Source organism: Acinetobacter sp. IK23, assembly GCF_035615275.1.
Taxonomy (GTDB): Bacteria; Pseudomonadota; Gammaproteobacteria; order Pseudomonadales; family Moraxellaceae; genus Acinetobacter; species Acinetobacter seifertii.
On record NZ_JANBNX010000005.1, the window covers coordinates 115,344 to 202,046 of the forward strand.

83 protein-coding genes, 1 tRNA gene and 4 pseudogenes (1 of these 88 cut by a window edge) are annotated in these 86,703 nt (G+C 38.2%); 42 read left to right on the forward strand and 46 right to left on the reverse strand.

Translation table 11 applies throughout. The features are described 5' to 3' along the window. A protein-coding gene (locus MSG95_RS05815) for a DUF1289 domain-containing protein (protein WP_004705889.1) crosses the window boundary here: on the reverse strand, positions 1-109 show its 5' portion. The gene continues 377 nt to the left of window position 1, outside the view; only the first 109 of its 486 coding nucleotides appear in the window; it begins with the start codon at positions 107-109; its stop codon lies beyond the left edge, outside the window. Between the two features lie 111 nt (positions 110-220). On the opposite strand from MSG95_RS05815, the gene MSG95_RS05820 reads away from it, so the two are divergent. Further along, entirely contained in the window at positions 221-1,153 is a 933-nt protein-coding gene (locus MSG95_RS05820) for a rhodanese-related sulfurtransferase (protein ID WP_004705888.1), read from the forward strand. A gap of 37 nt (positions 1,154-1,190) precedes the next feature. On the opposite strand, the gene MSG95_RS05825 is transcribed toward MSG95_RS05820, so the two are convergent. The 3 genes from MSG95_RS05825 to MSG95_RS05835 form a co-directional block, all read right to left on the reverse strand. Then, on the reverse strand, positions 1,191-2,312 hold the full coding sequence (locus MSG95_RS05825) for a hypothetical protein (protein WP_324624618.1): 1,122 nt from the start codon (positions 2,310-2,312) through the stop codon (positions 1,191-1,193). 226 nt (positions 2,313-2,538) lie between these two features. After that, positions 2,539-3,063 (reverse strand): YecA family protein, encoded by a 525-nt coding sequence (locus tag MSG95_RS05830; protein WP_004705885.1) that lies wholly within the window; start codon positions 3,061-3,063, stop codon positions 2,539-2,541. Positions 3,064-3,135: 72 nt separating this feature from the next. Further along, positions 3,136-3,342 (reverse strand): PA3496 family putative envelope integrity protein, encoded by a 207-nt coding sequence (locus MSG95_RS05835; RefSeq protein ID WP_000099358.1) that lies wholly within the window; start codon positions 3,340-3,342, stop codon positions 3,136-3,138. 358 nt (positions 3,343-3,700) lie between these two features. Here MSG95_RS05835 and rpoD point away from each other — a divergent pair, with 358 nt between their 5' ends. From rpoD to MSG95_RS05865, 6 genes are all read left to right on the forward strand, one after another. Further along, positions 3,701-5,587 carry an RNA polymerase sigma factor RpoD gene (rpoD, locus tag MSG95_RS05840; protein WP_004705884.1) on the forward strand — a complete coding sequence of 629 codons (1,887 nt, stop codon included), beginning with the start codon at positions 3,701-3,703 and terminating at the stop codon, positions 5,585-5,587. A gap of 97 nt (positions 5,588-5,684) precedes the next feature. Beyond that, the gene (locus MSG95_RS05845; protein WP_002051390.1) at positions 5,685-5,972 is read left to right on the forward strand and encodes a YbeD family protein; all 288 of its coding nucleotides are present in this window, start codon (positions 5,685-5,687) and stop codon (positions 5,970-5,972) included. A gap of 181 nt (positions 5,973-6,153) precedes the next feature. Then, positions 6,154-6,807, forward strand: coding sequence for a lipoyl(octanoyl) transferase LipB (gene lipB, locus MSG95_RS05850; RefSeq protein ID WP_324624619.1), 654 nt, complete (start codon positions 6,154-6,156; stop codon positions 6,805-6,807). 80 nt (positions 6,808-6,887) lie between these two features. Further along, complete coding sequence (locus MSG95_RS05855; RefSeq protein WP_004705882.1) at positions 6,888-7,421, forward strand: hypothetical protein; 534 nt, start codon at positions 6,888-6,890, stop codon at positions 7,419-7,421. A 1-nt stretch (position 7,422) separates the two neighbouring features. Beyond that, positions 7,423-8,607, forward strand: coding sequence for an iron-containing alcohol dehydrogenase (locus MSG95_RS05860; RefSeq protein WP_004705881.1), 1,185 nt, complete (start codon positions 7,423-7,425; stop codon positions 8,605-8,607). Between the two features lie 264 nt (positions 8,608-8,871). Then, positions 8,872-10,257 carry an APC family permease gene (locus MSG95_RS05865; protein ID WP_004705879.1) on the forward strand — a complete coding sequence of 462 codons (1,386 nt, stop codon included), beginning with the start codon at positions 8,872-8,874 and terminating at the stop codon, positions 10,255-10,257. Positions 10,258-10,295: 38 nt separating this feature from the next. On the opposite strand, the gene MSG95_RS05870 is transcribed toward MSG95_RS05865, so the two are convergent. After that, the gene (locus MSG95_RS05870; RefSeq protein ID WP_004705878.1) at positions 10,296-10,856 is read right to left on the reverse strand and encodes a flavodoxin family protein; all 561 of its coding nucleotides are present in this window, start codon (positions 10,854-10,856) and stop codon (positions 10,296-10,298) included. Positions 10,857-10,971: 115 nt separating this feature from the next. Between MSG95_RS05870 and MSG95_RS05875 the strand changes: the two genes are divergently transcribed. Next, a complete protein-coding gene (locus MSG95_RS05875; RefSeq protein WP_004705877.1) occupies positions 10,972-11,352 on the forward strand; it encodes a winged helix-turn-helix transcriptional regulator in 381 nt (126 codons plus the stop codon). Positions 11,353-11,417: 65 nt separating this feature from the next. On the opposite strand, the gene MSG95_RS05880 is transcribed toward MSG95_RS05875, so the two are convergent. The 7 genes from MSG95_RS05880 to rplU form a co-directional block, all read right to left on the reverse strand. Next, the gene (locus MSG95_RS05880; RefSeq protein WP_002051239.1) at positions 11,418-11,891 is read right to left on the reverse strand and encodes a tRNA (cytidine(34)-2'-O)-methyltransferase; all 474 of its coding nucleotides are present in this window, start codon (positions 11,889-11,891) and stop codon (positions 11,418-11,420) included. Between the two features lie 74 nt (positions 11,892-11,965). Then, positions 11,966-13,339, reverse strand: coding sequence for a siroheme synthase CysG (cysG, locus tag MSG95_RS05885; protein ID WP_004705875.1), 1,374 nt, complete (start codon positions 13,337-13,339; stop codon positions 11,966-11,968). Between the two features lie 67 nt (positions 13,340-13,406). Continuing rightward, the gene (gene serS, locus MSG95_RS05890; RefSeq protein WP_004705874.1) at positions 13,407-14,678 is read right to left on the reverse strand and encodes a serine--tRNA ligase; all 1,272 of its coding nucleotides are present in this window, start codon (positions 14,676-14,678) and stop codon (positions 13,407-13,409) included. A 118-nt stretch (positions 14,679-14,796) separates the two neighbouring features. Then, positions 14,797-15,585, reverse strand: coding sequence for an RsiV family protein (locus MSG95_RS05895; protein ID WP_004705873.1), 789 nt, complete (start codon positions 15,583-15,585; stop codon positions 14,797-14,799). A 132-nt stretch (positions 15,586-15,717) separates the two neighbouring features. Beyond that, positions 15,718-16,413 (reverse strand): outer membrane lipoprotein chaperone LolA, encoded by a 696-nt coding sequence (lolA, locus tag MSG95_RS05900; protein ID WP_004705872.1) that lies wholly within the window; start codon positions 16,411-16,413, stop codon positions 15,718-15,720. Positions 16,414-16,655: 242 nt separating this feature from the next. Next, the gene (gene rpmA / locus MSG95_RS05905; RefSeq protein WP_004705871.1) at positions 16,656-16,913 is read right to left on the reverse strand and encodes a 50S ribosomal protein L27; all 258 of its coding nucleotides are present in this window, start codon (positions 16,911-16,913) and stop codon (positions 16,656-16,658) included. A gap of 18 nt (positions 16,914-16,931) precedes the next feature. Continuing rightward, the gene (gene rplU / locus MSG95_RS05910; RefSeq protein ID WP_004705870.1) at positions 16,932-17,243 is read right to left on the reverse strand and encodes a 50S ribosomal protein L21; all 312 of its coding nucleotides are present in this window, start codon (positions 17,241-17,243) and stop codon (positions 16,932-16,934) included. Between the two features lie 96 nt (positions 17,244-17,339). Here rplU and MSG95_RS05915 point away from each other — a divergent pair. The 9 genes and pseudogenes from MSG95_RS05915 (at position 17,340) to MSG95_RS05955 (ending at position 28,367) form a co-directional block, all read left to right on the forward strand. Further along, positions 17,340-17,639: pseudogene (locus tag MSG95_RS05915) on the forward strand (hypothetical protein). A gap of 46 nt (positions 17,640-17,685) precedes the next feature. Continuing rightward, positions 17,686-18,663, forward strand: a complete 978-nt coding sequence (gene sdsA / locus MSG95_RS05920) for an All-trans-nonaprenyl-diphosphate synthase (protein ID WP_004705869.1) — start codon at positions 17,686-17,688, stop codon at positions 18,661-18,663. A 14-nt stretch (positions 18,664-18,677) separates the two neighbouring features. After that, positions 18,678-20,738 (forward strand): site-specific recombinase, encoded by a 2,061-nt coding sequence (locus tag MSG95_RS05925; protein WP_004705867.1) that lies wholly within the window; start codon positions 18,678-18,680, stop codon positions 20,736-20,738. Between the two features lie 183 nt (positions 20,739-20,921). Next, positions 20,922-21,548 carry a phosphatase PAP2 family protein gene (locus MSG95_RS05930; protein ID WP_004705866.1) on the forward strand — a complete coding sequence of 209 codons (627 nt, stop codon included), beginning with the start codon at positions 20,922-20,924 and terminating at the stop codon, positions 21,546-21,548. A gap of 24 nt (positions 21,549-21,572) precedes the next feature. Continuing rightward, positions 21,573-22,823: a multidrug efflux RND transporter periplasmic adaptor subunit AdeI gene (gene adeI / locus MSG95_RS05935; RefSeq protein ID WP_004705865.1), complete on the forward strand. Its 1,251-nt coding sequence runs from the start codon at positions 21,573-21,575 to the stop codon at positions 22,821-22,823. Positions 22,824-22,835: 12 nt separating this feature from the next. Next, on the forward strand, positions 22,836-26,012 hold the full coding sequence (gene adeJ, locus MSG95_RS05940; RefSeq protein ID WP_004705864.1) for a multidrug efflux RND transporter permease subunit AdeJ: 3,177 nt from the start codon (positions 22,836-22,838) through the stop codon (positions 26,010-26,012). Continuing rightward, positions 26,012-27,466, forward strand: coding sequence for a multidrug efflux RND transporter outer membrane channel subunit AdeK (gene adeK / locus MSG95_RS05945; protein ID WP_004705863.1), 1,455 nt, complete (start codon positions 26,012-26,014; stop codon positions 27,464-27,466). Before adeJ ends, adeK begins: the two co-directional genes overlap by 1 nt. A gap of 108 nt (positions 27,467-27,574) precedes the next feature. Beyond that, a complete protein-coding gene (locus MSG95_RS05950) occupies positions 27,575-27,925 on the forward strand; it encodes a YbjQ family protein (protein ID WP_004705862.1) in 351 nt (116 codons plus the stop codon). Between the two features lie 7 nt (positions 27,926-27,932). After that, positions 27,933-28,367 carry a YbjQ family protein gene (locus MSG95_RS05955; protein ID WP_004705861.1) on the forward strand — a complete coding sequence of 145 codons (435 nt, stop codon included), beginning with the start codon at positions 27,933-27,935 and terminating at the stop codon, positions 28,365-28,367. Here the strand turns inward: MSG95_RS05955 and MSG95_RS05960 are convergent. Genes MSG95_RS05960 through MSG95_RS05970 form a run of 3 tightly spaced genes read right to left on the reverse strand, consistent with a single transcriptional unit; the run spans position 28,364 to position 30,361 of the window. Next, positions 28,364-28,798, reverse strand: coding sequence for a nuclear transport factor 2 family protein (locus MSG95_RS05960; protein ID WP_324624620.1), 435 nt, complete (start codon positions 28,796-28,798; stop codon positions 28,364-28,366). The two genes, MSG95_RS05955 and MSG95_RS05960, sit on opposite strands and share 4 nt — an antisense overlap. A gap of 53 nt (positions 28,799-28,851) precedes the next feature. Next, positions 28,852-29,658, reverse strand: coding sequence for an SDR family NAD(P)-dependent oxidoreductase (locus tag MSG95_RS05965; protein WP_004705858.1), 807 nt, complete (start codon positions 29,656-29,658; stop codon positions 28,852-28,854). Between the two features lie 25 nt (positions 29,659-29,683). Then, positions 29,684-30,361, reverse strand: coding sequence for a hypothetical protein (locus MSG95_RS05970; protein ID WP_004705857.1), 678 nt, complete (start codon positions 30,359-30,361; stop codon positions 29,684-29,686). A 196-nt stretch (positions 30,362-30,557) separates the two neighbouring features. Between MSG95_RS05970 and MSG95_RS05975 the strand changes: the two genes are divergently transcribed. The 3 genes from MSG95_RS05975 to MSG95_RS05985 all read left to right on the forward strand — a co-directional run bounded on the left by MSG95_RS05975 (position 30,558) and on the right by MSG95_RS05985 (position 35,650). Then, positions 30,558-33,455 (forward strand): valine--tRNA ligase, encoded by a 2,898-nt coding sequence (locus MSG95_RS05975; protein ID WP_004705856.1) that lies wholly within the window; start codon positions 30,558-30,560, stop codon positions 33,453-33,455. A 65-nt stretch (positions 33,456-33,520) separates the two neighbouring features. After that, entirely contained in the window at positions 33,521-34,975 is a 1,455-nt protein-coding gene (locus MSG95_RS05980; RefSeq protein WP_004705855.1) for an AAA family ATPase, read from the forward strand. Between the two features lie 3 nt (positions 34,976-34,978). Further along, on the forward strand, positions 34,979-35,650 hold the full coding sequence (locus MSG95_RS05985) for a hypothetical protein (RefSeq protein ID WP_004705853.1): 672 nt from the start codon (positions 34,979-34,981) through the stop codon (positions 35,648-35,650). Between the two features lie 40 nt (positions 35,651-35,690). Here MSG95_RS05985 and MSG95_RS05990 read toward each other — a convergent pair. Beyond that, positions 35,691-36,707, reverse strand: a pseudogene (locus MSG95_RS05990) (molecular chaperone DnaJ). 126 nt (positions 36,708-36,833) lie between these two features. Next, complete coding sequence (locus MSG95_RS05995) at positions 36,834-37,739, reverse strand: AEC family transporter (RefSeq protein WP_077164705.1); 906 nt, start codon at positions 37,737-37,739, stop codon at positions 36,834-36,836. Positions 37,740-37,856: 117 nt separating this feature from the next. Here MSG95_RS05995 and MSG95_RS06000 point away from each other — a divergent pair, with 117 nt between their 5' ends. The 3 genes from MSG95_RS06000 to MSG95_RS06010 all read left to right on the forward strand — a co-directional run bounded on the left by MSG95_RS06000 (position 37,857) and on the right by MSG95_RS06010 (position 41,193). Next, a complete protein-coding gene (locus MSG95_RS06000; RefSeq protein WP_004705850.1) occupies positions 37,857-38,741 on the forward strand; it encodes a LysR family transcriptional regulator in 885 nt (294 codons plus the stop codon). Positions 38,742-39,047: 306 nt separating this feature from the next. After that, complete coding sequence (locus tag MSG95_RS06005) at positions 39,048-40,235, forward strand: ammonium transporter (protein WP_004705849.1); 1,188 nt, start codon at positions 39,048-39,050, stop codon at positions 40,233-40,235. Positions 40,236-40,494: 259 nt separating this feature from the next. Then, positions 40,495-41,193: a phosphatase PAP2 family protein gene (locus MSG95_RS06010; RefSeq protein ID WP_004705848.1), complete on the forward strand. Its 699-nt coding sequence runs from the start codon at positions 40,495-40,497 to the stop codon at positions 41,191-41,193. On the opposite strand, the gene MSG95_RS06015 is transcribed toward MSG95_RS06010, so the two are convergent. The 6 genes and pseudogenes from MSG95_RS06015 to MSG95_RS06040 all read right to left on the reverse strand — a co-directional run bounded on the left by MSG95_RS06015 (position 41,190) and on the right by MSG95_RS06040 (position 48,165). Continuing rightward, a complete protein-coding gene (locus MSG95_RS06015) occupies positions 41,190-42,524 on the reverse strand; it encodes a two-component system sensor histidine kinase PmrB (protein WP_025469260.1) in 1,335 nt (444 codons plus the stop codon). The two genes, MSG95_RS06010 and MSG95_RS06015, sit on opposite strands and share 4 nt — an antisense overlap. A 25-nt stretch (positions 42,525-42,549) precedes the next feature. Then, positions 42,550-43,224 carry a DNA-binding response regulator PmrA gene (locus tag MSG95_RS06020; protein WP_004705846.1) on the reverse strand — a complete coding sequence of 225 codons (675 nt, stop codon included), beginning with the start codon at positions 43,222-43,224 and terminating at the stop codon, positions 42,550-42,552. Between the two features lie 14 nt (positions 43,225-43,238). Beyond that, complete coding sequence (locus MSG95_RS06025) at positions 43,239-44,888, reverse strand: phosphoethanolamine transferase (RefSeq protein WP_031944592.1); 1,650 nt, start codon at positions 44,886-44,888, stop codon at positions 43,239-43,241. A 181-nt stretch (positions 44,889-45,069) separates the two neighbouring features. Then, complete coding sequence (locus MSG95_RS06030) at positions 45,070-46,374, reverse strand: DcaP family trimeric outer membrane transporter (protein WP_004705844.1); 1,305 nt, start codon at positions 46,372-46,374, stop codon at positions 45,070-45,072. Between the two features lie 272 nt (positions 46,375-46,646). Beyond that, positions 46,647-46,836 (reverse strand): annotated as a pseudogene (locus tag MSG95_RS06035) (hypothetical protein). An 81-nt stretch (positions 46,837-46,917) separates the two neighbouring features. Then, positions 46,918-48,165 carry an MFS transporter gene (locus tag MSG95_RS06040; protein WP_004705843.1) on the reverse strand — a complete coding sequence of 416 codons (1,248 nt, stop codon included), beginning with the start codon at positions 48,163-48,165 and terminating at the stop codon, positions 46,918-46,920. Positions 48,166-48,292: 127 nt separating this feature from the next. Between MSG95_RS06040 and MSG95_RS06045 the strand changes: the two genes are divergently transcribed. The 4 genes from MSG95_RS06045 (at position 48,293) to MSG95_RS06060 (ending at position 51,353) form a co-directional block, all read left to right on the forward strand. Next, positions 48,293-48,919: a lysophospholipid acyltransferase family protein gene (locus tag MSG95_RS06045; protein ID WP_004705842.1), complete on the forward strand. Its 627-nt coding sequence runs from the start codon at positions 48,293-48,295 to the stop codon at positions 48,917-48,919. Between the two features lie 66 nt (positions 48,920-48,985). Continuing rightward, positions 48,986-49,903: a patatin-like phospholipase family protein gene (locus MSG95_RS06050; protein WP_004705841.1), complete on the forward strand. Its 918-nt coding sequence runs from the start codon at positions 48,986-48,988 to the stop codon at positions 49,901-49,903. 105 nt (positions 49,904-50,008) lie between these two features. Continuing rightward, positions 50,009-50,470 carry an NfeD family protein gene (locus MSG95_RS06055; protein WP_004705839.1) on the forward strand — a complete coding sequence of 154 codons (462 nt, stop codon included), beginning with the start codon at positions 50,009-50,011 and terminating at the stop codon, positions 50,468-50,470. A 28-nt stretch (positions 50,471-50,498) separates the two neighbouring features. After that, on the forward strand, positions 50,499-51,353 hold the full coding sequence (locus MSG95_RS06060) for an SPFH domain-containing protein (RefSeq protein ID WP_004705838.1): 855 nt from the start codon (positions 50,499-50,501) through the stop codon (positions 51,351-51,353). 69 nt (positions 51,354-51,422) lie between these two features. Here the strand turns inward: MSG95_RS06060 and MSG95_RS06065 are convergent, their stop codons facing one another. The 3 genes from MSG95_RS06065 to prpF all read right to left on the reverse strand — a co-directional run bounded on the left by MSG95_RS06065 (position 51,423) and on the right by prpF (position 54,110). Then, positions 51,423-51,791 (reverse strand): MmcQ/YjbR family DNA-binding protein, encoded by a 369-nt coding sequence (locus tag MSG95_RS06065; protein WP_004705837.1) that lies wholly within the window; start codon positions 51,789-51,791, stop codon positions 51,423-51,425. Between the two features lie 59 nt (positions 51,792-51,850). After that, positions 51,851-52,762, reverse strand: coding sequence for a polyprenyl synthetase family protein (locus MSG95_RS06070; protein WP_000097114.1), 912 nt, complete (start codon positions 52,760-52,762; stop codon positions 51,851-51,853). A 160-nt stretch (positions 52,763-52,922) separates the two neighbouring features. Next, positions 52,923-54,110 carry a 2-methylaconitate cis-trans isomerase PrpF gene (gene prpF, locus MSG95_RS06075; RefSeq protein ID WP_004705836.1) on the reverse strand — a complete coding sequence of 396 codons (1,188 nt, stop codon included), beginning with the start codon at positions 54,108-54,110 and terminating at the stop codon, positions 52,923-52,925. A gap of 379 nt (positions 54,111-54,489) precedes the next feature. Between prpF and MSG95_RS06080 the strand changes: the two genes are divergently transcribed. After that, positions 54,490-55,845, forward strand: coding sequence for an amino acid permease (locus MSG95_RS06080; RefSeq protein WP_004705835.1), 1,356 nt, complete (start codon positions 54,490-54,492; stop codon positions 55,843-55,845). 97 nt (positions 55,846-55,942) lie between these two features. Here the strand turns inward: MSG95_RS06080 and nudC are convergent, their stop codons facing one another. Further along, the gene (gene nudC / locus MSG95_RS06085; protein ID WP_004705834.1) at positions 55,943-56,722 is read right to left on the reverse strand and encodes an NAD(+) diphosphatase; all 780 of its coding nucleotides are present in this window, start codon (positions 56,720-56,722) and stop codon (positions 55,943-55,945) included. Positions 56,723-57,010: 288 nt separating this feature from the next. Here nudC and MSG95_RS06090 point away from each other — a divergent pair, with 288 nt between their 5' ends. After that, complete coding sequence (locus MSG95_RS06090; RefSeq protein WP_004705832.1) at positions 57,011-58,534, forward strand: cryptochrome/photolyase family protein; 1,524 nt, start codon at positions 57,011-57,013, stop codon at positions 58,532-58,534. Between the two features lie 4 nt (positions 58,535-58,538). Continuing rightward, positions 58,539-58,679, forward strand: coding sequence for a DUF2256 domain-containing protein (locus MSG95_RS06095; RefSeq protein ID WP_077164707.1), 141 nt, complete (start codon positions 58,539-58,541; stop codon positions 58,677-58,679). Between the two features lie 84 nt (positions 58,680-58,763). On the opposite strand, the gene MSG95_RS06100 is transcribed toward MSG95_RS06095, so the two are convergent. After that, complete coding sequence (locus MSG95_RS06100) at positions 58,764-59,018, reverse strand: TIGR03643 family protein (protein ID WP_004705831.1); 255 nt, start codon at positions 59,016-59,018, stop codon at positions 58,764-58,766. Positions 59,019-59,333: 315 nt separating this feature from the next. Between MSG95_RS06100 and MSG95_RS06105 the strand changes: the two genes are divergently transcribed. Continuing rightward, positions 59,334-59,406: transfer RNA gene (locus MSG95_RS06105), tRNA-Arg, on the forward strand. Positions 59,407-59,459: 53 nt separating this feature from the next. Here MSG95_RS06105 and MSG95_RS06110 read toward each other — a convergent pair. The 7 genes from MSG95_RS06110 to MSG95_RS06140 form a co-directional block, all read right to left on the reverse strand. Beyond that, complete coding sequence (locus tag MSG95_RS06110; RefSeq protein WP_004705830.1) at positions 59,460-59,750, reverse strand: hypothetical protein; 291 nt, start codon at positions 59,748-59,750, stop codon at positions 59,460-59,462. A gap of 33 nt (positions 59,751-59,783) precedes the next feature. Beyond that, the gene (locus MSG95_RS06115; protein WP_004705829.1) at positions 59,784-60,143 is read right to left on the reverse strand and encodes a hypothetical protein; all 360 of its coding nucleotides are present in this window, start codon (positions 60,141-60,143) and stop codon (positions 59,784-59,786) included. Between the two features lie 328 nt (positions 60,144-60,471). Continuing rightward, a complete protein-coding gene (locus tag MSG95_RS06120; RefSeq protein ID WP_004705828.1) occupies positions 60,472-60,981 on the reverse strand; it encodes a hypothetical protein in 510 nt (169 codons plus the stop codon). A 133-nt stretch (positions 60,982-61,114) separates the two neighbouring features. Beyond that, on the reverse strand, positions 61,115-61,990 hold the full coding sequence (gene hchA / locus MSG95_RS06125; protein WP_004705826.1) for a glyoxalase III HchA: 876 nt from the start codon (positions 61,988-61,990) through the stop codon (positions 61,115-61,117). A gap of 201 nt (positions 61,991-62,191) precedes the next feature. After that, a complete protein-coding gene (locus MSG95_RS06130; protein WP_004705825.1) occupies positions 62,192-63,190 on the reverse strand; it encodes an NAD(P)H-quinone oxidoreductase in 999 nt (332 codons plus the stop codon). 46 nt (positions 63,191-63,236) lie between these two features. Beyond that, complete coding sequence (locus MSG95_RS06135; RefSeq protein WP_004705824.1) at positions 63,237-64,130, reverse strand: AraC family transcriptional regulator; 894 nt, start codon at positions 64,128-64,130, stop codon at positions 63,237-63,239. 158 nt (positions 64,131-64,288) lie between these two features. Further along, on the reverse strand, positions 64,289-65,107 hold the full coding sequence (locus MSG95_RS06140) for an undecaprenyl-diphosphate phosphatase (RefSeq protein WP_004705823.1): 819 nt from the start codon (positions 65,105-65,107) through the stop codon (positions 64,289-64,291). Between the two features lie 344 nt (positions 65,108-65,451). Here MSG95_RS06140 and MSG95_RS06145 point away from each other — a divergent pair, with 344 nt between their 5' ends. Both MSG95_RS06145 and MSG95_RS06150 read left to right on the forward strand, forming a co-directional pair. Then, positions 65,452-66,252: a PaaX family transcriptional regulator C-terminal domain-containing protein gene (locus MSG95_RS06145; RefSeq protein ID WP_004705821.1), complete on the forward strand. Its 801-nt coding sequence runs from the start codon at positions 65,452-65,454 to the stop codon at positions 66,250-66,252. Between the two features lie 106 nt (positions 66,253-66,358). Further along, on the forward strand, positions 66,359-67,351 hold the full coding sequence (locus tag MSG95_RS06150; protein ID WP_004705820.1) for a fatty acid desaturase family protein: 993 nt from the start codon (positions 66,359-66,361) through the stop codon (positions 67,349-67,351). A 42-nt stretch (positions 67,352-67,393) separates the two neighbouring features. Here MSG95_RS06150 and MSG95_RS06155 read toward each other — a convergent pair whose 3' ends face one another. Next, on the reverse strand, positions 67,394-68,428 hold the full coding sequence (locus MSG95_RS06155) for an AraC family transcriptional regulator (RefSeq protein WP_077164709.1): 1,035 nt from the start codon (positions 68,426-68,428) through the stop codon (positions 67,394-67,396). Positions 68,429-68,585: 157 nt separating this feature from the next. Here MSG95_RS06155 and MSG95_RS06160 point away from each other — a divergent pair, with 157 nt between their 5' ends. After that, entirely contained in the window at positions 68,586-69,284 is a 699-nt protein-coding gene (locus tag MSG95_RS06160; RefSeq protein WP_324624621.1) for an NAD(P)H-dependent oxidoreductase, read from the forward strand. A gap of 598 nt (positions 69,285-69,882) precedes the next feature. Then, positions 69,883-71,382, forward strand: coding sequence for an outer membrane protein transport protein (locus MSG95_RS06165; RefSeq protein ID WP_324624622.1), 1,500 nt, complete (start codon positions 69,883-69,885; stop codon positions 71,380-71,382). 58 nt (positions 71,383-71,440) lie between these two features. Here the strand turns inward: MSG95_RS06165 and thrH are convergent, their stop codons facing one another. Continuing rightward, on the reverse strand, positions 71,441-72,058 hold the full coding sequence (thrH, locus tag MSG95_RS06170; protein WP_000406999.1) for a bifunctional phosphoserine phosphatase/homoserine phosphotransferase ThrH: 618 nt from the start codon (positions 72,056-72,058) through the stop codon (positions 71,441-71,443). A gap of 184 nt (positions 72,059-72,242) precedes the next feature. Between thrH and MSG95_RS06175 the strand changes: the two genes are divergently transcribed. Next, positions 72,243-72,977: a phosphoadenylyl-sulfate reductase gene (locus tag MSG95_RS06175; RefSeq protein ID WP_004705815.1), complete on the forward strand. Its 735-nt coding sequence runs from the start codon at positions 72,243-72,245 to the stop codon at positions 72,975-72,977. A 172-nt stretch (positions 72,978-73,149) separates the two neighbouring features. Continuing rightward, the gene (locus tag MSG95_RS06180; protein WP_151819255.1) at positions 73,150-74,535 is read left to right on the forward strand and encodes a WS/DGAT/MGAT family O-acyltransferase; all 1,386 of its coding nucleotides are present in this window, start codon (positions 73,150-73,152) and stop codon (positions 74,533-74,535) included. 29 nt (positions 74,536-74,564) lie between these two features. Here the strand turns inward: MSG95_RS06180 and MSG95_RS06185 are convergent, their stop codons facing one another. The 6 genes from MSG95_RS06185 to MSG95_RS06210 form a co-directional block, all read right to left on the reverse strand. Then, positions 74,565-74,738, reverse strand: coding sequence for a PA1571 family protein (locus tag MSG95_RS06185; RefSeq protein ID WP_002116397.1), 174 nt, complete (start codon positions 74,736-74,738; stop codon positions 74,565-74,567). Positions 74,739-74,879: 141 nt separating this feature from the next. After that, positions 74,880-76,334, reverse strand: coding sequence for a ribonuclease G (gene rng / locus MSG95_RS06190; RefSeq protein ID WP_004705812.1), 1,455 nt, complete (start codon positions 76,332-76,334; stop codon positions 74,880-74,882). Positions 76,335-76,447: 113 nt separating this feature from the next. Continuing rightward, a complete protein-coding gene (locus MSG95_RS06195; RefSeq protein WP_004705811.1) occupies positions 76,448-77,008 on the reverse strand; it encodes a Maf-like protein in 561 nt (186 codons plus the stop codon). Then, positions 76,996-77,487, reverse strand: coding sequence for a rod shape-determining protein MreD (gene mreD / locus MSG95_RS06200; RefSeq protein ID WP_004705810.1), 492 nt, complete (start codon positions 77,485-77,487; stop codon positions 76,996-76,998). Before mreD ends, MSG95_RS06195 begins: the two co-directional genes overlap by 13 nt. Then, the gene (gene mreC / locus MSG95_RS06205) at positions 77,474-78,331 is read right to left on the reverse strand and encodes a rod shape-determining protein MreC (protein ID WP_004705808.1); all 858 of its coding nucleotides are present in this window, start codon (positions 78,329-78,331) and stop codon (positions 77,474-77,476) included. The genes mreD and mreC overlap by 14 nt, the downstream gene beginning before the upstream one ends. A 16-nt stretch (positions 78,332-78,347) precedes the next feature. After that, on the reverse strand, positions 78,348-79,388 hold the full coding sequence (locus MSG95_RS06210; RefSeq protein ID WP_000601379.1) for a rod shape-determining protein: 1,041 nt from the start codon (positions 79,386-79,388) through the stop codon (positions 78,348-78,350). A gap of 133 nt (positions 79,389-79,521) precedes the next feature. Here MSG95_RS06210 and gatC point away from each other — a divergent pair, with 133 nt between their 5' ends. The 5 genes from gatC to MSG95_RS06235 all read left to right on the forward strand — a co-directional run bounded on the left by gatC (position 79,522) and on the right by MSG95_RS06235 (position 84,160). Continuing rightward, a complete protein-coding gene (gene gatC / locus MSG95_RS06215; protein WP_000107699.1) occupies positions 79,522-79,836 on the forward strand; it encodes an Asp-tRNA(Asn)/Glu-tRNA(Gln) amidotransferase subunit GatC in 315 nt (104 codons plus the stop codon). A 53-nt stretch (positions 79,837-79,889) separates the two neighbouring features. Beyond that, positions 79,890-81,368 (forward strand): Asp-tRNA(Asn)/Glu-tRNA(Gln) amidotransferase subunit GatA, encoded by a 1,479-nt coding sequence (gatA, locus tag MSG95_RS06220; protein WP_004705807.1) that lies wholly within the window; start codon positions 79,890-79,892, stop codon positions 81,366-81,368. Further along, on the forward strand, positions 81,368-82,837 hold the full coding sequence (gene gatB, locus MSG95_RS06225; RefSeq protein WP_004705806.1) for an Asp-tRNA(Asn)/Glu-tRNA(Gln) amidotransferase subunit GatB: 1,470 nt from the start codon (positions 81,368-81,370) through the stop codon (positions 82,835-82,837). The genes gatA and gatB overlap by 1 nt, the downstream gene beginning before the upstream one ends. Positions 82,838-82,946: 109 nt before the next feature. After that, a complete protein-coding gene (locus MSG95_RS06230) occupies positions 82,947-83,411 on the forward strand; it encodes a hypothetical protein (RefSeq protein ID WP_004705805.1) in 465 nt (154 codons plus the stop codon). 170 nt (positions 83,412-83,581) lie between these two features. After that, on the forward strand, positions 83,582-84,160 hold the full coding sequence (locus tag MSG95_RS06235) for a DJ-1/PfpI family protein (protein WP_004705803.1): 579 nt from the start codon (positions 83,582-83,584) through the stop codon (positions 84,158-84,160). A 78-nt stretch (positions 84,161-84,238) separates the two neighbouring features. Here the strand turns inward: MSG95_RS06235 and MSG95_RS06240 are convergent, their stop codons facing one another. The 3 genes and pseudogenes from MSG95_RS06240 to MSG95_RS06250 form a co-directional block, all read right to left on the reverse strand. Further along, entirely contained in the window at positions 84,239-84,757 is a 519-nt protein-coding gene (locus tag MSG95_RS06240) for a hypothetical protein (protein WP_004705802.1), read from the reverse strand. Between the two features lie 83 nt (positions 84,758-84,840). Then, a complete protein-coding gene (locus MSG95_RS06245) occupies positions 84,841-85,908 on the reverse strand; it encodes a DUF1176 domain-containing protein (RefSeq protein ID WP_004705801.1) in 1,068 nt (355 codons plus the stop codon). A 169-nt stretch (positions 85,909-86,077) separates the two neighbouring features. Beyond that, positions 86,078-86,703, reverse strand: a pseudogene (locus tag MSG95_RS06250) (IS256-like element ISAba26 family transposase); the annotation flags it as partial.

The following is an 86,703-nucleotide window of genomic DNA, read 5'->3' on the forward strand; positions in this document are numbered from 1 at the left end:
TGACTTCATGGTTAAAACGGCGACAACCACGACATACCTGATCACCAAAAACTGTTGAACAACGCCCTGCACATGGGGTGAGAGAGAGCGTTCGATGATCATTACTCAAAACAAACTCCTTAAATAAACCATATACTTTTTATGGTTTTCTCGCTTATTACTCATTTTCGCGCTAAAATATGCGCCTTAAATTTCTATCTTAATACATTTGGAGTTTTCCATGAACGCTACTGTAGAACAGCTTGCACCTGTAGAACAGCAAGCGACCGCGGGTTGGGTTGTTGCAGCACTATATCAATTTAAAGAAGTTCAAGATCCTGCCGATCTTCAACAACGTCTTTTAGACTTAGTGAAAACAATCAACCTTTGTGGAACTCTAATTGTAGCAGGCGAAGGAATTAATGGTACCGTGGCTGGGGACCGTGAGGCAATTGATAAAATTCATCAATTTTTGTTAAACGAAGGTTTTAAAGCGATGGAATATAAAGAGTCCCATAGCTCCGATAAACCTTTCCGTAAAATGAAAATTAAACTTAAAAAAGAAATTGTAACTTTAGGCGTAGAAGTAAAACCTCGCGATTTAGTTGGTCACTATCTTGATCCTAAAGAATGGAATGATTTAATTGCACGTGATGATGTTATTCTAATCGATACACGTAATGATTATGAATATAAGGCTGGTACCTTTAAAGGTGCGATTGACCCTAAAACAGAAACATTCCGTGAGTTTCCAGAATACGTTAAAAAAGAGCTAGAACAACACAAAGACAAAAAAATTGCGATGTTCTGTACTGGCGGTATTCGTTGTGAGAAATCAACATCTTTACTTCTTCAAGAAGGATTTACAGAGGTTTACCACTTAAAAGGCGGTATTCTTAAATACTTAGAAGAAACTCCAGCGGATGAAAGCCTTTGGGAAGGTGAATGTTTCGTATTTGATGGACGTACTGCTGTAACTCATGGTGTTGAAGAAGGTGCAAACATTAAATGTCATGCTTGTGGCTGGCCTTTAACTCCGGAAGAGTCTGCGCTTCCAAGTTATGAACATGGTGTTTCATGCGTGTATTGCATCGACAAAACAACTGAAAAACAAAAAGCTGGCTTCCGCATGCGCCAATCACAAATTGCCGCAGCTAAACGCAAACGCTTATAATTAAAAAAAGGGCATCAAATGATGCCCTTTTTTTAATTTACTTATAAAGCTCCATTAGCTTTTTAAACTCTGGGCTAGCACAATTCATTGAAGGCACTGTTGGAGACTTTCCAACACCCCCCCTCAACTTCCCATCACCAGAAAAGTCTAATCCAATCTGACTATAAGTATTTATATCTGTGTAAGGCCCTGTATTAATTATAAGATCTACAATTTCTAGTTCACCTTCATCAAAAGTAAAGTCCATGCCATCCTCTTGTTCTTTATCTAATAATGCTGATACTGTTTGATTCCCTTTAGTTAAACTTACTTTATTGCCTTGTTTAACTAAAATACATTTTTCATCAGAATCAGTAGCAACTAAATTACTTTCTGAAAAATCATCAATAACCTTCTCAGAGCATTTATTATATTGTTCCATATTTTCTGTTTTCGGAAGTGCTTGGCAAGCATCTTTATTAAAGCCAAAAACTTTTGCTACACTATTATTTAGAAATTCTATTTTCTCAGGTATTTGAGATAAATTTCCATCTTTAATTAACATTAACAGTGCATCATAGTCTTTAATATTTCCATTATTCTTAATAGTTTCCAACAACTCTTGAATAGCTTGAGGAATAGGGTTATTTGCTTTCATCTCAGTATTAAATAGATCTATATCATTATTAATACCGTATCCCTTTTTAATAAGTTCAGCTACCAAAGCAGAATTTGCCAAATTTAACTTTTCTTTAGTTATACTTCCAGATTGATACCACGTTACAGGAACCTGGTTACTTGCATAAGCAACAACCATATCCGTAAGCGGGTTAATATTTACACTTCCCTCATGATCGATATAACTATGATAAGTTTGCCCATTAGCTTTCACCTCTAAACGACAAGGAAATTTACTGGTGTCTATTTCTCCTTGCCATTGTCCTTGTGCATTAACAATTACATTATCTTTAAAACCAAACCCATCTTTACAAATTGCTGTTACATTTTCCCCATTTAAAGCAGAAGTTGAAAATGCAGTACCAGAGATTACTTTATAAGCAACTTGATTTTGGGTTGATTGTGCAATTTTTTCTTCACTGACACTTTTGCTATTTTCATTACCACAGGCTACAAGTAATATTACTGAGAGTACGCCCGTAATTTTAAAAATTATTTTCATATTAAATCACGTTATTAAAGCATTAAAGATTTTCATATCACCAATAAAAAATATTCATGGCGAAATAAATTAATTTTTTGATTAAGAAATTGATATCAAAAAATTTGCACGTGATTATATAGAAATAAAATTAATGTCAAAACATTATATTTAATTATGTATTAAAAATAATTAAAACATAAAAAACGCCCTAGAAAGGACGTTATTTATTATTTCTTCTAATAAATTAATTTGGAGTGTGATACATCAAATATAATTCATTCAAATTATCTGGAATTTCTTCTGCCAGTTCATCCATTAACTGTCCATTGCGACGGAAAGATTCCATCTGTGGATCTTCTTCATCAATTCCGCTAAAAACCATGATCGGTAAAGTTAAATCAACCAATTGTTCTTCATACTCAGGAGCAAACCATGCTTCTTCGTTTAAGAACATTGCGTCAACAAAACCAACACTCCAATCGCCTAGACTTGACTCAACATCCGCTTCCTCAACTTCAAATGGAAATTCAATTCCATTTTCATTTGCTAAATCTTGACGAATCGACTCTAACCAAAGTTTGATTTGAAGAATGATCTCAGCAGGAACCTTTTTATGGTTACTATCAAATAATTCATCTAACCAACGGTCAAATTGAGGACCTACTGCAATTGCACATAAAAAACCATGAGTTGCAGCAAAGTCTAGACCATACTCATTGTGGTCTCCATCTAGATATTCACTTAACTGGTCTAAATCTAATGCACTCATTGTGTTACCTGACTTTAAAAGAAATTGACGATAGCATAGCACTTAAGCCGACGATGCCCTATTTAGTTTTGATCAGTCTTCATCATCAAGATCATCATCGTCTAAATCATAATCGAAATCTTTTAACTCACGCTCTAAACGACGCTGTGCCAATAGATCATCAATTAATCTACGTTTTTCCAACGATTCTTTTGCACTGATTTTGCCTGATGACTCATCAAAACCGACATCATCATCATCGCCGTAGTTATCATCTAGTTCAAAATCTGTAGAAGACACTAAAACTACCTCATAATGAAAAAATGTGAATGGGTCTAGCCGCTATTTATCTTTCTTACTTTTCCTTGTCAAGTTTTATTTATATTTTTTTCATTTAATTGCTCATTTGTACTGTTTTTCACCCAAAAAATTGTGTATTTATAAAACACCATAATCTTTCGATAAGGGAAGATTTGTACAAATTTTTCTATGATTTAAACTTGAAAAAAATGATTTTAGCCCAATATTCAAAAAATAGTCGTGAATTCAAAGATATTTTTTATTTAACGGTCATCGATCAAAGCCAAAACATTTCAAGCAAATTGTGCTATCATGCACGGTTTTTCACTGCCACAGATTCAACAAAGAGTAAGCAAAGATGAGCGATATGCATTCCCCTACTTCTCAAGTAGCGGCTCTGATTAGCCGAGGCAAAGAACAAGGTTACTTAACTTACGCTGAGGTTAACGATCATCTGCCGGACTCGATTACTGAAAGCGAACAGATTGAAGACATTATTCAGATGCTTCAAGACGTTGGTATTCCTGTACACGAGCGTGCACCTGAATCTGACGATACTATGTTCGGTGAGTCAACTGACACAGCAGATGAAGTTGCTGAAGAAGAAGCTGCTGCCGTACTTGCATCGGTTGAAAATGAGCCTGGACGTACGACAGACCCTGTACGTATGTACATGCGTGAAATGGGTACAGTAGAACTATTAACCCGTGAAGGTGAAATCAGCATTGCCAAACGTATTGAAGAAGGGATTCGTGATGTCCTGAATTCAATTGCTTACTGGCCAAATGCGGTTGAAGTTGTATTAAAAGAATATAATGATTTTTTAACTGGCGAACGTCGTCTTGCAGATATTTTATCTGGTTACCTCGATCCTGAAACTGATGAAGATATTCCTGAAGTTTTGGAAGACGTTGAGGAACTTGAGGAAGAAGACGAATCATCTTCAAAATCAACAAAAGAAGTTAAGCTTGATGATGACGATGAGGAAGAAGAATCTGAAGGTGATGATGACTCTGAAGGTGATTCAGGTCCTGACCCAGAAGTTGCAAAAGTTCGTTTTACTGAATTAGAAGCAGCATGGACTCAAACAAAAGCTATTATTGAAAAACATGGCCGTAATAGCCGTGAAGCAAATGAAGCACTTGAGTCTTTGGCAACTGTATTCATGATGTTTAAATTTACTCCACGTTTATTTGACATCATTTCAGAAATGATTCGTGGCACTCACGAACAAATCCGTGCTAATGAACGTGAAATTATGCGTTATGCAGTACGTCGTGGTCGTATGGATCGTACTCAATTCCGTACATCTTTCCCAAAACAAGAATCTAATCCAGCTTGGTTAGATGAACAAATTGCTAAAGCTCCTGCTGAAATTAAGGCGCATTTAGAAAAAGTTCGTCCAGATGTTCTAGCATTCCAGCAAAAGATTGCAGATATTGAGAAAGAACTTAATTTAAGCGTTGCTGAAATTAAAGATATTTCTAAACGTATGGCGATTGGTGAAGCCAAAGCTCGTCGTGCTAAAAAAGAAATGGTAGAAGCTAACCTTCGTTTGGTAATTTCGATTGCGAAGAAATACACCAACCGTGGTTTACAGTTCCTTGACTTGATTCAAGAAGGGAACATTGGCTTGATGAAAGCTGTAGACAAGTTTGAATACCGTCGCGGTTATAAATTCTCGACTTATGCAACTTGGTGGATTCGTCAGGCAATTACCCGTTCTATCGCAGACCAAGCACGTACAATTCGTATTCCTGTACATATGATTGAAACGATTAACAAGATTAACCGTGTTTCTCGTCAGTTATTGCAGGAAATGGGCCGTGAACCTACTCCAGAAGAGTTAGGTGAACGTTTGGAAATGGATGAAGTTAAAGTTCGTAAGGTTCTTAAAATTGCTAAAGAACCTATTTCAATGGAAACTCCAATTGGTGATGATGAAGATTCGCATCTTGGGGACTTTATTGAAGACCAGAACATCACTTCTCCAATTGATGCTGCGACTTCAGAAGGCTTAAAAGAAGCAACTCGTGAAGTTCTAGAAAACTTAACTGAACGTGAAGCTAAAGTATTGAAAATGCGTTTTGGTATCGATATGCCAACTGACCATACTTTAGAAGAAGTTGGTAAACAGTTTGATGTAACGCGTGAACGTATTCGTCAAATCGAGGCGAAAGCATTACGTAAATTACGTCACCCTTCTCGTTCTGAACACTTGCGTTCTTTCTTAGAGAATGACTAAGTTCTGAAATCTTGAAATTTCGGTACTAGTCCCCATTTAATAGAAAGAGCTACAAACGCCTGCGATGATGCAGGCGTTTCACATGATGAGGTTACTTATGTTAGACCGCACTCCATCTCGCGAACTCCGTGAAGACCTTTGGGTATTTCCAATGGACTATCCAATTAAACTGATTGGCGATGCGGGTGAAGAATTACGTATAGCTGTAGTTGATATTCTAGTGAAACATTTTCCTGACTTTGACCAATCAACGTTAAAAGTACAAGAATCTCGTACAGGCAAATACCATTCATTAACCGCACAATTACGTTTTGATGAATTGGAACAAGTTCATGCTTTGTATGCAGACTTGGCTGCTTGCCCGCAGATCAGAACTGCACTTTAATTTTAAGATGCCATGACAAATTTCGTGTCATGGCATTTTTATTTCTATCAAGCTTATTATAAATAATTACAAATATTTAGAATCGTTTAAGCAAAATACTTTAAACTCATCAAGAGCATATTTTCACAACCTAAAAGTGAAGTTGCTCTTCTGTTAAGTACATCGCACAGGAAAATGTTTAATGAGCCTTGATAAACCCACTTTGATTATTCGTCAGTGGAACGATTTACAAGATTATCAAAGCAAATTCGAATTGATGAAAAACCTGACTAATCAACGTGATGAAAATACACCCGATGAGCTGTGGTTACTCCAGCATCACGAAGTTCTAACTCAAGGTCAGGCAGGAAAACCTGAGCATATTCTAATTCCATCTAACATTCCTGTGGTTCAAACTGACCGTGGTGGGCAAGTGACATGGCATGGACCTGGTCAACTCGTTGCTTACTTCATGTTTGATCTTAATCGTCTGAAGTGGAATGTGAGTACATTAGTCAGTTTTGCTGAACAATTTATGATAGATGTTTTAAAGAAATATAATATTGAAGCATATGCAAAACCTGATGCTCCAGGTGTATATGTAAATGACAGAAAAATAGGTTCCTTAGGTTTCAAAATTCGTCGTGGTCGTAGTTATCATGGTCTAGCCTTAAACCTAGACTGTGCATTAACTGGTTTTCAAACAATTAACCCATGCGGTTATGCTGGTTTGGAAATGGTTCGCATACAAGATTTGGTGACTCCATATCCATCATTTGAACAACTTTGTCAGGACTTTATTGAGTATATTAAGACATCTGGTCACTTTAATGACCCTGAAGTCAAAATTGAATAAATGATTTTGAGATGGAATAAAAATATATTAGAGTAATTACTCTAAATTTGCTTTTGCATAATTTTAAGAAGGGATAGCAAGTGATTTCGACAAAAGCTGTAAAGCCCACTCTGCAACTTGCCTACGTTAAGCTCATGATGGACGTTGTTGGTCGAGGCTTAGTCATGGCAAGTCAGGTTGATAGTGAAATACAAGAGGAAGTGTCTAAATTTCCTGTTCACTTTGTACTTTCAATGAATGTTTTCCCAAATGGACCAGCATTTTTTGCACGAGTGACAGAAGATAAACAATTAGAACTGCTGAAAAGAGCGGAAAAAAAACCTGATTTAACCATCACTTTTAAGCATGTGACACATGCATTTTTGGTGTTCTCTTTTCAGGAAAGTACCGCTCAAGCATTTGCAAATGACCGCATGATTGCTGATGGCGATGTATCCGCAGCAATTCGTTTAGTGCGCTGCCTAAATAAAATGGAATCTCTCATTTTACCAAAATTGGTAGCGTCACTTGCAGTTAAAGAATATCCAACCGAACTCACCCTAAAAGAAAAATTCAACGAAGCTGCAAATATTTACTTAAAAGTAGCTAAGTCTTACTTCAAGCGGAGCGCATAACATGGCTAAACCATATTACGAATTCTTTTGTCCTGTAAAAGTCATTGCCGGTAATGCTGCTTTAGAACATATTCCGTTTGAACTTGCAACTTTAGGTGCAAAGCGTCCACTTATCATTACAGATAAAGGTGTCCGTGCAAATGGCTTACTCAACCCTATTGAAGCTGCATTTAGCACGACTGATGCGGTGATTGGTCATGTTTTTGATGATGTCCCACCAGACTCAAGTCTTGAAGTAGTTCGTCTTGCTGCTGAAGCTTATCGCACAAATAAATGTGATGCGATTATTGCTGTTGGTGGTGGCTCTGTTATTGACACCTCTAAAGCAACCAATATTTTAGTCTCAGAAGGTGGAAATGACCTTCTTCAATATTCTGGCGCTCATAACCTACCAAAACCGTTAAAGCCATTTTTTGTGATTCCGACCACTTCAGGTACAGGTTCAGAAGTGACTATGGTTGCGGTGGTTTCCGACACACAAAAGAATGTTAAATTGGCATTTGCTTCATACTATTTAATGCCACATGCTGCAATCTTAGATCCACGCATGACATTAACATTGCCACCTCACTTGACGGCAATGACTGGTATGGATGCATTAACACACTGTGTGGAAGCATATACATGTATGGCAGCCAATCCACTCAGCGATGCTTATGCGAGTGCAGGTATTAAAAAGATTAGCGAAAATCTATTTAACGTTTTAGAAAATCCAAATGACTCACAAGGTCGTTTAGAGCTTGCACAAGCTTCCACAATGGCAGGTATCGCATTTTCCAATTCGATGGTAGGTCTTGTACACTCTTTAGGACATGCATTAGGTGCGGTCGCTCACCTGCCCCACGGTTTATGTATGAACCTATTCTTACCTTATGTGCTTGAATACAACAAACAAGTAAATGGTCAGAAAATTGGTGAGTTACTATTACCTCTAGCTGGTGCAGATATTTATGCCCAAACTCCAGCAACCCAACGTGCAGATAGAGCAATTACGACTATTCTAGCAATGCGTGATCGCTTGTTTAGCCTAACCAAGTTACCTCGTACCTTGCGCGAAACTGGTAAGGTTACTGAAGCTCAACTTGATGAAGTTGCTGAAAAAGCACTAAATGATGGCTCTATTATTTATAATCCTAAGGAAGCAAGCTTAAAAGACATACGCGAGATCTTACAAAAAGCTTGGTAACTTAAGTTTTAGATATTTAAAGTAAAACTTAAAGGTCTGATTTTTATGATAAATCAGACCTTTTTTATATCTATGAATTTTTATTCATCATTTTCTTTGGAAATATGGCAAAAAATTTGCTAAAAATTCCACGAAAGTACTGACAATTTGCATCAATTTAGGATAGATTGGCGCACTTTATCTTTTATGTAGGGGGGATCGTTCGTCTCAAACGATCCTTAACACCAAGCTGATCCTTGATCAACGATTATGAGGATAACGCCGTTGACAAACTTATCTGGGACTAAACCAACAGCTAAGCTCCAAAAGAATCTTGTGCTATGGCACATCATTATTATTGGTTTAGCTTATATTCAACCATTAACTTTATTTGATACTTTTGGTTTAGTATCAGAACGAAGTGGTGGTCATGTACCTACTTCTTATATTTTTGCGTTAGTTGCAATTTTATTGACGTCAATCAGTTATGGACACATGATCAAACGCTATCCTTCTTCAGGATCAGCATACACCTATGCCCAAAAGTCAATTCACCCTAATGTTGGTTTTATGGTGGGTTGGTCATCTTGGCTAGACTATTTACTTTCACCACTCGTCAATATCATTTTGGCCGATATTTATTTAAGAGCATTGTTTCCGGAAGTAAATAATTGGTTATGGGTTATTGGCTTAACTGCATTAATGACTGTTATTAACTTATTCGGCGCACGTTTTGTTGCTCGCTTTAACAGTACAATTGTAGTTATTCAACTTGGTGTTATTTTTTACTTTGTTTATCAAGTGTATACCTTGCTTACCCAAGGTGTATATGCTGACGGTACGCTAAATCCGGATAAGGCTGAATTATGGTCACTCACTCCTTTTTGGAATGATATGACCTCTATTAGTGCTTTGATTGGTGGTGCAACGGTACTGTGCTTTTCTTTTACAGGTTTTGATGCTTTATCTTCACTTGCCGAAGAAACAAAAGATGCAGAAAAAACACTTCCAAAAGCGATTTTTTCAACAGCACTTCTTGCTGGTGTCATTTTTATCATAAGCACTTACTTTATCCAGCTGTATTTCCCGAGCAACCCTACTACGTACTTTAAACCTTTAGATGAATCACAACCTGTGATGGTTGCAGCAATTGGTAGCATTGCATTTAAAACATTAGTTTTATACTTTGCCGTGGTTGCAGTAATGGCATCGGGTATTTCAGCACATGCTGGTGTATCTCGCTTAATGTATGTTATGGGACGTGATGGCGTTATCAATAAAAAGTTGTTTGGTCATATTAGCCCAAGATTACATACTCCAACTTACAACATTCTTATTGTTGGTGTAGTTGCGCTGTCTGCTGGCTTTTTAGACCTTGAACATATTGTTAACTTAATTAGTTTCGGGGCCTTAACTGCTTTTAGTTTTGTAAACTTCTCTGTAATTTCGCGTTATGCGCTTAGAGATGGTAAAAACAAATCTGTTAAAGATATTATTAATTACATTATTGTACCGACACTTGGTTTTGCCAGTGTGTTCCTAATGTGGTTGGAAATTGACAAGCTTGCTTTACAAATTGGCTTGGCTTGGGCAGTGGTTGGTGTAGGTTATCTTGCTTACAAGACCAAAGGCTTTAAATACAATGCTCCTCAACACAACGAGCATGAATAATAAAAAAGGCGCTCAAAGCGCCTTTTTTTATGGACTTATTATCCAAATATTTTATTTACAATACCTTGTACGCGTTTTGCATAAAGTTTTGCTGTTTCCAAGTCCCCTGTTGGAATCTCGTCTACACTTGCATCAGATGGCGACTGAACAAGTAAACCTACTGAACCGCCTAGGTTATTTACATCTTCACGTGTTGCACTTTTTGTATTTGATGGCGGCAATCCAAGACTCACCCAAATACCGCCGTGTTGTGATGCTAAAGTTTGTAATTGGATAAGCGTAACTTGCTTATCACCATTTAGACTTGCACTATTGGTAAAGCCTGCAAATACTTTATCTTCCCAACCACGTGTAAACCAAATTTTTGAAGTTGCATCAGCAAATTTTTTAAATTGCCATGGTGCTGTACCCATGTAAGTTGGAGCACCGAAAACAATACCTTTTGCATTGTTTAATGTTTCCCAATCTTGCTCAGTAATATTACCTTCCTGATCAATCTGGATAAGTTGAGCATTAATTTCATTAGCAAAAGTTTCAGCAACTACTTTCGTGTGGCCATAACCAGAGAAATATACAACCGCAATATTAGAATTAGACATGGGATAAACCTGTGTTTTATTAAATTCCATTTTATGATATATTTTAGAAACTAGGTGTCAATTAGTTACCACTTGGTAACTAGTATATTTTTTTAGAAATAAGTAGGTAAATGGTATGAATGAATGTCTAAAATACAATATTTTTCAACAACATTGCCCTGCTCGTTTATTTTTTGAAAAAATTGCAGATAAGTGGGTTTTACTCATCTTAAATATTCTTGAGGAAGAAACGCAGCACTTCAATCTACTCAAAAAGAATATTCAAGGTATTTCACCTAAAGTCTTGTCACAAAAGTTAAAAATGCTAGAAAGAGATGGCTTTATCGAACGCAAGATTCAAGACACTTCACCTATTCGTGTTGACTATTCACTTACACCATTAGGCCAAAATGTCGCTTCAATGGCCTTCCAATTAAAAGAATGGGCTGAAACAAACATTGAGCAAGTTTTAGCAGCACAAATCACCTATGATGAAAAAGTACTAGAACAAGCTTAAATTAAAATTAGATTAAAAAAATAAGGCCTTTACTGGCCTTATTTTTTATTTAAAGAGTTAACAAATTAACCTAAATTTTTAAAACCTTGCTGACGCCATGCTTCGTAAACAATTACAGCCGTTGCGTTAGACAAATTCAAACTTCTAGAGTTTTCAGCCATAGGCAAGCGAATCCACTGCTCTTGAGGGAACATCAAACGAACATGCTCAGGCAAGCCGCGTGTTTCTGGCCCCATCAGTAAAGCCACAGGTCGATTCAAATCAACTGTATGCGGAGTTGCAGAACCCTTTGTCGTTAGAGGAAAGACATGCTCAACACCTTTTGACTTTAAGTCTGCGAGGCATGCTTCAATATTGTCCCAAATCTGCATTCTTGCCCATTCATGATAATCAAGCCCTGCACGTTTAAGCTTTTTATCATCAAGCTCAAAACCTAAAGGCTTAACCAAATGCAATTGAGCCCCTGTATTCGCACATAGTCGAATAATATTTCCTGTGTTTGCAGGAATCTCAGGCTCGTATAGAACAACATGAATCACTTAATTACTCACTTAAATTACTTTTTGGTTAACTCAGGCAATCATTAACTTGATCAAAGATAATTATTAGCCCATTAGTTCCACTGTAACTGTTCACGCAGACGCACGACCTCACCAATAATCGTGAGAGTCGGCGCATGAATTTGATGTTCTGTCACTTTAGATGCGATATCAGCAAGTGACCCCACCACAACCTTTTGTTCAGGGGTTGTACCCTTTGAAATTAATGCAACTGGCATATCTGGGCGCTGTCCGTGAGCGATTAATTGCTCACAAATACGTTCCAAGCCTACTAAGCCCATATAAAGAACTAAAGTCTGGTTCTCATATACCAGCTCATTCCAAGGAAGCTCAGGAGAACCTTCTTTTAAATGGCCAGTTAGGAAACGTACACTCTGCGCATAATCACGATGAGTGAGCGGAATACCCGCATAAGCTGAACAGCCTGATGCTGCAGTAATCCCCGGAACCACCTGAAATGGCACACCAGCTTGGAATAATTCTTGGATCTCTTCACCACCACGCCCAAAAATAAACGGATCACCACCTTTTAAACGACAAACGCGCTTTCCTTGTTGAGCATATTCAACGAGTAAAGCATTGATCCCATCTTGGGGAACCGAATGATTTGAGCGAGCTTTTCCGACATATATTTTTGTCGAGTCTCGACGGCATAACTCTAAAATAGGTTGAGATACCAAACGATCATAAATGACCACATCAGCTTGCTGCATTAAACGTAAAGCTTTTAAGGTAAGCAGTTCAGGATCACCAGGACCTGCGCCCACTAAATAAACTTCACCTTTAGGTGCTTTCCACTCCTGCAATGCTTGTTCAAGCATGCTATCGGCAACATCTAGGTTATCGTTAAAAACCTGCTCTTTTAAGGGACTTGCATACAAGTTTTCCCAAAAAATACGGCGTTCATCGGGATTAGAAATTTTTTCTTTAACCTTATTTCGCCATTTTCCTGAAAACTCAGCTAACTTCCCCATTCCATGCGGAATGGATATCTCTAACTGTGTGCGGATTTGACGAGATAAAACAGGAGATGTCCCATTTGAAGCAACCGAAATCACTAAAGGTGAACGGTCAATAATCGCAGGAACCATAAAACGGCAATGTGGAATATCGTCAACACTGTTTACGAGTAAATTACGTACTTCACATTGCTCGAAGACTGTTTTATTGACTTGCGGATCATTGGTCGCGGCAATGACGAGTCGATATGGTGTACTTAAAAACTTTTCAGAGAAAACTTCAACAAAATGCTGACCATTTGTTGTTGTTACTAATTGCAGAAGCTGTTCTTCAATTTCAGGAGCAACAATATCAATTATTGCTCCCGCCTTAGCTAATAAGGTTGCCTTGCGTAAAGCAATATGCCCTCCGCCCACAATCAGACAACGTTGCTGCTGCAACTTCAAAGAGATTGGAAAAATATCCACCTTAAACCTCTACATCAATCATCTGATTATGTTTAAGCAAAAAACGTGCACAATTTAGATGCAAAGTTTAGTCAATAAACGTTACACCACCCATATATGGGCGTAATACTTCTGGAATCTCAATTGAGCCGTCTTCACGTTGGTAATTTTCCATAACTGCAAGCAAAGTACGTCCTACTGCAAGACCTGAGCCGTTTAGCGTATGCACTAATTCAGTCTTCTTCTGATCCATACGGAAGCGCGCTTTCATACGACGTGCTTGGAAATCCCCCATATTAGAGCAGCTTGAAATCTCACGATATGTATTTTGGCTTGGAACCCATACTTCTAAGTCGTAAGTTTTCATCGCACCAAAGCCCATATCACCACCACAGAGCAAAATTTTGCGGTATGGCAAACCAAGTGCCTGCAAAATACCCTCGGCATGTGCAGTGAGTTCTTCAAGTGCCTGCATAGATGTTTCAGGTTTAACGATTTGCACCATTTCAACTTTATCAAATTGGTGCTGACGGATTAAGCCACGTGTATCACGTCCATAAGAACCAGCTTCACTACGGAAACATGGTGTATGCGCTGCATATTTTAGTGGTAAACGGTCTGCATCAATGATTTCGTCGCGAACAAAATTTGTGACAGGAACTTCAGCTGTAGGAATAAGGTAGTATTCTTTTTCGCCTTGAAGTTTAAATAAATCTTCTTCAAATTTTGGTAATTGTCCTGTCCCACGAAGTGAGTCAGCATTAACCAAATAAGGCACGTAAGCTTCAGTATAGCCATTCTTTAAAGTATGGGTATCAAGCATGAACTGAGTTAAAGCACGTTGTAGACGCGCTAAAGGCCCCTTCAACACGCTGAAACGTGAACCGGTAAGTTTGGTCGCAGTTTCAAACTCTAGGCCGCCCATCCACTCGCCTAAATCAGTATGATCTTTGATTTCAAAATCGAACTGACGAGGTGTACCCCATTTTGAGATTTCAACGTTATCACTTTCATCTTTACCAACTGGAACAGATTCATCTGGTAAGTTTGGAATGCTTAGTGCTTTTTGCTCAATCTCATTTTGTAGTTCTGATAAAGCAACTTCAGCAGCTTTAATCTCATCACCAATGGCCTGCATACGTGCCATGATTTCAGAAGCATCGCCACCGGATTTTTTAATCTGACCCACTTGTTTAGCACCGGCATTTCGCTCTGCCTGTAACTTTTCAGTTTTTGATTGCAAGTCTTTACGGCGAGTTTCTAAAGATGCCCATTCTTGGACATCTAGCTGAACACCACGTTTTGCCAAAGCTGCATTAACGACTTCAATATTATTTCTGAGTAACTTAGGGTCGATCATAATTAATCATAATATGGGTAAAAAACTGGCTATAGTGTAAGCCCTTAGCACTAAAAAATATAGTGATCATCTTCATATCGAATAGCTTTCACACAATTCCGAGAAGAGACCACATATTTTACATGTTGTAGTTTGGCACACTTGGTAAATACTCAGGTTTAATGAACTTAGCTGCCTCAAAATACGGCAGTGTTAATTCAGTCATACCCTCTGCATAAGAAGCCAATTCATAAACTGGATAAACAAAAACAATCCCATTGGCACCATAGTAGTAATTATCACTTAACTGTAGTTTTTCACGGGTAATATTGTGGTCTTGAAGCCAGTTGATATTCGCATCAAAAAGTGCATCAACAAGTTGTTTTTCTACATCTGGCTTAATAAGCTCAGCAACAGTAATGTGCTTTTTATTTAATAAATCGAAATTTACAAATTCTTGATGTGACATGCCATGTGCTGCACCTGCGGAGTATGAGTATGTCTGTAAGGCAAAGGTTGCAAGATTATAATTTTGTCCTAAATAACGAACATAAATTGCACTTTGACTTGAACGAGGCTCTCCCTCTGGTACTTCAACAGGTTTATCAGCCAAGTTTGCAAAAGCATTCGGGTCTGCCTTTTTTATACGGTTCGTAAAATAATCATTAATCCATTTTTCATTCGTTTGTACTGTCTGGAAATCATATTCAGTACAGCCATCTTCAAGGCAAACTTTAGACTTTGGTAATTTTACTGGAATTACTTTTGCCTGAATAACAGGAACTTCTGCTTGTTTTTGCTCTTTTACTGAAGCACTAGATGCGGGTTGCTCATCTTTAGCTGCAGATTTTGGCTGACAGCCACTTACTGCCACCATGGCAGCTACTATAGGAAGAATGAAAATAATTTTCTTGTCGTAAAGTCGCATGTTAATCCCCGTATATTCTCTTTTATCACTATACAAGGCGTAAGAATAAGACGGGGTTAAAAAATGTATCTAGGGTTGATATATAAAAAGAAAGCCACCTGAAATGGTGGCTTTCTTAAAGAGTCAGAATAATTATTGATCAATAATATCGGTGCCTTTAGGAGGCGTAAAATTAAAAGTAGAAGCTGGAATTGAAGCATTCACTTTCACATTATTAAATTTCACGTAAGTGGTTTGACCTAAAGAATCTTGTAGCACCATTAACGTAGGTGCTTTGTTTGCACCAAAACTAATCGTTAAACTTTGAAAAGCGCCATCTTCTTTTTTAGGGAATAAAGTGAAGTATAACTTAGACTTATCTGGCTGAGTCACTCGATAAGACTTCATGATTTGATTAGTATTACCAGAGAGCAATAAAGCTGGTGTATCGGCTACTTGTGAATCTAAGCTTTGACGTACGGCTTGTTGTAAATCAGGATCATAAATCCAGACTGTTTTACCACTAGTTACAATAGTCTGTTTAGACGGGCTCACAGTTTCCCAATAAAATTTCCCTGGACGTTCGACCTTCATAGACCCCTTAAACGTCTGGTTCATATGCTGAGCACCTAAACCTTTTTTCTGTACCATAGTTTTTGTATTAGATTTCGTTGTTTGCTCAAAATCGGCAGTTAAACGTTGTAATCCTGACAACTGATTTACCAAGTTCCCAATTGCCTGTTGCTCCGGTGCTGCTACTGGTGCAGCGAACGCTGTAGTACTCATTACAGGAGCAAGCACTGACGCGCTGAGTGTAATAGCACACATAGTTTTACGAAGCATATTCATGTCATCACCTTTTTAGTTGCTGTAAGATAACCTATTAAGCTTTGATTAGAACAAGCAGAATAAGCTCTTCATTTCATGACCCATATTAACCGACAAACTCAGTGCTAATCATTGAGAAAATAAGATATTTTGTTATGTTATTCATATTGTTTGTAGAATTTCATTCATCATGATGAAGATAAAATTAATGAAGTTCCATAAAAAAAGCCCACAAAATGTGGGCTTTTTTTTAAAGCTAAAACTTAAACAGCTTCAACTTTTACGTAGCGACGGCCAAATTGACCTTTCACTTCGAATTTTACTACGCCGTCAGCAGTAGCAAATAAAGTATGGTCACGGCCCATACCAACATTTGCACCAGCGTGGAATTCAGTACCACGTTGACGAACGATGATGTTACCAGCAGTTACAGTTTGACCACCGTAAACTTTAACACCTAACATTTTTGGGTTTGAATCACGACCGTTCTTCGTCGATCCACCGGCTTTTTTAGTTGCCATGTCTCTTACTCCTCGTGATTAGCCTGAAATACCAGTAATTTTCAACTCAGTGAACCATTGACGGTGACCTTGTTGCTTACGGTAGTGTTTACGACGACGCATTTTGATAATGCGGATTTTGTCGTGACGACCATGACCAATCACTTCTGCAGTTACTTTAGCGCCAGCTACAACTGGAGCACCGATTTGAATGCTGTCACCATTTACAACCATTAATACATCATCAAATGTAATAGTTGCGCCAGACTCAGCTTTCAATAATTCAACTTTAAGGGTTTCACCCTCAACTACACGGTGCTGTTTACCACCGCTTTGGATTACTGCGTACATAATGTACTCCAATCAGCCCGTGTCGTCGTGTCGATAAAGGGATATATCGATCTTAAAACGAACGCCACTGGGGTTATACAAGGCGACAGATTTTAAGTGAAATTTGATCAAACGACAAGTGCTTTATCTTTATCTATACAACTAGAGGTGGTTATTCTTACACAATAAAAACAGCTTCGATTCGAATTTAGTACTTTTCATTGATTCTGAATAGAATTTAAAATAAAGTTCCAATCACAACTTGCAACAAGAACAAGCTGTATTCATGTTGACGTTATTAAAATTTATTGTTTTGTCGGAAACACATCGTTTTGCCGAAATAAAGAACAAAGAACTCTTCATGAATATACAATGATGAATATCAATTGCTTGTTTCCCTGTTTAATGCACTTTTAATTGATACACTAACGCCAATTATTACCTATACGGGGTTTTTCTTCATATGGTCATCGATTTTAAGCAAGACATTCTCGCTCCTGTTGCTACAGACTTTGCTGCGATGGATCACTTGATTAATGAAGGAATTAGCTCAAAAGTCGGCTTGGTCATGTCGGTAAGTAAACATGTTGTTGAAGCTGGCGGCAAACGTATGCGCCCAATCATGTGTCTACTTGCAGCACGCGCTTGTGGCCTCGACAATATGCAAAATGCACAGCGTCTGGCAGCCATTATTGAAATGCTCCATACAGCAACTTTAGTGCATGATGATGTGGTCGATGAATCGGGGCTTCGACGTGGCCGTCCTACTGCCAATGCGACTTGGAACAACCAAACTGCCGTGTTAGTGGGTGATTTCCTTATTGCTCGCGCTTTTGATCTATTGGTCGACTTAAACAACATGACCTTATTAAAAGACTTCTCAACAGGTACATGTGAAATTGCAGAAGGTGAAGTATTACAGCTTCAATCTCAGCATCAACCCGATACAACTGAAGAAACATATTTAAAAATTATTCACGGTAAAACTTCTCGTTTATTTGAACTTGCAACTGAAGGTGCTGCTATTTTGGCGGGCCAAGAAGCCTACCGCGAATCTTTAAGATTATTTGCAGGTCACTTCGGAAATGCATTCCAAATTATTGACGATATTTTAGACTACACGTCGGATGCTGAAACATTAGGTAAAAATATTGGTGATGATTTGATGGAAGGTAAACCTACTTTACCGTTAATTTCAGCATTAGCACATTCAACAGGTGAAGAACACGCCATTATTCGTCGTAGTATTGCGACTGGTGGAGTTGATCAATTATCAAAAGTCATTGAAATTGTGCAAAAGTCTGGCGCTTTAGATTATTGCCAGCGTCGTGCCCAAGAAGAAACAGAAGCAGCACTGCAAGCCTTATCTATCTTACCTGATACACCTTATCGTCAGGCATTGATGAATTTAACTCGGCTTGCATTACATCGAATACAGTAGATACTATTTTGCCTATGCATATAAATTTTTCAGATCATTTTTTAAAAATCCAGAAACAGCTTGAAAATCCTCAAGCTGTTATTGATGAAAATATACTTATTGATTTAGTCAATGCTTTACGGCCATCCGATCCTCACGGTACGGAGGAGATACAACAAAAAATACAAGCATTTATTGACAGCCTTTTACTTACCCCTACCGCTTCAGCTCTCTTACAATCCTTTTTATTACGTTTAATTAATCAATATAAGCAAGTGAGCTTATATGCAGATAGCGGAATTCTGTCTTTAGATGGTTTCTGGAATCAGCTTGGGCAAAGACTCGGTGGCCATTTCCTGCCACTTATTGAAGATTCAAGTCAACTCAAAATTTTGATTGGGAAAATTTTTTATTTAGAAAGTGATTCAATCTGGTTGAATCATATTGATGATAAAAATTGGGCAACATTATTCGGACTTATTGGACAAAGTAATAGTAACGTCGATGAAAAACACGCTATTCAACGAGAGATGATTAAGGCTATTACCGTCTTGTCTTATCGGATTAGCGGTATTGGTCTTTATCCCGAGTTTATTAATGCTCAACCAGAACTAACTGAATACGAATCACCTTTTTTGGTACAAAACCGCGAAATTATTGAGTTTATCGAAAAATATAAAAAACAAGATATTTCTCAACATGATACTGTCGTAACAGTACCTCCAGATGCTTCTCAAGCCTTTGTAATGTTAGAACAATGTCGAGATGTTGTTTTAAAAATACGTCGAGCCACCAAAAGAATCGGTGTTAGTTTAAGTTTGACTTATTTATTGTCTTTGCTTGAGCAGTGTTTAGACCGAATTGAATTATTACTTTATCTAGTTGTAGACGACAGTGAAGGACGCTACGTTTCTTTAGGAAACCTAATTTCGGACTTAACTAAAGCCCATTATAGTGAAAAAAGTGTTCGCTCTTTATTAAGCACCACCAGTGAACTCATCGCGTTTCAGGTTACAGAAAATGCGAGCCGTACCGGTGAACATTATGTAAGTACAGACACTAAAGGCTTTTGGGGAATGTACAAAGCTGCTGCTGGTGCAGGTGTCATTATTGCCTGTATGGCAACATTAAAGATTCTTGCTGCACGAATGACAATGGCACCGCTCATGCAAGCCTTTACGTTCAGTATGAACTATTCACTTGGTTTTATTCTGATTCACGTACTGCACTTTACCGTTGCAACAAAACAGCCAGCAATGACCGCTGCTGCACTCGCTGCAACTGTACAGCAGCGTAAAGGCTCTAAAACTGCACAAATTGCAGAATTAGCAGCACTTATTATCAATATTATTCGAACTCAGTTTATTGCTATTTTGGGTAACATCTCAATTGCGATTCCTACTGCCGCGCTCATTACTTTTGCTTGGCAGTTTTACCTAGATGAGCCTTTATTAACCCATACCAAAGCAACCTATTTATTACATAGCTTAAATCCTTTTACGTCGTTAGCAGTTCCACATGCAGCAATTGCAGGTGTGTGTTTGTTCTTGTCGGGTCTGATTGCAGGCTATTTCGATAATATGGCTGTTTATAGAAAAGTTGGACCACGTTTAAAAGCTCATCGCCGACTACGCAGTTTATTTGGACAAGAACGTCTTAATCGTTTTGCTGAATATATTGAACGTAACTTAGGTGCACTTGCGGGTAACTTTCTATTTGGTGTCATGCTAGGAAGTATGGGAACCATAGGTTTCATCCTTGGTCTACCTCTTGATATTCGACATATTGCCTTTGCTTCAGCGAACTTCATACAAGGTTTAATGACCATTAATGGTAGCCCTGATATTGGTTTGATTATAGTTTCGTTTTTAGGTGTGCTCTGTATCGGCCTCACCAACTTATTCGTAAGTTTCACCTTAACGATTATTGTAGCCCTACGCGCACGCCGAGTTCGCTTTGAACAATGGAAACCTTTAGCCAAACTAGTCATGACCCATTTTCTTACACATCCAAGCGATTTCTTTTGGCCACCCAAACAGCCACTAGAACTCGAAGAAAATACACAAGCCAGTAGCGGTAAAAAAGCAGAACACTGAGTTTTGCTTTGTACATAAAATGTGAATTTCGTCAATTTTGTTGTGATTGTTTTTCCAAATGTTAAAAAAATTTCAAAATGAATTTACGATGATCTATCAGGCTTGAAAAAAAGTGTACTGGCAAGTACACTTTCAACGGCGTTCAATAGTGAAAAAACTATATGAATGAGCAAAGGTGTGTTTATGCCCTATCTATTGCTTTGTATTGGTTGTGTTTTTTTAGGATTAGGTGTTCTTGGTCTTTTTGTACCAAGTCTTCAATCTTTGGACTTGCTCACCGTTCAAACATTGAGTCATCATCGTTTAGATTATCTTAATAGTATAACTACCTTTCTTGCACGCGTAGGCGGCATGCCTTTTGTATGTTTTTTATCCTTTCTAGTATGTGTATATTTAGCATGGTATAAAAAATTTATTACTGTTATTTTCATTAGCTTGGGAGTTATCGGCAGTATCACCATTGGTTGGCTGCTCAAATGGTGTGTTAACCGGCCTAGACCTCCTGCGGCATATCATATTGTTGAAAGTTACGGTGCATCGTTCCCAAGTGCACACAGTGTTTATGCATCAACACTGGCTTGTCTGGCAATGATTATGTTATGCCATAAGCACAACACTAACTCTCCTTATATTGTTTTGATCTCCTGTCTTTGGTTTGTGTGTATGGGGCTTTCAAGAATATATGCAGGAGTTCATTTCCCAACAGATGTACTCGCTGGTTGGGGCATTGGTTTTATTTGGATTGCACTGCTTTGGCTCTGGTTATTACAAACACAAAGTAGGTTAAGTAGAAAACAAATATATTTTTAGATTTTATCTAAACGAGGTGGAACAATGATGTCGGCTAAGCTTTGGGCACCAGCCCTTACTGCTTGCGCATTAGCAACAAGTATCGCACTTGTTGGTTGTAGCAAAGGCTCCGATGAGAAACAGCAAGCTGCTGCTGCTCAGAAAATGCCGCCTGCAGAAGTAGGTGTTATTGTTGCTCAACCACAAAGTGTTGAACAAAGCGTTGAGCTTTCAGGCCGTACTTCAGCATATCAAATTTCTGAAGTTCGCCCTCAAACAAGTGGCGTGATTTTAAAACGTTTATTTGCTGAAGGAAGCTACGTTCGTGAAGGTCAGGCACTGTATGAGCTTGACTCTAGAACGAACCGCGCAACGTTAGAAAATGCAAAAGCATCTCTCCTACAACAACAGGCAAATCTAGCTTCACTACGTACCAAGTTAAATCGTTACAAACAACTTGTTTCTAGTAATGCTGTGTCTAAACAGGAATATGATGATTTACTTGGTCAAGTTAATGTTGCAGAAGCACAAGTTGCTGCAGCTAAGGCTCAAGTAACAAATGCAAATGTAGATCTTGGTTATTCTACAATTCGCTCTCCTATTTCTGGGCAATCTGGACGTTCGACAGTAACAGCTGGTGCTTTGGTTACTGCAAATCAGACTGATCCGTTAGTGACAATTCAACAGTTAGATCCAATCTATGTTGATATTAATCAGTCTAGTGCTGAATTATTGCGTTTACGTCAACAATTGAGTAAAGGCAGTCTGAATAATAGTAACAACACGAAAGTAAAATTAAAGCTTGAAGATGGTTCTACCTACCCAATCGAAGGCCAGCTTGCTTTCTCTGATGCTTCTGTAAACCAAGATACAGGAACAATTACATTACGTGCCGTATTCTCTAACCCGAATCATCTGTTACTTCCGGGTATGTATACCACTGCACAAATTGTTCAGGGTGTTGTTCCAAATGCTTATCTGATCCCACAAGCAGCCATTACACGTCTACCTACAGGTCAAGCTGTAGCAATGCTTGTTAATGCTAAAGGGGCTGTTGAGAGTCGTCCTGTTGAAACCTCAGGTGTTCAAGGACAAAACTGGATTGTGACAAACGGCTTAAAAGCCGGTGATAAAGTCATTGTTGATGGTGTTGCCAAAGTTAAAGAAGGGCAAGAAGTATCGGCAAAACCTTATCAAGCTCAACCAGCAAATCCTCAAGGTGCAGCACCAAATGCTGCTAAACCGGCTCAATCAGGTAAACCTCAAGCAGAACAGAAAGCAGCTTCAAATGCATAAGGGGTAGATTGAATGGCACAATTTTTTATTCATCGCCCCATCTTTGCGTGGGTGATTGCATTAGTCATTATGTTGGCGGGTATTCTCACGCTAACAAAAATGCCTATTGCACAGTATCCAACGATTGCACCACCGACTGTCACGATTGCTGCGACTTACCCTGGTGCATCGGCTGAAACCGTTGAAAATACCGTAACCCAGATCATTGAACAACAAATGAATGGTCTTGATGGCTTACGCTATATTTCATCTAACAGTGCTGGTAATGGTCAGGCATCTATTCAGTTAAACTTTGAGCAAGGGGTTGACCCTGATATTGCACAAGTTCAGGTTCAAAACAAATTGCAATCTGCAACTGCTCTTCTACCTGAAGATGTACAACGTCAAGGTGTAACTGTTACTAAATCTGGTGCCAGCTTCTTGCAAGTTATTGCATTTTACTCACCAGATAACAGCCTTTCAGACTCAGACATTAAAGACTATGTAAACTCGACAATTAAAGAACCGCTTAGCCGTGTTGCTGGTGTTGGTGAGGTACAAGTATTTGGTGGTTCATACGCAATGCGTATTTGGCTTGATCCGGCCAAACTAACAAGTTATCAACTCACTCCAACTGATATTGCGACTGCGTTACAAGCACAAAATTCGCAAGTTGCTGTAGGTCAGTTAGGTGGCGCACCTGCCGTACAAGGTCAAGTACTTAACGCAACAGTAAACGCACAAAGCTTGTTACAGACTCCTGAGCAGTTTAAAAATATCTTCTTAAAGAACACAGCATCTGGTGCTGAAGTTCGTTTAAAAGATGTTGCTCGCGTAGAGTTAGGTTCTGATAACTACCAGTTCGACTCAAAATTTAATGGTAAACCAGCAGGCGGTCTTGCAATTAAAATTGCAACCGGTGCTAACGCACTAGATACAGCTGCTGCTGTTGAACAACGTTTATCTGAATTACGTAAGAACTATCCAGCAGGTCTTGCTGATAAGTTGGCTTATGACACGACTCCATTCATCCGTCTTTCAATTGAAAGTGTAGTACACACATTAATTGAAGCTGTGATTTTGGTATTCATCGTCATGTTCCTATTTTTACAAAACTGGCGCGCAACGATTATTCCAACGCTTGCAGTTCCAGTAGTTGTATTAGGAACATTTGCTGTTATTAATATTTTCGGTTTCTCGATTAACACTTTAACCATGTTTGCTATGGTATTGGCAATCGGTCTTCTGGTCGATGACGCCATTGTTGTAGTCGAAAACGTTGAACGTGTAATGAGCGAAGACCATACCGATCCGGTTACGGCAACTTCTCGTTCAATGCAGCAGATTTCTGGTGCGTTAGTGGGTATTACCAGTGTATTGACAGCGGTATTCGTACCAATGGCCTTCTTTGGTGGTACAACGGGTGTAATTTACCGTCAATTCTCGATTACCCTTGTAACAGCAATGGTTCTATCGCTAATTGTAGCGTTAACATTCACCCCTGCACTTTGTGCAACTATTTTAAAACAGCATGATCCGAACAAAGAACCAAGCAATAATATCTTTGCTCGTTTCTTTAGAAGCTTTAACAATGGTTTTGACCGCATGTCGCATAGCTACCAAAATGGTGTTAGTCGCATGCTTAAAGGCAAAATCTTCTCTGGCATTCTTTATGCTGTTGTAGTTGCCCTTTTAGTATTCCTGTTCCAAAAACTCCCATCTTCATTCTTACCAGAAGAAGATCAGGGCGTTGTAATGACACTTGTTCAACTACCTCCTAATGCAACGCTTGACCGCACAGGTAAAGTGATTGATACCATGACAAACTTCTTTATGAATGAAAAAGACACTGTTGAGTCTGTCTTTGCCGTTTCTGGTTTCTCATTCACAGGTGTGGGTCAAAATGCTGGTATTGGATTTATTAAGTTAAAAGACTGGAGCAAGCGTACATCACCAGAAACTCAAATCGGTGCATTAATTAAACGTGGTATGGCATTAAATATGATCGTTAAAGACGCATCTTATATCATGCCATTACAACTACCAGCGATGCCTGAATTGGGTGTAACTGCCGGATTTAACTTACAGCTTAAAGATTCAAGTGGTCAAGGCCATGAGAAACTGATCGCCGCTCGTAACACGATTTTAGGTCTTGCATCACAAGATAAACGCCTTATGGGTGTGCGTCCGAATGGTCAGGAAGATACACCTCAGTATCAAATTAATGTAGATCAGGCTCAAGCTGGCGCAATGGGTGTGAGCATTGCTGACATCAACAATACAATGCGTATTGCATGGGGTGGTGCATACATTAACGACTTCGTTGACCGTGGCCGTGTGAAAAAAGTTTATGTTCAAGGTGATGCGGGTAGCCGTATGATGCCTGAAGACTTAAACAAGTGGTATGTACGTAATAACAAAGGTGAAATGGTTCCATTCTCTGCATTTGCTACTGGTGAATGGACTTATGGTTCTCCTCGTCTTGAACGTTATAACGGCGTATCATCGGTCAACATTCAAGGTACTCCTGCAACTGGCGTGAGCTCTGGTGATGCCATGAAAGCAATGGAAGAAATTATTGGTAAGTTACCATCTATGGGCTTACAAGGTTTCGACTATGAATGGACAGGTTTATCACTTGAAGAACGTGAGTCTGGTGCTCAAGCTCCATTCTTATATGCGCTTTCATTGTTAATCGTATTCCTTTGCTTAGCAGCATTGTATGAAAGCTGGTCAATTCCATTCTCGGTTTTACTGGTGGTACCACTTGGTGTCATTGGTGCGATCGTATTGACTTACTTGGGTATGATTATTAAAGGAGATCCAAATCTCTCAAATAACATTTACTTCCAAGTAGCAATTATTGCGGTGATCGGTCTTTCTGCAAAAAATGCGATCTTGATTGTCGAGTTCGCAAAAGAGCTGCAAGAGAAAGGTGAAGACTTGCTTGATGCAACTTTACATGCTGCAAAAATGCGTTTACGCCCAATTATCATGACGACCCTTGCCTTCGGTTTCGGTGTACTTCCACTTGCTCTTTCAACAGGTGCTGGTGCAGGAAGTCAACACTCTGTAGGCTTTGGTGTACTTGGTGGCGTACTCAGTGCAACGTTCTTAGGTATCTTCTTTATCCCTGTATTCTATGTGTGGATTCGTAGTATCTTTAAGTACAAACCAAAAACCATAAACACTCAGGAGCATAAATCGTGATGCAAAAAGTATGGTCTATTTCAGGTCGTAGCATTGCGGTATCTGCACTTGCGCTTGCTTTGGCAGCTTGTCAAAGCATGCGCGGCCCAGAACCAGTCGTGAAAACCGATATACCACAAAGCTATGCATATAACAGCGCTTCTGGTACGTCTATTGCTGAACAAGGTTATAAGCAGTTCTTTGCTGATCCTCGTTTGCTCGAAGTGATTGACTTGGCTCTTGCCAACAACCGTGACTTGCGTACAGCAACGCTCAATATTGAACGTGCTCAAGAGCAATATCAGATTACAAAGAACAATCAGCTTCCAACTATTGGTGCAAGCGCTAGTGCGATTCGTCAAGTTACTCCAAGCAGTAATCCAAATAACCCCTACTCTACTTATCAAGTAGGTTTGGGTGTAACTGCTTACGAGCTTGATTTTTGGGGTCGTGTTCGTAGTCTAAAAGATGCTGCTTTAGATAGTTATCTTTCAACTCAAAGTGCTCGCGATTCGACTCAAATCAGTCTTATTAGCGAAGTTGCTCAAGCATGGTTAAATTATTCGTTTGCAACAGCAAACTTACGACTTGCAGAGCAAACACTTAAAGCACAGCAAGACTCTTACAATCTCAACAAAAAACGTTTTGATGTAGGTATCGACAGTGAAGTTCCATTACGTCAGGCACAGATTTCTGTAGAAACTGCACGTAATGACGTAGCAAACTACAAAACACAGATTGCCCAAGCACAAAACTTGTTGAACTTACTTGTGGGTCAACCAGTTGCACAAAACTTGTTGCCTACACAACCAGTAAAACGTGTTGCTCAGCAAAATGTATTCACTGCTGGTTTACCAAGTGACTTACTTAACAACCGTCCAGATGTAAAAGCGGCTGAATATAACTTAAGCGCTGCGGGTGCGAATATTGGTGCTGCAAAAGCACGTTTATTCCCAACCATTAGCTTAACGGGTTCAGCTGGTTATGCATCAACTGACTTAAGTGATCTATTTAAGTCCGGTGGTTTTGCATGGTCAATTGGCCCAAGTTTAGATTTACCAATCTTTGACTGGGGCACTCGTCGTGCCAATGTAAAAATTTCTGAAACTGATCAGAAAATTGCATTGTCTAATTATGAAAAATCAGTTCAATCTGCGTTCCGCGAAGTGAATGATGCACTTGCTACACGTGCCAACATTGGTGACCGTTTAACAGCACAACAACGTTTGGTAGAAGCAACTAACCGCAACTACACACTTTCAAATGCTCGCTTCCGTGCTGGTATTGATAGTTACCTGACTGTTCTTGATGCACAGCGTTCATCTTATTCAGCAGAACAAGGTTTGTTATTGCTTCAACAAGCAAACTTAAACAACCAAATCGAGTTATATAAAACTCTAGGTGGTGGTTTAAAATCAAACTCTTCAGATACAGTGGTACATCAACCATCAAGTGCTGAACTGAAAAAACAATAAGCTTTAAATCTGATTTTCATAAAAGCTCACTTCGGTGGGCTTTTTTATTGCAACTCATCTGAATATTTTCTATCTTGAATCTTTAAAAATGTCGATTGATAAAAAACAATGTTATTAAGTAATTTAGAAAACGTTCCAGGCCATCAAATTTTAAAACAACTCGATGTTGTGTATGGAAGCACTGTTCGTAGCAAACATGTGGGCCGTGACCTCATGGCAAGTTTAAAAAATATTGTGGGTGGTGAACTTACAGGCTACACCGAACTTTTAGAAGAATCCCGCCAAGAAGCCATGGATCGTATGATTGCCAAAGCCCAACAGCTTGGTGCGAATGCAATTGTTGGTATTCGTTTTTCAACTTCAAACATCGCCCAAGGCGCTTCCGAGCTATTTGTATATGGCACAGCAGTCGTTGTGCAACCTCAAACTCCACATCTACCAGATCCATTTAAAGTATAGGTAGAAAATGGACAATCTTATTTTTCAGCTTGTTGTTTTCCTTATTCTTTTTAGCATTGGATGGGCTTTTGGCCGCCATATTGAGCGAAAGCATTTGAATGAACTTCTAGAAAAAGAGCAACAATTTGCCCATATCAGAATTGATACCAACCGTTTTGCAACAAGTGATCAGTTAGGTCATTTTATTAGCAGTAATGTAGTCATTTCACATGACTATTTTAAATATGTACTGGCTTCTATAAAAAACGTTTTAGGTGGTCGTCTTAGCAGTTATGAAAGTATTGTTGAGCGTGCTCGTCGCGAAGCGATTATTCGTTTAAAACAACAAGCACATAGTGTAGGTGCGAACCATATTATGGGAGTTCGGCTGAGTACAACCGAACTCGGTATGCAAGGCGGAATGGTTGAGGTTTTCGCTTATGGTACAGCAGTCAGAGACTAGCACTGCCCCATAGCAGAAAAGTGAATACGTGGATTGCCAATATTTTTAGTTAAGTGTTGGCAAATTCCGGTAATTTTCCATTTGTCCAGTTGTTTTGCCAAAGTAAAATAATAGCGACCAAAAGAATGAAAATAATCATTTTCCGAAAAACGGTAAATTTGATAATTACACTCTAGCCATGCTCGGTCTTGTTCAATCCGAATAAGAGGATTACTCAAATTGTGCTGTAGTCGTAAATGCGACAAAGCTTGTTGCCGAGAACCTTTAAATTCATGACAAGACACCACACATAAAGGTTCTCCTCTAAACTGGAAATAGTCCACCTCAAGTTGATCGGCCAATAACTCATCAAACGCATCCCAATTTTTCTGGTCAAAGACCAATTGAAAACGCGTTACAACGTCTAAGATACGATGGTAGTCTTGATCCATGGCGAACCTTCTATGTGGGTTTTCCATCAATTTAGCACGGCGAAATCTCTTTTTTATTTCACTTTTGTTTTTCGAATCATTTTATAGAGTAATTTCGGGGACATACGGGAAACCATCACACCCAGTTTTTCTTTCGTGCCGCCCACTACTATATACTCTTGCCCTTGCATTAACGCCTTAACTGACTGTTCTGCAAAAAAATCTGCTTCTAATCCATTTTCAATTGCTTCATCTTGATGGCCCTGAGGCTGCCCTGCACCATTTAATGCATTAAAAGAAACATTGGTTTTTACAAAGCCCGGGAAAATCACAGAAACTTCAACGCCCTGATCTGAAACTTCGGCACGTAAACTGTTGGCCCACATATGAATAGCAGCCTTAGCAGCCGAATAACTTGCACGGTACTGTGTACCTAATAGCCCTGCTACACTAGAGACAAATACAACTCGGCCAGACTTTTGTTTGAGCATGGTCGGCAGCACAGTTTTAGTTAATGCGACTTGTGAGAAATAGTCCACTTCCATAATGGCTCTTTCAGTTTCCATTGTGGTGTCCTGAATCAAAGCACGTTGACTTAAACCCGCATTATTAATAAGCCAGTCGATTCGGCCTTTGGCTTTTAAAATCTGCTCATACGCTTCTTGAACTTGCTCTTGCTTGGTAATGTCTGCAACTACCGACAAATGCTGGTCTGGATGGAGTAAACCAACGCGAACTTCTTCTAATTCTTCAAAGCGGCGTGAAGTTAAAATCACTTGAGCACCTTGCAGAGCAAACTCACCAGCTAAAGCTTTACCTAATCCAGAAGATGCTCCCGTAATCCACACCACTTTATTTTGCAAAGTATCAAGTTTGGCCATTTTAACTTCCTATTATCTTTTTAAATTATGCTGCTTGATGCATGAAGGCCAAAAAGTGGTTGATATAATGAGTTGCTGTGGTCTGATCAACCTGCGTCCCCAATTTTTCCAAACGTTTATAGCCCAAATGCGTTGTCATATTAATGACCCCATTTAGGGTTTTATCGACAACCAAATTAAATTTTAAACGTTTTTTAGGTTCACGTACTAGGCTTGTTACGCCTAAATCCACAATTTGAATCAAGGTTTGAAAAGCTTCTTCTACGCTTTGCATATTGCCTGCACGTATTTGCTCGGTCAGTGTTTGAGCTTGTTGCACAAGTTGTTGGGTTATGGGGTATGTAATATAAACATCTTGCTCACGTTCTTTCATGAGTGAGGTCATATAATCAACCAAAGGTAAAAGTCGTTCATTACCAAAAAAAGAGACTGACCAAGGCATATACTTTCGGAAAGTATCTAAAATTTGTTGAAGAACTTTCTCGGACTCATGACGCTGTTTCTCAGTCATAGCCGAGTTGTCTTGCTCTGCCTGCAACAATACCGAGAATACTTGCTCAATAATTTCACAAGATAAATCGGAAAGAACATTACCTAATACTTTGGATTGGCTTTCTTTTATCCCAGCGTGCAATTTCTCTCGAATCGCAGCAAATTGCGTATAGGTCGAGTCGGAAATTTTTAAGAAAACTTTATAGCTCATGAGTTGCATCCCTTATCAATTCTTTTGTAATTTTTGTGCCTTGTCGCTACACGATTAAATTGTATTCCATGCTTCATAAATCTACCGTTTTTTGAAAAAAATACAAAACCGTTTATCTGTTTTCAGCACATTAATTTCGAGGCATTTTTTTGCTACAATAGATGCAATTTTTTATGCATATTCGATCTAAGCTACTATGTCTGACGCTCAAACCGCTCAAAATATTGCCACCACATACGATCCAACCGAGATCGAAAAGAAGTGGTACAAAACGTGGGAAGAACAAGGTTACTTCAAACCTTCTGGTCACGGTGAATCATTCTGTATCATGATTCCGCCACCAAACGTCACTGGTAGTTTGCACATGGGCCATGGTTTTAACAATGCCATTATGGATGCCCTCACCCGTTATAACCGCATGATGGGTAAAAACACTTTGTGGCAACCGGGTACTGACCATGCTGGTATTGCAACTCAAATGGTTGTTGAGCGTCAACTTGGCTTACAAGGTGTAACTCGTCACGACTTAGGCCGTGAAAAGTTCATCGAAAAAGTTTGGGAATGGAAAGAACAATCTGGCGGCACAATTACGAAACAAATTCGTCGTTTAGGTTCTTCGGTAGACTGGTCACGTGAACGCTTCACGATGGACGAAGGTCTATCAAACGCAGTTAAAGAAGTATTCGTTCGTTTGCACGAAGACGGTTTAATTTACCGTGGTAAACGTCTTGTAAACTGGGACCCTAAACTTCAAACAGCACTTTCTGACCTTGAGGTAGAAAGCAAAGAAGAAAAAGGCTCACTTTGGCATTTTAAATATTTCTTTGAAGACAAATCAGTTAAAACTCAAGACGGCAAAGACTATTTAGTCGTTGCAACAACTCGTCCTGAAACTTTACTTGGTGATACTGCGGTTGCTGTTCATCCTGAAGATGAGCGTTATGCACACCTTGTTGGTAAAAACATTGTATTGCCAATTACAGGTCGTTTAATTCCGATCGTTGCCGACGACTACGTTGAAAAAGACTTCGGTACTGGCTGTGTAAAAATTACCCCTGCTCATGACTTCAATGACTATGATCTAGGTAAACGCAATAGCTTGCCAATCATTAATATCTTCAACAAAAACGCCGAAGTTTTAGGCGAGTTTGAATATATTGCCAAAGCTGGCGAACAAATTTCTAAAACTATTACTGCACCTGCGGAATATGCTGGTTTAGAGCGTTTTGAAGCACGTAAAAAATTAGTTGCTCAAGCTGAAGCTGAAGGCTGGTTAGATCAAATCCAACCGTATGACTTAAAAGCGCCACGTGGCGACCGTTCAGGCGTGATCATTGAGCCATTACTGACTGACCAATGGTACGTAAAAATTGCGCCGCTTGCTGAACCTGCAATTGAAGCAGTTCAAGATGGTCGCATTAAGTTTGTTCCAGAGCAGTACAGCAACATGTACATGGCGTGGATGCGTGATATTCAAGACTGGTGTATTTCACGTCAGCTTTGGTGGGGTCACCGTATTCCAGCTTGGTACGATGCAAATGGCAATATCTATGTTGGCCGAAATGAAGAAGAAGTCCGTGCGAAAAACAACATCGCGGCTGACGTTGAACTTAAACAAGACGAAGACGTTCTTGATACATGGTTCTCATCTGCACTTTGGACATTCTCAACTTTAGGTTGGACTGGCGATGCGCAAAAAGATGCAGCAAATGATTTCTTAAAAACCTTCCACCCAACAGATGTGTTGGTGACTGGTTTTGACATCATTTTCTTCTGGGTTGCCCGTATGATCATGATGACCCTACACTTCATGAAAAATGAAGATGGTTCATCGCAAGTTCCATTTAAGACTGTTTACGTTCACGGCTTGGTACGTGATGGTGAAGGTCAAAAAATGTCGAAGTCTAAAGGTAACGTACTTGACCCATTAGACTTGATTGACGGTATTGATTTAGAAAGCTTAGTTGCAAAACGTACAACTGGCCTAATGAACCCGAAAGACGCAGCGAAGATTGAAAAATCAACGCGTAAAGAGTTCCCAGAAGGCATTAATGCTTATGGTACTGACGCAGTTCGTTTCACGTTCTGTGCGCTTGCAAACACTGGTCGTGACATCAAATTCGACTTAAAACGTGTTGAAGGCTACCGTAACTTCTGTAACAAAATCTGGAACGCAACTCGTTTCGTTCTGATGAATGTTGAAGGTCAAACTGTTGGTACCGACGCTCGCCCTGATCTATGGGAACTTCCAGAACAATGGATTATGAGCCGTCTGCAAAAAGCGGAAGCTGCTGTACACCAAGCGTTTGTAACGTATCGTTTAGACCTTGCTGCACAAGCGATTTACGACTTTATCTGGAATGAATACTGTGACTGGTACGTTGAGTTAACTAAACCAGTTCTAAACGATGCAGAAGTTTCAGAAGAGCGTAAAGCTGAAGTACGTCGTGTGTTGCTTGCAGTAATGGAAGCATCATTACGTTTGGCTCATCCGCTTATGCCATATTTGACAGAAGAAATCTGGCAGACTCTTGCACCAATGCTTGGTCAAGGCGGCCCAACGATTATGACTGCTCAATACCCTATTCCTGAGCAAGCAAAAATCAATGAACAAGCTGAAGCAGATATGCAATGGCTTCAAGGTTTGATTGGTGCGGTACGTAACATCCGTGGTGAGTTGGGCTTAGGTAATGCGCGTTTGTTGCCAGTATTACTTCAAAACACATCTGATGCTGAACGTGAACAAATCATTCGTATTGAAGCATTGTTCAAAGCACTAGCTAAAGTTGAAAGCATTGAGTTCTTGAATAAAGACCAAGAACCACCGTTATCTTGCTCTAGCGTTGTTAGCCATGCATCGGTATTTGTACCAATGAAAGGCTTAATTGACCCTAAAGCTGAGCTTGCTCGTTTGCAAAAAGACTTGGATAAAATCCAAAAGCAACACGACCAAATCGCGGGCAAACTTGCAAACGAAGGCTTTGTATCTAAAGCACCGGCAGCGGTTGTTGAGGGTGAAAAAGCGAAGCTTGCTGAGTTTGCTGCTCAGTTAGAGAAAGTTAAAGCGAATATGGAGCAGATTGCTGCGCTTTAAGGTGTTGTTAATTTAATCCAATTTGTGTATAAAAGGCTGATTATTCAGCCTTTTATATTATCAAAATGAAATATATTCAAAGTATTAATGCAAAATTAGATTTTTTAAACCACAATGTAAATATTGATTTAAAAGGGCGAAATTTAATTTTAACGGGGAAAAATGGTGTTGGTAAAACCAGATTTCTAAATCAATTAAATAATACAGTTCTAAGTAAACTTATTCATGATATCCCCCATATTTTTCAGCATCATTATATGCAAAAAGTTAATATTATAAATATTCTAAAATCAGAAACATCTGATTTAGAAAATAGTTTTTATTATAAAAATCATATAGAAAATTTAAAAAATAATATAAACCCCTTAAATCTTTTAAATTTTCTAGAGGAACTATTAGGTAAATCTGACTCCTACAACCCTCAAGAAACTGAAGAATTTATTAAAAAAGCAACAGAATTAAAAAATATAATTTTAGAATATAAAACTTTTCTACAAAATAGCAACCTTAATTATTTACCTATACACTCACCTATATATAATATTGATTATCTTATTAATGAAATAGGTTCTACTCATAATCAAGAAAATATTAGTTTAGCTGTGAATGGAATAGGAAACTTAAACCAAAACATACAAGCATCAAAAGTTACTTTTAATTTTTTCCCCGCCCATAGACAATCTCAAATTACACCCTCTACAAATACTACTGACTTAAATCAATATATTAATAGTGCAAAGCATGAATATTCCTCTAAATTAGGACAATTTCTAGAACAATATTTATTAAATATTAGAATTGAAAAATCTCTTGCTTTATCTGAAGAGAATGACAACGAACATGCAGATCAAATTGATTCTTGGTTCCAAAAATTTGATGAGGATTTAAAATTTTTATTTGAAGATGAATCAACTAAATTAAAATTTGATTATAAAACAAGAAAATTTAGTCTAATGCAGTCTCATCGTGAATTTACATTCCAATCTTTATCTTCAGGCTTTACAGCAATATTTGATATTTATAGTGACTTATTAATGAGGTCTAGACTTTTAAATATTCTGCCTAATGAACTAAATGGGGTAGTTCTAATTGACGAAATTGATGCCCATTTACATATTTCACTTCAGAAGAAAATCTTACCATTTCTTACCAAATCATTTCCAGAAGTTCAATTTATTGTAAGCACGCATTCTCCTTTCGTGATCACTTCAACAAATAATGATACTGTAGTTTATGATATTTCTAGTGGTGAATTTTTTGAAGAGGATTTAAGTCTTTATTCTCATGAATCTATAATAAAAGAACTCTTTCATGTAAAGGAAGAAAATGAAAATATTAAAATACTATCAGATCAGCTTTTACAGTTCATTGAATCAGAAAACTTAACTCAAGACCTAAATACAATTCAAGAATTATTAAATGAAATTAATAAAGATTTTGAAAAGTTATCAGTAGAACTACAGCTCCAGTATATGGTTGCTAAAAATAAACTTGCTAAATTAAAACATGAGGCAAACTAATTCATGTTTTCAGTTACTCGACCTACTACTTTTCCTAAAAGTTTAACAAAATCTACTAAAGACTACCGTGCTGCTGATGTTGTTGAAGTACTTCAAGATATATTTTTTTCTAAATGTTATCTATGTGAAAGAAAAGGATTCTCTGACGTAAATATTGAGCACCGTGATCCACACGAAGGCGACCTTATTAAAAAATATGATTGGAATAATCTTTTCTACGCATGTGTTCGATGTAATGGTATTAAAGCCAATATATATAAGAATATTATAGATTGTTGCCAAACTTTAGATGTAGCTCAAGCTATTGAGTTACACTGCCCAATAGTCAATAACGATGACCATAAAGTAATTGTAACAGTTGGAAGTTTAGCAAGTACTATCGAAATTGAATCTACAATTAAACTTCTTGACCAATGTTTTAATGATACGAATACAGCTCTAAAAGGTATAAGTAGGCACACTTTAATAAAGCAGATACAGAAATATCAAACTAAACTTTTAATTATTAAGGATGAGCTTTTGGATGATTCATTGATACTAACTTCTTCTGAAAAAAATCTGAGAATAGAAAAGTTAAAGGTTATGTGTGACCCTGAATTCCCTTTCTCTGCATTTTGGAAATGGTATATCACTCGTGATGTTGATTTATCAAAAATTGTTGGAAATGTTTTTTGATTGGCTCTAACCCTCTCCCATACGGAGAGGGTGAAAAGCATTAAAGCACTCCATTCTCCAATAACATCTCCACTCCACTCACTTTTTTCATATGCTTTAAACGCTCTTTTTCCCACTTCAACTGCTGCTTTAGCTCAGCACAATCAGTATCTATAGCTTTATACACATCACTAATATGTACATGCTCTGATTTTATATTCTTTGCTAACTGAAAAGAATCTAAGATCTCAGCAATTTGGCTTTCAAGCTGCTGACTTTGTGCATCCAAAGCCAGTTTATAAAACCGCAATTGCTCGGCAGATAATTCTTTAGCGCCTAGCCCTTTATTCTGTTCAAGCTGTAACTGGAGTTTGAGTAAATAGAACAAGTCCTGCTTTTCATAGGCCTGACTTGCCAGTTGGAACAACTCAGTTTTTTCTTCTTTTTTGGTTTCATCTTGCTCACGGTCTGGGTGAATCATCGCGGCAATTTTTAAATAGACTGTTTTAAGCGACTGTGCTGCCATTTGCTCAGCTTGTTCACGTTTCTGTTGCTGTCTTTGCTGTTTAGCTTGTTCTCGCGCTTGTTGTTGCTCGGCTGCGTATTGCTCAAAGTCTTCTTCAAACTCTAAACCTTGATCAGCACTTTCTTCATATCCAAATTCTATTGGCTGAGCTTTTTTATTCTTTTTTACAGACTCCCCCGCATGTTGCTGATAAAAGGTATCGATTTGCTTTACTAACTCTAACTGTTCAGCAGATAGCATTTTGGAGCGCTTCAACATTTGTGCAAGCTGGGCAATTTTTTCGTCTAGTTGTTGTATATCTGCTTTAGAAAACTCATGGCTATGCAACATATTCCAAAGTTGATCCAACTGCTGAAATAAGACCTCATGTAAATCGCTATACACAGGCATCAGTTTTTGCCGAATGTGCTGTTGAATCTCGGCTTACGCATTTTGCCATGTGCTTAGGCTAATTTTTTGCTGTTCTATTTTATCAATCAGGCGATTCAGTTTTTTCTGCTGTGCAGACGGTTCAGACCTTTGCTGCAAGCTCACTTTGAGATCAAAGGACATACTCATCCACCCGAAAAAGAAAAAAGTGTAGCAATAATCAGATGAGGAAGGTAGCCAAGCATTCTTTAAGTCAGAATCAGCCTATTCATTTTTAGAAAATAGAATGCGACTTATCTAAGTTATAACCTAAGAAATCCACCAAATTACTAATGGTAAAGTCACGGCCGCACATAAGGTTTGAAAGCTAATTACAGCTGCCATAAGCTGACTATCGCCACCCAAAACTTTAGTTAAAATGTAGGAAGCAGAAGCAGTCGGTAGCGCAAAGAAAATAACTAAAATTTGTGTTTGTAAACTTGGTAAACCAAACCACGTACAGACCGCGTAAGCCAAGGCAGGCACAGCTAAAAGTCGCGCAAACGTATCTGCCGCTAATACCACAATATCTTTTTTAATTTGCAAAAACTGTAAAGCTGCGCCAACACATAGCAAACCTAGTGGCAAACTCGACACCGAAAAAAGCTTAATAAACTGAGTAAAGCCATCCCAAATCGGGATATGAAGTGCATTGACTGCTGCCCCGACTACACACGATGCAATTAAAGGGTTTTTAAGCAGTGCAATCAAAACAGGTTTAATTGCCATGTGTTCTTTAGAGGTTAGAGCAAGCACCGAAATAATATTTACAAGTGGAATGCAAAGTGCCAATAAAATTGCCAGTATTGCCATTCCTTCACTTTTAAAAAGCGAAGTGACTAGAGCCAAACCAATATAGGTATTAAAGCGAACCATACTTTGTACATGCACACCAAAACGTGCAGGTGGTATGTGCCAAAACATTCGGAGTATGTATAAAAAGGTGGTCACAGCTAAAACCACAATCAACATCGCAATAATCGCTGTACTCAAGCTTTGTAAGTCAATTTTCGCGGTCGATAACGTACTGAAAAGCAAAGCGGGAAATAAAATATAGTAATTAAGCTTCTCTGCCCCAGCCCAAAACTCATCGCTAAAAAAACGATATTTTTTAAATAAGAATCCCGATGCAATTAATGCAACTAAGGGAAATAGAGATAAAACAATGCTATTCATTTCTTTACTCGAGTTTTGTTGAGGCTTGCTGTTTTTGGCAATGACCTTGGCTTACTCATATATTAAAGATAATGAAAACTCATGATAAAATGAGTTTTTACTCATAACAAATACAACATGAGCTTTACCCAGCTTGAAATTTTCGCACTTATTGCTGAACTAAAAAGCTTTACTGCTACAGCAGAAAAGCTGGGAATTTCACAGTCGGCAGTTTCCCATGCGCTTAAATCATTAGAACAACAATGGGGCATTAACCTCATTTCACGAACTCAAAGCGATATTGAGCTGACTACGACAGGTCAACAGTTATTGACTCATGTAAAAGAGCTATTGAGTATTTCCGATACATTAGAAAAAGAAGTGGCAGCGATCCATGGTTTAAACGAAGGCACATTACGTATTGGCTCTTTTGGGGCGTCATCCTCTATTTATTTACTGCCTGAAATTTTAGAAACCTTTCGGCAGCGTTACTCAAAAATCGAAATTTATATTGATGAAGGTGAAGATAAAGAAGTTGCTCAATGGTTATTAGAACGGCGCATAGAAGTTGGTTTTTTGATTATGCCAGATGAGCGTTTTGACACGTTTCCATTAATTGAAGATCGTTTTGTTGCCCTAATTCCGAATGGTTACCCGCTCGCACAACAACTCTATATCGATCCAGCACAGCTAGAAAACTACCCTTTTATTATGACAATGGCGGGTAGTCGACATCAGGTCGAATTAATTTTAAAAAACTTTAATGTGAAGCCAGACATTAAATTTTATGTTTCACAAATTTTGAGTATTGTGAGCATGGTTCACAATCAGTTGGGAGTGTCTATTGTGTCTGATATGGTCATTACCAAAAAGCTACTCTCACTTTATCCAAACGTGGTTAAACGCCCTTTTAAACCGAACCTTAAACGTTCTATTGGCCTTGCAGTAAAAAATAAAAAACACATCAGTCCAGCCGTAAAAGCATTCATAGAAGTTGCTCAAGAGGTTTGGTCTAATCAATAATTTAGTCAGAATTTAATTCGTTTTATATTTTAATAACGAACTCATTTAGGTCATTTTATAAACAAATTGGATGACTTTTATCATAAAAATGTGCCATAACAGCCTATTTTAAGCAAATTAACGCACCATTTATCGCCATAAATTAATTTTACAATCCAAATTGGTGCGCTTATTGCATATTCACTTTTATGCAATTGAGTTTGTTTCGACAAACTTAGGTTTTTAGATTCCTTAAATCTATTTTGGTGCAATTTACAGACCCAGATTTGTTCCAAAATGGAATTTAGCACTTTTTTCGAGCATGCTATGCAAAATGTAGATCTATTTTTCTTATTACTTGGTGCAGTTTTGGTTCTAGCCATGCACGCAGGTTTTGCATTCTTGGAACTTGGTACAGTTCGCCACAAAAATCAGGTGAACGCGCTTAGTAAAATTCTGACTGACTTTGCCCTTTCTGCAATCGCCTATTTCTTTGTTGGCTACTATATCTCTTATGGTCAGCATTTCTTCCATGACGGCACAGCCCTAGCAAGTGATCATGGCTACAACCTTATGCGTTGTTTCTTTTTACTTACTTTTGCTGCGGCAATTCCTGCGATTATTTCAGGTGGTATTGCTGAACGCGCCAAAATGCGTTCACAAGCGATCGCAACGCTCGCTTTAGTTGGTCTGGTTTATCCTTTTTTTGAAGGTATGGTCTGGAATGGAAACTACGGTCTACAAAAGTGGTTAGAAACGACCTTTGGCGCAGCTTTTCACGACTTTGCTGGTTCAGTCGTAGTGCATGCTATGGGTGGTTGGATCGCGTTGGCTGCTGTTATTTTATTGGGTGCACGCTCTGGTCGTTATAAGAAAGATGGTCGTGTAAGTGCTCACCCTCCTTCTTCTATTCCATTTTTGGCACTAGGTTCATGGATTTTAATTGTGGGCTGGTTTGGCTTTAATGTAATGAGCGCTCAACGTCTTGATGCCATTTCTGGCCTAGTCGCTATTAATTCACTCATGGCAATGGTGGGCGGAACCATTACCGCAAATGCAATTGGGAGAAATGACCCGGGTTTCTTACATAACGGTCCACTTGCTGGTTTAGTTGCAATTTGTGCAGGATCTGACATTGTTCATCCTATTAGTGCACTTGTGATCGGTGGTGCAGCTGGTGCAATGTTCGTCTACCTATTTACCTATACTCAAAATAAACTCAAGGTAGATGATGTACTAGGTGTATGGCCATTACATGGTGTTTGCGGCGCATTCGGTGGTATTGCCGTAGGTTTATTTGGTCAAAAGTGGCTGGGTGGTTTAGGCGGCGTATCTTTCATTTCTCAATTGATTGGAACAACACTCGCTATTGCCATTGCACTCGCTGGTGGCTTTATTGTTTATGGCTTACTTAAAGCAACTATTGGTATTCGTTTATCTCAAGAAGATGAGTTTAGAGGTGCAGATTTATCTATTCATAAAATCTCTGCCAACTCTGAAGAAGGTATGTTTTAATTCAGCGATTATGAAGCAGGATTTAAATATCCTGCTGCATACTGCGCTATATAAGTAAAACTTCTTAAATAAAAACACTAATTATTGATTAAAAAATATTCTTTTAAGTCTTTATTTAATCAATTTAGAGTATTGAAAAATATATTAATTTTAATATTATCTTAAGATTTATAGATGAAATATTAAATAGTTTAAGAACAATTTAAGTTTTATTTTATGTAATGCCTTCAATTCACGCTTAAATTGATGTTACAACACAATGAATCAACAAAAACATTTTTTTCAGCTTCAGCTTATTTTTCTTACCATCAGTTTTTTTATACTTTTATTTGTATTTCCAGTGGGTGGAAAAATTGATATGTATCTTATCCAACCTTGGATTGATTCAACTGGTCAATTTTTTAATCGGGAAAATTGGTATCTTGAAAGACTTAATCATCAAATCGTAAAAGATATTATTACTGCGGTTTATATTATATTCTTTGGCCTCTGGCTTGCTTCATTTAAAGTAGAAAAGCTAAAAATATATCGCTGGCAATATGGCTATATGTTTTTTGTCAGTATGATCGGTAGCGGTGTTGTTGGTCTACTCAAGTCACAATCTGCTCATGCCTGCCCTTGGAATATGGTTCATCCTAACAGTTTAGGTGGCTATATTTGGGACTTCACGGCGAAACACGGACATTGTTTCCCGGGTGGTCATGCTAGTGCCGGTTTTATCATCATGACTGGTTATTTTGTTTATCGCCTCGAACAACCTAAACGTGCTTACTTTTATTTAATTGCAGGCATTTTATTGGGTTTTATGATGGGCTGGGCACAAATGATGCGAGGAGCACATTTCTTAAGTCATAACTTATGGACTGGTTGGGTCGTTTGGGCAGTTAATATTTTATTTTATGCGATTTGTATTCATCGCTTTGAGTTTGAAAAACAATTAAAACAAGAGCTTAGTTAAGCTCTTGTTTCATTTACATGTAGTACTTTAGGTAACTTCACTAAAACAGAAAGACCACCAAGCTCTAAACTCTTGTCGAGACTTAAAGTTCCACCAAGTCTTTGAGTTGCACGGTCTACAATTGATAAACCTAAACCACTTCCTACTTCTAGATGGTGGTGTACTCGATAAAAACGTTTAAGTACCTTATCGTAATTTTCAGGGTCTATACCTGCACCACTATCTTCAATTTGAATACATGCGTAGTTATCTGGGTCGGTATAAACTGAAATGTTAATAACGCCTTGATGCGGTGTGTATTTAATCGCATTATCAATTAAGTTAAAAATAATCGAATGCACAGTAGGTTCAATACTATGCATCTCAACAGGATCATTTCTCACAAAGCCTAAATCGATTTCTTTTTGCATGGCTAAATTAACTAACTGCTCAACGCAATTTAAAGCCACATCGTTAAGCTGAAAATAGCCTGTAGGTTCAACCATACTAAGCGTTACGTCTTGCTTTGCCAGTGCCAAAAGCTGTGTAACCAGATGCTGAATACGTGCCAATCCCTTGCTTAAGTTGTGCAACGACTCATGTTCAGGGAACTGGCTTAGCAAAATCTTGGTTTGTAAGTTCAGTGCAGTAACAGGTGTTCGTAGTTCATGAGCAGCATCTGCAATGAATTGCTTCTGTTCATTTTGTGCTTTAGAAATACGGTCGAACAGACGATTCATTTCATCAATGGTAGGTAAAAGCTCCTGAGGATAATTATGCACCTCAATTGGTGTCAATTCCTCAGAATCTCGTTCCATTAACTCATTTTTAAAATCATCTACTGGTTTTAAACCACGACTAATAATAGCGGCCAAGGCAAATATCGCAAAAGGTAAAATAATTAAATAAGGAATGAACATGCTGCCCGCAAGCTCCCATGCGAAAGCTTCACGAACACGTTCTTGTTGACTCACCTGAATTTGATAGTCTTTTAACGGTAGAACATATGTTCGGACTACACCCTCAGCGGTTTTATGTGAATAAAACCCAGCTTGCTCGACAGGAGGAACCAATAAGTGCAGATGATGAGATAAATTAGCCTGATCTTTATAAGCCCAGATATCTAAAAATAAATCTTCTTCGTGGTAAGTTCGATGTAAGTCAAACTTGCTACTTACTGCTTTTAAGGGGTACTCAGCTGTTCTTTCGGCTAAGTACTGCATTTGAGTATCTAAAATTTCATCGACTTCTTGAAGTGCAACCTTATATGCACTAAAAATCAAAATACAACCTAAGATCACACTGAAGATTGAGGTGCCCCAAATCAGTCGCTTTTTTAGTGAATAATGCACGTTCATGAAGTCCCGAAATCTTAAATTATGATTGACCTAAACGGTAACCCAACCCTCGGATCGTTCGAATAAAGTCTTTACCCAACTTTGCTCTTAAATGATGGACATATACTTCAATCGTGTTGCTAGTCACATCACTATCAAAATCATATAACTTATCTTCCAAATTAGCTTTCGAGAAAATTTTATTTGGATGACTCATAAGCGGAATCAGAATTGCCCACTCGCGGTTTGATAAATCAATACGTTGCCCTTTAAATGTTGCAATATGCTGTTCAACATTTAAAACCAGATCACCACTTTCTAAGAGTTGATCTTGGCTCGCAAGTTGAGCCTCTACCCCTGTACGGCGTAATAACGCATGAATGCGAGCAAGTAACTCATCGAACTCATAAGGCTTAATTAAATAATCATCTGCTCCCAGATTTAAACCATCAACACGGTTTTGCAACTGATCACGCGCAGAGATAATCAAGACTGGTGTTGCTGCTCTTTGACGGATCTGCTTTAACACCTGCATACCATCCATCATTGGCAAGCCTAAGTCTAAAAGAATGAGATCAAACTTATTCTTTGCCAGTTGGGCCAAACCATCTAAACCGTTATTGACCCATTCCACCTCGAATTGATGATATTGCAGCAACGTAGTCGTTGACTCTGCAATCATAAAATCATCTTCAATCATCAAGATTTTTGTCATGTTCTAGGCTCGCTTTAGTTTACATTGGCACAAGAGTGCAACATGTCGAGTTGAGGGTTGATGACCTGAGTTTTTACATCCAACAAACTTAACAAACTTGGGAATAAATTATCCTGACTTAACTTTTGTTTGGTTTGTTGGTTTAAACAATTTACTTGAGCAAGATTATGTTTTTTCCAGTCATCAGAGAACCACATGATCATTGGGATATGCGTTTGTTGGCTCGGTGCGATTGAATACGGTGAACCATGTAAATACATACCATGTTCACCTGTAGACTCACCATGATCAGATAAATACCAGAAACCTGTTTGATAATTCGATACTTCTTTTAAAGTATTAATCATTTGGTTCAATACATGGTCTGTATATACGATTGTATTATCATAAGTATTTACGAGTTCAGCTGGCGAGCAACCCTGTATCGCATTGGTATCACAAGTTGGTTTAAATGGTTGGAACCCATCAGGTGCACGCTTGTAATATGCTGGCCCGTGGCTACCCATCTGATGTAATACAACTAAACGTGGACGCTTATCATCTTTTGGAATAGAAGCCAAATACTGTTTTAAGCTATCAACCAGAATGCCATCAAGACATTCATCATCTTTACACCACTTTTGCTTTAACTCTTCTGGAATTTGATATTGCTCAACGCGATCGCATGCACCTTTACAACCTGAGTTATTATCAATCCAAGTCACTTGATAGCCTGCACGTTTAGCAATATCCAGTAATCCTTCGCGGTGACCCGCTAACTGCTCATCATAATCAGCACGTGACATACCAGAGAACATACATGGCACAGAAACTGCTGTTGCCGTACCACAGGATGTCACTTGTGAAAAGTTTAAAATATCTTGTTTAGAAAGCTCTGGATTTGTATTTTTGGCATAACCATTAAGCGAGAAGCTTTCAGCACGTGCGGTTTCACCCACTACAAGCACCATAAGCTTAGGTAAATCTTTCTGAGTTTGTTGCACTTGATGAGCATCTTCACCATATTTCACAAGTGGAAGATTTTTCTTAGGTGCTTTTTTACGGTAATAAGACATGACCGAAGAAATGGTATTCTGAGGTGATATCATTCCTTTTAAATCACGATGCTCTCTAAATATTGCTGCAAAATCGACATAATAAGTAAACAGCAAACCACCTACGACCGCAAATGCAAGAGCAATTGAAAGTACTTTTTTAAGTAAAAGCGGAAGTATTTTTTCTGATTTGAGTTTGACCTGAGTAATCAAAAATATAGGTAAAACCACAAAGAAGATGGTCCAGAGTGCAAAACGCAAAGAAAGTAAATCTGTAACTTCAGAGACATCTGTTTGCACGATATTTTGAATTTGGTCAGGTGAAACAATCACACCCAAAGTATTTACAAAATATGAGCTAAATCCACCAATAAATACCAACAAAATGGCAAAAAATTTGGCTGTCCATTTCCAGTTTAAAATTTGTAAAGCTGCATAATAGATAGCAACAACAATCACTACGGTAGCCGCTAAAAATAAGGTTGCTTTTATACCTAAATATGGTGTTAATAAGTGAACTTTCTTATAAAAACCAATATTTAGAATTGCTCCTAACCAAATGGCTATAATGACGTTGAACATAAACAGGGAAATCTGCTTATTTCTTAATTTAGAAAAAAAACTCAGCATCTCTGGTTACTACGACCTTTTATCATCTTCTAATGTAAAAATTGAAACTTAAAAATGACTTAAATACTAGAATGATCGGTATAAATCATTTTTAAGCGCTTAGTATTATTTAACTCAACTACAAATAAAAAGTCGAGGTTAACTAGAACCTCGACTTTTTCACACTTAAATCTTTGAAAAATTAGAAGCTATATTTTGCCATTAAACCAATACGGTTATCTTTGTAAGACTTGCCAGCAAATGTATCACGCTTACCGTTAATATATTCAAGACCTAAGTCAATTGGCTTAACAGGTGAATAAATAAAGTTGATCCACGCTTGCTGAACTTTTTCATTACCAGCTGTATATACTTTAGCATAATCCGTGCCATCATCAGCAAATTCTGCACCGTACGCTAAAGTTGAGCGTAAGTTAGGTAGAATTTTATAAGTACCACCTACTTGTACAGCAACAAATTTATTTTGCTCGATATTGTTATTTACCAATGTATAGGCAGCGTTACTACCGTATAAATAGCTACTATCACCAACTACATATGAAACATCAGCAAATACTTTTAAAGGATCAGAAACTTTAAAGTCTGTACCCGCAGCAATACCCCAGCCAGTTTTATTATCATCACCAATTGATGATTTATAATTTTCCACTAAAGCACGAGCTGATGCAGAACCTCTACCGTCTGCATAACCTTGAGTAATTTTAGCAGTTAATGCAGGTAAGCTATACTTGATACTATCGCCAGTTGCCGCAGAAGTGCTATCGCCTTTTTCAGCAGAAACAAACAATTGTGTAGTTGGACCTAACTTATAGCCATAGCGTACTTGCGGTACACGTTTAGTACCACCACCGACGTTTGTCGAGAAGTCGATCATTTCTGGTGCATGGCTTGATAAGAAATTAGATGTCGTTTGACCAAATAACCAGTCATTATACGTTAAGTAAGCATGGCGAATACGCAATGAACCATTTGAATCTGTTGTTGAACCAGCAAAGTCAACTTCGAGTTTACCGCCCACTTTGGCATCATTTACTGGAGCAGTAAAATCTAAGCCAAGACGTGTTGTTTTAGCAGTTGCACGTAATTTATCGTGTGTTTTACCATCAGTCTTACTAACGTCAGCAAAGTCATTATCTGCACCTTCGATAATGTAGTTAGCATCACCACGAACAAAACCATAAAGGTTTACATCGGCACCAGCTTTAGATTTAAATCCAGCTAATGGCGAAGCTGGCGCAGAAACTGGTTGTGGCTGTGCTTTAACTTCAGCTAACTGTACTTGCTGTTGTTGCTGTACTTGTTGCTGCTGCTGTTGTACTTGACGCTGTTCTTTAACTAATGCTTTTAATGCTTCAACTTCTTGACGAAGTTTTTGAATTTCCTCTTTTTCAGAGGTTGCCGCATTTGCCCCACTCATCATTAAAGCTGTTACTGTAATAGCTAAACTTTTAACAACAAACGATTTACGATTAAGGAATAGATCCATCAAAAACTCCTAAAAATATATTTTATGTCGCTTATCCATGCCAAGTTGATTCGTGTGACCATTGAGCACTAAAAAATCAACTCTTCTCCAAATTTGATTGCATTAATTTTATTACCGCAATCAAAACCAATTTTAACGCTGGGTAAGATTAAAAATTCCAAATCAAAAACATCAAAACAGCTTTTTGTTTACAGAACTTTTACCTTAACTTCATGTTGTAACGAATCCTACACAACTCTCTTATCTTATAGAATGATTAAATCATTATTTCATTATTCTTTTTTAGACTTTAGGCTAATATACAGTCTAATTGAATATTCTTTTATCCAAATCGATTGATTCACATGATTTTTCTTGTTATCCGCATCCCTTTTCTCCATCTAGCTTCCATTTGCTACTCAAACAAGATGGCATAATTAATAAGCCATTTGAATAGCTAAAAATATACATTTTTAAAAGAATGACTAAAATACATAACCACCATTTTTTAACATAACTTAAGCTGATTTAAGTCTCTTTATTTCATCGACTTAATATCATTTTTTATACAGTTTTTGTTGCTTTCCATACGTAAATAGGAATTAAAAATAGTACAGCAATAGTGACAATAGCTATCAAATAATGGAAATAACCAAGTACATCTCCAATAACACCACTCAAAGTATAAAGCCCACCACTTACGGTCGCCATGACCGAAACCTGAAAAGTAAAATCAGTGCCTGCATAGTTCTTTCGGCTGTAATGCATGACTAAGGTTAACATTACAACGAGTAACATCGCGGCAAAGGCATCTTCTAAAGCATTTATAGTATAGATAAGCCATGCATTTATTTTTATGTTTTGCTCGTAAGCATAAGCCAAATAAACATAAGCACCTAAACTCATGATTTTTAATATTGAAAAACTAATTAATGTAGTTGGTCTAGACAAATACTTTAATACCCACCCTGCAATAAATGCCCCCACTAAAGCAGCTACAGCGCCTAGCATAGTGATGTAAACACCAATTTGGGTAAAACTTAATCCCATATCAACCATTAAGGGTTTGAGTAACGGCCCAGCTAAGCCATCGGCCACTTTAAAAGTGATAAGTACCATTAACCAAGATCGAAGTTCTTTATTTTGAGAAAAATAACTCAAATAAGCCTTAATTTTTGTGACTAAATTTAGCTGGCTAGGTTCATTAGTAGAATGAGAACTATGAACAGGTTCTTTAAATAGTAAAACTGGTAGCGTATTGACGAAGACTAAAGCAGCTAGTAATAAAAATGTCGGCTGCCATGACAACCAGTCTAGACACCACAGCACAGCTCCCCCACCCACGATAAAACCAAGCCGAGAACCTACCACTTGAAAAGTATTTCCCCAATGCTGCTGATCGTGTTGCAATAAATTAACAGCTAAAGCATCGGTTGCAATATCTTGTGTTGCGCCCGTCAAGTTCATAAATAACAGTGCAATAAAAAATATAAATAAGTACAGCGGCTGATCTAAGGCTTGAATGGGAAAGAAAGATAAAACACAAAGTACGGCCACCGTCAAAAGCTGAGTAGGTAAAATCCAGCTCCGATAATGTCCTAAGCGTGAAATCGCATGACGGTCTACCCACGGTGCCCAAAATATTTTGATTGACCAAGGCAGCATGAGCAGCCCAAAACCACCAATATGTGCTAGTGAAACACCTTGGGCTCTTAATATTACTGGCAAGGCATGGGTCATAAACCCCACAGGTAAGCCTTGTGCCCAATAAAGGGAAAAGAGCAAAAAATAAAGATTTTGCTGTCGGAACATATATACCTACTTTTATTTCTTTATGCGGTAATCACATGAAATACCATGTGTGGTCTTACATTTTGCCAATGAAGCACAGATTTCAAAAGATTAAGATAAAACAAAGGATGATTTAAAACTTAAAAATATGGAACAACATTTCCCTACCCTCCCTCCAGAGGTACCTCAACGTGGTAATGCTTTAAGTCGAGCATTATTTAAAAAACTTTTTTTGGCTCAAGGTTGGACTATAGAAGGTGAAGTGCCCAACTTTCCTAAAGCAGTAGCTATTATTTCTCCCCATACATCTAATATTGATGGCTGGTATGGTTTTCTTGCCATTTTTGGATTGGGTATTCAAATTACGGTGCTAGGCAAAGACAGTCTATTTAAGCCACCGTTTAAACGCGCTCTAGATTGGGCAGGTGTTATTCCTGTAAAACGTGACTCAGCCAATGGACTGACGGAACAAGTAGTAGCCACGATTCAAGACTATGACAAAATTTGGATTGGCATGGCACCTGAAGGCACACGTAAGAAAGCAAAAAAAATGAAGAGTGGTTTTTATCATATTGCTGCAAAAGCCAATATTCCGATTGTGATGTTTTCTTTTGATTATGATCGTAAAACTATTCACTGCCTAGGACACTTAAATCCAAGTGGTAACTATGATGAAGATCTACAAAAGATTTTTGAACGTTATAAAGGAAAAATATCACCGAAAAATCGTAATTGGCTTGCGGAGCCTTTACAAAATCTTGTGAAAAAAACCTAGCAAAAGTTGAACGAATCTGGTCTGATGAGCCATCTTAATTTATCTTGCCATAGATTGTTTTTAAAGATGAAAATTGCTCAATTTGCCAGTATCGGATTTATCTCTTTAGCCCTATTCGGCTGTGATAAGTTCAGCAAAACACCAACACCGACCACTTCAGTTAAAGCACGCGAACCAGTAATCGCACTTGCCTTAGGTGGCGGTGGAGCAAAAGGATTTTCACATATTGGTGTTATCAAGGTTTTAGAATCACATGGTATTAAGCCTAAAATTGTTACGGGTACAAGTGCCGGCAGTTTTGTAGGAAGTATCTATGCCAGCGGACAAACACCTTATCAGCTCCAAAATCTTGCACTTAAACTGCAAGAATCTGATATTCGTGATTTAACGCTTAATCGCCAAGGTATTATTCTTGGGCAAAAGCTACAGGACTACGTGAACCGTAACGTTGGCAACAAGCCGATTGAGAAGTTCCCAATTCGTTTTGCCGCGGTAGCAACTCGCCTTGATAATGGTCAAAAAGCTGATTTCATTAAAGGTAATGCAGGTCAAGCCGTACGCGCGTCTTGTAGTATTCCAAACGTATTTGTACCTGCAACTATTGGTAATCAAAAATATGTAGATGGCGGATTAGTTAGCCCAATTCCTGTAAAAACAGCACGTGATATGGGTGCAGATATTGTGATTGCGGTTGATATTTCAGCACGTCCAGCAGGAAATCGCCCAGCGAATATGTGGGGATTACTTGATCAAACCATTAATATTATGGGTCAACAAAGTATTAATGAAGAGTTAAAGCTAGCAAACGTAGTCATCCAACCTAAAGTCGGACACCTAGGTACACTCGATTTAAAATCAAGCAATGAAGCTATTTTAGAGGGTGAGAAAGCTGCTCAAGGTCAAATTCGTCAAATTGAAACTGCAATTGCGAATTTCAAAAAATCTCCAGCCGCATTTAAGCCAGCACCACGTCCTAAATTTTAATTGAGGTGGTTTTTTTCTATCCACACCTACCATCATCTGCTACAGTGGTAAAAGTGATATGAGATCACTTTTACCCATCATAAAGATATATAAAAGAGCAGATCTATGGAGTTTGTTGTAGAACCTTGGCACTGGTTTGTATTGGGTATCTTACTTATTCTTTCTGAGCTGATTATCCCTGCTTTTGCCGCTCTCTGGTTTGGTATTGCAGCCATCATGGTTTGCTTTCTCTATTGGCTATTTCCAGATATTAGCCTCACAACACAAATTGTATTGTGGATTATTTTATCGGTGCTGTGCACTATTCTTTGGTTCAAATTTATTAAACCATTGTCGATTGATAAAACTAAAGCGGGTTTACCTCGTGAAGCCACCATTGGGCAAATTGGTATGGTGATTCAAACCGAACTCGCTCATGACCAAATTATTGTTCGTTTCCCTATGCCTATTTTAGGGGCCGATGAATGGAACTGTCGAAGCACCACCCCTGTGAAAGTCGGTGATCGGGTTCGAGTCATTGATATTTCGGGTAATGACTTAATTGTCCAGCCCCACAGTACTTCATAAACATTAAAGATAAAGAGAGGTTATTTTCATGCCAGTTGGTACCATTATTGTTTTAGCCTTTTTGGCTTTTGTAGCAGTTACCATTTTTAAAGGAGTACGTATTGTTCCTCAAGGTTATAAATGGATTGTTCAGCGTTTAGGCAAATATCATTCTACACTTAATCCAGGGCTTAACTTCGTTATTCCTTATATTGACGAAGTGGCATATAAAGTCACCACTAAAGATATTGTGCTTGATATTCCATCTCAAGAAGTGATTACGCGTGATAATGCTGTATTACTTATGAATGCAGTAGCATATATCAATTTGACTACTCCCGAAAAAGCAGTGTACGGCATTGAAAACTATACATGGGCCATTCAAAACCTTGTACAGACTTCACTACGTTCTATTGTTGGTGAAATGGATCTAGATGATGCACTGTCTTCACGAGATCATATTAAAGCTAAACTCAAAGCTGCGATTTCTGATGATATTTCGGATTGGGGTATCACTTTAAAAACCGTAGAAATTCAAGACATTCAGCCATCTTCAACCATGCAAGCTGCCATGGAAGCGCAAGCTGCTGCTGAACGTCAACGTCGTGCTACAGTGACTAGAGCTGACGGTGAGAAACAAGCTGCTATTTTAGAAGCTGATGGGCGTTTAGAAGCATCCCGCCGTGATGCAGAAGCACAAGTTGTCTTAGCAGAAGCATCTCAAAAAGCGATTGAAATGGTAACAAGCGCAGTGGGCGATAAAGAAACACCTGTCGCTTACCTGTTAGGTGAACAGTACGTTAAAGCAATGCAAGAGATGGCAAAATCAAGCAATGCCAAAACTGTTGTGTTACCTGCCGATGTTTTAAATACAATTCGTGGCATTATGGGAAAGCATAATTAATTTAATTGCTTCAAATAAGTCATTGAAATACAAACGGCGACCATCAAGTCGCCGTTTTTATATTGAGTATTATTGGTTGTTTAATCTTTTCTGATCTTTCAAAGGGAGCTTTTTTACAACCAAGTCATAAGAATCGCGAATCAAATCTTGAAGTAAATCACGTGTTAAGTTTTTATGCGGATTAATAGAGATCCAGTGTTTTTTATTCATGTGATACCCCGGAATAATAAAAGGATAAAGCTCCTGATATTCCTGACTTTTATATGGATCACATTTAACAGTAATCATTTTTGTGCCCGTTCCTTCCCCTACTAACAAAAACACCTTTTCTAAAATTTTAAAGACGTCGCATTCTGGACCAAAGGGTTGGCTTTGCTCACTAAAAGGAAGATTACACGCAATCTCTATTGCAACTTGATGGAGCTGATCACCATTCATTCTTATCTCCTTTATTCATTCAATATGAATACAAGCAGGATTATTAATTTGATTTTATATTAGTTGGTACGGGCTAAAAGGAATTGTGAAATCTCAACTAACTCTTTTGCATTTTCACCAAAATGCGCTAAAGCCTCAAAAGCTTGGTCATGCAACTCTTTTGCATAAACCTGTGCTTGCTCAAGTCCCATTAAAGCAGGATAAGTCGACTTTTGTACTTGTTCATCCTTACCCGCAGTTTTACCTAAAGTTTCAGTGCTTGAGGTAATGTCCAAAATATCGTCTTGCACCTGAAAAGCCAGTCCAATCGCTTGTCCATACTGGCGCAATTTCGGAATTGCTTGATCCGTTCCAGAGAAAATTGTCACTGCACCCATCATAATGGCAGCCTGAATAAGCGCTCCCGTTTTATTACGATGGATATTTTCTAGTTCGTCTTGAGAAATTTGTTTAGCTTCAGCTTGTAGGTCTAAAACCTGTCCACAAACCATTTTAGAGCTGGCTGTTGCTAAAATTTGAATTTGCTTTAATACAATTGCAGCATCAGTTCCCTGCCCTTGCTCATCAAATAAACGGCTACCTAAAACCTCAAAAGCCATTGATTGTAAAATATCGCCTGCAAGTAAAGCGGTATCTTCACCAAATGCTACATGACACGTTGGCTGACCACGACGAAGCAAGTCATTGTCCATACAAGGCAAGTCATCATGCGCTAGCGAGTAACAATGAATAAGTTCAACTGCAACTGCAGCACGGCGAGCCGCAGCAAAATTTGGATTATCTTGTAAAGAAGCTGTGGCGTAACACAAAGCCGGACGAACACGTTTTCCACCAAGCATAACGGCATGGTGTACTGCGCTTTTTAAAGGTTCAGGAATTGAAAATGCAGCGAGTGTTGTCAATAAATCTTGTTGAATACGTTGTTGAGCTTGTTTTAAAACATCCGCATTAACTTGAGAGAGTGATGACACAGTCGCCTCGTAAAATCAGTAGAGAAATTTTATTAAATGTTATGAAACATTCGTGTACTACATCATACACGATTCGCTGTAAAAAGTGCGTGATGTGTTATGGATGCCACATGCAAAAGAGCCTCTCTATAGTAGAGAGGCTCCTTCATTTAAATAACTTTTAGAAACTATCGCCCGGAACTCGAACCCAGCCTTCCATTAAGACACGTGCACTACGACTCATAATGGCTTTTTTTACCACCCATTGGCCATTTGCAAGTTCAGCTTGAGCACCAACACGTAATGTTCCAGAAGGATGTCCAAAACGCACTGCTTCACGCTCGCCACCACCAGCTGCTAAATTTACCAATGTACCCGGAATGGCAGCAGCCGTACCAATTGCTACTGCTGCTGTTCCCATCATGGCATGGTGAAGTTTACCCATCGACAAAGCACGAACCAGTAAGTCGACATCATTTTCTGAAACGTTTTTACCGCTTGAAGCTGTATAATTTTTCGGTTTAGAAACAAAAGCAATTTTTGGTGTGTGCTGACGCGCAGCTGCTTCTGAAATATCTTTAATTAAACCCATTTGTACAGCCCCATATGCACGAATTTTTTCAAAACGTGCCAATGCTGCTGCATCACCATTAATATGATCTTGCAACTCTGTACCTTGATAACCCAAATCTTCTGCATTTAAGAAAATGGTTGGAATACCTGCATTAATAAATGTTGCTTGAAAACTGCCAATCTCAGGTACATCTAGTTGGTCGACCACATTTCCTGTTGGGAACATATCGCCGCCTTCTTCACCATCATCGGCAGGGTCTAGAAACTCAATTTGAACTTCAGCAGCAGGGAAAGTCACTCCATCCAGTTCGAAGTCACCAGTTTCTTGAACTTGACCATTGCTAATAGGTACATGCGCAATAATGGTTTTTTGAATATTTTTTTGCCAAATTCGAACAGTACAGAGACCATTTTCAGGAATTCGATTTGCATCAACCAAACCATTTGAAATCGCAAATGAGCCAACCGCAGCAGTTAAATTACCGCAGTTACCGCTCCAGTCCACAAAAGGCTGATCTATTGAAACCTGTCCAAACAAATAGTCGACATCATGATCTGGCTGGGTACTTTTAGCCAAAATAACAGTTTTACTTGTACTTGAAGTCGCTCCACCCATTCCATCAATTTGTTTACCATAAGGGTCTGGACTACCAATGACACGTAGTAAGAGTTGATCTCTTGCTTGACCTGCCACCTGAGCTCTTTCCGGCAAATCATCAACTTTAAAAAATACACCTTTACTGGTTCCACCACGCATGTAAGTTGCTGGAATTTTAATTTGCGGTACTGAGCTCATATCAACTGTTATCCTTACTATTGTGTTTTTATATCTCGAAACAAACAGACTTGTTTAGTCATTCGCTTCATCTTAAATCGTTTTGTGATCTAGAGATAGCGTTATGCTTTTATACATCAATCGTATTGACGCAGACTTATTTTGAGAATTTAGATTCATGCTCGCAATGACCGAATTAAGCAAAATCATGAAAAAAAGAGTCTATCAAAAAATATATTTTTAGAATATTTTCCAATCATTTTTGCATTATTAAAAGCAAGTTAATGATTTTAAATATTTTTTAGTGTTACTTTTCAGTCACCGCTTGTTAATTTGTAGTCTAGGCTAAAATAAATCCATCTATTAGAATAATTTACTTATTCATAGTGAGTGAAGACCTTTGACCAACGAATCTTCTACACTGCAACGAGGACTAAAAAATCGACATATCCAATTAATTGCTATGGGTGGAGCAATTGGTACCGGATTATTTTTAGGCTCGGCGCAAGTGATTCAATCTGCGGGACCATCCATTATTTTAGGATATGCCATTGGCGGCTTAATCGCATTTTTGATTATGCGTCATTTGGGAGAAATGATTGTTGAAGAACCTGTTGCAGGATCGTTCAGCCATTTTGCTTATAAATATTGGGGGAAATTTCCCGGATTTTTAGCTGGATGGAATTATTGGATACTCTACGTTCTGGTCGCGATGAGCGAACTTACTGCGGTAGCCAAATATATTAATTATTGGTGGCCTCATATTCCAGCGTGGACGTCTGTCTTATTTTTCTTTGTCGTGATTACGGCAATTAACCTAACAAACGTCAAATTTTATGGTGAGTCCGAATTCTGGCTCGCTATTATTAAAGTTGTTGCGGTTATCTCAATGATTATTTTTGGACTTTACTTGCTATTTACAGCAGATGTAGGTTCAAGCATTTCATTTAGCAACCTTTGGACACATGGTGGATTCTTTCCAAATGGCTTTAGTGGCCTGTTCTACATGTTGGCTTTCTTGATGTTCGCCTTTGGTGGTATTGAACTGATTGGTATGGCTGCGGCAGAAGCAAAAGATCCGAAAAAAACCATTCCAAAAGCAATTAACCAAGTTGTTTTCCGTATCTTGATTTTCTATATCGGTTCATTGGCAATTTTACTTTCATTAGTGCCATGGAACCAATTAGATCTTGGCGGTCTCGATAAAAGTCCATTTGTTATGATCTTTAGTCAAATGGGTATTGGTTGGGCTGCACACTTACTTAACTTTATTATTTTAACCGCTGCCCTCTCTGTTTATAACAGCGGGATGTTTGCCAATAGCCGTATGCTTTACGGTTTAGCTCAACAAGGTAATGCGCCAAAAATCTTCAAGAAAGTAAACAAACAAGGTGTACCTGTACCAGCAGTTTTGTTGTCTGCATTACTTATTTTTGGCTGTGTTCTGTTAAATTATTTTGTACCTGAAGATGCTTTAAGCCACTTAATGTACATTGTAGTTGGCGCATTGGTGTTGAACTGGGCGATGATCAGTATGACTCACCTTAAGTTTAAATCAGCAATGAAAAAACTCGGTCAAAAAACTCACTTCCCTGCACTTTGGGCACCATTTAGTAACTATTTGGTTTTAGGTTTCATTGCTGTTGTACTCTACATTATGTGGAGCCAAGGCTTTAAAGAGTCTGTAATGATGATTCCGATCTGGATTGTTCTTATGTTTATTTTGTTTAAAGTACTCAATGCTAAAGAACAATAATCTGAACATTTGTACTTAAAACATGAAAAAAGCCATTGTCTCGACAATGGCTTTTTTATTTAAGGCTCTAAGATTAAAACCATATTTGAATGTCTATTTAGAGCCACTGTTTCGTATCATCAGCGACAGGTGTACCATGAATAACATGCATAATCATTGCATGCGCAATACTGCCTTTAAATGGAATTTCAGGTAATTGATCAAGTTTGAAAAATTGTGCATCACTGAGCTCTTTCTCCTGAATTTCAATTTCGCCCGCTTCATATTCAGCTTTAAAAGCCAACATTAAGTTACTCGGAAATGGCCATGGTTGACTCGCCAAATACTGAATATTCTTAATGTGCAATCCAACTTCTTCTAATGTTTCACGTCGCACAGCATCTTCTAGTGTTTCCCCTACCTCGACAAAGCCAGCGATTAAACTGTACATCTGGGTTGTATTTCTGGCATTTTTAGCCAGCAAAATCTCGTTCTCTCCACGTGTAATAATAGTAATCACACAAGGGTTAACTCTAGGATATTGACTAAAATTACATGCAGGACAAGTCATAGAATATTCAGTCTTATGCTGCTGGGTTTTATGTCCGCAACGACTACAAAACTGATGATTACGACGCCACTCTAGTAACTGAAAAGCACGACTCGCCTGTTCAAACTGCGATTTAGTCCAATACTGCAAGAGTTGGCGGATAGGTATGAACTGATATCCATTTGGTATAGGTTCACCTTCTTGGAAATCTCTTGCTATTACTTGAGGGTCTGCTTGTATATGTAAATCATGTTCCTGCTGTTGAAGGCAAGGCAAATTAAAATTCGCATCAACCAAAAGTTGTTGCTGCTGAAAAATATAAGCAATAGGAAGGTTGTTGGTATCCATTTATATACTCGAGTGAAGAACCTTTCGACGGCCTCTATAGCTCCTTCAAAAGGATCAGACTTAAAACATATTTTTCAAAAATCTTACGCATACTGGCAAACATCTTCAATTTATTTAATTTGTATCTTTTTGATTAAAATCACATTTTATTCACGCATGCTATGCTTTTAAGTTATATCTATGACTTTATAGCTAACTGACCAGTGATGAACTTAGAAGCACTGCTTCACATAAAATTGATCTCTAAAAATTTAGACTAGTTTTAGTCCCATCTCATGAAGCAAAAATATGCGATTTGGTTTAATTCTGGGTGATCAATTAAATCACCAACTCGCAACGCTCAAGTATTTAAACCCAAATGAAGACGTTATCTTGATGGCTGAAGTACTTGAGGAAACATCTTATGTTGCTCATCATCCACAAAAAATAGCGCTGATTTTTAGTGCAATGCGACACTTTGCAAAAGAATTAAAAGCACAGGGCTGGAAAATCCTTTATCACACATTTAAGCGCGAAAGTCATATAAAAAAGTTAGTCGACTTTATTGCTTTGCAGCAGCAACACTTCTTCGCGAATGCTCTCGTCGTTACCCAATGTGGTGAGTATCGCTTACAGCATGAAATCGATACTTCATGGTCTAACTCACTAAAACTACCTGTTATTTGTTTAGAAGATGATCGTTTCTTTTGTACCGTAGAACAATTCAAGCAATGGGCAAACAAATATAAAACGCTAAGGATGGAATACTTTTACCGAGAAATGCGCAAGCAAACTCACTATTTAATGCATGACCAACAACCCGTAGGCGGGCAATGGAACTTTGATCAAGCCAATCGAAAAGCGTGGTCAGGCAATCCACCTTTGCCACCAAAATTAACCTTTGAGCATGATCAAATTGATATAGATGTTATTCAACTGGTCAAGAAAGAATTTTCTCAACATATCGGCAATATCGATTCCTTTCAATGGGCAACAACCCGTCAAAATGCCTTACTTGCTTTAGACCATTTTATTTCTAACAGCTTGCCCCACTTTGGCGATTATCAAGATGCTATGGTTTATGGTTCAGACTTTATGTTTCATAGCCTGCTCTCGCCTTATTTAAATTGTGGATTGTTATTACCAAAAGAGGTATGTGACGCTGCCCAAACAGCGTATTACAACGGACAGGCTCCCTTAAATGCAGTAGAAGGATTTATTCGTCAGATTTTAGGATGGCGGGAATATGTGCGTGGAATCTATTGGTTGTCTATGCCTGGCTATAGCGATCAAAATACCCTTCATGCCACCACGCCGCTGCCACAATATTACTGGACAGGTGATACAAAAATGGCATGTATGGCCGAGTGTTTCAGAAATACCTTTGAACATGGCTATGCTCACCATATTCAGCGTTTAATGATTACAGGCAACTTTGCACTTTTAGCAGGTGTAAATCCATCTGAAATTTGCGAATGGTATTTAGCTGTCTATGTCGATGCTTATGAATGGGTTGAGTTACCGAATACATTAGGCATGGCCATGTATGCAGATGGCGGCACCATGGCAAGTAAACCCTATGCTGCATCAGGTAATTACATACATAAAATGTCAAATTATTGTCAGCACTGTACATATAACGTCAAAACCAAAACTGAACCAGACAGTTGTCCATTTAACAGCTTGTATTGGTATTTTATGAGCCAGCATGAGGCCATATTTCGTCAAAATCCCAGAATGGCGATGGTCTACAAAAACCTTGATCGTATGAAAGATAAAGCTTCTGTTATGCAGCATGCAAAGTTACTTATTCATCAACTTGATGAGCTTTAAGATCATGAAAAAACAGCATCTAGCCCAGAAAATATGTGTCTATTGTCAACGCCCTTTTGACTGGCGAAAGAAATGGGAACGTTGCTGGGAAGAAGTAAAATATTGCTCTGAAAGATGTAAACGACAAGCCCGCTCAAATAAGTAAATATTTCACGCGATTGTTTTAACTGATTCAACACTACTCTTCATGTTGAATCAGTTGTCTTTCAATTGATTATATTTGATGCTCTTAAGCATATTTATACTGGCGAGAACAGTAAGCTCTTTCAACTTCTGGTGAACGTAATTGCTGATGCTTGGTTTTACGCCCTGCCATACGCTTGCGCCAGAGTTTAAAACTGCTCGATTTTAAGTTGTATCTCATTAAACGAATAACTTCACTTTCACGCAAGCCATACTCTCGCTCAATTGCTTCAAATGGGGTTCGATCTTCCCATGCCATTTCAATAATTCTAGATAAGTCCTGTTCATCAATTTTTTTCATGTTATGCCCTTTTAAATTATGCTGTAACCAAATCTGATTCTTTAACAAAGAACCTTTCTGAAATAGCTTCACTTACCCGATTGCTTGCCTTGAATGTTTTCGTGTTTTGCTTCAGATCATAGAAAGGCAAACATGAATTTTTTGTGATTTTTTAGCTTTATAAACTCTATTTTTTATATAAGACATAAACAGTTCTAAAACCTTTGAGTGGTTTAACTTTTTATTAACCACTATGGTAAAATTTTTAATACCTAAAACATGAAAAAAAAGCCATTGCCTTGGCAATAGCTTTTTCGTTTATAATCATTAAATTATGCGCCCTTAGCTTAACTGGATAGAGCAGTTGCCTCCTAAGCGACCGACGTGGGTTCGAGTCCCGCAGGGCGCACATATAATATAAATAGTCTAGTTGAAGACCATATATAAGATAATAATGAACATTTATCTTTTTGTAGAAAAAGATAATAGATAAGGAGTATCAATTATATCTTCTATAAAATTTTCAATATTCCTTAAATTCACTTTTGGCAATACAACCATATTTTCATAAAAAAAATATTGATTTGAATTTAAGTCATCTTCTATTGTTTGATTTAATCTGATTGGATCATAAAAATTGAAAGTATATATTTTATCAAATATCTTAATATCTACTGCAAAACATCCTTTCGACTCAATCTCCCAAGCATACTCAGAAAAATCATCGGATAAATTTAGAATATAATTTCTCATATAGTTCCAATTTTTAAATTTTCATATATAAATTTAATCACAGTAACTTAGATTTAAAATCCATTTTTTAGTTTCCAAGAGATCTTGTTGAATCTTTCTTTGATCATTTAAATATCTATTATCTATAAAATATTTAACTTGACATAAATTATTTTTATCATAAAGAGTTAAATCCTTTTCTGAGATTCTCCTCATATCTTGTGCAATAAGTAATAAAGGAACATATATATCCACATCTTTTTGTTTTTGTAACTCTTTAATTATATAGACATAATTAGCTAGATTCACAACAGTTGATACATTAAAACCTTGCTGAAAATAATACTCGTTATTGATTTCTGCAGCTCTACAACCACTAAGAAAAACAATCAAACATACTAAAAAAGCTCTCATATTATTTCCTTTATCTAAATAAAACCTGATAGCTTTATTTTAAAATACTTTTATTTCACATCTTTTATATAAAAATTTAGAACTATTTAGTTCCCATATCATAACCGTCACATTATATTTACCCCTAAGGCACAAGTACACTGTAGTGATGTCTATAGATGATAAACTATAGACCCAGAGTTCTGAACAATACTCGATTCAACAGCTCTTACTATTTACAACTATTTTATCCTCATTTAAATAATATAACCCACGTAATTATAGGCTATAATATTAATTTCATCTTCACCCATATTAAACTTCTATAACCCATTAATATTAAATAATTTTAACCTTTATCCTTAATGTAAACTCTATTAAGTAATGGAGAAACGCCCAATTTCTCTTCTACTACCCAATTACAAGTATCTTCATCTTTTAATTTATCAAGAATATAAATGGATACTATCTCATTTCCAGCTTTGTAAAGCTCTTCACTAATAATTTTTTCTCTTTCATTAGTAAAAACTATATCTTGAAAAATTTCTTTATTCGTTCCATTTACTTTAATTGTAATCATTATATTCCCCTCTATAAAAGGATTTTCTTCATTAATCCCAACTATTACTCCTTTTACACAATAAGTTTCTATATTGCCATTTTTGATATTTTCCCACCATTCAGCTGTTGCATATAAACCTTTGTCACCCTTAAGCCCCATAGTTGTTCCCTTATCCAACGTAGTTTTCTGTATATTTTTGATATAATTTTTATCCATCAAGATTGAAGAAGATGATCTTAAATCAAATACCAACTTATACCCTTGCTCAAGTAGATTTATATCTTCCATTTTTATCATTTTAATATTCTCCTATTTCTTACTTATTATGCTGATTTTGCATCATTTATCATTTTCAAATTTACACCTAATACATTATTTATTATAAAAAAAATAGGACTTAATAAAAGCCCTATTTTTTTAACCAGTATGTTTAATCCTTCACTTCAGCCAACAACGTTTCAGCTGCAAGTTTTCCTAAATTATTAGAAGCAAGCGGACTATCGCCTGTTAATAATTTACGATCTCTATGACATTGACCTGTAATGCCAGTGTTCAGAATCTTCACACCGAGTTTTTCAAGGTTCTCACCGACTAACCACGGTAAAGCTCCCGGCATATAACCGATATCAATATTTGCCCCCTTATCTAAGGAATCAGGGAATACACAAATTTGATAATCTTTAAAAATGTAATTCTCAGGTTGTTCATCTACTGCCGCAGCAAGCAGCGAAGCTGGACCATGACATAAAGTAATTATAAATTTGTCTTGTTCAACTGCCCATTTCAGAACTTTTTTGACATCCAAGCTATGTGGAATCTTAGCTAAAACACCATGCCCACCCGGAATAAATATAGCCGCATATGGAGAGTTTTCCCCCACTGCATTTTCTAAAATATCGCCAAGTTTTAGCGGATTTTTTAATTTATCTGCATATTTCTGGAAAGTATCTAATACTACCTGCTCTTGCTTTGGCATTGCCCACATTTCAAGTTTGGCTGGATTACCGGAAAGTGTCGCAACATCAATTTCAAAACCAGCATTATCTAAATGAAACATCGGCAAAAGCATTTCTACTGGATGGTTTCCGGTAGAAAAGAACTTACCGTTTTGCATCTGGATATAACGCTCATCAGTTGCAATCATTAAGACCTTTTTATTACCTGTATACGGCGTTGGGTAGGTCGTACCGTCGTAATCTGTTTTAGGAGAAGTATATTGGCTCAGTGAGTATGGTGATGGGAAGAATGCATTATCTTCTGCCAAATCTGGAGTCGGATTTTTATCATTTGATGCTGGGGTATTCATTGTTACCATCCTTTAGAATTGAAGAACGAAATAACAGCTTTAAGCCAGTTATTATTTCTTAGTACATGTATATTTAGATCAACAAACTGGTGCAACACGCCAATAGAATTTGGCAATTTTTATATAGAAATAGGCACAATTAATAATTATAAATTTCAGTTTAGGCAAACATGACGTTCACCTAAACTATCACAGATTAAATTAAGTATTAATCTCTAAAACGATCTTTCCAATATGGTCACCTTGTTCCATACATGCATGGGCACTTTGTACATCTGAAAAATCATAAGTTTTATAGATTTGCGGTAAGCACTTGCCTTGCGCTAATAACGGCCACACATGTTCATGTAATGACTGAGCAATCTGGGCTTTTTCTTGGCTATTACGTGCTCGCATGGTTGAGCCAGTAATGGTTGCACGTTTTAAAATCAGTTTCTGCAAATCAAATTCTTTTGCAATTCGACCGCCCATAAAACCAATAATCACAAGTCGACCATCACGTTTTAATAGATTTAAGTTTTTCGAGAAATATGAACCACCCACAATATCCAAAATCACATCAACACCTGGGTCTTGGGTGTGTTTCAAAATTTCTTGCTCAAAATCTTGGGTTTTATAGTTAATTGCAGTCGTTAAGTTAGAGAGTGCTGCAACTTTATCTTCACTTCCAACTGTAGCAAAAGTTTTAATCCCTAAAGCATGGCAAATCGCTAAAGCTGTGGTCCCAATACCACTTGCACCACCATGAATCAGTGCTGTTTCGTTTTCTTTTAAACGGCCGATATCAAACAGGTTTGCCCAAACTGTAAAGAATGTTTCCGGAATCGCAGCAGCTTGGGTAAATGTTAGATTTTCAGGTATTGGCAATACTTGCGTTGCAGTGACAGCACAGTATTCTGCATAACCACCACCGTTGGTTAAAGCACAAACCTTGTCTCCAACTTTGAACTGTTGCACCTGTTCACCTACAGCAACCACGACCCCAGCGACTTCAAGACCCGGAATTTGCGTAACACCTTTAGGCATTGGGTATAAACCCATACGCTGCAATACGTCTGGACGGTTAATTCCAGCAGCTTTTACCTCAATTAACACTTCATCTGCTTGAGGAACTGGAACATCTGAATCTTGAAGTTTTAAGACCTCAGGTCCGCCAGGAACCGTAATTTCAACAATTTTCATGGTTGTTGGAAGACTCATTGATATGCTCCATGTTTGGTTTATATTTTAAATGTATTGATTTACTTTAATTCATTGAAGATTTAGGTGGAACTCCAAACAGCCGTTTAAACTCTCGACTAAACTGTGAAGCACTTACATACCCAACCTGATAGGCGGCTTCAGCAACACCCATTTGATTATTTAAGATTAAATCACGTGCCTTATGTAATCGAGTAATCTTAATGTACTGTAATGGAGAATAGTTCGTGACTTTCTTAAACGCTTGATGAAAAAGAGAGACACTCATTCCTGCTTGTTTAGCAAGTTCCTGAACCGTTAAATTATGATAGTAATCTCTTTGAATAATTTCACAAATTGTATAAATCACACTATTTCGACTTATCATAGCCGAAAGATTTTCGATTAAATCGCGACTACCTGCCTGCAAAACCCGATAAATGAGTTCTCGTTTTATCTGTTCTCCCAATATCGCAGTATCTTGTTTAGAACGAAGTAAATTCAACAAGCGTAAAGCAACCTCAGATATTACCGTGTTCATGTCTATAATATTTAAACCACAACTGAGCTTTATATCTCTTTTTTCAAGCTCATCTATAGATGGCTGCTGGTCTTTATCCATTTTAGTGGCTAAATCAGCCATCATTTGCGTTTCAAACTTAATCGCAATTGCCAGCATCGGTTCATTTTCAACCAACGTATCGCAGTCAAAAGGAATAGCTATCGAGATGAGTAAACACTGGCCTTGTTGAAACTGAAAAGTATCTTTCCCGATATAACCACGCTTTACGCCTTGTATGACTAAAACAATTGAAGGCTCTTGTAATACAGCAACAGGTTGTGTGGAATGATCTACCCTCATAAGGGTGATGTTTGAAATATAGGTAGGATACAGCCCTTCTTGAGGAGCCAAATATAAAAAAGCCTCTACCAATCTTTTCATCAAATCATTCTGTTGCATTGCTTTATTTTTTACGGGCTATTTAAGATTTACTATATCAATCAAACTAAAAGGGAAAAGTATTTCTTGGTAGTACTTTGTATAAATAAGCAAGTTAAAGCTATTTTTAGGCATAAAAAAACCTAGAAGATTCTAGGTTTTTTTATTCAATCTGATGATTAAGCAGATAAGTTAAAGAACATTGCTGCAATCAAAATAATGACACCGAGCACAATACGGTACCAAGCAAATACGCGTAGCGTATGGCGTTCAACAAAAAGTACTAGTGCCTTTACTACAAATAAAGCTGCAATAAATGCTGCAACAAAACCAACACCAATATTAATCATATTGTCTGAGGTCAACACATCAGCATTTTTAATTAAGTCAAATGTCGCTGCACCTAACATGGTCGGCATTGCAAGGAAGAATGAAAATTCTGTTGCGGCTTTACGTGATAAACCTGCAAACATCCCGCCTACAATTGTCGCACCTGAACGAGATGTTCCCGGAATCATCGCAACACATTGAGCAAGACCAACTAAAAATGCCTGCTTAAACGTGATTTTTGTTGCATCTAATGTTTTATGCTCAAACTGTTTAGATTCAACCCAGAAAATAATCAGTGCGCCAACAATGAGGGCAATCGCAACCACAATTGGGCTAAACAAAACGCTTTTAATAAAATCGACGGCTAAAACACCAATAATCACTGCTGGGAAAAAAGCAATTAATACACTAAAAGCAAAATGACGCGACTCTACATCGCCACTAAAGAAGCCTTTAATCAAGTTAATAATTTTTTGTCGATATAACCAGCATACTGCCAAAATAGCACCTAACTGGATCACTACTTCGAATACACGACCACCATCTGAATGGAAATCGATAATATGACCAAATAAAATCAAATGGCCAGTACTGGAAATTGGTAAAAATTCAGTTAAACCTTCAACAAATCCTAGAAATAGTGCTTTTATAACTTCAAAATTTTCCATCACTTGCTCAAAAAGTTAATCACTAGAAAGGTCTAAAAAGTTGTTTTATATCATGGATAAACCAATACTTTGGCCTAATTCATGTTCAATATCAGATCATTTCTAGCATTTTGGTTATTGCCTTTAATTAAAGGCCGATTATTTAAAGTGCAATAATGTATCACATCATTATGACAAACTTAGGTTAACTATCGTAAAAAGATAAAATCTAATCAAAAACAAATCATCTTCTAGTTATACATAAAAGTTCTTACACTCAAGCAAGCCAAGAAACCATCTTAAAACATCAAACAAACATGATATTATTTCAAGCATATGTCATTTATATTTAAAATTTAAACAAAATGAAAAATACTAAAATCAACGCACGTCATCTGATTATCGATCTCTTTCTTTCCTCTGCTTACCCTCAACTTACGATTAAACAAATTTTGGTGGCTGCCAAACTGTTTAACTTAAGTGAAAACGGTATTCGAGTTGCGACAACCCGTTTATTAAATGAAGGTATGATTGAAAGCGTAGAACGCGGAATCTATCAACTTTCACCTTCTACGAAAGATTGGGCAAAAGTAATTCTCAATCGTAAAAATGGTATTAAACAAACTAAAGAATGGCAGCAACATTATCTTGCTGTTTTTACAGGCACACTGGGCCGTATAGACCGAACTGCTCTTAAAAAACGTGAACGTGTGCTGCGTCAATTTGGTTTTAAAGAATTAGAAACGGGTATTTACATCCGCCCAGACAATTTAGCTTATAGTTTTGAAAAAACCTGTGAGGAGCTTGTTTTAGCTGGGCTAGAGAAAGAAGCAAAAATTTGTATTATTCACTATTTCGAACCCTCAACGCTTAAGCAAATTTTTTCTTTATGGGATACCAAACAACTCGAAAAAAATTATGAAATGTATAGTCGAGATATCACACACTGGCTTGAGAACTATACTCATCTCTCCTTAAATGATGCTGCAGTTAAAGCCCTTCTTTTAGGTAGGGAAACGATTGCATTACTCATGAATGATCCCCTATTACCAGCTCCATTTGTAAATGAGTCTGCGCGTAATCAATTTGCTCAGGATGTACAGCAGCTAGACGCGATTGGCCAAAAACTTTGGAAAAAAATATATGAACAAGAATTAAACCTATAGTCATCTGATTTATTTTTTTACAAACAAATATTTCACTTTTTAAATTTTTATAACTATATTTGTAATATAAAATATAGATACCAAACTCTAATTTGGGAGAATAACAATGAATACACAGGTAAGTGTTACGGACCTATTTAGCAGAGAAGAAATACAAGAGCTTACCGAACCTTCAGATGCCTATGGTGCTTGGGCTGTTGCCAGTACATGGGCTGTTATTGGTGGAACATTCGCCAGCTTAATCATGATGTGGGATTACTTACCGAGTTGGGGTAAATTATTAGCATGTATGCTTGCCTTAGCAATCTTGGCGGGTCGTCAGTTATGTCTTGCAATTCTAATGCACGACGCGTCTCACAAAAGTCTGTTCAAAAATAAGAAAATAAATGATTTCGTCGGTGAATGGCTATGCGCCCGCCCCATCTGGAATGATCTTCAAAAATATCGTATACACCATGTTCGTCACCATGCAAAAACGTCTACTCCAGATGACCCAGATCTTTCTTTAGTTGCTGGTTTTCCTGTCAGTAAAAAATCTCTAACTCGTAAATTCTTACGGGACTTAACAGGTATGACTGGCTTAAAGTTTAGCTTAGGTCGAGTTTTAATGGATCTGGATGTCATGAAATGGACTGTTGCCAATGACCAAATTTGGTTAGACCGCAGTCATAAAAATTTCGTTGACTATGCAAAGAGTATTGCAAAAAACAGTACGGGCGCTATTGCAACCAATCTGGCACTTTATGGTGTTCTAAAAGCATTTGGTCAGCAACGTTTTTATTGGTTATGGCCTCTGGCTTATTTAACCCCATTCCCACTTTTTTTACGTATTCGCTCTATGGCAGAACATGCTGGAATGCAAACCAGCAATACTGCTTTAACCAATACTCGAACAACCAAAGCTGGGTGGATCGCGAGAAGTTTTGTTGCACCAATCCACGTAAACTACCATATGGAACATCATTTAATGGCTTCAGTGCCATATTTTAAATTACCGCGTATGCACAAAGTATTAAGAGAACGAGGTCATGTTCCAGTCCCACCTAGCTATTTTGAAGTGATTCATTCACTTTCATCAAAACAAGAATCATCAACTTAATGCTTATTTAGAAGACCACTTTCAAATTTGTGGTCTTCTTTATTATTCACGTATATCTAATTTTTTTAGTTTTAACTGAGTTTGATAATACTTCGGTGTCACTCCCATCCAGCGTTTAAATGCGCGAGTGAAATGGGATGTATCTGCATAACCTAAACTTAAAGCCACAGCTTCAATTGATATTGCACTATTTTCTAAAAGATCTTGTGCTTGCTGCTTTCGAGTTAGATCAACTAATACTGAAAAACTTGTATTTTCGGTTGCCAAATACCGCTGTAGGCTCCGCTCTGACATATTCATCATGTGAGCGACTTGCTTAACTTTTAACATTTCCCCCTGACTATTGATCAATAATTTTTTAATTAGGTGGCTAATTTCTACTTTCCATCCGCTGCGTAACTTCAATTTATCGATATCTTTTTTACACTGTGCTTTTAGTAAAGGTGTAAGCATCGGGTCGGCAGTTAGGATAGGCTGCGATAAATATTCTTTTGGAAAAATCCAGAAATTCTGTTTTTCATTAAATAAACAATCTACACCCAATTCGTCTTTTAGTTTTGAAAAACCGACGGGTTCAGACATATTTAACTTAACGGTACCTAAAAATGATAATCCTGTTAGATGCTTCGCGATTTGAACAAAACCTAATAATAAAAAAATACTAGCATTGGGACTCAACTGAAAAGCTTTCAAAGGCTGGCGTATAGACCAGTAAATATAATCTTGTTCTTGTTTTAACTCTGGCTTAAATGCATCACAACGTGATCCAATAAATTGTTCAAGTGTTTTTAGGGCTTCTTCTAAATTTGCACAAACCATGGCCGCCATACCTACCGAACCATAACAAGATGCTTTCATTTCCAAAGCCAAATAACCCGCTAATGCTGGCTCATGAATGAGTTCAATAGCATGTTCAAAAAGTTTGTTTAAAGCATTAAATTCAACATACCAATAGGGTTTGGTTAATTGTTCTAATGTTATGCCACTTCCATCTAGAAGCTGATCACCCGAGATATTCCATTGCTTAACTATATCGACTAATAAATTAATATAAGTTCCAGGTAATTCTGGATTCATGCATGGTCCACTAGCAATCATAATTGTGGCGTCAAATGGTAAAAACTGTCAGTTCATGAACTATGCCACGTTTTTAAATTGATGCATAGTTGTTCAAAATGGAATCCAGTGAATCGCACTAGACAGCACAATTTCTGAAAAGAATACAGGTCCCCTTATGAATATTTTGATCGTTCATGCGCATCCAGAGCCACAGTCTTTTACAGCTTCATTAAAAACGACAGCTCAGCAAACATTTAAAAAGTTGGGTCATCGTGTAGAAGTTTCTGACTTGTATGCAATGCAGTTCAACCCTGTAGCTTCCAAAGAGGATTTTTTAGAACTCAATCAACCTGACTATTTCAATTACGCATTAGAACAACGTAATGCCACCAAGAAAAACCTTTTAGTAGCTGATATTCAAGCGGAAATTGAAAAAGTAAAACGAGCAGATTTGATTATTTTAAACTTTCCTCTTTACTGGACTTCTGTCCCGGCAATTTTAAAAGGATGGATTGATCGCGTATTCGTTTCAGGACTTTTTTATGGCGGAAAACGGTTTTATAACCACGGTGGTATGGCGGGTAAAAAAGCGATGCTCTGTCTAACATTAGGCGGTAGAACGCATATGTTTGGCGAGAACTCTATTCACGGACCAATAGAGCATTATCTATCACCTATTCAACGCGGTACCTTGGCTTATAGCGGTTTTGAAGTTCTTCCACCATTCATTGCCTATCATGTACCTTATATTAGCCAAGAAGCACGAAAAACCATTCTTGAGGACTATATAACGTACCTTACCCACCTCGACCAGCTTGAACCTTTAAAGTTTCCCAAACTTGAACAATTTGATGAAAAGTTATATCCCCTTTAACGGTTTGTTTTAACTCTAAATCGGAAGAATTGTATTCATACTTTTAATTTGGTTCATTCTTTGTATTTTAGACGGTTAAACTTATCTGCTGGAAACACCCCAAAATTGATCAAATGGTAAAAAAATAAATACTGACTTATGCACTATTATGAATAATATAAAATGGAATCAATAATATACACATGTAGATAAACTAGACTTATCCTGTAAAAATGATAACTAATACTCACTTCATGATCAATCAACTCATATTTTTACAAAAAAATCTTTGACCATTTTTCTTGGATTTTTGACAAAAATGTCATAAATACATGGCTTATTACTAATAGATTAAAAATATAAATATCAATTATTTAAAATAGTTTAATAATGTAAAAATTTCTCCACATTTCATTCTTTATTGACTTTTTTTGTATAAAAAATGAGTACTCCCCAGTTCATATAACAGATTTACTCTTAGTGTAATTATGCTATTTTTGTTACATGGAGTTATCAAAGCTTTGAAACTTGTAATTAAAAGCTTTGAAGGCAACACAGTTTAAACGGTTTAACTCTGTTACTTTTAAAAAAATGTCTTGAAGTTCAAGGAAAGATTAAAATGAAATTAAAACATCTGAGCACTGCAATGATTTTGGCAACGCTGCCTGCAACTGGGGTTTTCGCAGCAGCTTTGGATCGCTCTGGACAGTCAATGTCTGCATTCTTACAACCAGGTAACTACTTTGAAGCGGGTATTTCTGTTTTAGACCCAACTGTAGAGGGTAAAGAAGCAGGATCAAGCGCAACTCGTCGCGATATTGGTGATATGGCTAATGATTATTATTTTCCAAATGCCGCACTAAAATTACAACTCAACGATAAATTTTCTTTTGGTTTACTCTACGACCAACCATTTGGAGCTAATGCTGAATATAGTGGTCAAAATGTATTTGTCTCTGACCCATCTAATACTATTTTAGCTCCAGCAGCCCTAGATAGTATCCGCACAAACACTATTAATACAGCTTTTAATAATTTAACAGCAAATCAACGTGTTGGTGCAGCACTTCAAGCACAAGGTGTTAACTTATCTACTCCAGCAGGTCAAGCACAATTTGCTGCAACTCTAAATGCATACAATAATGACCCAACAACTAAAGCTGTTATTGATGCAGGTGTAAAACAAGGTGTTGCTGCACAAGTAGATGCAGGTTTGAAGCAAGTGAATGGTTTACTTGGAACTGGTGCTACAAAAGTTAAAGTTGATACTCAAAACTTATCTTTTGTATTTGGTTTCCAACCGACTCAAAACTGGAACATCTATGCAGGTGGTGTCTATCAGACAATTAAAGGCAATGTAAGTTTACGCGGACAAGCTTATAGTATTTATAATGGCTACGATGCTGACATTAAAGAAACAGGTGGAGCTGGTTGGTTAGCTGGTGTTGCTTATCAAATTCCTGAAATTGCCCTTAAAGCTTCTGTGACTTATCGTTCTGAAATCGATCACGATGTAAATATTCGCGAAAAAATCCCTACCCTTCCAGCTTTATCACTTTTAGGACAAGATGCCGCAGCTGCTGCAATTGCAAATAGCTCAGCTGACACAAAAATCACGACACCTCAATCAGTAAACTTTGATTTCCAGACAGGTATCATGGCTAATACTGTTGCGTTTGCTAACGTACGTTGGGTGAACTGGAAAGATTTCGCGATTCAACCATACAAATTTGGCCAACTTTCACAAGTTGTTGGACCTCTTGTTGGACGTCCAAATGGCTTTAACTTAGTTGAATATGCTGATGATCAATGGACGGTGAATGCTGGTGTAGGTCGTAAGCTTAATGAAAAATGGGCAGGTAATGTCTCTGTAGGTTGGGACTCTGGTGCAGGAAACCCTGTAACCACATTAGGCCCAACGGAAGGTTACTGGAAAGTAGGTTTAGGTGTTCAATATAGCCCTACTCCACAAACTTTCATTGCCGGTGGTGTAAAATACTTCTGGTTGGGTGATGCTAAAGCACAAACTGGTGCACAAGCTGGTACCGATCAATATGTTGCAGAGTTCTCAGACAACAACGCGATCGCTTATGGCTTAAAACTTGGTTATAAATTCTAAGCCCAAAAATTATCACATATAAAAAAGGCGCTTAAAGCGCCTTTTTTATTGTCCATTCTTAAGCAGGAATATTACGCTGCGAAACTGAACGGATTGCTTCTTTTAATGCATCATAGCCATGAATTGCTGGGAACTGAGGGAACTCAGCAATCACATTTGCAGGTGCATCAAATAAGAAGCCATGATCAGCTTCACCAAGCATGGTTGTGTCGTTATATGAATCCCCTGCCGCGATTACACGGAAATTTAAACCGTGAAGTGCTTTAACAGACTCACGTTTTTGATCTGGTTGACGTAGTTTATAAGCAGTGATCATTCCTTCGTCATCTGTCTCTAACTTATGACAGAAAATTGTTGGCCACCCTAATTGCTTCATTAGAGGATGAGCAAACTCATAGAAGGTATCTGACAAAATCACAAGTTGGAAATGAGTACTTACCCATTCAACAAACTCTTTGGCACCTGGTAATGGCCCCATCTCAGCAATCACTTCTTGAATGTCATTTAGGCCTAAACCATGTTGTTTTAAGATATTCAGACGCTGAGTCATTAAAACATCATAATCCGGAATATCACGAGTTGTTGCTTCTAGTTCTTTAATCCCTGTTTTTTTTGCGAAATTGATCCAGATTTCAGGAACTAAAACCCCTTCAAGATCTAGGCATACGATTTCCATGAATGCTTCCAACGTTGGTTAAAAATTGCTGTATCATACCATTAAGATTTTCAGTTTTGCGTTGTTATTGATCAAATCAATTTTATTCATAAGGATTGAAATTAAAGTGCTAAGCAATTTATTTACTATCCTTTAGAATATTTTTCATAACTCAATGCGCCCAAGCCTTTTGCCAGGAACACCCATGACCGTTATTCCGACTATTGATATTGTTGATGCTCTCGCAGCTGAATATGCAGCTAAAAGCCCACGCGAGATCTTAGAACTTGCATTAAGCCAACAAGGTGAAATCGCAATTTCATTCTCAGGTGCAGAAGACGTCGTCTTAATTGATATGGCTTCACGTTTAGGCAAACCTTTCCGTGTTTTTAGCCTTGATACCGGACGCTTGCATGCTGAAACATATCAATTTATTGAAACTGTTCGTAAGCATTACAATATTAATATCGAAATTTGCTTTCCTGAATCTGAAGCTGTGCAAAGCATGGTGAATGAAAAAGGCTTATTTAGCTTCTTTAAAGATGGGCACCAAGAATGCTGTGGTATTCGAAAAGTTCAGCCTTTGCGTAAAAAACTTGCAACCTTAGATGGCTGGATTACAGGCCAGCGTAAAGATCAAAGTCCGGGTACACGTACCGAAATTCCTGTCGTACAAGCTGACGTAGGTTTCTCTGGTCCAGACAAACAACTCATTAAATATAATCCGCTTGCGAACTGGTCTAGCGCTGAAGTATGGAGTTATATCCGTATGATGGAAATTCCATATAATCCTTTACATGAGCGTGGTTTTGTTTCTATTGGTTGTGAACCATGTACTCGTGCGGTACTTCCAAACCAGCATGAACGCGAAGGCCGCTGGTGGTGGGAAGAAGCAACGCAAAAAGAATGTGGCTTACATGCAGGCAACTTAAAAAAATAGTCTGGTATAAAAAAACCACTGATGAATCAGTGGTTTTTTTTACAGTTATATCTCGTACACAAAGTCATATTTAATCTGTAATAAACGCTATATACTAAATTTTACGGTTCTATAATTCTAATAAGAGCTCAGTTAAGGGCTTCTTAGAAAAAAGCATGAGGCACAACAAGTTATGCGTCCATTACACCCTATTGATTTTATTTTTCTATCACTAGAAAAAAGACAACAACCGATGCATGTTGGCGGATTGTTTTTATTTGAAATTCCTGAAAATGCCCCTGAAACTTTTGTTCGTGATTTAGTAGAAGAAATTCGCCAATCAAAAAGTATTCCTGTCCCTCCCTTCAATAACCGTTTAAATGGTTTATTTTGGGATGAAGACGAAGAGTTCGATATTGATCACCATTTCCGCCATATTGCTCTGCCTCATCCTGGTCGAATCCGTGAGTTACTGGTTTATATTTCGCAGCAGCATAGTTCTTTAATTGACCGAGCAAAACCGCTTTGGACGTGCGACATTATTGAAGGAATCGAAGGTAATCGTTTCGCGATGTACTTTAAGATTCATCATGCCATGGTAGATGGCGTTGCGGGTATGCGTTTAATTGAAAAGTCTCTATCTAAGACCCCACAAGAAAAACATGTAGTTCCCCTTTGGTGTGTAGAAAGTAAAAGAACAAAGCGCTTAAAAGTGCCAAAACCAAGTACCAGTAAAATCAAAAGTATTTTGGGAGGCATCAAGTCACAACTTGAAGTTACACCTAAAGTCATGCATGAGTTATCACAAACCATTTTTAAAGAGATGGGGAAAAATCCCGACTATGTATCGACTTTTCAAGCTCCAGTTTCAATTTTAAATCAGCGTGTAAGTGCTTCACGTCGCTTTGCAGCTCAATCATTTGAATTAAGTCGTCTTAGAAAGATTTCTAAAGCCCTTGGTGTGACCATCAATGATGTTGTGCTTGCTGTATGTTCAGGTGCGTTACGTGAATACCTGATTAGTCATAACAGTTTGCCTAAAAAGCCTCTTATTGCCATGGTCCCTGCTTCACTGCGCACAGATGACTCTGATGTGAGTAATCGCATTACGATGATTCTAGCGAATTTGGGGACTCATAAAGATCAGCCTTTAGAACGACTCGAAATTATTCGTCGTAGTATGCAAAATTCGAAGCAACGCTTTAGCCGCATGACTGCAAATGAGATTTTAAACTATAGTGCTGTGGTTTATGGTCCGGCAGGTCTAAACATCATGTCTGGGATGCTTCCTAAGCGCCAAGCGTTTAATTTAGTGATTTCTAATGTACCAGGTCCACGTGAGCCACTTTATTGGAATGGTGCGAAATTAGATGCGCTTTACCCAGCTTCTATTGTCATGGACGGGCAAGCACTCAATATTACGATGACGAGCTATCTAGATAAGCTTGAAGTAGGTTTAACAGCATGTCGAAATGCTTTACCTAAAATGCAAAACCTTCTGACTCATCTTGAAAACGAGATTCAACGTTTTGAAGAGATTATTGAAGAGAAACAACTAAAACATCATTCGGTTGGTTAAGAAAAACTAAGGGGCTTTGAAATGGCCCCTTATTTTTTAATTGTGCGGCACTGATTAAGTAACTGATGACATACTGAACGAATCATTGCAGTTGTGATCGGTACTTCTTTACCTTGGTCATTCAACATATAGCAGCTATTTACTGGCGTGCTTTCTAAAACATGTTTAAGACCGTTGCTAATTAAGTTTTCACTTACATTCATGGGTTATACCTCTTATTGTTTGCTAAGACGTTTTAAATAGGGAGAACGTCTAGGGCTACTGTATGTAAGTAGTATTTAAAATTCATGAATGAAAGTAAAATTTCAGTTGTAACAAGGATTAAGCGATATCTTGTTACAACTTTAACTTAAAATGATATCGTATTGCTCTTGCGTATATAAATTTTCAACCTGAAATTTAATAACTCTGTTGATAAAATGCTCTAAATCAGCCACTGCTGGGGCTTCTGCAGTTAATAATCGGTCAATCACCGATGGATGCGCAACAACAGTAAAGCCACTCGTAGACTCGAAAGCACGGGTATAACGTAATATCTCACGAAATATTTCGTAACATACTGTCTCTGCTGTTTTGACAAAACCACGTCCTTGACACGTTGGACACGACTCACATAACAAGTGCTCGAGTGATTCTCGCGTCCGTTTACGCGTCATTTCTACCAAACCAAGTTCAGATACCTGAGTAATTTTGGTTTTCGCATGATCGCGTTCAAGCATTTTTTCAAATTGACGCATCACCTCTTCACGGTGAATGGCTTCTTGCATGTCAATAAAATCAATAATGATGATACCGCCCAGATTTCTAAGTCTGAGCTGACGTGCAATAACCTGAGTCGCTTCCATATTCGTCTTAAAGACTGTGTCTTCCAGACTACGACCACCGACATAAGAACCAGTATTCACATCAATGGTCGTCATGGCTTCAGTCTGGTCAATCATTAGATAACCACCAGACTTTAGAGCAACACGGGTTTGTAACGCTTTTTGAATATCTTCTTCAACGTTATAAAGATCGAATAATGGGCGTTCACCTGGATAATGAATCAGGCGACTTTGCATATTCGGTACAAACTCATCTACAAATTCACGGAGTTTTCCATGAATCTCTCTCGAGTCGACATAAATTTTTGCAGTTTCTTCACTTGCTAAATCACGAATAATTCGTTGTGGTAGCGGTAATTCTTCAAAAATTAAGGAAGGTACTGCAACGTCAACTTGCTTACGCTGAATGTATTCCCATAACTTACTGAGGTAACACATATCCTGCGCAATCTCAGCATCATCTACGCCTTCAGCAGCAGTACGTACAATCACACTCCCCGGTAGATTGTGCTCTGCCTGAATACCTTCGATGATATTACGTAAGCGCTCACGTTCTTCTTCTGACTCAATACGCTGAGAAACCCCGATATGATTACCATATGGCATGAGAACTAAATAGCGAGAAGGAATTGAAAGATCAGTACTCAGGCGGGCACCTTTTGTACCCAGCATATCTTTCATAACCTGAACGGTAAGCGTTTGTCCTGGATGAAGTAATTCAAAAACGTTAGGAGTTGGTTGAGAACGAGGCCAAACCATATCATTAATATGTAAAAAGGCTGTTCTAGATAAACCGATATCAACAAAAGCCGCTTGCATACCAGGCAGTACACGAACAACTTTACCTTTGTAGATATTACCGACCAAACCACGTTTAACTGTACGTTCTACATACAGCTCATTAACAGTTCCATTTTCGATTAATGCCACCCGACACTCCATAGGCGTGACATTAATAAGTAGTTCTTCTGACATACATAAACTCAAAGCATTATAAAATTTTTATTAAAGAGTCAGAGAGACTGTTAACGTAGCTTTGTCCACTATTCATCGACAATGCAATTCAATCAAGAATTATCAACAACCCCTTATGTCTTCACTCTTTTGAATAACTGTGAAAATTCGTACAAAGGAAGTCCTACCACATTACTATAACTTCCTTGAATTTTGGGAATATATTGCGAAGCAATTCCTTGAATTGCATACGCACCGGCCTTCCCTACAGGTTCTCCTGTGGCCCAATAGTCTTCCATATCTTGTGTAGTTAAGGCCGCAAATTCAACTTGTGTTTGCACCACCTGACTCAAGATTTGTTGCTGTGTCGCAATACAAATTCCGGAAAACACATCATGCCAACGACCAGATAATTGTTTCCAAATTTCAAAAGCATGCTGTTTTGAGTCAGGTTTACCAATAATCTGACCATCAAGCCCAAGACTTGTATCGGCCGCAATAACCACGGCATCTGGAAAAATATTTAATACGGCTTGGGCTTTTTCTCTAGCTAAACGCTCAACATATTGATAAACCAGCTCACCGTCATGAACAGATTCATCAATATCAGGGCTATAAATTTCAAAATCTAAACCCAACTGCTGCAACAGCTCTCTCCGACGCGGAGAACTGGAAGCTAAAACTAAATGCGCCATTTTGCTAAACAATAATAAACTACTGGCCAAGTTAGAACACTGGTCATTAATGGTTGCCAATGGCGAGCAATTGAGAAGTGAGTACCTCCCATGGTTTGGGTCACCCACATAAAGGCTAAATGAGCAATAATAACCAAAGTGGCAATTGTCCATAAATTACCGAAAGTCAAAATACGACGCTCGCGTATTAAAAACCGGGTAACAAAGGTAACAATAACAAAGCTCAGTGCATTTAGTCCTAATGGAGCATCAAGTAGTAAGTCTGTAAAAAGCCCCATACCAAATGCAAACCATACTCCACACCATGTTGGTTGGCAAACGACCCAAAACAACATGATCATAAGCATGAACAATGGTCGCCAGCCAGAAATATCGTAGGATAATGGGTAAACCATGAGTACTGAACCCACGATTACAGAGAGTATAATTACCCATAATGGATCATTACGCTTCTCACGTTTCAATTTAGCGATCGGCATATGGCTGCTCCTTCGCTAATGAGTCTGAGAAAAGTACAATAACATGATGCCCTGTTGCGAGCTGAGCAGCTGGAGTAATATCAATTTCCGCAAATTCACCTGAATTATGACGGCGTATTTTAGCTACTGTACCCACTGCGTAACCTGCTGGAAAATGCTCACCTAAGCCAGAACTCAGGACTTTATCGCCAACCTGAATATTTGCACTGGTTGGAACATATTCCATTTTCAAGCGACCTAAATCGCCAGTACCAGAAACAATCGCCCGCATACCTGTACGCTCTAGACGAACAGATAGTGAATGCTCTTTATCAGAAAGTAACATCACACGTGAACTATGAGGGTACACATTAATAATTTGCCCCATAATCCCTTTATCATCTAGAACCGTTTGACCAACCTTAAGATGATCCATTGAACCCCGGTTAATAATGATGATATGACGGAGCGGATCGGCATCTGTTCCAATTACTTCAGCAATTTCCATACGACCATCAATAATTAATGGTGTATCAAGTAAGCCGCGTAATCGGGTATTTTCAGCAGACAGCTCTGACAGCTTCTGCAAACGAACCTGAGCCTGTAACAGCTCAGCCTGCATTGCAGTGTTTTCACGGCGCAGTTGTGTTTCAGATTTAGTTTGTTGATTCAGCCATTCTCTCGACAGTACCGGATAACTTGCAAGCGCATAAATTGGGTTATATGCAGCGTACAAGACATCCCTTGCTGGCTGAATTACATAAGGCATACGCCAATCAAAGAAAAGCACAACCAAGCATGTAATGACCGCAATAATGAACGAGCGGAAAGATGGCGGCTGTCTTGAAAAAATATTCGGTTGCACCGCCTAATCCTTAAACTTAACCGACGAAAAGCATGTCATGGTTCGGGTTGTCGAAGAATTCTAATACTTTACCACCACCACGGGTTACACAAGTAAGAGGATCTTCAGCCACAACAACTGGTAAACCAGTTTCTTGAGCTAATAATTTGTCGAGGTTGCGAAGTAACGCACCACCACCTGTCAACACAATACCGCGCTCAGCAATATCTGAAGAAAGTTCAGGAGGAGTTTGTTCAAGAGCTGATTTCACCGCGCTTACAATGCTTTGTAATGGGTCAGAAATCGCTTGAGTAATTTCGTCAGAAGTTACGGTAATTGCACGAGGCACACCTTCTGCAAGGTTACGACCACGTACTTCAATTTCTAATGTCGTACCATCAGAAACAGCCATACCTACTTCTTTCTTAATAATTTCAGCTGTGGTTTCACCAATTACGCAACCGTGAGCTTTACGAACATAATTAATGATTTGCTCATCAAATACATCGCCACCAATACGTAAAGAATCAGCATAGACACAACCTTGCAATGAAATAATTGCAATTTCAGTTGTACCACCACCAACATCCACAACCATAGAACCACATGCTTGTTCAACTGGCATACCCGCACCAATTGCAGCCGCCATCGGCTCTTCAATTAAGCGCACATCACGGGCACCCGCATTAAATACGGCTTCACGAATCGCACGACGCTCGACCAAAGTTGATTTACATGGTACACATACAACTACACGAGGTGCAGGTGGGAACAAACGTTTTTCGTGAACTTTACCAATGAACTGATTCAGCATGGTTTCAGTCACTTCAAAGTCTGCAATTACACCGTCTTTCATTGGACGAATTGCAGAAATATTTGCAGGCGTACGGCCTAACATTTGTTTCGCATCCAGCCCTACAGCAGCAACAATTTTTTGTGAACCACTGTGACGAATTGCCACAACTGTTGGTTCATTTAATATAATGCCGCGGCCTGGTGCATAAATAAGTGTATTTGCTGTACCTAAATCAATGGCTAGATCCGGCGAAAACAAGCCAATTAGTCGTTTTAGAATCACGGTTCGTTCTCAGTTAAACTTTCATGTGGATGCAAGGTGGCAACTTTAAACTAAATGTGATGATTTGAACAAGTCAATCGCTTATTATAACGCACGATATTTTGAAAATTTTTAATACTGATTAGGTGATGTTATGTCTACATCGGATGCACAGCATTCAGCAGATTTAAATGCACAAACAGTTTCAGCAATCGCCAATCTTGCTCGATTGTCGCTCAATGATACGCAATCTGCTGAATATGCTCAAAGTCTAAATAAAATTTTAGGCATGATGGAAACCTTAAAAGGCATTGATACGGAAGGCGTAGAACCTTTGAAGAGTCCTTTTGACAATCCTCAACCTTTACGTGCTGATGTGGTAACTGAAAGTAATCATCGAGATGAATACCAAGCTGTTGCACCTGCAACTCAAGATGGTTTGTATCTTGTCCCTCGCGTGATTGAATAACTTTTAGTCAATTAATCCATCTTCCCAATTTTGAATGTAAAGAAATTTTACTCATGACTGATTTACATCGCTTATCAATTCGTGAACTTGCTGAAGGCTTAAGCCAAGCGAAGTTTTCATCTCGCGAATTGACTGAACACTATTTAAAACGTATTGCTAAAATTGACCCACTGGTAAAAAGCTACGTGACGGTTACACCTGAACAAGCGCTTGCTGAAGCCGACGCAGCCGATGCAGCTTTAAAAGCGGGTAATGCAACTGCTTTAACGGGTATTCCACTTGCTCATAAAGATATCTTTTGTACCAAAGGCATTAAAACCACTGCTGGTTCAAAAATTCTAGACAACTTCATCTCTCCTTACGATGCAACTGTTGTTGAAAAAACTAAAACAGCTGGTCTTGTCACTTTAGGTAAAGTGAACATGGATGAGTTTGCGATGGGTTCAACCTCTGAAAGCTCATATGTTGGTGCAACAAGCAACCCTTGGGCACTTGACCATGTACCTGGTGGTTCATCAGGTGGCTCTGCTGCGGCTGTAGCAGCTGATTTAGCACCTTTTGCTACAGGTACCGATACAGGTGGCTCAATTCGTCAACCTGCCTCTTTCTGTGGTTTAACAGGCTTAAAACCGACCTATGGTCGTGTATCTCGTTTCGGGATCATTGCTTATGCATCATCTTTAGACCAAGCGGGTCCAATGGCACGCTCTGCTGAAGACTGTGCTTACCTCATGAATGTAATGGCAGGTCACGATGCAAAAGACTCAACTTCGGTTAAAAAGGAAGTTGATGACTACGTTGCAAATTTAAATGGCACATCTGTAAAGGGTTTACGCATTGGTATTCCTAAACAGTACTTTAACGTTGCAGGCTTAGATGCTGACGTTAAAGCACGTGTTGAAGAGTCTTTGAAAAAGCTTGAAGAAATGGGTGCAACCCTTGTTGAGATCGATCTCAACATGACTGAAGCTTATGTACCGACGTATTACCTGATTGCGCCAGCGGAAGCATCTTCTAACTTGTCACGTTACGATGGCGTTCGTTACGGCTACCGCTGTGAAAACCCAGCAGACTTGATGGATCTTTATAAGCGTTCTCGTTCAGAAGGCTTTGGTCCAGAAGTTCAACGTCGTATTTTGATTGGTACATACGCGCTTTCTGCAGGTTATTACGATGCTTACTATGTGAAAGCACAAAAAGTACGTCGTTTAATTCAACAAGACTTTTTAAAAGCATTTGAAAATGTGGATGTGATTGCGGCTCCTGCTGCTCCAACAACTGCATATAAAATTGGTGCGAACTTAAGTCCAACTGAAATGTATTTAGGCGATATCTATACACTTGCAGTGAACTTAGCAGGCTTACCAGCGATTAATGCTCCTGTTGGTTTTGATAAAGACAGCTTACCTGTAGGCTTACAATTAATTGGTAACTACTGGTCAGAATCGCAATTATTGTCGATTGTTCATCAATACCAACAAAATACCGATTTCCATACTCAACGTGCGGCAATTGCTGAGGAGAATGCATAATGGCTGAAGCTCAAAAGTTGAAATTGATTGACGGTTGGGAAGTCGTTATTGGTATCGAGATTCACACTCAGCTTGCAACCAATTCTAAAATTTTCTCTGGTTCATCGACTGAATTTGGTCAAGACCCAAACACACAAGCGAGCCTTGTAGACTTGGCTATGCCGGGTGTATTGCCTGTTTTGAATGAAAAAGTAGTTGATCTTGCTATTCGCTTTGGTTTGGGTATCGATGCTTACATCGACCAAGCATCTGTGTTTGCACGTAAAAACTACTTCTACCCTGACTCTCCAAAAGGCTATCAAATTAGCCAAATGGATAACCCGATTGTGGGCTTGGGTCACATTGACATTCAACTTGAAGATGGTACGACTAAACGTATTGGTGTAACTCGTGCCCACCTTGAAGAAGATGCTGGTAAATCTGTGCACGACCAATTTGAAGGCATGTCTGGCATTGACTTAAACCGTGCTGGTACACCTTTACTTGAAATCGTTTCTGAACCAGACATGCGTTCAGTTGAAGAAGCGGTTGCTTATATCAAAGCGATTCACACATTAGTACGTTGGTTAGGTATCTCTGACGGTAACATGGCGGAAGGTTCATTCCGTGCAGACTGTAACGTGTCTTTACGCCGTCCGGGCCAACCATTTGGTACACGCTGTGAGCTTAAAAACCTCAACTCATTCCGTTTCATTGAGCAAGCGATCAATGTTGAAATTGAACGCCAAATGGAAATTTTGGAATGGGGCGGTGAGATTGACCAAGAAACTCGTTTGTTTGATCCAAACAAAATGGAAACGCGTTCAATGCGTTCTAAAGAAGAAGCAAACGATTACCGCTACTTCCCAGATCCAGACTTATTACCAGTAATTATTGCAGATGAGCAAATCGAAGCTGCTCGCGCTGCACTTCCAGAGCTTCCTGCTGCACGTCGTGCACGCTTTATCGCAGACTTTGGTGTAACTGAGTACGATGCTCACGTACTTACGCTCTCACGCGAAATGGCAGACTTTTATGAAGCTGTTGTGGCTGCTGCTGGCGGTGCGAAACAAGGTAAAGTGTCTGCAAACTGGGTAATGGGCGAATTCTCAGGTGCTTTAAACAAAGCAGGCCTAGATTTGGCTGACTCACCTGTTTCTGCTGAACAGCTTGGTGGCATGATTGCTCGTATTGTTGACAACACCATTAGCGGTAAAATTGCTAAACAAGTCTTTGGCTTTATGTGGGAATCGGAAGGTAAATCTGCCGATGACATTATTGCGGAAAAAGGCTTAAAGCAAGAAACCGACACTGGTGCAATTGAAGCAATTATTAAAGAAGTACTTGCAGCCAATGAAAAAATGGTTGAAGAGTACAAGTCTGGTAAAGAAAAAGCCTTTAACGGTCTTGTTGGTCAAGTCATGAAAGCGTCTAAGGGTAAAGCTAACCCTGCTCAAGTAAATGAATTAATGAAAAAATTGATTGGTTAAACTAATCTATTTTTTAGAGAAACCCGCTTTAGAGCGGGTTTTTATCTATTTCAAAAACTCAATCAATCCAAAATAATTTTTAAACTAAAACCATTCTGATAGGTTATCCATGACAAATAAATTACTTATTACGACTTCTTTATTGTTAATAAACTCGACACTTTTTGCTCAAACAGTTCAAGTCCCAAAGAGTGAAGTAGCATCTATTTTTAAAGCTGCAAATTTCAAAAAAACAAAACATGGCTGGAAAGGTAACTGTGATACTGGTGAAATTATTATTTATAAAGATTTAAATGGTGATGGTCATAAAGATGCAGTTATTCAAGATAGTAGCACTATGTGTTATGGCAATACGGGTGTTGGCTATTATATAGTTTCACAGCAAAAAGATGGTCAATGGAAAAAACTATTTAGCGACTCTGGCATTCCCACCTTTTTGAAAACTAAAGGCAAAGATGGCTGGCCTGATATTGAAAATGGGGGAACAGGCTTCTGTTTTCCTATTTATCGATGGAATGGTAAGGAATACACTCTTAACCGTCGTGAATATGAAGGTAAAGCTTGTGAGTTATAAAAAGCAGACCCCATAAATTTAAAAGCCTCTATTTATCGAGGCTTTTTTTATATCACTTACGAAACACTCTTCGACTAAAGAATGGGCTTTTTTCTAAAGAATTGCTCAGTGACTGTGCTAATTTAAATTAAAAATTGAAATCACTTATATTTTAAAAAGAGGGATAAATCATGTCTAAAAAGATTTTAATGTTAGTCGGTGACTATGCTGAAGATTATGAAACTATGGTTCCATTTCAGTTCTTAACAGGTTTAGGTTATGCCGTACATGCTGTTTGCCCGAATAAAAAGAACGGTGACCATATTGCGACAGCTATTCATGATTTTGAAGGCGAACAAACTTATAGCGAAAAACGAGGCCACAACTTTGCAATTAACTATGATTTTGATGCCGTTAATACCGAAGACTATGTAGGCCTAGTCATTCCGGGTGGTCGTGCACCAGAATATTTACGTATGAATGATCGCGTTGTCGAAATTGTACGGGAGTTCGATCGAGTGAAAAAACCAATTGCAGCTGTATGTCACGGCGCTCAGTTACTCGCAGCGGCTGACATTTTAAAAGGCCGCCTCTGTTCTGCTTATCCAGCATGTGCTGTCGAAGTAAAACTCGCAGGTGGTCAATATGCAGATATTGCTGTGACTGAAGCCGTTACAGATGGACATTTGGTGACAGCACCAGCTTGGCCTGCACATCCAGCTTGGTTAGCTCAATTTGTGAAAGTTTTAGGCGCTACGATTACGATCTAAATAAATCACTTTATCCCGTATACAATAAAGCCTGCACTTAAATAGCAGGCTTTATTGTTAAAATAGAAAACTAGATTTTTATCTTGTAATTCCCAGCTTATTCCAAATCTCTGGTGTTAAAAACGTTGTCACCAATTTGTTTAGGTCGATATAGCGTAATGTGCCCTGCAACTGTTGTTTAACGGCTGGGTCTTTAACAATATCTTCACCAGCACTCTGACCTAACTGTTGGAAAGCTTCTCCAACTGCCTTAACACCTTCTGCCTTAATCACAGCTTTAGTTTGGGTAGAACATTGCTCTACAATCACGCGTTGTAAAACCTGAGCCAGTTTTTGGTCTAACTGGTCTTTTTGCTCAGGTGTTACATTACTAAATGCTTTTAAATCGGGATGAGCTGCTAAAGCCGTAAATGTCCACTGAAGCACTGTAGTTTTATCTGAAGCTGTTGTAGCTTTAACCAGACAATCACTGAGCTGATCGACCGTTGGACCCGCCATTGCAATTTGTGTGGTGCCTAGTACAGCCGCCGCCACACATATTGAACGACTCAGATGTGAAAACTTATGGCGAGCAATAGCGTAAAGATGACGTGACATAGGTCTAGCTCCAATAAACAATCTGTTCTTTTTATCACAGAGTCACCAAAGTTACCTGTTATGACTCTGTAACCGCAAAGTAGTTATTTCACCACAGACTCTATTCGATCAAGCTCCCACACCCCACCTGCTGCCAAGCCTTTACACATCCCTGTCCACATATCCTTAGTATGCACAAAGCTCTTGCCATCCCACACCCATTCTTCACTTGCCCAGCAGTCTCCTATGCCTCGTCCCTTTTGAGAACTGCTGATCATACCGCTATCGAAATCTGAAGCAGACTCGGTCACAAAAGTTGCTTTACCATTTAAAGACTCATCGAGCACCCAAGCCCCATAGCCTTCGTTATAAGCTCCTCGCCAACACAATGTAGTCGCCAGAACTTTCTTATTGGTTAATTTATATAGGTCAATTTCTTGTGGTTCAGCTCCATCACTATTACCGCCATACACTCCCTCGCAAAAGCCGTCTTCTTTCGGATTCGGTTTAGCTGCCATCAGACTACGGTATATTGCTTGGTACTGTTTACTTTTTGGCTGTAAAGTTAAGTAAGGTTTGGTTGCCGTCTTAATACGTTTTACAACTAGTTTTGTCTCAGGCATCAGCACTTGATTTTCATTGGCACTGCCCTTTTTGACTAAAGCACCAACGGTCCCGATACGCTTCTGAAAATCATCCATTTTTAATAACACAGCGGTCATTCCTTCATCGGAAATTTTCCATTCATGTTGCGCATTTTTAAATGTAATTTCAGTTTTTTGCTTAGATTGCTGTAGTAGAGCATTGGTTTGTAAGCTACTTAGTTTACCCATAATTGGCAGCTCAGTGCCATCTACAACCACAAGCCCTAAATCTTTGCCATTGATATAAAAATGGATATTTTTAAGCTGATTTGCAGGCATGCTTTGTTCATAGTCAGACAAAGCAAACTCAACTTGCACAGGTTGTTTTGGCCCTGCTTTACGCGTTATTAAAATTGAAGCTGGATTATCACCATTGTCTTCATTTTGATAGCCAGCAGCCTTACAAGTACCCGTATTACTACAATAGATTTCCCACTCTTGATGAGAAAATGAAATGCCTTTAATGTCTTGAGCAAAACTATAAGAACTTATTGCCGCTAAGCAGCAAATTGAAAGTATATTTTTCATTTTCCATATCTCTATAAGTCTGTTTTTATTATGAAGTTAAAAACAGTATTCAATTTTGAATTACCTTATAGTTTAAAAGAATATGTTAGATTTATATAAGATTTTAAATTGATTACTTTCTAAAAATGAAAAACTGAGCCTGTAAATTATTTTGTGTAAGTTCCATTTTTTATAAATGATCTTTTAATCGATCATCGAACTGAATCGTAAACCAATTCATTGCTAAACGCCAATTTTGAATTGGCATCGTCCATTTCTTCGCAGCATTTGATGTTGCTAAGTAAATGACCTTCTTTACTGAGTCATCAGATGAAAAGATTTTCCTTTTCTTCGTTGAATGGCGTATTACGCTATTCAACGACTCAATCGCATTTGTTGTATAAATTGCATGACGTATTTCGGCTGGATAGCTAAAGATCGTTCGGATATTTTCCCAATTGGCCCGCCAGGATTCTCCAATTTTGGGATACTGGTGATTCCATTGATCACAGAAGATGTCTAGGGATTTTAAAGCATTTTCCTCTGTACTTGCCTGATAAATCGCTTTCAGACCCGACGTAACAGCTTTGTAGTCTTTCCAGCTTACAAATCTCAGGCTATTGCGTACAACATGCACGATACACAGTTGAATATCAGTATGAGGGTAAACAGAGGCTATCGCGTCAGGGAAGCCTTTTAATCCATCTACACAGGCAACAAGAATGTCCTGTACTCCTCGATTTTTTAGCTCTGTCATGACTGACAGCCAGAATTTGGCACCTTCTGTCTGAGCAATCCACATACCCAGTAATTCTT

Coding starts and splice junctions, on each gene's coding strand:
- MSG95_RS06040 (WP_004705843.1), bottom strand. CDS start 48,165: ATGTTCCGACAGCAAAATCTTTATTTTTTGCTCTTTTCCCTTTATTGG.
- MSG95_RS05895 (WP_004705873.1), bottom strand. CDS start 15,585: ATGCGACTTTACGACAAGAAAATTATTTTCATTCTTCCTATAGTAGCT.
- MSG95_RS05925 (WP_004705867.1), top strand. CDS start 18,678: ATGCATATAAATTTTTCAGATCATTTTTTAAAAATCCAGAAACAGCTT.
- MSG95_RS06130 (WP_004705825.1), bottom strand. CDS start 63,190: ATGAGTCTTCCAACAACCATGAAAATTGTTGAAATTACGGTTCCTGGC.
- MSG95_RS06110 (WP_004705830.1), bottom strand. CDS start 59,750: ATGAGAAATTATATTCTAAATTTATCCGATGATTTTTCTGAGTATGCT.
- MSG95_RS06245 (WP_004705801.1), bottom strand. CDS start 85,908: ATGAAAAATATACTTTCAATTTGCTGCTTAGCGGCAATAAGTTCTTAT.
- MSG95_RS06100 (WP_004705831.1), bottom strand. CDS start 59,018: ATGAAAAAAATTGATGAACAGGACTTATCTAGAATTATTGAAATGGCA.
- MSG95_RS06155 (WP_077164709.1), bottom strand. CDS start 68,428: ATGAATCCAGAATTACCTGGAACTTATATTAATTTATTAGTCGATATA.
- MSG95_RS06030 (WP_004705844.1), bottom strand. CDS start 46,374: ATGGATCTATTCCTTAATCGTAAATCGTTTGTTGTTAAAAGTTTAGCT.
- gatB (WP_004705806.1), top strand. CDS start 81,368: ATGGCTGAAGCTCAAAAGTTGAAATTGATTGACGGTTGGGAAGTCGTT.
- MSG95_RS05975 (WP_004705856.1), top strand. CDS start 30,558: ATGTCTGACGCTCAAACCGCTCAAAATATTGCCACCACATACGATCCA.
- mreD (WP_004705810.1), bottom strand. CDS start 77,487: ATGCCGATCGCTAAATTGAAACGTGAGAAGCGTAATGATCCATTATGG.
- rpmA (WP_004705871.1), bottom strand. CDS start 16,913: ATGGCAACTAAAAAAGCCGGTGGATCGACGAAGAACGGTCGTGATTCA.
- MSG95_RS06240 (WP_004705802.1), bottom strand. CDS start 84,757: ATGTCACGTCATCTTTACGCTATTGCTCGCCATAAGTTTTCACATCTG.
- MSG95_RS06090 (WP_004705832.1), top strand. CDS start 57,011: ATGCGATTTGGTTTAATTCTGGGTGATCAATTAAATCACCAACTCGCA.
- MSG95_RS06175 (WP_004705815.1), top strand. CDS start 72,243: ATGACCGTTATTCCGACTATTGATATTGTTGATGCTCTCGCAGCTGAA.
- MSG95_RS06235 (WP_004705803.1), top strand. CDS start 83,582: ATGTCTAAAAAGATTTTAATGTTAGTCGGTGACTATGCTGAAGATTAT.
- serS (WP_004705874.1), bottom strand. CDS start 14,678: ATGATCGACCCTAAGTTACTCAGAAATAATATTGAAGTCGTTAATGCA.
- MSG95_RS06135 (WP_004705824.1), bottom strand. CDS start 64,130: ATGCAACAGAATGATTTGATGAAAAGATTGGTAGAGGCTTTTTTATAT.
- MSG95_RS05825 (WP_324624618.1), bottom strand. CDS start 2,312: ATGAAAATAATTTTTAAAATTACGGGCGTACTCTCAGTAATATTACTT.
- MSG95_RS06180 (WP_151819255.1), top strand. CDS start 73,150: ATGCGTCCATTACACCCTATTGATTTTATTTTTCTATCACTAGAAAAA.
- MSG95_RS06230 (WP_004705805.1), top strand. CDS start 82,947: ATGACAAATAAATTACTTATTACGACTTCTTTATTGTTAATAAACTCG.
- MSG95_RS06195 (WP_004705811.1), bottom strand. CDS start 77,008: ATGGCGCATTTAGTTTTAGCTTCCAGTTCTCCGCGTCGGAGAGAGCTG.
- MSG95_RS06025 (WP_031944592.1), bottom strand. CDS start 44,888: ATGCTGAGTTTTTTTTCTAAATTAAGAAATAAGCAGATTTCCCTGTTT.
- thrH (WP_000406999.1), bottom strand. CDS start 72,058: ATGGAAATCGTATGCCTAGATCTTGAAGGGGTTTTAGTTCCTGAAATC.
- MSG95_RS06145 (WP_004705821.1), top strand. CDS start 65,452: ATGAAAAATACTAAAATCAACGCACGTCATCTGATTATCGATCTCTTT.
- MSG95_RS06120 (WP_004705828.1), bottom strand. CDS start 60,981: ATGATAAAAATGGAAGATATAAATCTACTTGAGCAAGGGTATAAGTTG.
- MSG95_RS05875 (WP_004705877.1), top strand. CDS start 10,972: ATGAATGAATGTCTAAAATACAATATTTTTCAACAACATTGCCCTGCT.
- rplU (WP_004705870.1), bottom strand. CDS start 17,243: ATGTACGCAGTAATCCAAAGCGGTGGTAAACAGCACCGTGTAGTTGAG.
- gatA (WP_004705807.1), top strand. CDS start 79,890: ATGACTGATTTACATCGCTTATCAATTCGTGAACTTGCTGAAGGCTTA.
- MSG95_RS05965 (WP_004705858.1), bottom strand. CDS start 29,658: ATGGCCAAACTTGATACTTTGCAAAATAAAGTGGTGTGGATTACGGGA.
- rpoD (WP_004705884.1), top strand. CDS start 3,701: ATGAGCGATATGCATTCCCCTACTTCTCAAGTAGCGGCTCTGATTAGC.
- MSG95_RS06115 (WP_004705829.1), bottom strand. CDS start 60,143: ATGAGAGCTTTTTTAGTATGTTTGATTGTTTTTCTTAGTGGTTGTAGA.
- gatC (WP_000107699.1), top strand. CDS start 79,522: ATGTCTACATCGGATGCACAGCATTCAGCAGATTTAAATGCACAAACA.
- adeK (WP_004705863.1), top strand. CDS start 26,012: ATGCAAAAAGTATGGTCTATTTCAGGTCGTAGCATTGCGGTATCTGCA.
- MSG95_RS05845 (WP_002051390.1), top strand. CDS start 5,685: ATGTTAGACCGCACTCCATCTCGCGAACTCCGTGAAGACCTTTGGGTA.
- MSG95_RS06095 (WP_077164707.1), top strand. CDS start 58,539: ATGAAAAAACAGCATCTAGCCCAGAAAATATGTGTCTATTGTCAACGC.
- sdsA (WP_004705869.1), top strand. CDS start 17,686: ATGGTCATCGATTTTAAGCAAGACATTCTCGCTCCTGTTGCTACAGAC.
- MSG95_RS05985 (WP_004705853.1), top strand. CDS start 34,979: ATGTTTTCAGTTACTCGACCTACTACTTTTCCTAAAAGTTTAACAAAA.
- MSG95_RS06045 (WP_004705842.1), top strand. CDS start 48,293: ATGGAACAACATTTCCCTACCCTCCCTCCAGAGGTACCTCAACGTGGT.
- MSG95_RS06160 (WP_324624621.1), top strand. CDS start 68,586: ATGAATATTTTGATCGTTCATGCGCATCCAGAGCCACAGTCTTTTACA.
- adeI (WP_004705865.1), top strand. CDS start 21,573: ATGATGTCGGCTAAGCTTTGGGCACCAGCCCTTACTGCTTGCGCATTA.
- MSG95_RS06000 (WP_004705850.1), top strand. CDS start 37,857: ATGAGCTTTACCCAGCTTGAAATTTTCGCACTTATTGCTGAACTAAAA.
- MSG95_RS05930 (WP_004705866.1), top strand. CDS start 20,922: ATGCCCTATCTATTGCTTTGTATTGGTTGTGTTTTTTTAGGATTAGGT.
- MSG95_RS05980 (WP_004705855.1), top strand. CDS start 33,521: ATGAAATATATTCAAAGTATTAATGCAAAATTAGATTTTTTAAACCAC.
- MSG95_RS06165 (WP_324624622.1), top strand. CDS start 69,883: ATGAAATTAAAACATCTGAGCACTGCAATGATTTTGGCAACGCTGCCT.
- MSG95_RS06140 (WP_004705823.1), bottom strand. CDS start 65,107: ATGGAAAATTTTGAAGTTATAAAAGCACTATTTCTAGGATTTGTTGAA.
- MSG95_RS05960 (WP_324624620.1), bottom strand. CDS start 28,798: ATGGATCAAGACTACCATCGTATCTTAGACGTTGTAACGCGTTTTCAA.
- MSG95_RS06010 (WP_004705848.1), top strand. CDS start 40,495: ATGAATCAACAAAAACATTTTTTTCAGCTTCAGCTTATTTTTCTTACC.
- MSG95_RS05870 (WP_004705878.1), bottom strand. CDS start 10,856: ATGTCTAATTCTAATATTGCGGTTGTATATTTCTCTGGTTATGGCCAC.
- MSG95_RS06150 (WP_004705820.1), top strand. CDS start 66,359: ATGAATACACAGGTAAGTGTTACGGACCTATTTAGCAGAGAAGAAATA.
- nudC (WP_004705834.1), bottom strand. CDS start 56,722: ATGGATACCAACAACCTTCCTATTGCTTATATTTTTCAGCAGCAACAA.
- MSG95_RS05830 (WP_004705885.1), bottom strand. CDS start 3,063: ATGAGTGCATTAGATTTAGACCAGTTAAGTGAATATCTAGATGGAGAC.
- lipB (WP_324624619.1), top strand. CDS start 6,154: ATGAGCCTTGATAAACCCACTTTGATTATTCGTCAGTGGAACGATTTA.
- adeJ (WP_004705864.1), top strand. CDS start 22,836: ATGGCACAATTTTTTATTCATCGCCCCATCTTTGCGTGGGTGATTGCA.
- hchA (WP_004705826.1), bottom strand. CDS start 61,990: ATGAATACCCCAGCATCAAATGATAAAAATCCGACTCCAGATTTGGCA.
- MSG95_RS05970 (WP_004705857.1), bottom strand. CDS start 30,361: ATGAGCTATAAAGTTTTCTTAAAAATTTCCGACTCGACCTATACGCAA.
- MSG95_RS05955 (WP_004705861.1), top strand. CDS start 27,933: ATGGACAATCTTATTTTTCAGCTTGTTGTTTTCCTTATTCTTTTTAGC.
- MSG95_RS05995 (WP_077164705.1), bottom strand. CDS start 37,739: ATGAATAGCATTGTTTTATCTCTATTTCCCTTAGTTGCATTAATTGCA.
- MSG95_RS05820 (WP_004705888.1), top strand. CDS start 221: ATGAACGCTACTGTAGAACAGCTTGCACCTGTAGAACAGCAAGCGACC.
- MSG95_RS05860 (WP_004705881.1), top strand. CDS start 7,423: ATGGCTAAACCATATTACGAATTCTTTTGTCCTGTAAAAGTCATTGCC.
- MSG95_RS06005 (WP_004705849.1), top strand. CDS start 39,048: ATGCAAAATGTAGATCTATTTTTCTTATTACTTGGTGCAGTTTTGGTT.
- MSG95_RS06060 (WP_004705838.1), top strand. CDS start 50,499: ATGCCAGTTGGTACCATTATTGTTTTAGCCTTTTTGGCTTTTGTAGCA.
- MSG95_RS06065 (WP_004705837.1), bottom strand. CDS start 51,791: ATGAATGGTGATCAGCTCCATCAAGTTGCAATAGAGATTGCGTGTAAT.
- rng (WP_004705812.1), bottom strand. CDS start 76,334: ATGTCAGAAGAACTACTTATTAATGTCACGCCTATGGAGTGTCGGGTG.
- prpF (WP_004705836.1), bottom strand. CDS start 54,110: ATGAGCTCAGTACCGCAAATTAAAATTCCAGCAACTTACATGCGTGGT.
- MSG95_RS06050 (WP_004705841.1), top strand. CDS start 48,986: ATGAAAATTGCTCAATTTGCCAGTATCGGATTTATCTCTTTAGCCCTA.
- MSG95_RS06020 (WP_004705846.1), bottom strand. CDS start 43,224: ATGACAAAAATCTTGATGATTGAAGATGATTTTATGATTGCAGAGTCA.
- MSG95_RS05950 (WP_004705862.1), top strand. CDS start 27,575: ATGTTATTAAGTAATTTAGAAAACGTTCCAGGCCATCAAATTTTAAAA.
- MSG95_RS06185 (WP_002116397.1), bottom strand. CDS start 74,738: ATGAATGTAAGTGAAAACTTAATTAGCAACGGTCTTAAACATGTTTTA.
- MSG95_RS06055 (WP_004705839.1), top strand. CDS start 50,009: ATGGAGTTTGTTGTAGAACCTTGGCACTGGTTTGTATTGGGTATCTTA.
- lolA (WP_004705872.1), bottom strand. CDS start 16,413: ATGAATATGCTTCGTAAAACTATGTGTGCTATTACACTCAGCGCGTCA.